The sequence below is a fragment of the Bradyrhizobium sp. WSM3983 genome, from assembly GCF_000473045.1.
Lineage (GTDB): Bacteria > Pseudomonadota > Alphaproteobacteria > Rhizobiales > Xanthobacteraceae > Bradyrhizobium.
Genome location: NZ_AXAY01000003.1, coordinates 111,714 through 225,653, shown reverse-complemented (window position 1 = coordinate 225,653; position 113,940 = coordinate 111,714). Strand labels below are relative to the sequence as shown.

Here is a 113,940-nt window from a genome sequence, read left to right as displayed (position 1 = left end):
GCGCCGTGCAGCACGCCTGAGAGCAGGTACAGGGTTGCCACCAGCACAGCCACGAGCCCGCGCCAATTGCGCAGGTTGCGAATGCGGTAGAAGCGGCGGATCGCGGTCACGAGGTCACTCAGTTCCTGATCCGCTTCGGGTAGCATAGCGACAGGAACAGTGTCGACCCGCAACATTGTTACGTGTGGGGAACTCGATCGCAGCCCGCGTGTGCGGCCATTGGCGTAATTTGCAGGATGTGGCCCGAAGCAAGCCGGGCCACATCGCATCATCGAGTGGAGGCGCTACGCCTTCTCTTCCCAGATCATCGCGAGATGCACGATGGTCTGGACCGCCTTCTCCATGTCCTGCCGGCTCACCCATTCCAGCCGGGAATGAAACGCGTGCTCGCCGGCAAAGATGTTGGGGCAGGGCAGGCCCATGAAGGACAGCCGCGAGCCGTCGGTGCCGCCGCGGATCGCGGTGCGCATCGGGCGCAGGCCGGCACGGCGGATCGCCTCGATGGCGTATTCGAGGATGTGCGGGTGACGGTCGATCACCTGCTTCATGTTGCGGTACTGCTCGCGCACCTCGAACTTGTAGGTCGAGCGCGGAAAATCCTTCATCACGTCCTTGACGATGGTCTCGAGCAGGACCTCCTTGTCCTTCAGCCCTTCCTCGGTGAAGTCGCGCACGATGAAGGAGAGGGTCGCCTGTTCCAGCGCGCCTTCGATGCCGACCGGATGCAGGAAGCCTTGCTTGCCTGAGGTCGTCTCGGGCGAGCAGCCTTCCTTGGGCAGACGCTCGACGATGGCCGCCGCGATCTTGATCGCGTGCTCCATCTTGCCCTTGGCGTAGCCGGGATGGGCGCTGACGCCGGTGATGGTGATGGTGGCGCCGTCAGCCGAAAACGTCTCGTCCTCGACGGAGCCCGCGCTCTCGCCGTCCATGGTGTAGCCGAACTCGGCTCCGAGCTTCTTGATGTCGACATTGTCGACGCCGCGGCCGATCTCCTCGTCCGGCGTGAACAGGATCTTGATGGTGCCGTGCTTCACATCGGGATTGTTGACGAGGAAATACGCGGCATCCATGATCTCGGCGACGCCGGCCTTGTTGTCGGCACCGAGCAGCGTGGTGCCGTCGGTGGTGATGATGTCGTTGCCGATCTGATTCTTCAGCGCGGGATGTTCGGCGAAGCGGATCACCTGGGTGGTATCGCCGGCCAAGGTGATGTCGCCGCCGCGATAGTTCTTCACGACTTGTGGCTTGACGTCCCTGCCGGTGACGTCGGGCGAGGTGTCCATGTGCGAGCAGAAGCAGATCACCGGCACCTTCTTGTCGGTGTTGGCCGGGATCGTTGCGTAGACATAGCCGTAATCGTCGAGATGGGCGTCCGTGACGCCTATGGCCTTCAGCTCGGTGACGAGAACGCGGCCGAGATCCTTCTGCTTCTCGGTCGATGGCGAGGTCGGGGAATTCGGATCGGACTGGGTGTCGATGGTGACGTAGCGCAGGAAGCGCTCGGTCACGGTATGCGCGAAGGTCAGAGACATGTCTGGTCAAACCACCGGGTCAGGGGAACTGCCAGTATACCAGAAAAGCAGGCCGCGTTGCGACGGGACCAGTGCGGATCAGGCTTAACAAACGTGGCCGGCTAGATCGCCTCTTTCAGTTCCTTGACCGGGCGGAATGCGACCTTCTTGCTGGCCTTGATGTGGATGGGCTCCCCCGTGGCCGGATTGCGGCCGGTGCGGGCGGCGCGCTTGCGGACCTGCAGGATGCCGAGCCCGACGATGCGGACGCGGTCGCCCTTCTTGAGGTGCTTGGCGATCAGGTCGACCATGTCGGTCAGGACGGCCTCGGCGTGCTTCTTCGAGAGGTCCTGGCTCTCCGCGATGTCGGCCGCGAGGTGCTTGAGCGTGATCGTGGCTGGAGCAGCTGCCTTCTTCGCCATGTCTGGCCTCCTCGGGTGTCGCGCGGAAGCTGGCCGGCTCCCAAACTGCCAAGTTCCCGCAAGGCCTAGACGATTCGGGATGGGACTGACTACGCCGGCCATCCGGGAGGCCGGTTTTCGTTTGATTTGCCAGGCAAATCGGCGTTCTTCCGCTGGTCCGAACGAGGGCCAGCCAACGTAGCCCCACAAAGGTCAATTTATTGACTGGGACCGGCTGAGGGTTTGTCTATGTTGTGAAAAAGGAGTCTCTCCACAGCCGGTGCCGTGTGCCGTTCTGGAATGGCTTGTCTCGGCGCGGCGAGCCGCGCCGAGTTTCTGATTTCGCCAACCTCTCAAGAACGTATGACCGCTGGCAGCTGATTCCGGGCAAGCTGAGCAAGCAGCCGCTGTTCCTCGGCAATTCGCCGTTCATAAGCTGCGCGCTCCTCGTCGTTCGCGGTACGTTGGGGCAACCAGCGATAATGGCTGATCACCCTTTCGCTTCCGCGAGCCAGCAGATCGACGGTCGGGTTCATGCCGACATCTCCACTGGATGCGGTGCCTCCCGCCTCGGGTCGCTGAAGGTAATGGGAAAGGTCGAAGCCGCAAGGGTGTCGATGGCTGCACTCTCCTCGGACAGCCGCCGTTCGATATACTGGCGTTCGAGCGGCGACAGCTTGGTACCAAGCAGCCGGCGATAGCGGTTGACGTTCTGGCGGTGGGCGCGCAGCTGAGCCAATTTTGCATCGATCATTGCTGAGACCTCCTCGCCTGCATCACGCTGCCATGGCGCGATCGGTCGACCGCAGGCGGTAGGGCTTTCCGCCGGGAGGCGTTCCGGGCCCGCCGTCAAGGGCCCGCAAGGCGTCAAGGATCTCGTCGATCGATGCCGGCTTTCGAAGCTCCGCGGGCGCGCGCATGCCGGGACAAGATGCCATGGTGGACGCATCTGATGCCCATGATGCGAGAATGGCCCGCTTCTCCGCGGTGGTCAGGCTCGGATGATCCACAACATCTGCCGGAGATTCAAACATCATGCCGGGGTGAAGAAGCGTGTTGAAATTAAGAACATTGTCATTGGCGGTCGTCGGCCGCATGGTTCTCTCCCTTTCTTTGACGAATGTATCGGAGCCGCGCCCGAGCACGGCTCCGCCGAAGCTCAAGCCGCCCTTGCTTCCAGTTTCCGCACGTTGTCCGCCGGGACATCGCTGATCGCGATGCGGCGCGGCTTCATGGCTTCCGGAATTTCGCGAACGAGCTCGATCTTCAGCAGGCCGTTGTCGAATGCGGCGCTTTGGACCTGGACATATTCCGCAAGGGTGAACTGTCGTTTGAAGCTCCGGGTGGAAATCCCCCGGTACAGGAACTCACGCTCCGCTTTGTCCGGTTTGCTGCCCTCGATGGTGACCACGTTCTGCTCGGCGGTGATCGAAATGTCGTCGGGCGCGAACCCCGCGACCGCCAGCGAAATCTGGTAGCGATCGTCGGTCAGTCGCTCGATGTTATAGGGAGGGTAGTTGTCCTCGCTGGCCCGCTGGGCAATTTCGGCGAGGTCAAGAAGGCGGTCGAACCCGATGGTCGAACGCCAGAGGGGGGCGAAATCGTAAGTGCGCATAGCCAAATCCTCCTAAGAGCAAGATGGATACGAGCGGCACCGGACACGACCGGTGCCCGTCTCCCTGGCCAGGGCCCATCAGGCGCCCTGACGCCACCGTTCGGCGGCGATCTGAGAATTAGCAAAGTCGTTTTTGGTTTCAAGAGGGGGCCGATTTTTTTGACAAGCCTCTCGCGACCGCGGCAGACGAGGCGCGCAAAATCGGCCGAAGGCTGCTGGGTTCGGAACAGAACGAGCTCAGAAAGTTGAAACTCGGTAGCGGGAAAGGTTGAAACTCTCGCGGGGACTTGCTGCTAAGCCATTGAATGAATGGCGCGAGAGACGGGGCTCGAACCCGCGACCTCCGGCGTGACAGGCCGGCGCTCTAACCAACTGAGCTACTCCCGCGTGACGCGTGCGTGTCCGCGCGGAACGAGGGGGGACTTAAAGGGGGGCCATGGTGAAGTCAAGGACGTTGCGTTCACGGGGAGCAAACGCCTGTTGGTGCCGGGCGGGACCGTATCGCTACGGTCCGGACGGCTGCCTCCGGGCGCCGAATCAATCAATGGTGTTACAAGCTCCACAGGCAATTTCCGGGGACAATTGGTCGACGACTGGGTCGCGGAGGACGATGAAACCTACATCGCGATTGCAAAGCGGCTTGCGGGGCGACCCGGCTGCACTGGCCGCCTTGAGGCGGAAGCTGTCGGCCCGGATGGCGCGACCTATACGCGCCACGTGGAGGCGGCCTACCGCCGGTTCTGGCGGGAGTACTGCGCGGCGCAGGCCCCATTGATTCAACAGCTTGGCCTGATCCCCTCAGACATTGGCCAAAAGCAAAAGGCCGCCCCAGGGCGGCCATTTCGTCTCAAACCGGACCTTTTTTCCGCAATCAGCGGATCTGAGAGGTGCCCGAGTTCGTGATTGCCACCGGCTTGCCGGCCTTGATCACGTGGGTGGACTGGGCGGTCTGGCTGTAATCAGCATTGGTACGGGCTGCGATCCCGAAGGCGGCCACTGCGATACCAGCCACCAGCGCCACCACCACGATCTTCAGGTGGGTACCCCGATCTGCAGAGTGAATTGAGTGGTTCATCCGAGCCTCCCGACGGGCTTTGGCGCCGTCTGTGGCCTGATGTCTTAAGGACCATCTGTTTCCGGATCGTTTCGCGGGTTCCGCAAAATGGTTTCATCTGGCCCATCCGGCTGGCTTCGCCGAGGAGCGGCTGAAGGGCCGGTGCTGACGGCCAGATCGGCGTCTTCAACGGTCTTACCTGCCGCGTAATCGCGGAGGCCAAATCCGTTCTTCATGATCGTTCTCATCCGCCGCGAACGATCCGGCAAGGGAGAAGCACCATGAACCGTCGAACCGTCCTCGAAGCCACATTGCTTGGCACCGCCCTTGCGGCGGCATCGGGTGGGAGTGCGCCAGTGGCCGCAGCCCAGCAGACTGTGCGATCGCCCTATGTGACCGCGAGGGACGGCACAAAGCTGTTCGTGCAGGATTGGGGCAGCGGGTCACCGGTGCTGCTGCTGACGGCCTGGACCTTCAACGCCAGCACCTGGGGCAGCCAGATTGCAGCCCTCGACGCAAAAGGCTTCCGCTGCGTGGCGCCTGACAGGCGCGGGCATGGCCGGTCCGAGATGCCGTCTTCGGGCTATGATTTGGAGACGCTGACCGATGACGTTGCCGCCGTCATTGAGGCGCGCGACCTGCGTGACGTCACGCTGGTGGGATTCTCGATGGGAACGGCTGAGGCGGTGAATTATCTGAGGCGTTACGGATCGGACCGGATCGCAAGGCTGGTGCTGGTCGCGCCAACGACGCCGTTCCTGGTCAAGACCGAGGACAATCCGGATGCAGTTCCGAAGGCGATGATCGAGGCTGACAACGCGGCTATGGCGCGCGACTTCGCAAAGTGGATTGCGGCGAACGAAGCGCCGTTCTTCACTCCTGACACGCCCGAGATCACGCGGACCTGGATCCGCGAGATGATGCTGAGCGTGCCGCTGCCGGTGGCGCTGGCGTGCCGCGAAGCGACTGCGTTCGCCGATCTGCGCGCGGCTGCCGCCAGGATCGATCGGCCGACGCTGATCCTCCATGGCGACAAGGATGCCAGCGCGCCGCTGCCACTGACGGGCGCCAAGACCGCAAAGCTGATCAAGGGCAGCAAGCTGATCGTCTACGAAGGCGCGCCGCATCCGCTGCCGCTGACGCACAGCGAGCGGTTGATTGCCGACATGCTCGCCTTCATGAACGCCTGAGCGGGCTCAGCTCGCCCGCTGGATGTCGGTGCGGATGGTGCGCGCCGCCCAGATGAACAGCAGGGCGCCGAGCGTGGTCGTGACCGCTGCCGAGAGCAGGGAATAGCGCACGGCGTCGGCGCCGTAGCTGCCCTTCAGGGCGTCGTTGACCACGCCGACGGCGAGCGGGCCGACGCCCTGGCCGAAGCAGGTTGCGGTGAGCGCGATCAGCGCGGAGGCGAGCGCGCGCATGCTCGGCTTCGCCACCGTCTGCGCGATCGCAAAGATCGGCCCGAGATGGAAGCCGACCAGGAACGAGGTCAGCGCCAGCATCGCGACCATCATCGCAAAGTCCTGCGTCAGCATGCACAGCGCAAAGACGGGGCCGGCGAGGCCGGAGGTGATCGCCGGCGCCCACAGCTTCCAGCGGTCGTCGCGGAGGCTGATTTTCGCCACGACGAAGCCGCCGAGCAGGGTGCCCGCCATGCCGGCGAGCCCCTTGAGGGTGCCGGCATAGGTGCCGATCTCGGCGCTCGACAGATGGTGCACGCGCGCCAGGAACGGCGGAATCCAGGCCGCAGTCGCGTAGTTCGTGTAGGTGGTGAGGCAGAAGCCGATCAGCACGATGACGAAGCTTCGCTGCGAGGCGAGGAAACTCAGCGTCGGCCCGAGCGGTTCGGGCACGAAATTCTCCTGCATCGCGCCACGCTTCGGCTCCGAGATCGTCAGCCACAGGATCAGCGCAAGCAGCATGCCCGGCACGCCCGCGACATAGAAGGCCATGCGCCAGCCATAGTGCTGGTTGACATAGCCGCCGACGAAATAGCCGAGGAAGACGCCGAGATAGGTGCCGATGGCGTAGATGCCGAGCGCGTGTGGGCGCTCGTTCTTTGCAAAGAGATCTGCGACGATCGACTGCGAGGCCGGCGAGCCCGCGGATTCGCCGATGCCGACGCCGATTCTGGCGAAGGCCAGCGCAGTGACGCTCGAGGCCATGCCGCACAGCGCAGTCATCGCGCTCCAGAACGCGAAGGCGAGCGCCACGATGTTGCGGCGGTTGAGCCGGTCGGCGACGCGCGCGATGGGAATGCCGAGCAGGGAATAGAACAGCGCGAAGCCGAAGCCCGCGAGCAGGCCCATCATGGTATCGCTGAGCTGGAACTCCTTCTTGATCGGCTCGATCAGGACGTTGAAGATCGTGCGGTCGAGGAAGTTCAGCGCGTAGATGATGGTGAGCAAGCCCAGCACGTAATATCGCCGCGCCGTGGGCTTTGCCGCGGCTGCCGTTTGCACCGACATTTGTGACGTCAGATCGACCATCGCGCCCCCCAATTTGTCTTTGTTGTTGTCGTTGGTCCAGCCTTGGTAGGGCTGCTCAGCCCTCGCGGATGTAGTTCCCCGCTTCGAACTCGACCGGAGCCGCGCTCGTGTCGAACGAGACGCCGACGGGGTTGCGGCCTGCTTCCATCGCCTCGAGCTGGTCGCCCAGCATGCGCCGGATCATCAGGATGCCGCGGTCGCTCTGGCCGAAATGCTCCTCGGAGTGGACGGTCTGGGGACCTTGGCCGACCTGGGCCTCGTAGTCGCCGGGGAATTGCTGGTGCTCTTCTTCCGTCATGTCCCACCAGAACTTGCCGTTGAATTTCGAGCGCATGCGGCCGATGTCGCCGGAATTCTTGACGCGGCCGGCGACGTAGATGCGGAAAGAAACGTCGTCGATCGGCAGCGTCCAGCCGATCGACTCGACCCGGGCGAACTGCGCTACGCGCGGGTTCGGCACGACGCGCAAGGTGGGGGGGCAGCCTCGGTGACGCGGTAAAACACACGGCCGTCGTCCTGCTTGCGGATCGAGCGGACGGCGATGCCGCGCGGCGTCTTGTCGAACTTCACTTCCGGCATCGAGGCCATCATGTTGGTGAATTGCGGCCCTGAGAACGAGCCGTGCAGCACCGGCACGTGGTAGGGATCGACCACATTCTCGAAATGCTGCAGCCAGTTGCAGGGGATGACCGCCGGCCCGCCGCCGCCGATCGAGGAATCGTCGGCCTCGACGAACTCGCCGTCGTCCATGATTTCGAGGCACTCGTAGCGCGGCAGCACCGGGCGTTTTTCCGCCGGGCCCATATAGGCGAAGATCAGCCCGTAGCGCTCCTCGACCGGATACCAGGGCTGGCGCACCTTGTCCTTGAACTGGCCGCCGTCGGGCTCGCAGGGCTGCTCCAGGCAATGGCCCTCGGTGTCGAACTTCCAGCCGTGATAGCAGCAGCGGATGCCGTCCTCCTCGACCTTGCCATAATAGAGCGTGGTGCCGCGGTGGCAGCAGCGGGCATGGAGCAGGCCGACGCGACCGTGCTTGTCGCGGAACAGGATGAGGTCCTCGCCAAGCGCACGTACCTTTTTCGGCGTGTCGGTGGCGTCGCTGATCAGCCCGACCGGATGCCAGTAGCGGCGGAGCAATTCGCCCAGCGGCGTGCCGCGCACGACCGAGGTGAACTCGGTCCGCGTATGCGCGGGCTTCATCGCATAGGCCGTGCCGAGATCGCGATCCTGTTGAGTCATCGTCATTCTTGTTCCTCCCGCCGCTGGCCTTGGTTGGCCGGTTCGTTTTGGTGCGATTGACCCAAGTGAAAAATAATTCGATGACAATGTCAACGATCTTGTGAAGTGCCTCTTACTCGCATTCGGAACAGGTTGGGGAGGTTGCGCTACCAAGACTTGGCACATCTTGGCTTTCTTGGCAGAGGTGGACCATGAGCCAGACATCGCGCGGGGACGGGCACGAATCGTCCGATATGGACGACAATCACTCACCGGCGCCGATCACCGTGATGCTGTCATCACGGGTGATGGTGCTTGCCAATTTGCTCAAGCGCGGAGCCATCCTGCGCTACAAGCGTCTCACGGGATTGTCCTCGGTCGAGTTCGGTCTGGTCGCCTCGCTCGGCCGCCGGCCGCCTATGAGCGTGGCGCGGCTCGCCGAGGCGGTCGGCCAGGACAAGGGACAGATCAGCCGCGCCCTGGCAAATTTGTTGTCGCGCAAGCTGATCGCGAAATCGGCGAATCCGAAGGATAGCCGCGAGGTGCTGATCTCGCTGACCGCGGCGGGTCTGGCCGCGCATGATGCGATTGTCGAAGGCGCCCAGGAGCGCAACCGGATGCTGCTCGAGCAATTGAGCAAGGACGAGTTGGAGACGTTGCTCGCGCAGATCGATCGTCTCACCGCGACGGCGGAAGCGATGCTCGAAGCCGAGAAGGTTTCGCGCTGATCGCCCGGAAATCTCCGGACATATTGGAGCGCTTCTAAGAGGCTCTCTAAGAGTCCTTCTAAGAGCCTTTCAATTAGGGATATCGCGCGCGCTCCCCTAAGCGTCACCCAATCGCATGCTGTCCCGGGACCGGAGGCATGACGCATCGGATGCACATTGGGGTCGCGCGTTGAACAGTCTTGGAATGCTGCGGTCGGCCGTGTTGGCGACCGCGTCCGCTTGGGTTTTGATGCCGCAGGCATCGCTCGCACAATCGTCAGCACAAAATGGCGCGCAGAGCCTGCCGCCGGTGACGGTCGCAGCGCCGGAGCAACGCCGCCGCGCAGCCGCACCTGCACCGCGTCGTACGCAGAGCCAGGTCCAGGCGGCCAACAGCCGGAAGCCGCAGCCGCAACGTAATGTCGGCGTGGTCGAGAACGCGCGTGGCCCGGTGCAGGGCTACGTCGCCAGGCGCAGTTCGTCCGGCACCAAGACCAACACGCCGATCATGGAGACGCCGCAGGCGGTGTCGGTGATCGGTGCCGAGCAGATCCGCGACCAGAAGCCGAACAAGCTCGACGAGGTCCTGCGCTACACCGCAGGCGTGCGCGCCGGCACCTTTGGCGCCGATACCCGCAACGACTGGTGGCTGATCCGCGGCTTCAAGTCCGACGATGTCGGCCTGTTCCTCGACGGCATGCAGCTGTTCTACACCTCCTATGCGAGCTGGAAGCTGCAGCCCTCCAACATGGAGCGGGTCGAGGTGCTGCGCGGTCCGTCGGCCGTGCTCTATGGCGGATCGAGCCCGAGCGGCATCGTCAACGTCATCAGCAGGATGCCGCCGACCGAGCCGGTCCGCTACATCGAGACTGGCGTCAACAATTTCGGCAACGCCTATGTCGGCTTCGATGTCGGCGGTCCCGTCGCGATGCAGCCCCAGGATGGCAAACAGGACGGCAAGCTGTTCTATCGCGTCGTCGGCCAGGTCCAGAACGGCAACACGCAGGTCAACTTCACGCCCGACAACAATTACTTCATCGCGCCGTCCTTCACCTGGAAGCCGGATGCCGACACGACCTTCACCGTGCTGGCTTCGGCCTCGAAGCAGGACACCCGCGGCATCAACTTCCTGCCCTATCAGGGCACGGTGACCAACGCGCCGTTCGGCAAGATCCCGACCAGCTTCTTCGTCGGCGATCCCAACGTCGACAAGTTCACGCGCGAGCAGGAAATGCTCGGCTACCAGTTCGAGCGCAATCTCACCGACGACCTCACGTTCCGCCAGAACGCGCGGTTCGCGCATATCGACCTGACCTATCGCGGCTTCATCGGCAGCGGCTGGGACAATATCAATACGGCGACGATGGGCCGTTACAATTGGTATGCGAAGAACACCGCCAACCAGGCTGATCTCGACAACCAGCTGGAGTACCGCTTCAAGACGGGTCCGGTGAAGCACACGATGCTGTTCGGGGTCGATCTGAAGGGGTATCAGATCGACGACTACCAGGCGTTCAACTTCGGCACGGTGCCGTCGATCAACGTCTTCAATCCTTCCTATGGTCTGGACATTCCGCTCACGGGCGCGCCGTTCCGCAACTTCCTGCTCACGCAGAAGCAGGCCGGCACCTACGTTCAGGACCAGATGAAGCTCGGCAACTTCACGCTGGTGCTGAGCGGCCGCAACGACTGGGTCGAGACGACACAGGCCGCGCGTGACACCGGCGCAAATATCGCCCAACGCGACGACAGCAGGTTCAGCGGGCGCGCCGGGCTGATCTACAATTTCGACAACGGCATCGCGCCCTATGTCTCCTATTCGACGAGCTACAATCCGATCATCGGCCTCAACGCGCAGAACCAGCTGTTCCTGCCGGAGACTGCCAAGCAGGCCGAAATCGGAGTGAAGGTCGCGCCGATCGGATTTGACGGCTATTTCACGGCTTCGGTGTTCGACCTGAAGCGGCAGAATGTGGCGACCACCGATCCGTCGAACGTCCTGTTGCAGAACCAGACCGGTGAGGTGACCTCGCGCGGCATCGAGCTCGAAGCGGTGGCCAATGCCACCAAGGAGCTGAAGCTGATCGGCGCCTTCACGTCCTATCATCTCTTCACCAGCAAGGACCTCGATCAGTCCCTGATCGGCAAGACACCGACCAACACGCCCGAGATGCTGATCTCGGGCTGGGCGGACTACACCTTCAAGGACGGCCCGCTCGAGGGATTTGGTTTCGGCGGCGGCGTGCGTTATGTCGGCGCGTCCTGGGCCGACACCGCCAACACGCTCGAGGTTCCCGCGGTGGTGCTCGGCGATCTCGCGGTCCACTACGAATGGCAGAACTGGCGCACGGCCATCAACGTGATCAATCTGACCGACAAGATCTACGTCGCAAGCTGCGCCTCGGCCTCGTCCTGCTTCTACGGCGACCGCCGTCGCGTCACCGCCAGCGTCTCGTACAAATGGTGAGGAGAGGTAAGGGGAGGATATTGTGAGGGCGCGCACGGTCAGGCTCTGGTCGGTGGTCCACACCTGGACCAGCCTGATCTCGACGCTGTTCCTGCTTTTACTGTGCCTGACCGGCCTGCCGCTGATCTTCCATCACGAGATCGATGAGTGCCTCGGCTACGCCCCCCAGCCCGAAGCTCATGCGAGCGCGGCGCGTGCGACGCCCCAAGTCGTCGCCGACGCCGCGCTCGCCGCCGATCCCGGCCGGGTCCTGCAATATGTGTCCTGGGACAAGGACGAGCCCGGGATCGTGATGGCCTTCACCAACAGCGCCCCTGACGGCGCGCCCGACAACGCGACCGTGCGCGCCTTCGATGCCGTTTCGGCCAAGCTGCTCGGGCCGGTCGGCGTCGGGCCGATGCTGATCGTGCTCAAGCTGCACACCGACATGTTCGCGGGCCAGGCCGGAAAGCTGTTCCTGGGCGCCATGGGGCTCTTATTCGCGGTCGCCATCGTCTCCGGCGTGGTGCTGTACTGGCCGTTCACCCGTCGCCTGCGCTTCGCAACCATCCGTGACAGCGCGGCGCGCCGCGTCCGCTGGCTCGACTGGCACAATCTGATCGGGGTTGTGACCGTGGCCTGGGCGCTGGTGGTCGGGTTGACCGGCGTCGTCAACACCTGGGCCGAGCTGATGCTCAACCAGTGGAAGGCGACCGAGCTCGCCAGCATGGTCGCGCCCTATGCCGGCAAACCGCCGCCGGCGCATCTCGCCTCGCTCGACGATGTCGTCGCGCGCGCCAGGCAGACGGCGCCCGGCATGGAGGTCGCCTTCATCGCGTTCCCGGGCACCCCGTTCACGTCCTCGCACCATTTCGCCGCTTTTATGCGCGGCGACACGGCGCTGACGGCGCGGCTGTTGCAGCCGGTCCTGCTCGACGGCGAAACCGGGGAGGTTGCTGACAGCCGGGCGCTGCCGCTCTATCTCCAGGCGCTCCTGATCTCGCAGCCGCTGCATTTCGGCGATTATGGCGGCATGCCACTGAAGGTGATCTGGGCCGCGCTCGACGGGCTCACCATCGTTGTGATCGGCAGTGGCCTCTATCTCTGGCTGGCGCGGAGGCGGAAGCGGGCGCCTGGCAAAGCCGACGCATTCGCCAGACGAGCCCCGGTCCCGTCGTGATGCATGGCTCCTCTGACCGCGTCCGCCTGTGGATACGTGTCTTTGCTGCACCGGTCCTGCTCGCGGCCGCGACCATCATCGGCCTGCTGGCGGCGTTGCTGTGGGGCGGGGTCGGCCAATATGTCGCCTGGGTGACGGTCGGGGCGCCTCTCCTCGTTGTAATCTGGACTTTCTTGCGCCGCCGCCTAAATAGAGTGAGCTTCCCCAAAAGCGGACCTCACGGTCGAGCGCGCGTGGACTGATCGGTGCCGCCCTTGCTGGAGCGGCTGATCTGTCCCATACCAGCGCGGGGTGATTCCGGGATTTCCACCGGTCTGGGAGCAGCAAAGGGCCTAAAAAGAGCGTGTCTTGCGCCCATTGGTGCACTGCGCTAAGGCTCAGAATAATTCCAAATCGGACGAATCCGTGGCTGTCCCGAGGCTGCGGGAAAAAGGGCTCGTCAATGAGCGGCATTCTACAGAACTATCTTCCACTCGTCGTCTTCATAGGGGTAGCGGCCCTCATCGGCCTGGTGTTGCTAATCGCGCCCTTCATCGTCGCGTTCCAGCAGCCGGACCCGGAAAAGCTGTCGGCGTATGAGTGCGGTTTCAACGCCTTCGACGACGCCCGCATGAAGTTCGACGTCCGCTTCTATCTGGTCGCCATCCTCTTCATCATCTTCGATCTCGAGGTGGCGTTCCTGTTTCCCTGGGCTGTCGCGTTCGGCAAGCTTGGCGCGACCGGCTTCTGGTCCATGCTGGTGTTCCTCGCCGTGCTGACGGTGGGCTTCGCCTATGAATGGAAGAAAGGCGCACTCGAATGGGATTGAACCCTGCACCAACAGCTGGTCCGGTCGTAGCGCCGGCCCCCAAGGGCATCCTGGACCCGTCAACCGGCCGGCCGGTCGGGGCCAACGATCCGTTCTTCCTCGAGGTCAACTCCGAGCTGTCCGACAAGGGCTTCTTCGTGGCCGCGACGGACGACCTCATCACCTGGGCCCGTACCGGCTCCCTGATGTGGATGACCTTCGGTCTCGCCTGCTGCGCGGTCGAGATGATGCAGGTGTCGATGCCGCGCTACGACGTCGAGCGCTTCGGCTTCGCGCCGCGTGCCTCGCCGCGCCAGTCCGACGTGATGATCGTCGCGGGCACGCTGACGAACAAGATGGCGCCGGCGCTGCGCAAGGTCTACGACCAGATGCCCGAGCCGCGCTACGTCATCTCGATGGGCTCCTGTGCCAATGGCGGCGGCTATTACCACTATTCCTACTCGGTCGTGCGCGGCTGCGACCGCATCGTGCCGATCGACATCTACGTGCCGGGCTGCCCGCCCACGGCGGAAGCGCTGCTCTACGGCGTGCTGCTGCTGCAGAAGAAGATCCGCCGCACCGGCACCATCGAACGCTAAGGTTTTACGTCATGGACGACGCCAAGCTCGACGCCCTGGGGCAGACGATCGTGAGCGCGCTGCCGGGCGCGGCTATCGGTCATTCGGTGGCCTTCAACCAACTCACGGTTGATGTCGAGGCCAGCAAGATCGTTGAGGTGGTCAAGTACCTCCGCGACGATCCGAACTGCCGCTTCGTCAACTTCACCGACATTACGGCCGCGGACTATCCGTCGCGCGAAAAGCGCTTTGACGTGATCTATCACTTCCTGTCACCGACCCTGAACGCGCGGATCCGGCTCAAGGCCCAGGCCGACGAGACCACGCAGGTGCCGTCGCTGATCGAAGTCTTTCCCGGCGCCGACTGGTTCGAGCGCGAGGCCTACGACCTCTACGGCGTGTTCTTCGTCGGCCACCCCGACATGCGCCGGCTCCTCACCGATTACGGTTTTGAGGGCCATCCGCTGCGCAAGGATTTTCCGCTCACCGGCTTCCTCGAGGTCCGCTACGACGACCAGGAGAAGCGGGTGGTGTACGAGCCGGTCCGCCTCAACCAGGAATTCCGCAAGTTCGACTTTTTGTCGCCGTGGGAAGGGGCGGACTATCCGGTGCTTCCGGGCGATGAAAAAGCGGGACCGAAGGCCTGATCATGAACGAGCAACCCGAAAACCTTCGCAATTTCACCATCAACTTCGGGCCGCAGCATCCGGCCGCGCACGGTGTGCTGCGTCTGGTGCTGGAGCTTGACGGCGAAGTCGTCGCCCGCGTCGACCCGCATATCGGCCTGCTTCACCGCGGCACCGAGAAGCTGATCGAGCAGAAGACCTATCTGCAGGCGATCCCTTATTTCGACCGGCTCGACTACGTCGCGCCGATGAACCAGGAGCACGCCTTCTGCCTCGCCGCAGAGAAGTTGCTCGGCATCGAAGTGCCGCGGCGCGGCCAGCTGATCCGCATTCTCTATTGCGAGATCGGTCGCATTCTCTCTCATCTTCTCAATGTCACCACGCAGGCGATGGACGTCGGCGCGCTGACCCCGCCGCTGTGGGGGTTCGAAGAGCGCGAGAAGCTGATGGTGTTCTACGAGCGCGCCTCGGGCAGCCGTATGCACGCGGCCTTCTTCCGCGTCGGCGGTGTGCATCAGGACCTGCCGCAGAAACTGGTCGACGATATCGACGCCTGGTGCGATCCGTTCCTCAAAGTGGTCGACGACCTCGACCGGCTGCTCACCGCCAACCGCATCTTCAAGCAGCGCAACGTCGACATCGGCGTGGTGCCGCTGAAGGAAGCCTGGGAATGGGGTTTCTCGGGCGTGATGGTGCGCGGCTCGGGCGCGGCCTGGGATCTGCGCAAGGCGCAGCCCTATGAGTGCTACGCCGAGATGGATTTCGACATTCCGATCGGCAAGAACGGCGACTGCTACGACCGCTATCTGATCCGCATGGAAGAGATGCGCCAGTCCATACGCATCATGAAGCAGTGCATTCAGAAGCTGAATGCAGCCGACGGGAAGGGCCCCGTCGTCGTCGAGGACAACAAGGTCGCGCCGCCGCGCCGTGGCGAGATGAAGCGCTCGATGGAAGCGCTGATCCACCACTTCAAGCTCTACACCGAGGGCGTCCGCGTACCGGCCGGCGAAGTCTACGCCGCGGTCGAGGCGCCCAAGGGCGAGTTCGGCGTCTACCTGATCTCCGACGGCACCAACAAGCCCTACAAGTGCAAGATCCGCGCGCCGGGCTTTGCCCATCTGCAGGCGATGGACCACATCTGCCGCGGCCATCTGCTCGCCGACGTCTCGGCCATTCTCGGTTCGCTCGACATCGTGTTCGGAGAGGTCGATCGGTGATGGCGCAGGCGCCAATCCAGTTTGACCGTGCCTCGGGGGCCCTTGAAGGGGCCAACCTGTGGGAGCGGACGGCTGCCTTGGCGCTGGTGACGGGATCGAAGATCTCGTCGCACTTCTCGCATATGGGCTACATCGCCTGCGCGAATTTGCTGCGGAGAACGCTGCCGGAGCGCAACATCGCGATCAAGCTCAACCCGGATGCCGTGTTCGAATTCCCTTATGGCGACGGCTACTGGAGCAAGCTGCTCAACCGTTCCTATTGCTACGAAGACGAGCTGGAGCTGTTGTTCGCCGATAGCATCGACGTCGATTACACGCTGCTCGATTGCGGCGCCAATTACGGCTACTGGTCGGTGCTGGTGTCGAGCAAGCCGTTCGGCTCGCACAAGGCGATCGCGATCGAGCCGTCGGGCCAGAACTATCCGAAGCTCGCCAACAATGCGCGCATCAACGGCAACCGCTTCGAGACCATGAAATGCGCGATCGGCGCCGCGCGTGGCACCGCGCGGCTGTCAGGCACCAAGCACGAGGCCTTCAGCATCGCCGGCGACGCATCCGCGGGCGGTGAGGACGTGCCTGTTCTCGCGCTCGATAATCTGATCGACGACGGCAAGATCGCAGGTAGCGGCAAATACCTGATCAAGCTCGACGTCGAAGGCGTCGAGATCGAGGCGATCAAGGGCGGCGCCCGGCTGCTCCAGGCCGACAGCGTCATCATGTGCGAGGAGCACGGTAGCGACCGCAGCCACGCTGTGTCGCGCTACATCCTCGAACAGACCCCGCTGAAGCTGCTCGTGCTCGATCCGAGCACCAACCGGCTGGAGACCGTGACCGAGCTGTCGATCCTCGACCGCATCAAGGTCTCGACCCACGTCGGCTACAACGTTTTCGGTACCGCAAGCGCATTCTGGCAGGACAGGATCAATGCCCTGAATGCGAAAACCGCGCGCCGCATGCAGTGAGAGATAAGACATGTCCGTCCGCCGATTAGCACCGAAGGAAGTCCAGCCCGCGAGCTTTGCGTTCACGGACGAGAACCTTGCCTTCGCCAAGCAGCAGATCGCGAAATATCCGGCCGGACGCCAGGCTTCCGCCGTCATCGCCATCCTCTGGCGTGTCCAGGAACAGCACGAGGGCTGGGTCTCGGAAGCCGCGATCCGCGCCGTCGCCGACCTGCTCGACATGCCCTATATCCGCGTGCTCGAAGTCGCGACTTTCTACACGATGTTCCAGCTCGCTCCGGTCGGCAAGAAGGCCCACGTCCAGGTTTGCGGCACCACGCCGTGCCGCCTTCGCGGCGCCGAAGACCTCATCCATGTCTGCGAAAGCCGGATCCATCACGATCCCTTCCATCTCTCCAAGGACGGCAATTTCAGCTGGGAAGAGGTGGAGTGCCTCGGCGCCTGCGTGAACGCGCCGATGGTGCTGATCGGCAAGGACACTTATGAGGACCTGACCAAGGAAACCTTCGGCAAGGTGCTCGACGGCTTCGCCTCGGGCAATCCGCCGAAGCCCGGTCCGCAGAACGGCCGCCAGTTCTCCGCGCCGGCGGGCGGGCCGACTACACTGAAGGAGACCTCCTGATGGGTCTTCCGTCTCAGGCGAACCGGGGGAGCGAAGCCGTGAAGAGATGGGGCTTCGTCGCCATGCATGCCGCGCTCGCGGCCGCCTTCATGTTCCTGCTGCAGCGCTTCGTGATGAACGCGACGCAGGAAACCAGTCTGCTCTGGGCGCTGACCTTCGCCGTCTGCGCCGCCGGGCTTGCCTACAAGCAAGCCAACCGTTGATCGGAAAGCACTGATATGCTCGAGGACAAGGATCGCATCTTCAAGAACCTCTACGGCCTCCACGATTGGGGGCTCGAGGGCGCGCGGCGTCGCGGCGCCTGGGATGGTACGAAGACTATCATCGACAAGGGCCGCGACTGGATCATCAACGAGATGAAGGCGTCCGGCCTGCGCGGCCGTGGCGGAGCCGGCTTCCCGACCGGTCTGAAATGGTCCTTCATGCCGAAGGAATCGACCGACGGCCGGCCGAGCTATCTCGTCGTCAACGCCGACGAATCCGAGCCCGGCACCTGCAAGGATCGCGAGATCATGCGGCACGATCCGCATCTGCTGATCGAGGGCTGCCTGATCGCGAGCTGCGCGATGAACGCGCATGCCTGCTACATCTACGTCCGTGGCGAGTTCATCCGCGAGCGCGAGCATCTCCAGGCCGCGATCGACCAGGCCTATGAGGCCAAGCTGGTCGGCAAGGACAACGTCAACGGCTGGCCGTTCGACATCTACGTCGCGCACGGCGCCGGCGCTTACATCTGCGGCGAGGAAACCGCGCTGCTCGAAAGCCTCGAGGGCAAGAAGGGCCAGCCGCGCTTGAAGCCGCCGTTTCCGGCCAATGTCGGCCTGTTCGGCTGCCCGACCACCGTGAACAACGTCGAGTCGATCGCGGTTGCGCCGGACATCCTGCGCCGTGGTGCGGCCTGGTTCGCCGGCATCGGCCGTCCGAACAATGTCGGCACCAAGCTCTTTTGCATCTCCGGCCATGTCGAGCGGCCCTGCAACGTCGAAGAGGCCATGGGCATTCCGTTCCGTGAGCTGATCGAGAAGCATTGCGGCGGCATCCGCGGCGGCTGGGACAACCTCAAGGCCGTGATCCCCGGCGGCTCGTCGGTGCGCATGGTGCCGGCCGAGCAGATCATCGACACGCCGATGGATTTCGACAGTCTGAGCAAGCTGCGCTCGGGCCTCGGCACCGCGGCCGTGATCGTGATGGACAAGTCGACCGATTTGATCCGCGCCATCGCCCGCATCTCCTATTTCTACAAGCATGAGAGCTGCGGCCAGTGCACGCCGTGCCGCGAGGGCACGGGGTGGATGTGGCGCGTGCTCACCCGCATGGCCGACGGCCGCGCCCACAAGCGCGAGATCGACATGCTGCTCGAGGTGACAAAACAGGTCGAAGGCCACACCATCTGCGCGCTCGGCGATGCAGCCGCCTGGCCGATCCAGGGCCTGATCGCGCATTTCCGTCATGAGATCGAAGCGCGCATCGACCAGTATTCGCACAAGGCCGACATCGACGATGCCGGTGTCCGCGATCCCGTGAACATGGTCGCGGCGGAGTAGGAGAGGACGATGACAGATCAACCGGATAACATCGTGCTCGTGTATCTTCGTCGTCTCGACGAGAAATTCGATCGCATGGCTGCGGACGTCAGCGACATCAAGACTCGCGTCACGAACGTCGAGGAGAGAATTGGACACGTTGATCTGCGGCTTGCCCAGGTTGACATCGCGGTTGCCGGAATCAATCGGCGAATTGACCGTGTTGAAGCGCGCCTGGATCGCATCGAGCGCCGCCTCGATCTCGTCGAACTGCCGCACTGAGAGAGACTGACGTATGACCAAGCTCATCATCGACGGCAAAGAGATCGATGTCCCCGCCGAGTACACGCTGCTGCAGGCGTGCGAGGCGGCCGGCGCCGAGATTCCGCGCTTCTGCTATCACGAGCGGCTGTCGATCGCCGGCAATTGCCGGATGTGCCTCGTTGAGGTGAAGGGCGGCCCGAAGCCGGTCGCAAGCTGTGCCTGGGGCGTGCGCGACTGCCGTCCGGGCCCGAAGGGCGAGCCGCCGGAAATCTCAACGCGTTCGCCGATGGTGAAGAAGGCACGCGAAGGCGTGATGGAATTCCTTCTGATCAACCATCCGCTGGATTGCCCGATCTGCGACCAGGGCGGCGAGTGCGACCTGCAGGACCAGGCGATGGGCTATGGTGTCGACACCAGCCGCTTCGCCGAGAACAAGCGCGCGGTCGAGGACAAATACCTCGGCGCGCTGGTCAAGACCTCGATGAACCGCTGCATCCAGTGCACGCGCTGCGTCCGCTTCTCGGCGGAAGTCGCAGGCGCTCCCGAGATGGGCGCGACGGGGCGCGGCGAGGACATGGAGATCACGACCTATCTCGAGCACGCGCTGACGTCGGAACTGCAAGGCAATCTCGTCGACATCTGCCCGGTCGGCGCGCTGACCTCGAAGCCCTATGCCTTCGCGGCGCGTCCGTGGGAGCTCGGCAAGACCCAGTCGATCGACGTGATGGACGGCCTGGGATCTGCGATCCGCGTCGACACCCGCGGCCGTGAGGTGATGCGCGTGCTGCCGCGCATCAACGAGGCCGTGAACGAGGAGTGGATCTCCGACAAGACCCGCCACGTCGTCGACGGCCTGCGCACCCAGCGTCTCGACCGACCCTATATCCGTGAAGCCGGCAAGCTGCGCGCAGCGAGCTGGCAGGAAGCCTTCGCCGCGATCGCCGCGAAAGCGGCGCGCACCGACGGCAAGCGCATCGGCGCGATCGCGGGCGACCTCGCCGGCGTCGAGGATATGTTCGCGATCAAGGATCTGCTCGCCAAGTTCGGCTCGGCCAATCTGGCGGTGCAGGGCGGCGACGCCTTCGATCCCGCGCTCGGCCGCGGCTCCTACATCTTCAACCCGACGCTCGCGGGCGTGGAGCAGGCAGATGCGCTGCTCATCGTCGGCGCCAATCCGCGCAAGGAAGCGGCGGTGTTCAACGCTCGCATCCGCAAGCGCTGGCGCGCCGGCGGCTTCAAGGTCGGCGTGATCGGCGCCAAGGCCGATCTGACCTACGATTACGACCATCTCGGCGCAGGCACCGAGACGCTGGGCGAGCTCGCGGCCGGCAGGCACTCCTTCATGGACGTGCTGAAGAACGCCAAGAACCCGATCATCCTGGTCGGCGCGGGCGCAACCTCGCGTCACGACGGCGCTGCCATTCTCGCCGCCGCCGCCAAGCTCGCGCTCGACGTCGGTGCGGTGAAGGACGGCTGGAACGGCTTTGGCGTGCTGCACGAGACCGCTTCGCGCGTCGGTGCGCTCGACATCGGCTTCGTCGCCGGTCAGGGCGGGCTGAACGCCGCGCAGATGACGACCTTCGGCACGCTCGACCTCTTGTTCCTGCTCGGCGCCGACGAGATCAAGGCACCGGACGGCACCTTCGTGGTCTATATCGGCACCCATGGCGACCGCGGCGCGCATCGCGCCGACGTGATCCTGCCGGCGGCTGCGTATACCGAGAAGTCGGCGATCTACGTCAACACCGAAGGCCGCGTGCAGATGACCGGTCGCGCCGCGTTCCCGCCCGGCGAAGCCCGCGAGGACTGGGCGATCATCCGCGCGCTCTCGGAAGCGCTCGGCAAGAAGCTCAGCTACGATTCGTTGTCGGCGCTGCGCCAGGCGCTCTTCAAGGCCGTGCCGAACCTGATCCGTCTCGACCAGATCGAGGCCGGTAGCGCCGACCAGATCAAGAAGCTGGCGGGGAAGGGCGGCTCGCCTGAGAAGGCGCCGTTCAAGGCGCTCGTCGAGGACTTCTATTTGACCAACCCAATCGCGCGTGCGTCCGCCGTGATGGCGGAATGCTCGCGGCTTGCCTCCGGGCAGATGCTGACCGCAGCGGAGTGAGCCGATGGAATTTTTCGCAAGCGCATTCTGGACGGGTTTCCTCTGGCCGCTGATCATCATGATCGCGGAGAGCGTGCTGGTGCTCGTCGTCCTGCTGGTCGCGATCGCTTACATCCTGCTTGCCGACCGCAAGATCTGGGCGGCGGTGCAGATCCGCCGCGGCCCGAACGTGGTCGGGCCCTGGGGCCTGTTCCAGTCCTTCGCCGACCTGCTGAAGTTCGTGCTGAAGGAGCCGATCATTCCGGCCGGCGCCAACAAGGGCGTGTTTCTCCTTGCTCCCCTCGTCTCGTGCGTGCTCGCGCTCGCGGCCTGGGCGGTGATCCCGACCAATCTCGGCTGGGTGATTTCCGACATCAATGTCGGCGTCCTCTTCATCTTCGCGATCTCGTCGCTGTCGATCTACGGCATCATCATGGCCGGCTGGTCGTCGAACTCGAAATATCCGTTCCTGGCCGCGCTCCGCTCGGCAGCGCAGATGGTGTCCTACGAGGTCTCGATCGGCTTCGTCATCATCACGGTGCTGCTCTGTGCCGGCACGCTGAACCTTTCGGCCGTGGTCGAGGCCCAGCACGTCCGTGGCCTCGCCAGCCTGATCGGGCTGCCGCAGCTCACCATCCTGAACTGGTACGTGTGGCCGCTGTTCCCGATGTTCGTGGTGTTCTACGTTTCGGCGCTAGCGGAAACCAACCGTCCGCCCTTCGACCTCGTCGAAGCGGAATCCGAGCTGGTCGCCGGCTTCATGGTCGAATACGGCTCAACGCCGTATCTGCTGTTCATGCTCGGCGAATACGTTGCGATCGTTACGATGTGCGCGATGGCGGCCATCCTGTTCCTTGGAGGCTGGCTGCCGCCGGTCGATCTGCCGCCCTTCAACTGGGTGCCGGGGATCATCTGGTTCTCGCTCAAAGTGTTCTTCATGTTCTTCCTGTTCGCGATGGCAAAGGCGATCGTGCCGCGCTACCGCTACGACCAACTGATGCGCCTCGGCTGGAAGGTGTTCCTGCCGCTGTCGCTGGCGATGGTGGTCGTGGTGGCCGGCGTGCTGCAGTTCGCCGGCATCGCGCCGAAGTGAGGGCCGTCATGGGTATCAACATCAACGCCACTGCACGCTCGCTTCTGCTGTCGGAATTCGTCTCGGCGTTCTTCCTCGCCATGCGCTATTTCTTCCAACCGAAGCCGACGCTGAACTATCCGTTCGAGAAGGGCCCGATCTCGCCGCGCTTCCGCGGTGAGCATGCGCTGCGCCGCTATCCGAACGGCGAAGAGCGCTGCATCGCCTGCAAGCTGTGCGAAGCCATCTGCCCGGCGCAGGCGATCACCATCGAGGCCGGCCCGCGCCGTAACGACGGCACCCGCCGTACCGTGCGCTACGACATCGACATGGTGAAGTGCATCTATTGCGGCCTCTGCCAGGAGGCCTGTCCGGTCGACGCCATCGTCGAAGGTCCGAACTTCGAGTTCGCGACCGAGACCCGCGAGGAACTGTTCTATGACAAGGCCAAGCTGCTCGCCAATGGCGACCGCTGGGAACGCGAGATCGCGAAGGCGATCGAGCTCGACGCGCCGTACCGGTGAGATGAGAGCATGATCCTTCCTGCGCTGTTCTTCTATCTCTTCGCCGGCGTCTGCGTCGCCTCGGCGGTGATGGTGATTGTCTCGCGCAATCCCGTGCACTCCGTGCTGTTCCTGATCCTGGCCTTCGTCAACGCCTCCGGCCTGTTCGTGCTGATGGGCGCCGAGTTCCTGGCGATGATCCTGATCGTCGTCTATGTCGGCGCCGTCGCGGTGCTGTTCCTGTTCGTGATCATGATGCTCGACGTCGACTTCCTCGAGCTGCGCGAGGGCTTCATCGAGTATCTGCCGGTCGGCCTGGTGATCGGCGGCATCTTCCTGTTCGAGCTGCTGCTTACCGTCGGCTTCTGGGTCATCAATCCCGGTGTCGCCAAGACCATCACAGCGGCGATCCCGACCAACGTCTCGAACACCGAGGCGCTCGGGCTCGTGCTCTATACGAAGTACATCCACTACTTCCAGCTCTCGGGCATGGTGCTGCTGGTCGCGATGATCGGCGCCATCGTGCTGACGCTGCGCCACAAGGCGAACATCAAGCGTCAGGACATCAACGTGCAGAACGCGCGCACGCCCGAGATGGCGATGGCGATGCGCAAGGTGGCGCCGGGGCAGGGGCTGCAGGACAGCGACGCGGCGGAGTGGGTGAAATGACGATCGGGCTCGGACACTATCTGGCGGTCGGCGCGATCCTGTTCACGCTCGGGATCCTCGGCATCTTCCTGAACCGCAAGAACATCATCGTCATCCTGATGTCGATCGAGCTGATCCTGCTCTCGGTCAACGTCAATTTGGTGGCGTTCTCGACCTTCCTCGGCGACATCGTCGGCCAGGTCTTCGCCCTGCTGGTCTTGACCGTTGCGGCCGCCGAAGCCGCGATCGGTCTCGCCATCCTGGTGGTCTATTTCCGCAACCGCGGCTCGATCGCGGTTGAGGACGTCAATCTGATGAAGGGTTAACGCGCATGATCAGGAAAAGTGGATACCGGTTTTCCGGTCAGATCATGCGCAAAGAGAAATAAGTCATGGTTCAGGCAATTGTCTTTCTGCCTCTGCTGGGCGCGATTCTAGCGGGCCTGATCGCCATTTTCGGCGCGCACACCCGCAACCCCTCGGGCGACGCGGTTGAGCATCACGGCGATGATCACGGTCACGGTGCGCACGCCCATACGGCCGACTCGATCAACGAGGATGCATCCGTCATCCACGAGAGCCACCACGAGCCTGGCGACGGCCACGACGACCATCACGTCTCCGAGCCGCCGGCGCAGGGCTCGCGCGGGGCGGAGCTGATCACGACGGCGCTCTTGTTTGTGTCGGCGGCGCTGTCCTGGATGACGCTGGTGGATGTCGGCTTCATGCATCACGACATGCGGATTCCGCTGCTGCCGTGGATCCAGTCCGGCGACCTCCAGGTTTACTGGAGCCTGCGGGTCGACACGCTCACCGCGGTGATGCTGGTGGTGGTCACCACCGTGTCGTCGCTCGTGCACCTCTATTCCATTGGCTACATGGACGAGGACCCGTACCGGCCGCGCTTCTTCGGCTATCTCTCGCTGTTCACCTTCGCCATGCTGATGCTGGTGACGGCGGATAACCTCGTGCAGCTGTTCTTCGGCTGGGAAGGCGTGGGTCTGGCCAGTTATCTCCTGATCGGCTTCTGGTACCAGAAGCCGTCAGCGAACGCGGCGGCGATCAAGGCCTTCGTGGTCAACCGCGTCGGCGATTTCGGCTTCGCGCTTGGCATCTTCGCGATCTTCGCGCTCGCCGGCTCGACCGACTTCGAGACCATCTTCCACGCCGCCCCCGGTCTGACCGGCAAGACCATCGACTTCCTCGGCTGGCACGCCGACGCGCTGACGCTGACCTGCCTCTTGCTGTTCATGGGCGCGATGGGCAAGTCGGCGCAGTTCCTGCTGCACACCTGGTTACCGGACGCGATGGAAGGCCCGACGCCTGTGTCGGCGCTGATCCACGCCGCGACCATGGTGACCGCGGGCGTGTTCATGGTGGCGCGCCTGTCGCCGCTGTTCGAGCTCGCCCCGAACGCGCAGGCCGTCGTGATGTTCTTTGGCGCCACCACCGCGTTCTTCGCGGCGACCATCGGCCTCGTCCAGAACGACATCAAGCGCATCGTCGCCTACTCGACCTGTTCGCAGCTCGGCTACATGTTCGTGGCGATGGGGGCAGGGGCCTATTCGGTCGGCATGTTCCATCTGTTCACGCATGCCTTCTTCAAGGCGCTGCTGTTCTTGGGCTCCGGCTCGGTGATCTACGCGATGCATCACGAGCAGGACATCCGCAACATGGGTGGCCTCTGGAAGAAGATCCCATACACGTTCGCGGTGATGACCGTCGGCACGCTGGCGCTGACCGGCTTCCCGCTGTTCGCCGGCTACTTCTCCAAGGACGCGATCATCGAGGCCGCCTATGCCTCGCATAATCCGTTCTCGACCTACGCCTATCTGCTGACGATCGTGGCCGCCGGCCTGACCTCGTTCTATTCCTGGCGTCTGGTGTTCAAGACCTTCTTCGGCGAGCCGCACGACCAGGAGCACTACGAGGCCGCGCACGAGAGCCCGATCTGGATGCTGATCCCGATCGGCGTGCTGGCCGTTGGCTCTGTCCTGGCCGGTTTCCCGTTCAAGGAGCTGTTCACCGGACCTCACGGCGTGGAAGAGTTCTTCCGCGAATCCGTGAAGATGAACCCGCATATCCTCGAGGATATGGAGCACATGCCGCATCTGCTGGGCTGGCTGCCCTTCGTGATGATGGTCGGTGGCTTCCTGGTGTCCTACACCTTCTACATCCGCAAGCCGTACCTGCCGGTCGAGCTCGCGAACACCCAGCCGGGGCTGTACCAGTTCCTGCTCAACAAATGGTATTTCGACGAGCTCTACGACGTCATCTTTGTCCGTCCGGCGAAGTGGATCGGCTACCAGCTCTGGAAGAAGGGCGACGGCTTCATCATCGACGGCTTCGGCCCCGACGGCATCTCCGCCCGCGTTCTGGACATCACCCGCAACGTCGTGAAGATCCAGACCGGCTATCTCTATCACTACGCATTCGCCATGCTCATCGGTGCCGCCGGCCTGATCACCTGGTTCATGTTCGGCTTTGGAGGCCAGTAAATGACAACCTGGCCCATCCTTTCGGTCACGACGTTCCTGCCGCTGGTGGGCGCGCTGATCGTCTATCTCAGCCGCGGCGATGACGAGGCGGCCAAGCGCAATTCGCGCTGGATCGCGCTCTGGACCACGCTGATCACCTTCGCGGTGTCGGTGCTCCTGGTGATGCGCTTCGACCCGTCGAATGCCGACTTCCAGTTCGTCGAGAAGGCGAACTGGCTTGCCACCGGCATCACCTACCACATGGGTGTGGACGGCATCTCGCTGCCGCTGGTGATCCTGACCACCGCGATCATGCCATTCTGCATCATCGCGAGCTGGAAGGCGATCACCAACCGCGTGCGCGAATACATGATGGCGTTCCTGATCCTGGAAACACTGATGATCGGCACCTTCTCGGCGCTCGATCTTGTGCTGTTCTACCTGTTCTTCGAGGGCGGCCTGATCCCGATGTTCCTGATCATCGGCGTCTGGGGCGGTCCGCGCCGGGTCTACGCGTCGTTCAAGTTCTTCCTCTACACGCTGCTCGGCTCGGTCTTGATGCTGCTCGCCATCATGGCGCTGTACTGGAATGGCGGCACCACCGACATCCCGACCCTGATGCACACCGCCGTGCCGCGGTCGTTGCAGACCTGGGCGTGGCTGGCCTTCTTCGCCTCGTTTGCGGTGAAGATGCCGATGTGGCCGGTGCACACCTGGCTCCCCGACGCGCACGTCGAGGCGCCGACCGCGGGCTCCGTGGTTCTCGCCGCGATCCTCTTGAAGATGGGTGGCTACGGCTTCCTGCGCTTCTCGCTGCCGATGTTCCCGCTGGCCTCGCATGATTTTGCGCCGCTGATCTTCACCATGTCCGCGATTGCCATCATCTACACCTCGCTGGTGGCGCTGATGCAGGAGGACATGAAGAAGCTGATTGCGTACTCGTCAGTGGCGCATATGGGCTTCGTCACCATGGGCATCTTCGCCGGCACCATGCAGGGCGTCGCCGGCGGCGTGTTCCAGATGATCTCGCACGGCATCGTCTCCGGCGCGCTGTTCCTCTGCGTCGGCATTGTCTACGACCGCCTGCATACCCGCGAGATCGCGGCCTATGGCGGCCTCGTCAACCGGATGCCGCTCTACGCACTGACCTTCATGGTCTTCACCATGGCCAATGTCGGTCTGCCCGGCACCTCCGGCTTCGTCGGCGAGTTCATGACGCTGCTCGGCACCTTCAAGGTCTCGATCCCGACCGCGTTCTTCGCCACATCAGGCGTGATCCTGTCGGCATGCTATGCGCTGTGGCTCTACCGCAAGGTCGTGTTCGGGGCGCTGGTCAAGCCGTCGCTGGCGAGCATGAAGGATCTCACTTTGCGCGAGTGCGTGACGCTGTTCCCGCTGATCGCGCTGACGATCCTGTTCGGCGTCTATCCGAAGCCGGTGCTCGACATGTCGGCCGCCTCGGTCCAGCAACTCGTCAACAATTACAACACCGCTGTGACGGCCGTGAAGGCCGCCGCACTGCTCCATTGATCGGGCAGGTCAGGATATCGCCATGAGCTTTACGACTGCAGGTTATCAACTGGCGCCGGTGCTGCCCGAGCTCGTGCTCGCGATCGGCGCCATGGCGCTTCTGATGCTCGGCGCCTATCGCGGGCAGGGGACCACCAGCACGGTCACCACGCTGGCCGTGCTTCTGCTGATCGTGGTCGGCGTGCTCGAATACATGCTGCCCGCAGGCAAGCAGGTGACGTTCGGCGGCAGCTTCATCGTCGATGATTTTGCCCGCTTCATGAAGATCCTGGCGTTGATCGGCTCGGCGGTGACGCTGGTGCTGTCGACCGAGTTCCTGGCCGACCCGTCGCGCCGCATCTTCGAATACGCGATCCTGGTGCTGCTCTCGACGCTCGGCATGATGGTGCTGATCTCGGCCGGCGACCTGATCTCGCTCTATCTCGGCCTCGAGCTGATGTCGCTCGCGCTCTACGTCGTGGCGGCCTCGAACCGCGACAACGCCAAGTCGACCGAGGCCGGCCTGAAGTACTTTGTGCTCGGCGCACTGTCCTCGGGCATGCTGCTGTACGGCGCCTCGCTGATCTACGGCTTCACCGGCACGGTCAGTTTCGCCGGTATCGCGGCTACGGCGACGGTCTCGAATATCGGGCTGGTGTTCGGCCTCGTCTTCCTGCTCGCCGGCCTCTGCTTCAAGGTCTCGGCCGTGCCGTTCCACATGTGGACGCCGGACGTGTATGAGGGCGCGCCGACGCCGGTCACCGCCTTCTTCGCTTCCGCGCCGAAGGTCGCAGCGCTCGCCGTCTTCACCCGTGTCACGCTGACCGCGTTCCCCGGCATCGTCTCCCAGTGGCAGCAGATCCTGGTGTTCGTGGCGATCGCCTCGATGGTGCTGGGCTCGTTCGCCGCGATCGGCCAGAGCAACATCAAGCGCCTGATGGCCTATTCCTCGATCGGCCATATGGGCTTCGCGCTGGTCGGCCTCGCCTCCGGCACGGTCGAAGGCGCGCAGGGCGTGCTGATGTACATCGTGATCTATGTCGCGATGACGCTCGGCTCGTTCTCGATCATCCTCGCCATGAAGCGGAACGGCCAGGCGGTCGAGCAGATCAGCGACTTCGCCGGTCTCTCGCGCACCAATCCGCTGCTCGCCTTCATGTTCGCGATGCTGCTGTTCTCGCTCGCCGGCATTCCGCCGCTCGCCGGCTTCTTCGCCAAATGGTACGTCTTCGTCGCCGCCATCAAGGCGAATTTGTTCACGCTCGCCGTGATCGGCGTGCTCTCCAGCGTCGTGGGCGCCTACTACTATCTCACCATCGTCAAGACGATGTATTTCGACGAGCCGGCCGGCCAGGTCGACCCTGTCCGCGTCGAGGTCAAGACGGTGCTGGCGGTCGCGGGCCTGTTCAACATCCTGTTCGCGCTGTTCGCGGGTCCGGTGGTGAGCGTCGCCTCCGCCGCCGCCAAGTCGCTGTTCTAGGATGGGGTTCGCGCTCGGTCCTCGTGCAATCGCGGCGGGCTACAAGCTCGCAGCCCTGGAGCGGACCGGCTCGACCAACGCTGATGCGATCGAAAGCGCACGCGCCGGCGAGCGCGGTCCGATCTGGTTCGTGACCTCCGAGCAGACCGCCGGCCGCGGCCGCCGTCAGCGCCCCTGGATCGCACCCAAGGGCAATCTCGCAGCCAGCGTCCTCGAAATCCTGGACGTCGCACCTTCAGTGGCCGCCACGATCGGCTTTGCCGCAGGGCTGGCGGAGGAGGCCGCGCTGGAGAAAGTCAGCCTCGAGGCCGCGCTGCGGCTCGGCCCCGACAGGCCGCGATACACTTTGAAATGGCCGAACGACGTGCTCGCCAACGGCAAGAAGCTGGTCGGCATTGGCCTCGAGGCCGAAGCAGTCGGCGACCGCCTGGCTATCGTCGTCGGCATCGGCACCAACATCGTGGCAGCCCCGGAGGGCACGCCGACGCCGGCGGTGTCGCTTGCGGCCCTCGGGGTCCAGATCAGCGCGGAAGAGCTGTTCTCGGCCTTGTCGGATGCCTGGGTCGAATTCCGCGGCGTCTGGGACGATGGCCGCGGCTTCGCCGAGATCCGTAAACTCTGGCTGGAGAGCGCCGCCCGCCTTGGCGAGCCGGTCGCGATCAACACGGGAACGATGGTGCTGGAAGGCATTTTTGACACGATCGACGACACCGGCTGCCTGATCGTCCGCACCGCGGAGGGCAGGCGGGTGCCGGTCGCCGCGGGCGAGGTGTTCTTTGGGCCGGTCCGTTCGGTGGGAGCTGCGTGATGGCGAGGCCGGACGAACTGGTATTTGCGCCGCTCGGCGGTGTCGGCGAGATCGGCATGAACCTGTCGATCTACGGCCTCGGCAACCGCCAGCAGCGTTCCTGGCTGGCGGTCGATCTCGGCGTCTCCTTCGGCGACGAGGAGCATCTGCCCGGCATCGACCTGATCATGCCGGACATCAGCTTCCTGGAGAAGGAGCGCAAGAACCTGATGGGCCTGGTGCTGACCCACGCCCACGAGGACCACTTTGGCGCGATCATCGACCTCTGGCCCAGGCTGAAATGCCCGATCTACGCCACGCAGTTCAGCGCGGCGCTGTTCGAGGCCAAATGCGCCGCCGAGCGCAATGCGCCGAAGATCCCCGTCACCGTGGTCCGCTCTGGCGGCCGTATCGATGTCGGCCCCTTCAACGTCGAGTTCATCCCGGTTGCTCATTCGATTCCGGAAGCGCATGCGCTCGCGATCCACACCGAGGCCGGCACGGTGCTGCACACCGGCGACTGGAAGATCGACCCGACCCCGACCTTGGGTCGCCCGACCGACGAGAGGCGCCTGCGCGAGCTCGGCGAGGAGGGCGTGCTCGCCCTGATCGGCGATTCCACCAATGCGGTGCGCGACGGCCGCTCGCCTTCGGAGGCCGAGGTCGCCCGGACCATCATCGATCTGGTGAAGGCCGCCAAGGGCCGCGTCGCGGTCACGACCTTTGCTTCCAACGTCGCGCGCATCAAGGCCGTCGCCGACGCTGCCAAAGCCGCGGACCGCGAGGTCGTCGTGGTCGGCCGCGCCATGGAGCGCGTGGTGCAGGTCGCGCGTGAGACCGGCTATCTCGACGGCGTGCAGAATTTCCGCTCGCCCGAGGTCTACGGCCATCTGCCGCAGGACAAGGTGCTGGCGCTCTGCACCGGCAGCCAGGGCGAGCCCCGCGCCGCGCTGGCCCGCATCGCCAATGACGACCACCCCGAGATCACGCTCAACCGCGGCGACAGCGTGATCTTCTCCTCGCGCACCATCCCGGGCAACGAGAAGGCCGTCGGCTCGATCATCAATAATCTGGTGCTGCAGGGCGTCGAGGTCCTCACGGACCGCGACCATCTGGTCCATGTCTCCGGTCATCCGCGCCGCGATGAGCTGCGCGACATGATCTCCTGGGTGAAGCCGCAGCTCCTGATCCCCGTCCATGGCGAGGCCCTGCACCTGAACGAGCACGCCAAGCTCGCGCGCGCCTCCGGCGTGCCGCGTGTGCTGGTCATCCGCAATGGCGATCTGGTCAAGCTCGGGCCCGGCGATCCCGGCATCGTCGGCGAGGTGCCGTCGGGCCGGCTCTACAAGGACGGCACCATCCTGGAGGATTCAAAATCCCGTGCGGTGGTCGAGCGCCGCCGCATGGCGTTCTCCGGCTGCGCCTTCGTCGCCGTCGCCATGACCGCGCAGGGCGAGCTTGTCGACGAGCCCGAGGTCGATCTCGTCGGCATCCCCGAGAAGAACCGGGCCGGCGAGCCCTTCGACGATATCGTCTTCGATGCCGTGATGTCCACGATCGAGGGGCTGCCGAAGGCGCGGCGCAGGGATGCGGATGCGCTGGCTGAATCGGTGCGACGCGCTGTTCGGGCCGTCATCAACGAACATTGGGGCAAAAAGCCCCCCTGTCTGGTACACGTCCTGACAGTCTAAGGGAGAAGACCATGCTGGGCCGGCTCAACCATGTGGCGATCGCCACAAAGGACGCGATCAAGGCTGCAAAGATCTACGGCGCAGCGTTCGGGGCGCAGATTTCGGAAGCCGTCGCGCTGCCCGAGCATGGCGTCACCACTGTGTTCGCGACGCTGCCCAACACCAAGATCGAGTTCATCGAGCCGCTCGGCGAGACCTCGCCGATCGCAAAGTTCCTTGAGCGCAATGCCGACGGCGGCATCCACCATATCTGCTACGAGGTCGTCGACATCATCGCCTCGCGCGACACCTTGGTGAAGGAGGGCGCCCGCGTCCTCGGCGACGGCGTGCCGAAGATCGGCGCCCACGGCAAGCCGGTCCTGTTCCTGCATCCAAAGGATTTTTCGGGCGCGCTGGTCGAAATCGAGCAGGCGTAGGGCCGGGATCATGGCCGCTCAGATATCGACCGGGCTCGCAATCTACTTCGTGATCTGGTGGATCGCGTTGTTCCTGACGCTGCCGTTCGGCGTGCGCAGCCAGCACGAGGACGGCGTCGGCGCGCCCGGCACCGACCCCGGCGCACCGATCCTGACCGGCATGAAGCGCAAGTTGGTCTGGACTACGATCATCTCGGCCATCATCTATGGCCTCGGCATGCTCGCCTACCAGGCCGGCTATCTCTCGATCGAGCGGCTGTCGAAACTGATGGGAATGCCGTTCTAGGTTTTTGCCAGATTTTCCGGCTGGCGTCGTTTTTTGGGGGAGCAAATGACTTTTCAGAGGATCGTCGTCGCGCTTCTGGTGCTGATCGTCGCCGGCCTTGGGGCCATCGGCTATGTCGAGTGGAAGATGGCGGTGCAGGTGCGAACGCTGAAGGCGTTCGTCGAAGGCTACGTCTTCAACGAGGCCGTGATGGCCTGCGAGCAGGCCAAGACCTCGACACCGTTCAAATGGAACGGCGGTAAAAGCACCTCTGTGATCGGGCTGAACTCGGTCAAGCTGGATAAATACACGGTCAGCGCCAGCTACACGCTGGTGGCGGACAGCATCTATTGCGATTACGATCCCATCAAAAGAAAGGCCGAGATCGGCTCGAGCTTCCTGGAGCGGGAGTAACGATCCGGCCATGCCAAGCATGGGATGGGATCGTCATGGCGCAGGGGCAGGAGGATTACCGGATTTTGCAGGAAGCGGCCTTGCGGGATTATCTCGCAGGCCTGCCTGACATCGCGACCCTGCTCGGCGGCGCGCCGGCGGCCTGGGCGATCACCGAGGTCGGCGACGGCAATCTCAATCTCGTCTTCATCGTGAAGGGCGCGCACGGCGGCATCGCCGTGAAGCAGGCGCTGCCTTACGTCCGCCTCGTCGGCGAGAGCTGGCCGCTGCCGCTGTCACGGGCCCATTACGAATATCTCGCGCTGTCCCGGCAGGCCCAGCTCGCGCCCGGCCTCGTGCCGGCCTTGCTGCACCACAACGAAACGCTGGCGCTCACCGTGATGGAGCTGCTCGAGCCCCATATCATCATGCGCAAGGGCCTGGTCGCAGGCACGCAATATCCGCGCTTTGTCGACGACATCACCAGTTTCATGGCGCGGACGCTGTTCTTCACTTCCGATCTCGCGCTCAGGGCTGCGGAGAAGAAGGAGGCCATCGCCGCCTTCGCCGGCAACCACGCGCTGTGCAAGATCACCGAGGACCTGATCTTCACCGATCCCTACCGCATCGCCGAGCAGAACCGCTGGACCGCGCCCTGTCTCGACGGCCTGGCTGCGTCCATGCGCGACGACATGGAGCTGCATGTCGCGATCTCCCGGCTGAAGCTGAAATTCATGGCGAGCCCGGAAGGACTGCTCCACGGCGATCTCCATACCGGCTCGATCATGGTGACGGAGAGCGAGACGCGGGTGATCGATCCCGAATTCGCATTCTATGGCCCGATGGGTTTTGACGTCGGCGCGGTGCTGGCCAATCTCCTGATGGCCTATTTCGCCTCCGCCGGCCACGAGCGCGCGCCCGGCGAGCGGCGCGAATTCGAGGGCTGGGTGCTGGAGACGGTCGAGCAGGTCTGGAGCGGGTTCGTCGGCAAATTCCTCGATCTCTGGCGGTCCGAAGCCAGCGGCGATGCCTATCCAGCCTCGCTCTTCGCCGGCGAGAAGGGCGCTGCGCGCCTGGAGACCGAACGGCAGGCCTACATGCAGCGGCTGTTCACCGACACCGTCGGCTTCGCCGCCGCCAAGACCATCCGCCGGGTCTTCGGCCTCGCCCACAACATCGACTTCGAGCTGATCGAGGACCCGCAGAAGCGCGCCATCAGCGAAGCCCGCGCCGTGCGGCTCGCGCGCGCAATGATGGTGGAGGCGGTGGCGTTTCGGACGATCGCCGAAGTCACCGGCGCCGCGCGAAAATTGCGGGACTGGCAGCCCGAGCTATCCGGCTGAGCGTGGTCGCGCGATGACGCACCGCGTCAATCGGCGGCTTACAGCGCTGGGCGGGCGCAACCTGGCACCCGAGGCCCGGAACTGGCATCGTCCGCCATCAAAACGAAGCTTGCGTTCGACGGGTGACGAATGATCAAATCCCTGATCGAAATACCTGCGTTTGGGGGACACATGATGTTCAGGATGATTGCGATTGTCGCGGGGGTGGGACTGGCGCTCGCCGGATCAGTGGAGGCCCAGACACCGCGCAAGGGCGGAACCATCCGCATGACCGCGCCTTACGGTTCGAGTTTCACCAGCCTGGACATTCACACCACCCAGCGGGCCCAGGACGAGATCTACGCCAAGGCCCTGCATCGCTCGCTCTACATCTGGGACTCCGCGGAAGGAAAGCCGGTTCCGGAACTTGCGAAGGAGGTCATCGTCTCGGGCGGCGGTCTCGTTCAAACCTTCAAGCTTCGCGACGACGCCTATTTCCACAACGGCCGCAAGATGACGGCCGACGATGTCATCTGGTCCTACAACCGCATCATGGACGGCACCAAGGCCTATCCGGGTGCGCGCTATGTCCGCATCATCGAGGGCGCGGCGGCGGTTGAGAAGGGCCAGGCCAAGGAGATCTCCGGCCTGAAGAAGATCGACGACTTCACGATCGAGATGAAGCTGACCGAGAAGGTCGATCCGGGCTTCTACTTCTTCACCGCGCTGACCTCGATCTATCCCGCCGACGAGGCCGCCAAGGAGAGCTTCATCCAGCATCCGATCGGTCTCGGACCATTCAAATTCGTCGAGCACGTGCCGGGATCGCGCATCGTGCTGGAGCGGTGGGACCGGTTCTACAAGCCCGGCAAGCCGTACGCCGACAGGGTCATCGTGTCGGTCATGGCCGAGGCTGCGGCCCGCGATGTCGCGTTCCGCAACAAGGAGATCGACACCTCCGTGCTCGGGCCGGCGCAATATGTCGCCTATCAGGCCGATCCTAACCTCAAGGGTACCATCGCCGAGGTCGCCGAGGTCTTCACGCGTTACATGGGGATGAATCCCGCATTCAAGCCGTTCGCCGACAAGCGCGTCCGGCAGGCGATCAACTATGCGATCGACACCGACCTGATCATCAACAAGCTGGTCAAGGGCAAGGCCTATCGCGCCACCAGCTGGCTGCCGCTGACCTCGCCGGCCTACGACAAGGCGATGAAGCCGTACCCCTACGATCCCGCCAAGGCCAAGCAGCTGCTTGCTGACGCTGGCTACGCCTCCGGCTTCGAATTCGAATGGACCACGAGCCAGAACGAGAGCTGGGGCTTGCCGATCGTCTCGGCCGTGATTCCGATGCTGGACAAGGTCGGCATCAAGGCGAAGGTCAAGCAGGTCGAGGCCGCGGTGCTGTCCGAGGTGGTTCGCTCCGGTGACTACCAGGCCTTCATCTATTCCCAGCAGACCGGTCCGGACCCCCTGGCCGCGCTGAAATGCTTCCATTCGTCGACGCCACAATCGGCCTGCAACTACATGAACTACAAAAACGCCGAGTTCGACAAGATCATCGATGACGCCGGGCAGGCCGACGACACCGCCAAGCGCACCCAGCTGCTGCAAAAGGCCAATGCGCTGCTCTACGACGAGGCGCCGGTCTGGTTCTTCAATTACAACAAGGCGGTCATGGCCGTGCAGCCCTGGCTCCACGGAGTTCAGCTGAACGCGACGGAACTGACCCATCAGAACGTCGAGGACGTCTGGGTCGACGAGACCTCGCCCGCGAAGTGACACGCGTTCTCGTGCGCCCTCCATCGCGATGAACGATGGAGGGAGCGAAGAAAGTGCCGATGCTCTCCTTCCTCGTCCGTCGCCTCCTGCAAACCATTCCGACCGTGCTCGCTGTCGTGCTGCTAGTCTTCGTGCTGTTCAGCGTCGTTCCCGGCAGCATCGTCTCGTCCATGAGCGACGACGCCGATCCTCAGGTCGAGTTGCGCATGAAGAAGCAGCTTGGCCTCGACGATCCCGTCTATGTGCGTTTCGGCGCCTATATCGCCAAACTCGCCACCGGTGATTTCGGCACGTCGTTCCGGACCCGCGAGCCGGTGACGAGCATGATCGCCAAGCGCGCGTGGCCGACGCTGCAGCTGATCTTCACGGCCATGGCATTTTCGGTTCTGCTCGGAGTGCCGCTCGGCTTCATCGCGGCATTGCGGCCGGGCGGTCTGGTCGACAGCGCGGCAATGGTCGTCGCGGTGTCGGGCCTCTCCATTGCCAAATTCTGGCTTGGACTGGTGCTGATGTATCTGTTCGCACTGAAGCTGGGCTGGCTGCCGAGTTTCGGCTATGGCGATGGCGGCCTGAAATATCTGCTGCTGCCGGCCGTGACGCTCGGCGTCTCGCCGATGGCGCTGTTTGCCCGGACGACGCGAGCTGCGGTGCTCGAGATCATGACGGCCGATTTCGTCCGCACCGCGCGCTCCAAGGGCATGAGCGAGACACGGGTGGTGAAGTGGCACGTGATGCGCAACGCGCTCGTCATCATCCTCACCACCGTCGGCCTGCAGTTCGGTGGGCTGATGGGGCAGGCGGTCGTCGTCGAAAAGCTGTTTTCCTGGCCGGGCATCGGCTCGCTGCTCGTGGACAGCGTCCTGCAGCGCGACATTCCGGCCGTCCAGGGCTCCATTCTGGTGGTGGTGCTGGCCTTTCTCGCGATCAACTTGCTGATCGACGTGCTCTACGGCGTGATCGATCCGAGGATCAGATACGCATGAAGCTTCGCACCAATCTCGTTATCGGCGGCGCGTTGTTCGCGCTCGCGATCCTGGTCGGGCTGCTCGCGCCCTGGCTTGCGCACACCGATCCCGTCCTGGACGCCAATTTGCTGAACGCGGAGGAACCTCCGAGCTGGACCTGGTGGTTCGGCACCGACGACCAGGGCCGCGACATCTATTCCCGCGTCGTTTACGGCGCGCGTGTCTCGCTGACGGTCGGCATCGTCTCGCAGCTCGTCAACAGCGTCATCGGCGTGGCGCTGGGCCTGAGCGCCGGCTATTGGGGCGGCTGGTGGGACGATGTCGTCAACGCCCTGACCAATGTCATGCTCGCGATCCCCTCGCTGATCTTCGCGCTGGCCATCATGGCGGTGCTTGGACCGGGCCTGACCAGCCTGCTGATCGCGCTCGGGCTGACCAACTGGTCCTTCACCTGCCGGATCGCGCGCGCCTCGGCGCTGTCGCTGAGGAGCCAGGGCTACGTGCAGGCCGCCACCGTGCTCGGCTACGGCGATTTGCGCATCATGATCACGCAGCTCTTGCCGAACATGCTGGGGCCGATCGTCGTCATCGGCACCTTGGGCATGGGCAGTGCGGTCCTGTCTGAGGCCGCATTGTCGTTCCTTGGCCTCGGCGTCCGCCCGCCGTTTCCGAGCTGGGGCAGCATGCTGTCGGACGCCCGCGACCAGATCACGACGGCGCCCTGGCTCTCGGTCTTTCCGGGCCTCGCCATCTTTCTCACGGTGCTCGGCCTCAATCTGCTCGGCGATGGTCTGCGTGACATTCTCGACCCCCAGTCGCGGAGCCGGCGGACATGACGGGCGCGCCGCTGATCGAAGTCGAGGATTTGCGTATCGATCTCGACGACGGATCGCGGCGCGTGGCGGCGGCTGAGGGTATTTCATTCCGCATCGATCGCGGCGAGACGTTCGGCCTGGTCGGCGAATCCGGCTGTGGCAAGAGCATCACGGCGCTCGCTCTGATCGGCCTGCTGCGGCAGCCACTGTCGATCGGCGGCGGCGTCATCCGGTTCGAGGGGCAGGAGATCCAGCACCTTTCAGCCGCCAGGCAGCGGGAGCTGCGCGGCAATCGCATCGCCATGATCTTCCAGGAGCCGATGACAGCGCTGAACCCGGTCTCGCCGGTCGGACGGCAGATCGCCGAGATGTTCGTGCTGCACAAGGGCAAGAGCTGGCGGGAGGCCGATCAACTTGCGGTCGAGGCGCTGGCGAGTGTCCGCGTCCCGGCACCCGAGCGGCGCGTGAACGACTACCCGCACCAGCTCTCCGGCGGCATGCGCCAACGCGTGATGATCGCCATTGCGCTCGCATGCGGTCCGGATCTCCTGATCGCCGACGAGCCGACCACCGCGCTCGACGTGACCGTGCAGGCCGAAATCATCGAGCTGATGCGCAATCTATGCGCCGAACGCGGCACGGCGATCCTGATGATCAGCCACGATCTCGGCCTGGTCGCCAATGTCTGCCGCCGCGTCGCCGTCATGTATGCCGGCCGCATCGTCGAGGAGCGTGGCTCGGCTGATATTTTCCGCGCGCCCTCGCATCCCTATACCCAAGGCCTGGTTGGCTCGCTGCCGCGGCTGGGCAGTCGCGCTGCACTTGGCCGGAGCAGGCTCCAGGAGATCGCGGGCGTCGTCCCGGCCATCACGAATTTCCCGGATGGCTGCCGGTTCAATCCGCGCTGCGCGAAGGCGACCGACATTTGCAGGACTGTCGTTCCGACGGCGGATTTTCTGGAGGCCGGCGGCCTGGTGAGGTGTCACCACCATGCATGAACCCAAAAACAGATCGGGCGAGGGAAGGGCGGACGACGATCTCATTCTCAACGTCGAGGATCTCGCGGTTCATTTTCCGCTCGGCGGTGGCCTGCTGGGCCGTAACCGGCGGCTGCTCCGCGCCGTCGATGGTGTCGATCTCAGGCTGAAGCGCGGCGAATGCCTCGGCCTCGTCGGCGAGTCCGGCTCGGGCAAGTCGACGGTCGCCTTGTCGATCCTTGGTCTGCTGACGCCGACGCGTGGCCGCATCGTGCTGGACGGGCAGGTCGTGACGGGCAGGCCAGCCGGCGACCGGAAGTCACTGGCCCGCATTGTCCAGATCGTCTTCCAGGATCCCTACGCCTCGCTCAATCCGCGCCAGACCGTTCGCCGCACGCTGGAAGATCCCCTGCGTGTGCACGGCGTGACCGCAAAAAGCGAGATCGAGGACCGCGTTGCGACCATGCTGCGGCATGTGGGCCTGCGGCCCGAGCAGGCCGACCGCTACCCGCATGAATTCTCCGGCGGCCAGCGCCAGCGCATCGGCATTGCGCGCGCGCTGATCCTCAATCCCAAAATCGTCATCTGCGACGAACCCGTCTCGGCGCTCGACGTCTCGATCCGCGCCCAAATCATCAATCTGCTGCTGGAATTGAAGGACACGCTCGGTCTCTCCTACATCATGATCAGCCACGACCTCGGCGTCGTCGAACACATGAGCGACCGGGTCGCCGTCATGTATCTCGGCCGCATCGTCGAGAATGGCGACTGGCGCGAAATCTTCGAGCGGCCGGCGCACCCCTATACGCAAGCCCTGATTGCCGCCATCCCCGATCCGCTGCGCCATGCGCCGTTAGCTACGACCGGCGGCGATCTTCCCAACCCGCTCAATCCCCCAAACGGCTGCGCCTTCAGCCCAAGATGTCGCTACGCGGAGGATGTGTGCCGACGCGAGCCGGGGCCGTCGCTGGAGACGCGACCCGATGGGCACGCGGTGAGGTGCTGGCGGAGTGAGGAGATTGTTTCAGCAAGCGTCGCTCTATCCCCGTCACCTTGAGGTGGCCGCTTCTTCAGCGGCCCTCGAAGGGCGACGGCCCGGCTGCAGCAGCGGGGGCGTGCATCCTTCGAGGCACCGCATAAGATGCATGCGTCCCACGCCTCGCACCTCAGAATGACGGGTCTGGTTGTGGTGAACGTTTTGAGGAGAGCTGCCGCCTCAGCGGCGGCGGATATCCCCAACATCTCTATTGATGGGTGTCCCGTGGCGCTTGACAGCGGAGGGTTGTGGCGCCGCGGCCGCCGAACAGGCTGGCGCCGCCGACCACGACGGTGGCGATGGAGTTGAGCAGGTAGGTGTCGAACTCGTTCTGCTGCGCGCTGCCGAAATGGGCGACACCGAGCATGCCGCCGATGCCGGAGCAGACTGCCGAGATCACCATGACGGCGCCGAGGATGAGCTTGACGTTGAGGCCGGCATATTCGGCCGCCTGCGAAAATAGCGTTTCCACCTCAGCGGCTATCCGGTTGCCGGCGGATATCTTCCAAAATACCGCGCATCACGCCGATCTCTTTGCCGAAGGCTGTCCAATCGCCGAATTTCAACCGCTCCATGGCGTGATTGTAATGATCGAGCGCCTCCTGCGCGCGCCTTGCCGCGGACCCTTCGCCGGGCGATTCCGCGGTCGCACCCGGCGCCGGCGCGGGTCCGTCGTCCACGAAGAGTGCGGACAGGGCCTCGGCAAGTGTTTCCTTCATGACGACGTGCTCGCCATAGGCGGCAATCACCCGCTTGAGCTCCGGCAAATGTCCTTGCTCGGCCCGCAAATACAGCGGCGACACGTAGAGAATCGAATTCTCGATCGGGATCACGAGCAGATTTCCCCGGATCACCCGCGACCCCATCTGGTTCCACAGCGATATCTGTTGGGAGATCTCTGTGTTCTGATGAATTCGCGCCTCGATCTGGAACGGTCCGTAGACCAGCTTCTCCTTGGGAAATTCGTACACGACCAGCTTGCCATAACCGGGCTCGTCGCAGCGCGCTGCCAGCCATGCGATCATGTTGTCGCGACGGCTCGGCACCATCGGGATCATGATGAAGAACTGGGCTTGCGCCTCTCCGGGCAGCCGCATGATGATGTAGTAAGGGACCATCGTGGTAATGCCGTCCATCGAAGAGACGCCGTCACCGGCCGGCTGACGCGGAAATTGCCAGAGGTCCTCGCGGTTATAGAAAACATCGGCTGCTTCCATGTGGTAGGTCTGGAAAAGCTGCGCCTGGATGAGGAAGAGGTCTTCTGGATAGCGAATGTGCTTTTGCAGATCGGGCGGCATGACCGCGAACGGCTTGAACAGGGCGGGGAAGATACGCTGATAGGTCGCGGCGATCGGGTCGGCCGGGTCCAACAGGTAAAAGTCGACGGTGCCGTTGTAGGCGTCGATCACGACCTTCACCGAATTTCTGATGTAGTTGAGGTTGTGGCCGGGCGCAGGCTGCGCGTAGGGAAAATATTCGCTCGTCGTGTAGGCGTCCTGCATCCAGAACATCCGGCCCTCGCTGACGATCAAATAGGGATCGCGATCGAGGGTGAGGAACGGGGCGATGGTGCCGACCCGATGCTTGATGTTGCGCCGGATCATGATCCGGCTATCGTCGCCGATGTAGTCTGAAAGCAGCAGGTTTACGTCGTTGAAATGGTGGGAGAAGATCAGTCTCCGCACCATCCCCGACAGCGGGATACCACCGGAGCCATCGTAGGCTGCGTAGGCGTTGTCCTTCCCCTTTGGATAGTCGAACTCCGGAACGGTTCCCTTGACGATGACGTAGTCGTTGGTCTCCTGTCCGTAATAGATGCGCGGCTCGCGAATAGCGGGACCTCCGTGTGCAATCGGAGGAATATCGTGCAGATAGAGAAGCGGAAGCCCTTCACCGCTCTTCTGGGTGACCGGGCTCATCACCGCACCATTGCCGTGGGTGAACAGGATGTGGCGGTTGACCCAGGTCTGCGCATTGGGCGGCAGCAGCGCGGAATTCAGCTCGCGCGCCGAGATCATCACGCTCTGGTAGGTGTCACCAAACCAGTAGCGATCGACATCGAGGTCGCGCACTTTGTAGTAAGTACGAATCTCCTGCAATTGCGCGTAGGTGTCGGCCAATGGTTGCCAATCCCACAGTCTTATATTGTCAATCGTGGCCTTGTTGGCCTCGAGTGCCCTGAAGCTCAGGTCCTGTTCCGCAGGGAAAGGCTTCGGTGCGATCCGATTGAGATTGTAGGCCTCGCGGGTCAGGGCAATGTTGCGTTCGATGTAGGGCCGCTCCCACTCCAGCTCGTTCGGCCCGACGTAGAAGCGCTGAAATGCCGCGGGGATGATGCCCGACAGCAGCAAGGCGCCGCCGAACAGCAGCACGATCGCCGCGGTGGGAAGGCGGTAGCTACGCACCCACAGGTTCGCGCATGCCGCCAAAGCGGCGACGATCGAGAGTGCGATCAGCAGCCACAGGACCGGCAGTTCCACATTGACGTCGGTGAAGCCTGCACCGACCACCACGCCGTTGTCGCCGTACAGCAGGAGATAGCGGTCGAGACTGTAGGACCACGCCTTCACGCCAAAGAAAAGGCCGAGAAGCGCCGAACCGTGCGAGATCGCAGCTGGCGATATTCGCTGGGCTCGGTCTTCGATGTCGCCGTGCACCCAGTAGATAGATCCGGCGAACAGTGCGCCCATGACGAGCATCAGCAATGCCCAATTCTTGACGGCCACAAAGGCGGGCAGGGAAAAGAAGTAGAAGCCGATATCCTTGTCGTACAAGGGATCGTTGGTGCCGTAGGGCACCTGATAGATGAAGCGGAGAAGAGTGCTCCAGTTGCCGACTTCGCCCCAGGCGACGAACAGAGCGAAGAGGCCGCTACTCGCGGCGATCACAATGCGCCACGGCAGCCGCTCGCGCAGGAATTCCAACGGATCGGGCGGCGCCGCAGCGGCCGCAAGCCTCGGGTCGATGGCCGCAGGCAACCGGCTTCGGCGCCCGGCCAGGCCAAGTGCCAGGCGCGCGTTTGTCCACAGGACGGCGGCGGTCGCCGCGAAAACAACGAGGAAGACTGCGGCTTTCGCGCCGATCGTGGTCCAGAAGATCTGCTTGTAGCCGATCGAGGTCAACCACATCCAGTCGACCAGGATGTCGCCGACGAGAGCGAGCAGGATCAGGCCGATTGCGAGGACGATGGCCGCGATGATGAATCCCACCACAGCGCTTCGCCCTGGTGCCTTCCGTTCGGGTCCGGAAATCCCGATCGTCATAGTGACATTATAGCAGAACGGCAGACGTGGTGCGACGACAGTGTGGTGCGCCTGTCGCGGGGGGCCGTACCTGCTTTTTAGCCCGCCCTCCTACAATAGGCGGATGCCGGCATCAGGCCGTGCGTCGAACCCGGGAGGACGCGCGAGGCGAGCGGCTCGAACGACGGAGCCGGGCGTCGCCGGCTTTGAGCTCAGCGCTGCCCAGGACACGCGATTGGTGCCATGATGACATCCTGCTCCTGTTTTGCCCGACGTGTCAAACTAAATTTCGGAAATATCGCATGTCACGCCCCGCCAAATTCCCCAATGATTTGTACTGTGCATGGGGTTGTTTTCGCGGTTTTTGTTGAGGCTATTGAAAAAGATCGTCATGGCCGGACAAGCCCGGCCATGACGGCGGCTGTCTACTCCGCTGCTTTTTCCCTCAGCCGCTGCGCATAGACGTTGATGACCAGCGCCACCAGCAGGATCAGGCCGCGGATCAGGATCTTCAAGAAGCTGTCGATGTTGACGTGGTCGAGGCCGTTGTTCAAGACACCGAGCACGAACAGGCCGACGATGGTGTTGCCGATGCCGCCGCGGCCGCCGAACAGGCTGGTGCCGCCGACCACGACGGCGGCGATGGAGTCGAGCAGGTAGGTGTCGAACTCGTTCTGCTGCGCGCTGCCGAAATGGGCGACACCGAGCATGCCGCCGATGCCCGAGCACACCGCCGAGATCACCATGACCGCGCCGAGGATGAGCTTGACGTTGAGGCCGGCATATTCGGCCGCCTCGCGATTGCCGCCGACCATGTAGACGTAGCGGCCGAAGCGCGTGTAGGTCAGCACCAGATGGCCGCCGAGCAGCATGATGGCCGCGACGATGACGATCCAGGGGATGCCGCCGATCGAGCCGGAGCCGAGCGTGGTGATCAGGCTCGGCACCTTGTAGGCGATCTGGCCGCGCACGAGCATCGCGGAGATGCCGGCCGCGATCTGCATCATCGCCAGCGTCATGATGAAGGAGGGGATGCCGATCACGGTGAGCCCCAGCGCGTTGACAAGGCCGAGCAGGGCGCAGAGCGCGATCGCGAGCAGGATCGCGGCGGCGCCGGGCAGCGGAAGATTGGCGATGTTGACGTAGGATTCCTGGACCGTGAAGAAGGCGACGGCGATGCCCGTGACGTTGGCGATGCTGGCGATCGAGAGGTCGATCTCGGCGCAGAGGATCACGAAGGTGAGGCCGACAGCGATGATGCCGGTCACCGACACTTGCGTCAGGATGTTGCCGAGATTGTCGATCGTCGCGAAGGAGGGGCTGGCGAAGGCGAAGAACGCGGACAGGAAGATCAGCGTCAGGAACGGCGCGATGTTACGCATCTGCGAGCGCAGGAAGGGCGCAAGGCCCCGCGCGCGCTGTCCCGCCGCTGGTGCCGTCTCACTGCTCACCATGGTGCTTCTCCGTCACGCCGCCTCGAGCAGGCGGTCTTTGCTGACCGGCTCGTTCTTGAATTCCCGCACCACAGCGCCGCGCTTGAGCACGAGGATGCGGTCGGCCAGCGACAGCACCGTTTCCGGTTCTGTCGACAGCACGATGATCGCGAGCCCCTTGGCGCGGAGGTCGCGGACGATGTTGATGACGTCGTTCTTGGCGCCGACATCCATGCCGCGGGTCGGCTCGCACAGCACGAGGAGCTTGGGCGGATAGGTCAGCCACTTTGCGAGTGCGACCTTCTGCTGGTTGCCGCCGGAGAGCATGCCGAGGTCGAGGCCGACCACCGGCGGCCTGATCTGCAACTGCTCGACCTGGCGCTGGGCGACGTCGCGCTCTAGCGCCGGCTTGAGCAGCAAAGACGAGATGCGGTCCAGAATGCTGATCGAGATGTTCTTGTAGACCGGCTCCTGGTGAAACAGCATGGCGCGCCGGCTCTCGGGCACCAGCGCCACGCCCGCACGCCGCGCCGCCGCCGTGCTGGCGAAGCTTTTTGGCTTGCCCTCGACGATCAGCGTGCCGGCGTCCGGCTTCAGCTTGCCGAACAGGATGCGCGACAGCTCCTGCTGGCCGCAGCCCATAAAGCCGTAGATGCCGAGCACCTCGCCGGCGCGGGCCTCGAAGGAGACGTCCTGGAGGCTGCGGGCCAGCGACAGCTGATCGACCTTGAGGATGACCGAGCTGTCGCTCGGCCGCGGCAGCATGAGATCGTCGGTGTAGCTGTGCTCGAGCGCTTCGCCGCCGCGGCCGATCATGGCCTCGATCAGCGCGCCCTTGGTGGTCGCGGCGCTCGCGGTCTCGGCGACCTTGCGCCCGTTGCGGAACACGGTGACGGTGTCGGACACGCGAAGAATGTCCTCGATGAAATGCGAGATGAAGACGATGGCGGTGCCTTGTTCGCGCAGCCGCCGCAGCGTCGTAAACAGCCGTTCGACCTCGGGCGGGGAGAGGGCGGAGGTCGGCTCGTCCAGGATGACGATGCGCGCGCCCGAGAACAGCACGCGGGCGATCTCGATCAGCTGCTGCAGCCCGATCGGCAAGTCGCCGAGCCGCGACATCGGATCGACGTCGATGCCGAATCGAGAAAGCTGCTCGCCGGCCTCGCGCGCCATGCGCCGCCATTGCACGAGGCCGAGGGCGTTGGTCGGCTGGTTGCCGAGGAAGACGTTCTCCGCGACCGTCAGGTCGGGCGCAACCGAGAGCTCCTGATGCACCATGGCGATGCCGGCCGCATGCGCATCGCGGGCCGAGCGGAAATGCGTCTCCGCCCCGTCGATCAGGAAGCGGCCGGAGAATTCGGTGTGCACGCCGGCGATGATCTTCATCAGCGTGCTTTTGCCAGCGCCGTTCTCGCCGACGAGACCGTGGATCTCGCCGGGGAGAAGCGCGAAGTCGACACCACGAAGCGCTTCGACGCCGCCGAAGCTCTTCGTGATGCCCTGGAGTTCCAGGATGGGCTGTTGACCCTCAGGCATGAAAGTTCAAGTCTTGGAGGATTTCAGATCAGGAAGTGATCTTCCATCCACTGCATGCCGGCGGCGTTGGCCTTGGTCACGACCGGGCCGTCGGTGACAACGTTCTTGGGGATGCCCTGTCCACTCTTCTCGCCACCGACCACAGCCGCGACACCGGCGATGATCGCGCCGCCATGGATGCGGCAGGACGGGTTGCGGACAGTTGCGAACATCCGGCCCTCGCTCACCGCCTGGATCGCCGGCGGCATCGCGTCCACACCACCGATCAGGATGTTGCTGCGGTTGTGCGCCTTCATGATGTTGGCGGCCGCAAGCGCCATGTCGTCATTGTGGAAGAACGCCGCGTCGATCTGCGGGTACTTGGTCAGATAGGTCTCCCAGAGCCGCGCGGTCTTGGAGACGTCCCAGTCGGCCGGCTGGGTGTCGAGCACCTCGATGCCGGGGAATTGCTTGACGACATTGTTGAACCCCTTGGCGCGGCCCTGCGCGCCGGTGTGGCCGAGCGCGCCTTGGGTCATGATGATCTTGCCCTTGCCGCCCATCGCGTTGCACAGCGCCTGCGTCACCGAGGCGCCCATGAACTCGTTGTCGGGAGCGAGGAAGGAGTGGACGTTGATCTGGTCGAGCGGCGCAATCAGCGTGTCCATGTCGATGACAGGCGTGCCGGCGTCGATCATCTTCTGCACGGGCTGGGTAAGGGTGCCGATGCCGAACGCCTGGATCGCAACAAAGTCCCATTTCTGCGACGCCATGTTGTCGATCGCTGCACGCTGCTTCACGGCATCGAGCTGGCCATCGAACCAGGTCACTTCGACATTGAACAGCTTGCCCCAGAATTCCGCGGCCTGCTTGCCCTGTGCGCACCAGGTCGCCTGAAGGCCTGCGTTGGAGAATGCCGCCTTCAGCGGCTTCTCGGATCGTCCGACTTCGGCTGCAAGTGCTGGGTTTATGCCCATGCTGCCGAGGATGGCAGTCGCGGCGCCGGCGGTCGCTGCCGCCTGAAGAAGATCGCGCCTCGTCGTCGAGAAATCTTTCGTCCCGGACATCGCTCGCTCCCATATAATTTATCGTCGGCGCGTCATTGATTGCGCGACCGATGTGGAAAGTCTGTCACAAGAGTTGATGCCACTCAACCAGCGGCGTCAGATCCGCACCGCGCGAGGCCGCGCGTTCAAAGCTCCGCTCGATCGGATTGGGAGAAGCACTCACCGGCACATCAGCCGCGCAGGCAAAAAAAGAGCGGGGCCCTAGCCCCGCTCAAAAATTGTGTCGACCCTATTATCCCCGATTCTAAGATTTGATCTTGATTGGCGGGGCGACGCTGCGTTTTGCGCGCCAGGGGCTCCTCCCGAGACTTGGACCACCAGACTTTGACCTCGCGGCTAGCCTGAGCAAGAGGATGCTAGATCAACTTTTCTCACTTGTCATCATTTTCGGCAACGATTGTTCAAAATTAGAGCAGCTGACGAAATGATCGGGCTGTTAACCCCATAAGTATATGACAAACATAAGAATTCTGTGGATGGGCAGGACGGCGCGACTGCCTCAAATGCCGGACACGGCTTCGGGATGGAGTCCCTCCGAACACATTTTTCGAGAAATTTGCGCCATCCCAACAAGGCTGGCGATGTGTCCTCGACTCGGGACCGGCACGGTGTTTAGTTAGCAGACGAACGAATGGTTCGGCGGATGCGCGCACGGCTGCAAAAATTCCTACCGGTTGTCCTGCTCGCCTTGGTGATGCAGGTGCTGGCGCCGATTGCCGCCTGCTGGGCGGCCGGCCAGGCCGTTGCCGATCCGCTTGCCACCGGTGTCATCTGCCATAGCGCCAGCGAGCAGGGGCCTCCGAACGACCAGAACGGCGCGCCAACCGCGCATGCCGGTGCCTGCGCGCTGTGTTGCCTGGCGCAGGCCAACGCGTCGTTCGATTCGCCGTCGCACGCAACGTTCTCCGTTCCCTTCCGCCACGCCGAGCGCGCGGTGTGGCACGCGGCGGATGCAGGCGTAGTCACTTTACTTGGCGGTTCCAACGCCCAAGCGCGCGCGCCTCCGTATTTGATGTGAGTTTCGCGGCCGGACCGGCCGCTTGAACCTGCATGTCGCTGTGCTTTCTTGCGGAGACTTCCCATGTCTATCAGTGGCGCGCGCGCGGGCCTGTCGGGCCTCGCTATTGCGCTTTGTTCTCTCTCCCCAAGTCTTGTTTCCAGAAGCCTTGCCCACGAGATCGTCGGCAACCGCTTCTTTCCGGCAACGCTCGGAATCGACGATCCCGGCGTTAACGATGAACTCTCGCTTCCCACCTTCGACAGCTTCAAGACCGGTGACGTTCCGCCCGTTCGGCAGCGCGACGTGTCCGGCGAGTTCTCCAAGCGGATCACCGAGGATTTCGCGATCTCATTTGGCTCGACCTACACTTTCCTCGGTCCGATCGACGCAACGGTCCCCGGGGCCAACGGATTCCAGAATCTGGAAACCACGTTCAAGTATCGGGTATTCAAGGACCCCGTGCATGAATTTGTGATGTCGGTAGGTTTGAGCGTGGAATGGGGCGGCACGGGCGCGCAAAGCGTGGGAGCGGATCCGTTCAACACCTACACGCCTACGATCTATTTCGGCAAAGGCTTTGGCGATCTTCCCGACACGATCTCCTGGCTTCGGCCGGTAGCGATCACGGGCCAGGTCGGCTACGCCATCCCGGGCCGGAATTTCACCACCACCTTCGGGATTGATCCGGACACGGGGCTGAGCGCCGCTGACACCGAATTCCATCCACGGGTGCTGAACTGGGGCGGCACCATCCAGTACAGCATGCCCTATCTGAAATCGGCGGTCGTCGATCTCGGTCTGCCGGATTTCATAAATCACCTGGTCCCGCTCGTCGAAGCCACCTTGCAGACGCCGGTGGCGAACACGCTCACCTCGGGCACGATGATAACGGGTACGATCAATCCCGGAGTCATCTGGGTTGGCAACAAGTTTCAGATCGCCGCGGAGGCGCTGATCCCGATCAATCGGCAAAGCGGAACCAATGTCGGCTTCATCGCTCAATTGCATTTGTACCTGGACGACATCGACCCGCACGGCATCGGCAAGCCGATCTTCGGTGGGGCGGTTCAGCCTGCCAGCCCATTTGCAAGGAATTGAACCATGCGCGTCTCATCACTAGGACTCCTGCTGCTGGCTTCTTTGACGACCGGCCAAGCATGCGCCCACGCTTTTCTCGATCATGCCGAGCCACGTGTCGGCAACAAGGTCGGAAGCCCTCCGAGAGAGGTAACACTCTGGTTCACGCAGAAACTGGAGCCGGCGTTCAGTTCCGTAACGGTTACCGGTCCCTCTGGACAACGCATCGAAGCCGGCAAGACGCGCGTCAGCGGCAATCAGATGTCCGTCTCGCTGAAAGGTGGTGGTGCGGGCACCTACCACGTCAACTGGCGCGTGTTGTCGGTGGATACCCATACGACCGACGGGAACTTCACCTTCGAGGTTGGTCCTTAAGGGCGTCGCCGCAATGGATTGGTCCGCCGCTGGGGCGCCTTTGGTTGCGACGCGTGCTGTGCATTTCGCGGCTACGGCGATCATGGCCGGAAACATGCTTTTTCGTACCGTGGTCACCGAGCCTGTTTTGTACCCGGAAGCGACGGTGGCTGCCGTGTTCCGTACCCAGACACAACGGGTCTCGTGCATCAGTCTGGCCGTTGCCGTGATCTCCGGCGGGATCTGGTTGTTGCTTCAGTCCGCCGCAATGAGTGGGTTGCAGCTCGAGGATGCGTTGACTGCGGATGTGCTATCGACGGTCGTCTACGAAACCCAGTTCGGCCAGGTGATGATCGTCCGAGTGGGCCTTGCAATCTTGGTAGCCGCTTGCTTGGCCTCTGACCACGTGACGATCGCACAACGGCTTGGACTGGCAGCCTCGTTCGCGTTCACGGCAAGCCTTGCCTGGACGGGCCATTCCGCCGCCACGATCGGCGCAATGGGGTATCTCCATCTTGTGGCGGATGCGCTCCATCTGATTGCCGCCGCGGCATGGGTAGGCGGCCTGGTGCCGCTGATCCTGCTACTGGCCGCCGCCAACGGCGACAACGCGAAACCGTTCGCCCGCGATGCGGTCGAACGGTTTTCGACGGTGGGCATCATTAGCGTAACTGCGCTCATGCTCTCGGGCTCGATTAATGCCGTCATCCTGGTTGGATCTGTTACCGCGCTGCTCGCCACCAGCTACGGACAATTGCTGCTGCTAAAGCTCGCTCTGTTCGCGGTGATGTTGGCCCTCGCAACGATCAACCGGCTGTTGTTGACGCCGCGGCTTGCCCAGCCGGGCGCGGGTGGGCTGCGCGGGCTAACACGGAATAGTAGTATCGAACTGGCCCTTGGTCTTGCCATCTTCGCCATTGTTGGGCTGCTCGGCACGCTGCATCCCGCCGTTCACCTCGTGACGTGAATCAATGAGAGGAAGAGCCTATCGGTGCAGCATGCGCGAACCGCGCCAGGCCGGGTCACGGGCGGCTTGGCTGGCGAGGGCGAGGGATAGTCTTTCCCGAGGAGATTGTCCTGAGGCAATCAGGGCCAAGATGCGATCTCGACACTGCTCTCACTTGGTGTTTAGTTAGTAGGCGAACGAATGGTTCGGCGGATGCGCGCGCGGCTGCAAAAATTCCTATCGGTTGTCCTGCTCGCCTTGGTGATGCAGGTGCTGGCGCCGATTGCCGCCTGCTGGGCGGCCGGCCAGGCCGTTGCCGATCCGCTTGCCACCGGTGTCATCTGCCACAGCGTCAGCGAGCAGGGGGCTCCGAGCGACCAGAACGGCGCGCCGACCGCACATGCCGGTGCCTGCGCGCTGTGTTGCCTGGCGCAGACCAACGCGTCGTTCGATTCGCCGTCGCACGCAACGCTCTCCGTTCCCTTCCGCCACGCCGAACGTGTGGTGTGGCACGCGGCGGGTGCGTCCGCTGCCGCGACCCATAAGGGCTCAAGCGCCCAGGCGCGGGGACCTCCGCACTTTTCCTGACCTAACGACGGATCGAACCGTTGGTGCGGCGATGCTGTGCCAACGGCGTGCTTAATGAACCGGCCGACAAGCCGGACGTCAGGAATCCAAGTGATGTTTCGTATTCGTACGCTCAACAGCGCAAGCCTCCCCGTGCTTTGCTGGATGCTGTCCTCCGTCAGCTCCGACGCGCAAGCCCAGGTCGTCCAGCAGCCGCTCCCTCCCGTAACCGTTGACGCGCCTCAGGCGGCTCGTCCCAAGCCTCTGGTGCGTCAATCGAGGTCACGCTCCGTCTCGGCGGCGCGCTCGACCCGGCGGGTTGCAGCGAACCCGACCGTTGGCGCTCCGACCCAGAACAGGACAGTGACTGCGAGTGCCGCGCGGGACGGCCTCAATCAGGCGCCTGCCGGGCAGACTGCGACGACGATCGATCGCAGCCAGTTCGACAATCGGCCCTCGTTTTCCGTGAGCGACGTCCTGCGTGACAGTCCAGGTATTTCGATCAAACAAGGAAACGGGCCGCGCGATTTCGGCATCTCCATTCGCGGATCCAACGCTCGAAACAGCTTCGGCATCCGCAATCTCGTCATCTTTGATGACGGCTTCCTGGTGACACAGCCGGACGGCCTGTCGCGAAGCGACCTGATCGATCCCCACGCCTATGGTGCGATCGACGTCGTCCGCGGACCCTCGTCCGCGCTCTATGGCAACTACGCGACCGGCGGCGCGCTCAATTTCCGGACGCGGCCAGGTGGCACGATCGATGGCGTCGAATACGGAGTCGATGGGGGTAGCTATGGCTACCTCAACAATTACCTGGCCGCTGGCAAGAAGGTCGGGAATTTCGAGGGGTCGCTGTTCGCCAGCGACACCAGGGGCGACGGCTATATCGGCAATAGCTGGTTCAATACGCAGACAGTCAACTTTTTCGGGACGCTCAAGGCGACGCCGGACGATCGCTTCACGGTCAAGATCATCAACAACGACCTGAGCGCGCGGCTGCCGCTTCGGCAGTCGCTGAACCAGTTCTACACCAATCCATTCCAACAGGGCTGTACGACCGGCGCAGGCGTGGCCGGATGTCCAATCGTGTCTCTCTTCAACAACGGCTTCAACGCAAGAACGGGCATCGCAAGCGACAAGGACACCGAGACGGCAACGCAAACGGGTCTTGGGCGAAACGATCGGCGAACCATTGTCGGTGGACGATGGGAGCACGACTTCGACAACACCACGACTTGGCGAAACCAGTTCGTCTTCGACGACAGGAACATCAGCCAGCCGACTGGCCCGACCAGCGCGATCGGAGATTTCCCCTCGTACAACTACATGAGCGACATTACGAAGCGCGGCGAAATCCTCGGCCTGGATTCCACTACGCTTGTCGGCGCGTGGTACAATACGCTCGTGGCGTCGAGCGACACGCGCAACGTCATGCCTGGCGGAAACGCCACGTTGGGGCTGCTCCAGGCGAATACCTTCAGCGATACCTCCAACTACGGGGTACGGGCGAGGGAGGAACTGAAGCTTACTCCTGATTTGACCGCGATAGCTGGAATTGGTTGGGAAACCACGATTCTAAAGGGTGTAAATACCCTCTATAAGTACAACACGTTCAACGTTCCGATCGCTACGATTCCTACGCCCACCACGGCCGATCGGAAGATTGAGAACACGGCCCCCGAATTGGCGCTGTTATACAGGCTCAATCCGCAATGGCAGTTTCGAGGACGCGTGGCGACTGGCTACGGAACACCGCAAGTGTCGAATCTGTTCGTTCTTCCGAATGGTGATTTTGGCAACAACACCCAGCTCCAGACGCAGACCAATGTCGGTTATGATCTTGGCTTCGACTGGATGCCAAGCAATGCAGTTAAACTGAGCGCGACGGCATTTTACGAGTTTTTCCGAAATGAATTGGTGAGTCAGGCCGCGAGCAATCCGAGTGCGAGCAACGCAACCTACATGTTCAACGCGCCGCGCTCTGAGCATCGCGGAATTGAGCTTGCCACCGACTGGAAGTTCTCTCCGGGCTGGCGATTGATGACGGCGTACACCTACCTCGACGAGGTCTACACGGAGTATGTCGAGAACATCACCAACGGAGCGGTATTCAGCTTCAACCGGGCAGGCAACAAGATTCCCGGTATTTCGCCCAACGAGCTGACTGCCAGGATCGGCTACGATGAGTTTGCCGGAGCGTTAGCGGGTCTCGGAGGCTTCGTGGAGGTCCAGTGGAAGGACTCCTTCTACATGGACAACGCGAATCTCTTGAAGGCGCCAGGCTATGAGCTGGTTAACGTGAACGTCCACTACAAGACCGACCTGGTGTCCGATTCCTTCAGGTCCCTGAATTTGTTTCTCGAGGTCAGAAACGTCTTCGACCGCACGTATGTCGCGTCGGCAAACAACATCACCAATTCGGTTACTGCGGCCGGTCTTCAAAACCCTGCGAGCACGCTCGCAAATACGACGGGATCGATCTATGCGGGCTCGCCGCGCACATTCGTTGCGGGTATGAAGGTGGCGTTCAAATGATCCGCGCTTTCGAGAGGAATCAGGCCATGCTCCGAACTGGCTTGCTCGGGATAGCCGCTCTCGCGCTCTTGCAGAGCCCCGCGCTCGGACAGATGCACGGTCAGCACACGTCCGAAGCGGCTTGTGAAGAGCCGACGCTGCGCTGCGCCACCAAGGTGACGCCCGCATTCGGTCCCGACGGAACGCTGTGGCTTGCCTGGATGGCAGGAGGGCAGGTGTCGGTCGCGAGTTCGCAGGATGCGGGCCGGAGCTTCTCGACCCCCACTCAGGTCACGACGAAGCGGCTGAACCTTGATTGGGGACCGGATGCCCGGCCGAAGATTGCGATTGGTCGCAACGGCGGAATCGCCCTTGCGTTCTCGATCTTCAGGGATGAGGCCTTCAACGGGCAGGTGCTCTACACGCGATCGTCCGACGGCGGAAAGAGCTTTGCGGAGCTGAAGCCCATCACCGCAAACAACGAAAGCCAGCGTTTTGAGGCCCTGGCCCTCGATCAGGATGGGACGATCTTCGCGGCTTGGCTCGATAAACGCAATCGCGTCCCTGCGAAGGAGGCCGGCCGGAAGTACGATGGGGCAGGGCTGTTCTTTGCTTCGTCACGCGACGGAGGTGCGACCTACGCAGAGGCCAGTCTCGCGCACGACAACACCTGCGAATGCTGCCGATTGGGGCTGACGTTTGCAGCGCCTGGGCGGCCTGTCGTGATTTTCAGAAATATCTTCGAGGGCGGCGTACGCGACCACGCAGTCGTGACGTTCGCCGATCTTTCGACACCGGGCGAAGTCCATCGGGTCAGCAACGACGATTGGCAGATCAACGCCTGCCCGCATCATGGGCCGAGTCTCACGGTCGCGCCGAACGGAACCTATCACGTCGCCTGGTACACGAACGGGAAGGTGCGGAAGGGGCTATTCTACGCTTACTCACGCGATGAAGGCCGCAGCTTCTCTGCGCCTATGGCGCTGGGACGGCTGGATCGCAACCCGACGCGACCCTTCGTGCTCGCAGGTCCGGGGGGAACGGTAATGGTCTGGAAGGAGTTCGACGGCGAAAAGACCTCGGTCCGGATGACGATTTCGCATGACGATGGCGAGACGTGGTCGCCGTCGAAGACGATATCGAGCACAACCGATACGTCCGACCATCCCTTGCTGGTCTCCAATGGTCGTCAAATGTACTTGTCATGGATGACGAAGGCGGAGGGCTATCGCCTTGCAGCGATCGAGGCGCAGCCATGAGACGTGGATTTGCAGGCATTCTAGGTCTGGGTATCCTGATCGTATCGGCGTCTGCTCTCGGAGCGCCGCCGGCTCTCAAGCCGTTCGAACGTGGTACTTGGCAAGGCGTGCTCAAGAGCCATGCGGGTCGTCCGACGCTTGTGCACTTCTGGGGCGTGACGTGCGGTCCTTGCAAGGTCGAGCTGCCGTTGCTCGGGCAATTTGCAAAGGACCACCCTGAGATCGACGTGGTCACGATCAGTGCCGACCTGGTGCCGAACCTGCCGGCCGCCACGCAATCAATGCTCGACAAGGCGGGGCTATCCTCGACTGAGAACTTCATCTTTAGCGACGGCTTTGTCGAGCGCTTGCGGTTCGAGATCGATCCCAGCTGGCAGGGCGATATTCCCAGGACAATGCTTCTCACTCGGGACGGGACCGTTACAACGATCGAAGGTTCCGCCGAAATTGCCGATTTCGAGAAATGGTCGGCTCAGCAACTCTCCACGCACTGAAATTCAAGCTGCCAACAGGAAGACCGATATGAAGACGATGTTGAAAGATGTGATGCTCGCCGCGTTCGCTCTCGCGCTCTGCGCCGCTCCCGTCCGCGCTGACGACGTCAAGGCGGGCGACCTCGTCATCTCCCAGGCCTGGAGCCGGGCGACGCCGGGCGGCGCCAAAGTCGCCGGCGGCTATCTCACGATCGAGAACAAGGGGACGGCGGCGGATAGGCTGGTTGGCGGTTCGGCCGACATCGCCGGCAAGGTCGAGATCCACGAGATGGCCATGGACAACGGCGTGATGAAGATGCGTCCACTCGACAAGGGCGTGACCATCGATCCCGGCAAGACCGTCAAGTTCGCGCCGGGCGGCTACCACTTCATGCTCGAGCAGCTTAAGGCGCCGCTCAAGCAGGGCGACAAGGTGCCGGTCACCTTGGAGTTCGAGAAGGCCGGCAAGGTCGCGGTGTCGCTCGACGTCCAGGGCGTCGGGGCGCAGGCGCCGGGCGATGCCGGCCACTCCGGCCACATGGAGATGATGAAAACGCCGGGTCATTCGGGAATGAAGATGTGATGGACCTGATCGGACTTGGCATGAACTTGTATCGCTTCGTCAAGGTCGCGACGTGCGGGACGCTCGTTGCGACAGCGCTGGCATTTGTTGCGACGTCACCTCTCGCCGCTGCAACGGACGACGATAGCTTCTTCACGCACCTGCACACTGAGAAGGCGATGGCCAATGTGACGGTCTCGCCGGGCCGCGCCGGTCCGGTCGAGATCACCATCCAGCTGGAAACCACGGACGAGGTGCCGCTTGCGGCTAAAGCCGTTTCGGTGACTCTGGCCGACGTGCAGACCGGTAAGAGGCTGGCGCCGGTCGAAGCCTCGCGAGAGGGCGTCGATGGCTGGCGGGTGAAGGTGGCGCAGTTGACGCCGGGACGCTGGATGCTGGGCTTGGGAATTTCGATCTCAGAGACCGATCACGTCAGTGTGGAATCGCCCATCTTGATCAAATAGTCGCTCCGAGGAGACCGAACATGTCGAAGACACCTTGGCTGATCCTGATGGCTGCGCTCGCCGCATCGCCTGCGGCGGCGCACGTCTATCTCGAAGGCAAGCAGGCCACGGTCGGAGCGTCCTACAAGGCCGTCTTCGCCGTGCCGCACGGCTGCTCCGGCTCGCCGACGGTCAAGATCCGCGTTCAGGTCCCCGAAGGCGTCATCGCGGTGAAGCCGATGTCGAAGGCCGGCTGGAATGTTGATATCGTCGAGGGCCAATATGCCAACGCGTACGACTATCACGGCAACAAGTTGACCGCGGGCGTGAAGGAAGTGGTCTGGTCCGGCGGCAAGCTGCCGGACTACAATTACGACGAGTTCGTCGTCAGCAGCTTCCTCACCGACAGCCTGAAGCCCAACGCCACGCTGTATTTCCCGGTGGTGCAGGAATGCGAGAAGGGTGTCAGCCGCTGGATCGAAATTCCGGCGGAGGGGGCCGCGCATTCGCACGAGGACAAGTCGCCGGCGCCCGGCGTGAAGCTGTTGCCCAAGCCGTAATGCGTCGTCTCGCTGCGCTCGCGATGCTGCTCGCTGTCGCCGGCACTTCGACCGGCGCGTCGGCGCATGCGGGGCTGATCTCGGTCGAGCCGGCGAGCGGCAGCATCCTTGCAAGCGCGCCGAAGGCGGTAGAATTGCGCTTCAACGAGGCGGTGACCCCGGGCGCGATCCAATTGATCGACGGCGCGGGCAGGGCGCGCGACGATGCGCGCGTCACGACGTCGGGCGAGAGCATTTCGGTTGCGATGCCGCCGGACCTGCCGAAGGGCACCGCGGTCGTGAGCTATCGGGTGATCTCGCAGGACGGTCATCCCGTCGCGGGTTCGGTGATCTTTTCGGTTGGCGCGCCGACGGCCACGCAGCCTCCGGCCAATGCGAACGACCGGTTGAGCGCGCTGATCTGGGTGTCGCGGATCGGGCTCTATCTCGGACTGTTTGTCGGCGTCGGCGGCGTGTTCTTTGGCCGCTGGATCGCGTGGTCGATGACGGGCATGCGCGTGCCGCGCGCAGCACTGCTTGTCGGTCTCCCAAGCGCCGTTGTCTCGCTGGGTGTTTTGGGTCTCGATCTCCTCGGTTTGCCGCCCACAGCGCTTGTGATGGCGGCTCCCTGGACGATCGCGTTTGCGACCAGCGCCGGCCCCGCCTTGCTCGTCGCCATTGCGGCGATGATGCTCGCGCTGATGGCGCTGGGCCGCGCGTGGTATGCGCGCGCTCTTGCGGTGTTCGCGCTCGCCGGCGTCGGGTTGTCGCTCGCGATGACTGGGCACGCCGCAACGGCTTCGCCCGAGGTGCTGACGCGGCCGGCGGTTTTCCTCCATGGCCTCGCCGTCGCCTTCTGGATCGGTGCGCTGGCGCCGCTTGCTGCGCTGCTGTCGAAGCCGACATCGGCGGTGCTGCCGCTCCTGAACCGCTTCTCGCGCATCGCGATGCCGGTGGTTGCCGCGCTGGCGCTGACTAGGCTCACGCTTGCGGTCATTCAGCTCGAAAAGCCACAGGCTTTGGTCGAGACCAGCTACGGCCTCATTCTCTCGGTCAAGCTGGCGCTGGTCCTGTCCCTGCTGGGACTCGCCGCGCTCAATCGCTATCGGCTGACGCCAGCACTGGCGAAAGATCTGGGGGCCGCATCCGCGCTCAAGCGTTCGATCCTGCTGGAATGTGGGGCCGCGCTCGGCATCTTCGCCGTCGTCGCCGGCTGGCGCTTCACGCCGCCGCCGCGGACCATCGTGCCGGAGACGCCGCTGGCGATCCACATCCACACCGATAAGGCGATGTTCCAGGTGCTGGTGTCGCCCGGCAAGGCCGGGGTGGACGATTTCGTGCTTCAGCTCATGACCGGCGAGGCGACGCCGCTGAAGGTCAAGGAGACGACGCTGGCGCTGAGCCTGCCCGAGCGCGGCATCGAGCCGATGGAGCGCGACGCCGAGCTCGGGTCCGACGGCTATTGGCACGTGCGCAAGGTCGAGCTGCCCTTCGCCGGACGCTGGCACATGCGGATCGACGCGCTGGTGACCGATTTCGAGAAGATCACCCTCGAGGACCAGCTCGAGGTCGCGCCGCCCTGAGGTCCGGACGGTTCAAGTCAAACCTGAAGACAACGGAAAAATGACAGGAATTCCGCCGTGTTAGCGGCTTTTCCTCATTCCCGGCCTTGTGTTTTCGCTCCCAATCCGGTTTCACTGCGGGCCATCACTGATTCCCAGAGTATTGCCATGCGGTTGTCGCGGTTCTTTCTGCCCATTCTGAAGGAAAATCCGAAAGAGGCGGAGATCGTCTCGCATCGGCTGATGCTGCGCGCCGGCATGATCAGGCAGGAAGCGGCCGGCATCTATGCCTGGCTGCCGCTCGGCTTCCGTGTGCTGAAGAAGATCGAGCAGATCGTCCGCGAGGAGCAGGACCGCTCCGGCGCGCTGGAACTGCTGATGCCGACACTCCAGCTCGCCGACCTCTGGCGCGAGAGCGGCCGCTACGATGCCTATGGCCCGGAGATGCTGCGCATCGCCGACCGCCACAAGCGCGAGCTGCTATACGGGCCGACCAACGAGGAAATGGTCACCGAGATCTTCCGCGCCTATGTGAAGTCCTACAAGAACCTGCCGCTGAATCTCTATCATATCCAATGGAAATTCCGCGACGAGCAGCGTCCGCGCTTCGGCGTGATGCGCGGCCGCGAGTTCCTGATGAAGGATGCCTATTCCTTCGACCTCAACGAGGCGGCTGCGCGTATCTCCTACAACAAGATGTTTGTCGCCTATTTGCGCACCTTTGCGCGAATGGGGCTGAAGGCGATCCCGATGCGCGCCGAGACCGGCCCGATCGGGGGCGATCTCAGCCACGAGTTCATCGTGCTCGCTGAGACCGGGGAATCCGGCGTGTTCATCAATCGCGACGTGCTGGACCTGCCGGTGCCGGGCGAGGACGTTGACTATGAGAGCGATCTGACTCCGATCATCAAGCAGTGGACCTCGGTCTACGCCGCGACGGAAGACGTCCATGACGCTGCCCGGTTTGAGCAGGAAGTGCCGGCAGAGAAGCGCGTGAACACCCGCGGCATCGAGGTCGGCCAGATCTTCTATTTCGGCACCAAATATTCCGACGCGATGAAGGCGCTGGTGGCCGGCCCCGACGGCGTCGATGTGCCGATCCATGGCGGCTCCTACGGCGTCGGCGTCTCGCGCCTGCTCGGTGCCATCATTGAGGCCTGCCATGACGATGCCGGCATCAAATGGCCGGAGGCGGTGGCCCCGTTCCGCGTCGCGATTCTCAACCTCAAGCAGGGCGATGCGGCGGTCGACGCGGCCTGCGAGCAGCTCTATGCCGAGCTCACCGCCAAAGGCGTCGACGTGCTCTATGACGACACCGATCAGCGCGCCGGCGCCAAATTCGCCGCCGCCGATCTGATCGGCATCCCCTGGCAGATCATGATCGGGCCGAAGGGGCTGGCCGACGGCAAAGTCGAGATCAAGAAGCGCAGCGACGGCTCCCGCGAGACGATGTCGCCTGCGGACGCGGTCGCCCGGCTGGTCGGCTGAATAGTGTTCATCGCGCGATAGTGGGCCGGTAATCCAGCCACAATTGCCCCCGAATCATGGGATTATCGAGCGATGGATGAAACCATGACCGAAACCGTACAAACCGCGCCTTTCGCGCCCTTCGAGTGGATGCTGTCGGCGCGCTATCTGCGGGCGCGCCGCAAGGAGGGATTCATCTCGGTCATTGCCGGGTTCTCCTTCCTCGGCATCATGCTCGGCGTCGCCACGCTGATCATCGTGATGGCCGTGATGAACGGCTTCCGCAAGGAGCTGCTCGACAAGATCCTGGGGCTGAACGGCCACATCCTGGTCCAACCACTGGAATCGCCGCTGACCGACTGGAAGGACGTCGCCGAGCGCATCAGCCAGGTCGAGGGCATCCGGCTGGCTGCCCCCGTGGTCGACGGCCAGGCGCTGGCGTCCTCGCCCTGGAACGCCTCGGGCGTGCTGGTGCGCGGCATCCGCTCCGACGACCTCAACAACCTCACCTCGATTGCCAAGAACATCAAGCAGGGCTCGCTCGAGGGCTTTGACGACGGGCAGGGCGTCGCGATCGGTCGCCGGCTCGCCGACCAGCTGTCGCTGCATGCCGGCGACAGCGTGACCTTGGTGGCGCCGAAGGGCGCCGTGACGCCGATGGGCACCACGCCGCGCATCAAGCCCTATAAGATCGTCGCGGTGTTCGAGATCGGCATGTCCGAATACGATCTTGGCTTCGTCTTCATGCCACTTGCCGAAGCCCAAGCCTATTTCAACCGCAGCAGCGACGTCACCTCGATCGAGGTGTTCACCACCAATCCCGACCATATCGACGCCTTCCGCAAATCGGTGACGGAGGCGGCTGGTCGGCCGGTATTCCTGGTCGACTGGCGGCAGCGCAATTCGACCTTCTTCAATGCGCTCCAGGTCGAGCGCAACGTGATGTTCCTGATCCTGACCATGATCGTGCTGGTGGCCGCGCTTAACATCGTCTCCGGCCTGATCATGCTGGTGAAGGACAAGGGCAGCGACATCGCGATCCTGCGCACGATGGGCGCCTCGCAGGGCTCGATCATGCGGATCTTCCTGATCACGGGCGCCTCCATCGGCGTGGTTGGCACGCTGGTCGGCTTCTTCGTTGGGCTGGTGATCTGCCTCAACATCGAATCCATCCGGCAATTCCTGTCCTGGCTGACCAGCACCGAATTGTTCTCGCCGGAACTCTACTTCCTGTCGAAACTGCCCGCCGAGATCGACGTCGGCGAGACCACGGCCGTCGTCATCATGGCGCTGACGCTGTCGTTCCTGGCGACGCTCTACCCGTCGTGGCGCGCCGCGCGCCTCGATCCCGTCGAAGCGCTGCGGTACGAGTGAGGGGCTGATGGAGCAGGCGCAGGGGGCGGAAGATGTACCGGTCATCTATCTCCACGAGATAAAACGGCAGTACCTGCAGGGCGAGGCGGCGCTGACGATTCTCGACAACGCCAAGCTCGCGCTGTGGGCGGGGCAATCCGTGGCGCTGGTCGCGCCGTCGGGCTCGGGCAAGTCGACGCTGCTGCACATTGCGGGCCTGCTCGAAGCGCCCGATTCCGGCGAGGTCTACGTCAATGGCGCGCCAACCTCGCAACTGCCCGACATCGAGCGCACCCAGCTTCGCCGCACCGATATCGGCTTCGTCTACCAGTCGCACCGGCTGCTGCCGGAGTTCTCGGCGCTTGAGAATGTGATGATGCCGCAGATGATCCGCGGCCTGAAGAAGTCCGAGAGCGTCAAGCGCGCCAAGGAGATTCTTGGCTATCTCGGCCTCGGCGACCGCATCACCCATCGGCCCGCGGAGCTGTCCGGTGGCGAGCAGCAGCGTGTCGCGATCGCGCGTGCGGTGGCCAATGCGCCGCGCGTGCTGTTTGCGGACGAGCCGACCGGCAACCTCGATCCGCACACGGCAGACCACGTGTTCCAGGCCCTGATGCAGCTGGTCAAGGCGACCAAGGTCTCGATGCTGATCGCGACCCACAACATGGAACTCGCAGCCCGCATGGACCGACGCGTGTCGCTGTCGAACGGCCAGGTCATCGAGCTCGAATAAAACGCGAAAACAACCCCATGCACAGTAGACGGCCGCGGCCGTCCACGATCGCGGCGACCTCTCCCAGCCATCTGATCAATCAGGCAAATCCGCTGCGACGACGCATCGCCGCAGCGGGCAGGCCGGTTATGGCCTGATCACCGTCAATTTGAACGGTCCGCCATTGGCGGCGGCGTGGGCCACGGCTTCATTGACGTGGTCGAGGTCGAAGCTGGTCGTCTTGTATTCGTCGAGCCGCAACAATCCTGCGCGCACCAGCGCGATCAGGCGGCTTGCCGCATCCGGCGGATACATCCAGACGCCGTGGATGGAGATGCAATTGCGCATGATCCAGGGGTAGGGCAGCTCGAGGCCCGGACCGCCCGCCATGCCGACGCCGCCCATCAGCACGACGCGGCCGTAAGCGCGGACGGTCATGACCGCCGCGCGTACCACGCTCGCGCTGACCGAAGGTGGCATGATGTCGAACACGCAGTCGATCGGGCCACCTGCGGCACGCTTCATCGCCTCGCGGTCGTTGTCCTCGTTGCCGGTGAGCCTGACCGGCTTCACCCGTGCACCGAAGCGGCGGACAAGGTCGGCCAGGATCTTTTCGTTGCGGCCCGGCGTCACCACGCAGGCCGCGCCCATCGCCAGCGCAACGGCGACGGCGGCGCTGCCGAAATTGCCGGTGGCCCCGCTCACCAGCACGGTCTCGCCCGGCTGAAGCTTTGCGGCGAGAAAGCCGCCATAGGGCACCAGCGCCGTCCCCAGTGCGCACCATCGCGAGGCTTCCTCGGACGTGATCTGGCCAAGCTTCTTCACATTCTCGGTCGGCACCCGCATCTGCTCGGCATACGAGCCGTCGCGAAAATGCTGCTGCAGGCGCATGCCGCCGGGGCCGGCGGCGGTGAGCCCTTGCAGCGCGATATCGGGTGCCACGATGTCGTCGCGCGAGCGCACCGTCGGGTCGCAGAACACCCAGTCGCCAACGCTGAGCCTGGTTGCATCCGGCCCGGTCGCGCGCACCCGGCCGATGCCACCGGGGCCCGGGATGATCGGTAGGTCGAGCGCATAATTGCGTTCGCCGCTAAAAACCTCATTCATGTAAGACAAGACGCGCGTGGCGACGACGTCGACGATGACCTCGCCGGTGCCGAGCACCGGATCCGGGGCCGTCTCGACCACCAGCGGTGATCCCAGGGATTTAAGTACGGCAGCTTTCATGATGTTCTCCTCAAAGTCGGGTGACACCCATATGCGGCGCCCTTGAACGTCCAGGAAGGCCTGGTATTATCCTAGTATTCTCAAAACCCTCCAACCACGAGAACGCGCCATGGCCGACCCGCGCCGCGTCGAATTCGGCGATTTCCTCCGCTCCCGCCGCGAAAAGCTGACGCCCAAGACCGTCGGCCTCCCTTCGGGCCAGCGGCGCCGCACCGCGGGGCTCCGCCGCGAGGAGGTCGCCCAGCTCGCCGGCATCGGCGTCGACTGGTACATCCGCCTCGAGCAGGGCCGCACCGTCAGCCCGTCGGTCACCACCGTCGATGCGCTGGCGCGTGCGCTGCGCCTTAGCAAGACCGAGCATGCGCATCTCAAGGACCTCGCGCGCGACGGCGCGAGGGGCGCGTTCACCCGCGAGGTGGTGCCGCCGGCCATCCTGCGCCTGGTCGAAAGCCTGCCGCATCCGGCCTACATCACCGGGCGACGCTGGGACGTGCTGGCCTGGAACCAAGCCGCCGAGGAGATCTTTGCGTTCGGCCGGTTGCCGGAAGAAGATCGCAACACGCTGTTGCTGATGATGACCAACAAGCGCACCCGGAAATCCTACGGCGCGGGCTGGGCTGATGTGGCCAAGCGCATGGTCGCGATGTTTCGCGCCACCCACGACGTCTGGGCCGGCGATCCCGCGTTTGCGGAATTGCTGACGCGACTGCGCGAGGGCAGTCCCGAATTCGTCAAATGGTGGGGCGCGCACGAGGTCCATGGCACCTTGTCGGGCCGCAAGACCATGACACATCCCGCCAAGGGCGTACTGCATTTCGAGCACACGAGCTTTCAGGCCAATGACGATCCCGCGCTGAAGCTCGTGATCTACACGCCGGTGTAGGCTGTAAAGGGATCGAAGCCGGCGTGTCTGCATTCGATAGGCAAGCGGCGAGGGGCGGCCAGGTCGCGCTGGCGCGCCGTCCGAAGAGAACATTTCGAGCGTGCCAAGAGACGGATCAAGGATTTGACCGTAACCACTCCGAGAAAGCCCGGATGGTCCGCGCGCGGGGGTGGCCTGACTTGCTGACCACATGGAAGCCGTAGCCGGGCAAACTCAACTTGAAGGCCTTCACGAGCGTACCGGCCGCGAGGTCGTGCGCCGCGAGCACATCACTGAAAACCCCAATTCCCTGTCCGGCGATCACCGCTTCGATGGCATGCAGTTCCTCCCGGAAACTCAAGTGCTGCATGTCCTTGAATTGGGGCACTTCGCGCCACCTGCGCTGAGCCGCGGCGAGCCACCGCTGCCATGTCGGCGGTTCACGATCGGCCGGCGACCAATAGGAGTGAATCAGAACGTGGTTTGCGAGGTCGACCGGTCTCTTCAGCTGCCCCGTTACTAGCAGGCGCGGGCTGCAGACCGGCCAGAATGTATCGCTGAAGAGATCTTCGACGATGCCGTCCGTCGGCCGTGCTCGGCTCGTCGCATAGCGAATGGCGATGTCGCCGTCTCCGGCCTGGAGATCGAGCACGGAGTCTGTGCCGATGACTTCCAACGGCACGTCGGGATGCAGCTTCCGCCACAGGGGCAGGCGCGGCACGAGCCAGCGGCTGGCAAAAGCGTTGGTGGTCGTCACCCGAAGGGGCTGCTGGTTGCCTTCCTGCTTGACGCCCGCAATTGCAGCAGCAAACACCTCGAGCCCGCCACGAATGGCCGGGAAAAGCCGCGCTCCGGTATCGGTCAGCGAAAGAGGCCGTGGCCTGCGGCGAAACAGGGCGCGACCGCAATACTGTTCGAGCAACCCGATCTGGTGGCTGATCGCCGTTGGTGTCACGCCAAGTTCTGCCGCCGCCTTCTTGAAGCTCAGATGGCGGGCAGCAGCTTCAAACGCGCGAAGCTCGATCAGAGGCGGCAGCTTGTGCATGCGGCCAGTCTAGGTGAAATTAATTCATCGTCACCTGAATTCTTCGGATTTGCTCCGGAACGGCCCCGCGATCGAGGATGGGCGGGTCAAGCTGAGGAGACCACGTCATGTCGATCGCATCTGTCGCCAGCGCTGCCACTGATCTTGCCGCCTCCTTTGGAGGACAGCTCCTCAAGCCAGCAGACGTGGGCTACGAGGAGGCACGAAAGGTCCATAACGGGCTGGTCGACAAACGACCAGCATTGATTGCCAGATGCCGCGGTGTGGCCGATGTCGTGGATGCCGTGGCTCTTGCGACCAGGCTTGGCCTTGAGGTCGCGGTTCGCGGCGGCGGCCATAATGTGGCGGGGCGCGCAACCATCGACGGCGGGATCATGATCGACCTCTCACCCATGAAGGGTGTCCGGGTCGATGCTGTCGGCAAGACCGTATGGGTGCAGGGTGGGGCTACCTGGGGCGAGGTTAACCGCGAAACGCAACTTCACGGGCTTGCGGTCACCGGTGGCGTGGTCTCGACCACCGGCGTCGCCGGACTGACCCTCGGCGGAGGACTGGGCTGGCTCATGGGCAAGTACGGCCTTGCGCTGGACAATTTGCATGCTGTCGAACTCGTCACCGCCGACGGCAAGGTTTTGCGGGCGAGCAAGCAAGAAGAGCCCGAACTATTCTGGGCCATCCGCGGCGGCGGCGGAAACTTCGGGATCGCCACCAGTCTCGAATATGATCTTCATGCGATCGGGCCAACCGTGACCGGTGGCCCGATCGTCCACCCGATTGAGCGCTCCCGCGATGTGCTGGAATTCTTCCGGGCCAGTACGCGATCGCTCGCGGACGAGTACATGCTGTTCGCATCGTTGACGCATGCGCCAGACGGCTCCGGCACGGAAGTTGCCGCCCTGGTCACCTGCCACTGCGGTCCGGCGGCGGACGCCGAACGAGCGATGCGGCCGCTGAAGCAGTTCGGGGCTCCGATCCTGGATGCAGTCGGGCCGATGCCCTACTGCGACCTCAACAGCATGCTCGACGCCAACTATCCGAGAGGCGCCTTCAACTACTGGAAATCGAACTTCCTCATGGAGCTAAGCGATGCGGCGATTGCGACCATGATCGAATGTTTCGCGCGCTGCCCGACTCCCATGGGCCAACTGCTTCTTGAGCACATCCACGGTGCGGCTGCCCGCGTCGGCTCCGGGGATACGGCATTTCCGCATCGGCAGGAGGGCTACAATTTCCTGATCCTCACGCAGTGGACCGAGGCCGGCGATACGAGTCGCTGCATCTCCTGGACACGGGAAACCTATGAAAGGATGCGGCCGTTCTTTGCCTCCGGACGCTATGTCAATTATCTTGATGATGACGAGACAGGCGATCCTGTCGCTGCTGCGTATGGACCGAACTACCGGCGCCTGCAGCGGATCAAAGCGAAATACGACCCGAAAAACTTCTTCCGCATGAACCAGAACATCCGGCCGCTGGCCTGATCGCCAGCTGAGTTCCTTCGAGCTTCGTCCCAGTCCAGGATATCAGCGGGATATCGCTACGGCCTGACCCGGGTTCTGCGGCCGGCAGGACGTACCGATTCCCGGGAGAACTTGCGAATGGCCATCGTATGTCGACCCGCTCGCATGGACGAGCTCCAGCGCGCCGACGACATCGTCGTCGCCAGCATCAATGAGTTCACCGAAAAGCGCGGATTCGGAAAGATGGCATCCTCTCGTCCGCCAAATTTTCAAGCTTTCTCCCTGACGGACGATCCCGACGGACTTTGGGTCGCTGATGACGGGGGAGAAATTGTCGGCTTCGCGTGGAGTTGGATCTGTGACGAGCTCTGGTTTTTGGCACAGCTGTTCGTGGCGCCAGATCGTCAGAGCGGCGGCATCGGCAATCAACTCATCAGCAAGACGTTCGCTCACGCGGAAATGCGCGGAGCATCCATCAAAGCATTGATCACCTTCGCGTTCAACAACGTGTCGCAAGGCCTCTACATCCGCCATGGACTATTCCCGCGCTTTCCAATCTACATGGTCAGCGCAACTCGTGACCATCTGGCCTCGACGTTGGCTGAGCCGCAGCTCCGTCTTGAATCGCTCACTGCCAAGACGGCCGGCTTCGATCAGCTGGCGCTCATTGATCGCAGTGCTCTCGGTGTTTCCAGGGAGAAGCATCATCGATATCTCCTGGGCGACAGCACGACGAGCGGGTTCACCATTCACGCCGCCAGTGAGTGCGTGGGCTATGTCTATATTTCGGACGGGCACATTGGCCCGCTGGCAGTGCGCCGGCCGGATCTCGTGGGCGCGGCACTTGCTGCGGCGTTATCCTTCGCGGTGCAGAGCGACTTTCCGACCATTTCGGCCTTCGTGCCGGGGGCGAGCGAGCCGGCGCTCAGGGTGGCGACCGACCACGGGATGCATCTGACGTTCCCGATGCTACTGATGTCGAATCGACAATTCGGAAACTGGGCCAGTTATCTCCCGCGCAATCCGGGTTTCATGTAGGACCAGGAGCCTGCGTCCTACGACGGCAGGCGAGTAAATCCATCCGCGCTCCAGCCTTCGCTGCCGACGCCGTGATGCACAAAAAACAATCCGTCTGGATCGTAGTGACGCTTGACGTCGAGCAGCCGTTGATAGTTCGGACCCCACAATGCGTTCTGCCAGTCCGACTGGAAATAGTCGCACTCGTTGACGTACGCACCGGTGTTCGGCGCCGCGACACGCAACGCCTCCATCGCTGCGTTCACGCGGTCTCGATGGGCGTTGGCGAGAACGGGATCGGGCGTCGCAAGACCACCGAAGGTGGTCGGACCGGAGGCTGCGATGATCGCAAGAGCGAAGGCATCGAATGCGTCCGGATGCGTCGCCGTGTTCCTTGTTTTTGCGATCACTTCCGGCGGTGCGCCGAACAAACCCTTGTTGAGATGCAGGCCGACCGCCCAGTGGCGGCTTGCATTGAATAACGCATCGACAAAGAGAGTCCGGTTCTCCGGGCTAAGGAGCGAACTCGGCAACCAGGCCGACGTGTACGCATGCCAGAAGGCGCCGACCTGCTCGCCATCGCCCTTCCACCAATAATCGGTCCATGGCGCTTCAGAACGTCCATCGAAATTGACCGCGGACCGGGCGAACAGGCGATAAAGCCAACCGTTCCAGAAGTAGCGGGCAGGCACGCCCACAACTTCGAGCGATTCCTTACCAGCGTAATCGTCCGGATTGGCGGCAAGAAAATCGATCAGGGGCTTGAAAACTGCGCGCGCTTCGTCCGTTGTCAGGCCTTGGAAGACCATGCGAATTTCGAGGCGGTTGTCGGGATACGCCCGAACCTGTTCACCCCAGTGCGGATTGCAGAGGCTCGTCGCGCAAAATTCGACGAAGCGGGCGAGCAGCTTGCGGTAGGCATCGTCCGAGCGGGCGCGCAATGTGGCGTTTGCCGCACCGACGGATGTGGGCAGCGGATGGGTTGCGAGCGTCAGCCGCGTGGTGACGCCGAAAGTGCCGCCGCCTCCGCCCTTGAGCGCCCAAAACAGCTCCGGCTCGCGCATTTCATTCACGACGCGAATTTCGCCGTCGGCAGTCACGATCTCGGCCTCGAGCAGACTCGCCGCCGCCGTTCCAAACGCCTTGGAAAAGTTGCCGAACCCGCCGCCCTGCACCAGACCCGCGACACCAACCGTGGTGCAGCCGCCACCCTGAACGTATCGCCCGGCGCTGGCCGCAGCTTGGTAGGCGTGGAGCCACATGCAGCCCGCGCCCGCCGTGATAGCCGGAACCGGCTCAGAGTTGGAGCCAGCGGGAATGAAACGGTCATGAACGGTGATGGCGTCCATCTTACGGGTCCACAACAAAAGCGAATCCGGTGCACAGGAGGCGCCAAAATAGCTGTGGCCGCGGCCTTTCACGACGAGGCGCAAATTGTGCGCCTTGGCAAAGCGCACGGCCGCCGCGACATTTGCCGAACTCTCCGCTGCGACCATGTAGGTGCTGGGCTCTGAGCGCCAGGCGTCGAGCCAACCCGAACTTTCCGTCAGGCCTGGTTGATCGCCGACATAGAACGGATTCGCCAGAAGCTGTTTCGCGTCAGCCGTGTCGAGGTTCGGGGACGGAACGTGGGTGAGGCGTCCCGACGTTGCTTGATTCAGCGCCGACCAGTCCGCATCGGAAGGCCAGCCAGCCTGGCCCGGCCGCGGGCGACTGGTAGGGGCGATGCCCGCTTGCGGCTTCCCGAGTGCCGGGCCTGCGGCCAGTGAGAGAGCAGTAGCTAGAAATTGGCGACGGTCCATTCCGGTTCTCCAGGCGCTGCCTGACGGATTTCTCGGCAATCCTGTGCCGAAAGGCGAGCCAGAAGGGATGAGCGGGCTGTGTACGGTGATGAGGATGAATGGGCCGTGACGAATGGCGCAGTGGCAGGGACGAAATGAAGCGATAGGGAGCGCCGTGAGCCTATTGTACCTCGGACGGAAATCGGTCGGTCATATCGCCGTCATGACGTCGGGGTCGCTGCCCTTCAGTTGAGAGGCGAGGGAATGGTCTGCCCGCCTTCATAGACAGGCTCCAAATGAGTGAACTCGCGTATCTCAGCGCGCCGAGAAAGAACGCGGCGAATAGCCCGGCATCTGCGGGCGTGGACGATTTGGGCAGGCATTGCGTTCGGGCGACTCAAATGTGGCGATCGCGAGTGAGAATGTGGCGACAATGGGGAGAGAAAACGGTGCGCGTAGTTTCGATTCTCCAATCACACAATCGTGCGCGCGACGTCGTTACGAGTGTTCGCAATGCATCTCGCGCAGAAGACATTGGAACTGCTGAATACTCTTGTTTCAAAGGGTTTCAGTGCTCGCTTCGCTAAACTTTCATTAATGAAGCGTTGGCCTTTGGAGCGAACTGTTGCGTCGAGGTTACAGCAATTCCGTCGACGGCTGGTATGACGTCGCCATGGCCCGGGGGCCTAACGACGAAACTGGAACGGGATTCATTCAAATGAACAAGAATATGTTGCTTGCTGCTGTGAGCCTCGTCGCGATCAGCGCGACCGCACCGGCGCTGGCTGCTGATCTCGCTGCGCGGCCTTACACCAAGGCGCCCGCGATGATCGCGACCGTCTATGACTGGAGCGGCTTCTACATCGGTATCAACGGCGGTGGCGCTTCCGCTCACACGACTTGGGATCAGACCGCTCCGCTGGTTGGCGGTGAAGGTTCCCACAACGCCACGGGCGGCACGGTCGGTGGCCAGGTCGGCTATCGCTGGCAGTCGGCGCAGTGGGTGTTCGGCCTGGAAGGCCAGGGCAACTGGGCTGACTTCTCGGGTGACAATCTCAGCGGGCTGACCGGCTTCACCAATCGCTCGAAGATCGATTCGTTCGGTCTGCTCACCGGCCAGGTCGGCTACGCCTGGAACAACGTCCTGCTCTACGTGAAGGGCGGTGCGGCTGTGGTTGGCACCAAGAATGAGCTGCGTGCTGCCGGCGCGACGTTTGCTTCCGTCAGCGACACCCGTTGGGGCGGCACCGTCGGTGCGGGTCTCGAGGTCGGCTTCGCTCCGAACTGGTCGGTTGGCGTCGAGTACAACCACATCTTCCTGTCGGACAAGGACATCACCTTCACCGGCTTTCAGACCGATCGCGTGCGTCAGGACGTCGACATGGGTCTCGTTCGCCTGAACTACAAGTTCGGCGGCCCGATCCTCGCCAAGTACTGAGTAAAGCACTGAGACTAGCCGCTTCGCAGGAAGCGATCGTCGAAAGCCCCGGCCGTGCGCCGGGGCTTTTTTATTATGTGAATTCAGCGAGTTAACCATTTCATTTTGAAACGGCTGGGTTTGCTTGACTCTTGAGAACGAAATGAGAACAATGTTCCTCATACGTTCTAGTGATGGAGCAAGCCATGTTCAGGATTTTCGTGGAAGAAGCCGCTGCACTGACGTCGATCGCGCTGTTCGTCGGGATGATCGCGATCTGGGCCCAAGTCATACCACAGCTGTAGAGCAGCGGTATTGTAAACCGATGGTCGGGAACCTGACTGCGGGCTCGGCAAGGCGGCGGCTTGGGGAAAAGCGGGATGAGGCGGTCGATCGGCCGCTGCGGCGTGGACTCTGGCGCGGCGGCGCCCCACCATTGTGAGGCGAGTCGGCCGGGCGAGTGCAGGATGCCTCCGCTGCCGGCAACCGCTCCAATCCATCTGCAAGAGGCCGTCACGCGACCATGCCGAGCGCCGGATTTGTCCACCTTCACGTTCACTCGGCCTATTCGCTGCTCAAGGGCTCGATCAAGATCGCCAAGCTCGCCGAGCTTGCGAAGAAGGACCACCAGCCCGCGTTGGCGCTCACCGATACCGACAATCTGTTCGGTGCGCTCGAATTCTCCGACAAGATGGCGGGTTCCGGCATCCAGCCGATCGTCGGTTGCGAGCTCGCGATCGATTTCGGCGACCAGGATCCCAATGCGCGCAACGCGCTTCCGCCCTCGCGCGTGGTGCTGCTGGCAGCGCAAGAGCGCGGCTATCGCAGCCTGATGCGGCTGAATTCGCGCGCGTTCCTCGAATCGCCCGACAGCCACGCGCCGTTCATCAAATTCGACTGGTTCGACGGCGAGGCCGAAGGTCTGATCGCTCTGACCGGCGGCCCGGACGGGCCGATCTCACTCGCGCTGGCGGCGGGGCAGGCCGAAATTGCAGCCGCGCGCTGCGAGCGTCTCGCCGGCCTGTTCGGCGACCGTCTCTATGTCGAATTGCAGCGCCACAACATCGACAAGGAACGGCGCGTCGAGAGCGGGCTGATCGATATCGCCTATGCCAAAGGCCTGCCGCTGGTCGCGACCAACGAGCCGTATTTCGCCACGACCGACGATTACGAGGCGCATGACGCGCTGCTCTGCATCGCCGGCGGCCGGCTGATCGCGGAGACCGAGCGCGAGCAGCTCACGCCCGATCACCGCTTCAAGACCCGCGCCGAGATGGCGGTGCTGTTCGCCGACATTCCGGAGGCGCTGGCCTCCACGGTCGAGATCGCCGAGCGCTGCTCGTTCCGCCCGATGACGCGCAAGCCGATTTTGCCGTTCTTCACCGTCGGCGCCGCCGGCAGCTCCGATGCGGCCGCGGTCGAGGCGGCCGAGCTGAAGCGGCAGGCGGAGGAGGGGCTCGCCAACCGCCTGCGCGTCCACGGCCTGTCGCAGGGCACGACGGACGAGGATTACAGCGCGCGGCTGGCGTTCGAGCTCGACGTCATCATGCGCATGAAGTACGCGGGCTACTTCCTGATCGTGTCCGACTTCATCAAATGGGCGAAGGGCCAGGGCATTCCGGTCGGGCCGGGCCGCGGCTCCGGCGCAGGCTCGCTGGTGGCGTGGGCGCTGACCATCACCGACCTCGATCCGATCAAGTTCGGCCTGCTGTTCGAGCGCTTCCTCAATCCCGAGCGCGTCTCGATGCCGGACTTCGACATCGACTTCTGCCAGGACCGCCGCGGCGAGGTGATCAAGTACGTCCAGGAGCGCTATGGTCGCGATCAGGTCGCGCAGATCATCACCTTCGGTACGCTGCAGGCGCGCGGCGTGCTGCGCGACGTCGGCCGCGTCCTGCAAATGCCCTATGGCCAGGTCGACAAGCTGACCAAGCTGGTGCCGCAGAATCCGGCCGCGCCCGTGACGCTTGCGGCTGCGATCGAGAGCGAACCAAAACTTCAGGCGTTCCGCGATGAAGATCCGGTGGTGGCACGCGCCTTCGACATCGCCCAGCGCCTCGAAGGCCTGACGCGGCACGCCTCGACGCATGCGGCCGGCATCGTGATCGGCGATCGCCCCTTAAGCGAACTCGTGCCGATGTATCGCGATCCCAAATCCGACATGCCGGTGACCCAGTTCAACATGAAATGGGTCGAGCCTGCCGGCCTCGTGAAGTTCGACTTCCTCGGCCTGAAGACGCTGACCGTGCTGGACGTCGCGTGCAAACTGCTCAAGCCGCGCGACATCCATGTCGATCTCGCGACGCTGCCGATCGACGATGCCGAAAGCTACCAGATGCTGGCGCGCGGCGAGGTGGTCGGCGTGTTCCAGGTTGAAAGCCAGGGCATGCGGCGCGCGCTGGTCGACATGCGGCCGGACCGTTTCGAGGACATCATCGCGCTGGTCGCGCTGTATCGCCCGGGCCCGATGGCGAACATCCCGACCTATTGCTCGCGCAAGCACGGTGACGAGGAACCGGAATATCTCCATCCCGTGCTCGAGCCGATCCTCAAAGAGACCTTCGGCGTCATCATCTACCAGGAACAGGTGATGCAGATTGCGCAGGTGATGTCGGGCTATTCGCTCGGCGACGCCGACCTGCTGCGCCGCGCCATGGGCAAGAAGATCCGCGCCGAGATGGACAAGCAGCGCGACATCTTCGTTGCGGGTGCGGTGAAGAACGGCGTGCCGAAAGGGCAGGCCGAGACCATCTTCGAGCTGCTCGCCAAGTTCGCCGACTACGGCTTCAACAAGAGCCACGCGGCGGCCTATGCGCTGGTGTCCTACCACACCGCCTACATGAAGGCGCATTATCCGGTGGAGTTCATCGCGGCGTCGATGACGCTCGATCTCAACAACACGGACAAGCTCTCCGAATTCCGCTCCGAGGCGCAGCGCCTCGGCATCAAGGTCGAGCCGCCGAATATCAACCGCTCAGGTGCGACCTTCGAGGTAGGTGACAAGGTCATCTATTACGCGCTCGCCGCGCTGAAGGGCGTCGGCATCCAGGCCATCGACCAGATCATCGAAGAGCGGACCAAGCGAGGGCTGTTCACCTCGCTCGCCGACTTCGCCGCGCGCGTCAATCCGCGTGCGATCAACAAGCGCATCATCGAAAGTCTCGCCGCCGCCGGCGCGTTCGACACGCTGGAGCCGAACAGGGCGCGGGTCTTCGCCGGCGCGGACTCGATCCTGGCCGCCTGCCAGCGCGCGCATCAGGCCGAGACCATCGGCCAGAACGACATGTTCGGCATGTCGGCGGACGCGCCGACCATCATGCTGCCGCAGATCGAGCCGTGGCTGCCCGCCGAGCGGCTGCGCCGCGAATACGACGCGATCGGCTTCTTCCTGTCGGGCCATCCGCTCGACGATTACGCCACCGTGCTGAAGCGGCTGCGCGTGCAGTCATGGGCCGAGTTCTCGCGCGCGGTGAAGACCGGCGCCACCGCCGGCAAGGTCGCGGCCACCGTGGTCTCGCGCATGGAGCGGCGCACCAAGACCGGCAACAAGATGGGCATCATGGGACTTTCCGATCCCACGGGGCACTTCGAGGCCGTGCTGTTTTCCGAAGGCCTCGCGCAATATCGCGACGTGCTTGAACCGGGGGCCGCGGTGTTGCTTCAGCTCGGCGCCGAGCTCCAGGGCGAGGACGTCCGTGCCCGCGTGCTGCATGCCGAGCCGCTGGATGATGCCGCTGCCAAGACGCAGAAGGGCCTGCGCATCTTCGTGCGCGATACCAAGCCGCTGGATTCGATCGCCAAACGTCTGGCCGGCCCCGAGGCCGCGGGCACGAATGGTGCAGCGCCAAAGATCGGCAGTCCCGGCATCGCACCGCGCTCCAACGGCGACGGCGAGGTCTCACTGGTGATGATGCTCGACCTCGAAACCGAGGTCGAAATGAAGCTGCCCGGCCGCTTCAAGGTCTCCCCGCAGATCGCAGGTGCCATCAAGGCGGTCGCCGGCGTCGTGGACGTGCAGCAGATCTAGCCTGCTGCCGCAAAGGCGCGTCGCGGATGTAGTGGCTTCGTCATGCAATCGCGGCTATGATTGGCCACGATTAGCTCGTCTATGGGGGCGCGTCCGTCGCGCCTGGGGAGGGAGCCGGACATGTGCGACAAGTGCTCTGACACCATGCCTGACAGACTAACGCCATCGCGGCGGTCCGCGATGCTGCTGACTGCTGCCGCACTTGGCACCGCCTTCAGCGGCCGAGCCTTCGCCAAGGAGACCAAGGCGCCGCCCAAACCGCAGAACGTGCTGTCGCCGGACGCAGCGTTGAAGCGGCTGATGGAGGGCAATGCGCGCTACGTCGACGGCGTCGCGCGGCGCCACGATTTCAAGCACGAGCGCGAGGCGCTGGCCGGCGGGCAGAATCCGTTCGCGGCGGTGCTGAGCTGCGCCGACTCGCGCATCGCGCCGGAATACGCCTTCGACACTGGTCGCGGCGATCTTTTCGTCTGCCGGGTCGCCGGCAATTTTGCCGGCACCGAAACCATCGCGAGCCTGGAATATGGGGTCGCAGTGCTCAACACGCCGCTGATCCTCGTGCTCGGCCATGATGCGTGCGGCGCGGTCGAGGCGACGTTGAAGGCGATCAAGGACAACACATCGCCGCCGGGACACATTCCCTCCCTGGTCGATGCGATCACGCCGGCCGCCAAGGCTGCGATGCAGCAGGGCGGGGAGGTGCTCGACAAGGCGACCCGGCAGAACGTGATCGACAATGTCGCGAAGCTGAGGTCGACCGCGCCGATCCTCAGTGCAGCTGTGGAACAGGGCAAGCTGAAGATCGCCGGTGGCATCTACCAGCTCACGACGGGAACGGTGGAGCTGATCGCGCAGGGCTGAAGCTTACGCAAAGGCTGAAGCTGACAGGAGGCGTCGAGGTCGGCTCGCGCCATGCCACCGCCTCAATCCGAGCCTTTCGTTCAACTGCCGTTCAGCCGGCCGCGCGTCTCATGCGTGGCGGCACCTCAACAACAATAGCGGGCAAGCAAGCCATGCGCGGGACACACAAGGCCTTCATCTGCTTTCTTCTGCCGATCCTCGTCGTTGCAGGTGCGCTCACGCCAGTGCGTGCGCAGCAGCAGGAAAAGCGCATCGCGCTCGTGGTCGGCAACGGCGCCTATTCGAAGTCGCCGCTGGCAACTACCGCGAACGATGCCGGCCTGATCGCGCAGACGCTGCAGGCGGCGGGCTTCGACGTGGTCGGCGCGCGCGATCTCGACGGTGACACGCTGCGCAAGAGTCTTCGCGATTTCATCCAGAAGGCGCAGGCCTCGGGACCCGGCACCGTCGCGATGATCTATCTGGCCGGCTATGGCGTGCAGTTGGCCGGTGAGAACTATTTCATCCCGGTCGATTCCAACATCGCGCGCGACACCGACATTCCGACCGAGGCCCTGCGCATCAGCGACTATGCCCGCCAGCTCGCCTCGATCCCGCTCAAGGCCAACATCATCGTACTCGACGCAGCGCGCGCGCAACCCTTCATCGAGGGCGGCCAGCAGCCGATCGCGAGCGGCTTGGCGCTGGTCGAGCCCGATCCGAACATGCTGATCGCCTTCAACGCGGCGCCGGGCACAGTGGCGCCGGAAGAGCCGGGGCCGTACGGCATCTATGCACAATCGCTCGCGGAGATGATCCGCACCGGCGGGTTGTCGTTGCCGGAGGTGTTCGACCGCGTTCGCTTGCGCGTCAACGAGGCCTCGAAGGGCGCGCAAGTGCCCTGGGACGACCAGAAGATCAGCGCGCAATTCACCTTCTTCGAGCGTGCCCCCGATGCGCCGCCGCCGCAGGCCGCGCCGGATCAGGTCGCGGCGATCCGTAACAAGCCGATCCGCGATCTCGGTGTGCAGGATGCCTATGCGGCCGCGCTCGAGCGCGACACGCTGCCGGCCTATGAGGATTTTCTCGCCGCCTATCCCGGCGATCCCCTTGCGAAGCGGGTGATGGCGATCGTGGCGGCGCGCCGCGAGGCGATCACCTGGCGGCGGAGCTATCGCGCCGATACGCCCGACGCCTATTGGTCGTATCTGCGTCGTTATCCGGGCGGGCCGCATGCGGGCGATGCGCGGCGCCGGCTCGCGATCCTGACCGCCCCGCTCGAGCCGCCGCCGACATTCGCGATGATGGACTATGACGTGCCGCCACCGCCGCCGGAGGAGGTGGTCTATGTCGACCGTCCGGTGCTGCTGTTCGGCGATCCCGAGTTCGGCTTCGCCCCGCCACCGCCGCCGCCGGTATATTTCTGCCCGCCGCCGCCGCCGGACTTCGTGGTGCTGCCGCCGCCGCTGCCCGTGGTCGGCCTGTTCGTGCTGCCGCAGCCCATGTTCGTGCCGATCCCGGTGTTCGTCAGGCCGCCGATCTATGTGGCGCCGCCGCCGAACAACATCATCTATGCGAACATCCACAACACCACGGTCATCAACACCGTGATCAACCAGTCCGCGGCTCCGCCGCCGCCCGGCAACGTGGCTGCCGCCGCTGCTGCTGCGGCAGGCACCACGACGGCGGGTGCATCCACCCACGTACCCAATATTGTTCGGGAGCGGGCACTCGCTGTTCAGAAGAATCCGACTCAGCCGCTCAACCCGAGCCAGGCTGCTTTCGTCAGCAACCCGACGGCAAAGCCGGGAACGATCGTCCCGACAAAGGCCAATCTCGCGCCGAACAATGCTGCTCCAGTGAGTTCAACGCCGCTCCAGGGCCATGCGCTGCCGCTTCCGGACCCGAAGACAGGGCCCGGATCGTCAGGGACGGGGCCGCAGCCCGGACTCCAGGCGCCGAAAGCCGGCCTAGGTTCGACCACGACGGCGCCTGTCGGCGGCACCCCCCAAACGCATCCCAATGCAGCGACGGCGCCGGCCAACACGACCGCGCCCGCCAATGCTACGACCACGCCGGCCGGCAAGCCACCCGTGGCGCAAACGCCGGCAGTCGGCGGGCCGGAGCCGCACGCGAAGTCACTGGCACATGAGCCGGCGGTGACCGCGCCGACCGCGACCCCGACCGGCAAGCCGGCCGTGACCGGTGCAAAGCCGCCGCCCCCTCCGTCGCCGCCGGTGGCTGCGCGGGAGCCGATCCGGCCGCAGAATCAGCGGGCCGCGCCACCGCCTGTGCAGGCCACAAGGCCGGCCCCGGTCGCGCCGCATCCGCAGGCGATCGCAAGGCCGACGCCCCCGCCACCGCCGCGGGTAGCAGCACCACCGCCGCGGGTGGCGGCCCCGCCACCGCCACCACGTCCGCCTGTCGCCGCCGCACGGCCCGCACCGCCGCCGGTTGCAGCCGCCCGGCCGGCCCCACCGCCAATGGCAAGACCGGCCCCGCCGCCTCCTCCGCCGCGGGTCGCGGTCGCGCCGCCGCCACGGCCGGCCGCCCCGCCGCCGCGCCCTGCCGCGCCGGCCCCGAAAAAATGCCCGCCCAACCAGCCAAAGTGCTAGCGGGCAGGGCGGGATTGCCGGATTGGGCCTTTCGCGGGCGGTAGAAGTCCCGAAAGGTCCTTATTTCCTTGCTTCTGGCCGAAATGGCGCTATATAGCGCGCCATCTCACACGGAAGCATGGCTCACAAGGCCGTCCGGTGGCAGCCGGGGCGACAACGCTCCGTCTTGCTCACACGCTTCCGGAGGAACCAACCGGAGAATTAGAACGATGGCACTACCCGATTTCACTATGCGTCAGTTGCTCGAAGCTGGCGTGCACTTTGGTCACCAGTCTCACCGCTGGAATCCGAAAATGGCCCCGTTCATTTTCGGCGCTCGCAACAACATCCACATCGTCGACCTCGCCCAGACCGTGCCGATGCTGCACACGGCCCTCCAGGCCGTCAGCGACACCGTGGCCAAGGGCGGCCGCATCCTGTTCGTCGGCACCAAGCGCCAGGCGCAGGATGGCGTCGCGGACGCGGCCAAGCGTTGCGCGCAGTATTTCGTCAATTCGCGCTGGCTCGGCGGCACGCTCACGAACTGGAAGACGATCTCCGGCTCGATCAAGCGCCTGCGCCATCTCGACGACGTGCTGGCCGGTGGCGATGCCAGCTCCTACACCAAGAAGGAGCGCCTGACGCTTCAGCGCGAGCGCGACAAGCTCGATCGCTCGCTCGGTGGCATCAAGGACATGGGCGGTCTGCCCGACATGATCTTTGTGATCGACACCAACAAGGAAGACATCGCGATCCAGGAGGCCCAGCGCCTCAACATCCCGGTGGCCGCGATCGTCGACACCAATTCGGACCCGAAGGGCATCACCTACGTGGTGCCGGGCAATGACGACGCCGGCCGCGCGATCGCGCTGTATTGCGATCTGATCGCACGCGCGGCGATCGATGGTATCTCTCGCGCCCAGGGCGATTCCGGCATCGATATCGGTGCATCGACCCGGCCGGTCGCCGAAGAGCTTCCGACCGCGACCAGCGGCTTCCAGGGCCTTGCCGGTCCGCGCGGCACCGCCGACGACCTCAAGAAGCTCCCCGGCGTGTCGGGCGCGATCGAGAAGAAGTTCAACGACCTCGGCATCTTCCACTTCTGGCAACTCGCCGAGCTCGATCACGACACCGCGCACAAGATCGGCGAAGAAGTCGGTCTGCCGAGCCGCGCGGACGCCTGGGTGGCTAAGGCCAAGGGGCTGACCGCGGAAGCGGAATAGTCAGAGCGATGGGTTGGCCGGATCAGCTCCGGCCACCATTTCATTCAGTTGACGCGAATTCCTGAGATGGACCGCGGCGGGGCAATTGGAGCCGCGCCGCGGCGAACCGGCAGGCAAGAAGGATTTTCAACGATGGCAACGATCACAGCTGCGATGGTCAAGGACCTGCGCGAGTCCACCGGCGCAGGCATGATGGACTGCAAGGCCGCGCTGACCGAAAACGACGGCAACATGGAAGCGGCGCAGGATTGGCTGCGCAAGAAGGGCCTGTCGAAGGCCGCCAAGAAGTCGGGCCGCGTCGCGGCCGAAGGCCTCATCGGCGCGCTCACACAGGGGAACAAGGGCGTCGTGGTCGAGGTCAACTCCGAGACCGACTTCGTCGCGCGCAACGGTCAGTTCCAGGGCCTGGTCAAGATGATCGCCCAGGTCGCTTTCCACGTTGGCGCCGACGTCGAGAAGATCAAGGCCGCCAAGGTCGGTGACGTCACGGTGGAAGCCGCGATCAACGACGCGATTGCCACCATCGGCGAGAACATGACGCTGCGCCGTGCCGCTTCGCTCGAAGTGAGCCAGGGCGTGGTGTCGAGCTACGTCCACGGCGCGGTCGTCGAAGGCGCGGGCAAGATGGGCGTGATCGTGGCGCTCGAATCGCCCGGCAAGGCCGATGAGCTCGCAGCGCTCGGCCGCCAGATCGCGATGCACGTCGCCGCCGCCAACCCGCTCGCGCTCGAGCCGTCCGGTCTCGATCCGGCCGTGGTCAAGCGCGAGAAGGACGTGCTCGCCGACAAATATCGCCAGCAGGGCAAGCCGGAGAACGTGATCGAGAAGATCGTCGAGTCCGGCCTGAAGACCTACTACAAGGAAGTCTGCCTGCTCGAGCAGGCCTTCATCCACGACAGCGGCAAGTCGGTGGCGCAGGCGGTGAAGGAAGCCGAAGGCAAGGTCGGCGGCGCCGTGAAGATCGCGGGCTTCGTGCGCTATGCTCTCGGCGAGGGAATCGAGAAGCAGGAATCGGACTTCGCGGCTGAGGTCGCGGCGGCCAGCGGTAAGAAGTAAGCGCCGGAACGTTCGTTCCGGCGTGCCGCCGGAAGCGGCGCCCGGACGAGGAAAGTGCTCATGACTGATCCGGTCTATCGTCGCGTCGTGATCAAGCTGTCCGGCGAATATCTCGCGGGACAGCAAGGCTTTGGCATCGATCAGCCGACCATGGACCGGGTCGCGGACGATCTGATCGCCGCCCATCAGCTCGGCACCGAAATTGCGGTCGTGATCGGCGGTGGCAATATCTTTCGTGGCGTCGACGTGTCCTCCCGCGGCGTGTCGCGCCCGACCGGCGACACCATGGGCATGCTTGCCACCATGATGAACTGCCTCGCGCTCGAAGCTACGATCGAACGCAAGGGCATGCCGGCGAGGGCGCTCTCGGCGTTCGTCATGCCCGAGGTTTCCGAGCTGTTCACCCGTGCGGCGGCGCACAAATATCTCGCCGAGGGCCGGATCCTGTTGCTTGGCGGCGGAACCGGCAATCCGTTCTTCACCACGGACACGACGGCGGTGCTGCGCGCCGCCGAGATCGGCGCCCAGGCGGTGCTGAAGGCGACCAATGTCGACGGCGTCTACTCGGCCGATCCGAAGAAGGACCCGTCCGCCACGCGATTCGACCGGCTGACGCATTCGCAGGCCATCGAGGGCGGCTACAAGGTGATGGATGCGACCGCCTTCGCACTTGCCCGCGAGACGTCGCTGCCTATCATCGTATTTTCGATCGCTGAGCCCGGTTCGATTGACGCGATTCTACGCGGCACCGGCCACGGGACGATCGTCGCCGGCTGACGGTTCGTCCGGCGCGCGTGCCCCAGGCAAGGGGCGCGGTGAGGGCGCCGGGATATTGAAGGAGAAACGTGATGGCCACGGGTAATTTCGACCTCGACGAAGTGAAGCGCCGCATGCAGGGCGCGATCGCGTCGCTCAAGCACGAGCTTGGCGGCCTGCGGACGGGACGCGCCTCCGCGTCGATGCTGGATCCGGTTCAGGTCGAGGCCTATGGCAGCCATATGCCGCTGAACCAGCTCGCCACCGTCAGCGTGCCGGAGCCGCGCATGATCTCGGTGCAGGTCTGGGACAAGTCGATGGTCAAGCCGGTCGAGAAGGCGATCGTCGATTCCAATCTCGGCCTGTCGCCGGCGACCGAAGGCCAGGTGCTGCGCCTGCGCATTCCCGAGCTGAACGAGGAGCGCCGCAAGGAGCTCGTCAAGGTCGCGCACAAATACGCCGAAGCCGCCAAGGTCGCCGCGCGTCACGTCCGTCGCGACGGTCTCGATGTTCTGAAGAAGCTCGAGAAGAATCACGAGATGTCGGAGGACGATCAGAAGCGTCACGCCGACGAGGTGCAGAAGGTGACCGACGGCACCATCACCGAGATCGACCAGCTGCTGGCCACCAAGGAAAAAGAAATCCTCACCGTCTAAAGCGCGAAGAGGATCATCATCGCGCTTTAGACTATTGTTCGCGCATGATCTTGTCGGAAAACCGCTTCGCACTTTGCGCTAACGCGGCCCTTCGGGTCCGGATCATGTTTTAAGGCTGCCGTCATGTCCAACGCCGCCGCGCCTGCAACGGAAGGACCCGACCGGTCCGACGCGCCTGCGCATGTCGCCATCATCATGGATGGCAACGGGCGTTGGGCGGCCGCGCGCGGTCTGCCTCGGGCGGAGGGGCATCGCCGCGGCGTCGAGGCCTTGCGCCGCGTGGTGCGTGCCTCGCACGAGCTCGGCATCCGCTATCTCACCATCTTCTCTTTCAGCTCGGAGAACTGGTCGCGCCCGGCGAGCGAGATCGGCGATCTCTTCGGCCTGTTGCGCCGCTTCATCCGCAACGATCTCGCGAGCCTGCATCGCGACGGCGTCAAGGTCCGCATCATCGGCGAACGCGATGGGCTCGAGGGCGATATCTGCGCGCTGCTGAACGAGGCCGAGGAATTGACGCGCGACAACACGCGCCTGACGCTCGTCGTCGCCTTCAATTACGGCTCGCGGCAGGAGATCGCGAAGGCGGCGCAAAAGCTCGCGCGCGAAGTCGCAGACGGCAAGCGCGATCCTTCTTCGATCGACGCCGATGCGCTCGGCGCCCATCTCGACGCGCCCGACATTCCCGATCCCGATCTCATCATCCGCACCAGCGGCGAGCAGCGCCTGTCCAATTTCCTGATGTGGCAGGCCGCCTATAGCGAGCTCGTGTTCGTGCCGATCCACTGGCCCGATTTCGACAAGGCGGCACTCGAGAGTGCGATTGCCGAATTCGCCAGACGCGAGCGCCGTTTCGGCGGCCTGGTCGCGAAAACCGCCTCGTGAGCGAATCCGACGCCGAAGCAGCGGGCTCGAAGCCTGCTCCCAGCAATTTCCTGATGCGAGTCCTCGCGGCGCTGGTGCTGGCGCCGCTCGCCATTGCGGTCGCTTACGCCGGCGGCTGGCTGTGGGCGCTTCTCGTCACCCTGGTGTCGATCGGACTGTTCGCGGAATGGCTGATGGTGGTGGGGGCGGGATCCGCTGCGCTGACCGGGGCAGGGACGATCGTCATTGCCATGATGGGGGCCTGCGTCGCCTTCGGCGCACTGAAGACTGCCGTCATCACCGGCTGCGTCGGCGGTGCGATCGTGACGCTGATTGCGCGGGGCAAGTTCGTCTGGGCCGCGACCGGATTCGCCTATGCCTCCGCGGCACTGCTGGCCTCGATCCTGGTGCGGCAGGATCTCGTGCACGGCTTCGCTGCGCTGATGTTCGTGCTGCTCGTGGTGTGGGCGACCGACATCGGCGGCTATTTCGCCGGCCGTAGCATCGGCGGACCAAAGCTGTGGCCGCGTGTCAGCCCGAAGAAGACCTGGGCTGGGGCGCTCGGCAGCGTCGTGGTAAGCCTCGCGGTCGCGGGCGGTTTTGCCGCCTCCGGCTTCGGCAAGGCGGTTCCACTCTTGGTCCTCAGTGCGGTCCTCACGGTGGTCTCGCAGGCGGGCGACCTGTTCGAATCCGCGGTGAAAAGGCGCTTCGGCGTCAAGGATTCCAGTCACTTAATTCCCGGCCATGGCGGACTTCTGGACCGCCTGGACGGCTTTGTCGCCGCCATCCTGGTGGCATGGATTATCGGTTTCCTCCGCCATGGTGTGCATAGCGCCGGAAGCGGTCTTATGGTTTGGTGAGGATATGAGCGCAGTCCCTTTGCGTAACAACAAGCCGGCTGCGGCCGACATCCGCAGCGTCACGGTTCTCGGCGCCACCGGCTCGATCGGCGACAGCACGATGGATCTGTTGCGCGCCTCGCCCGAGCGCTACCGCGTCGAGGCCTTGACGGCGAATGGCAATGTCGAAGCGCTGGTGAAGCTCGCGAAGGAATTCTCCGCGCGCTTCGTCGCGATCGCAGACACCTCCAAGCTCGCCGAGCTCAAGTCCGCACTTGCGGGCACGAGCACCGAATGTGGCGCCGGCGAAAGCGCGGTGATCGAGGCGGGCGCGCGTCCGGCCGATTGGGTGATGGCGGCGGTGAGCGGCGCGGCCGGACTGAAGCCGGCCTTGGCTGCGGTCGATCGCGGCGCGCATGTCGCGCTCGCCAACAAGGAATGCCTGGTTTGCGCCGGCGATTTCTTCATGCAGCGCGCAGCGAAAGCGGGCGCCTGCATCCTGCCGGCCGATTCTGAGCACAACGCGCTGTTTCAGGCGTTGGCATCGGGCAACCGCGACGAGCTGGTTCGCGTCATCATCACCGCCTCGGGCGGCCCGTTCCGCACCTGGAAGCCGGCCGACATCGAGCAGGCGACCCTCGAACAGGCCCTGAAGCATCCGAACTGGAGCATGGGCCAGAAGATCACGATCGATTCCGCCTCGATGATGAACAAGGGGCTCGAGGTGATCGAGGCGTCCTATCTGTTCGCGCTCGCGCCGGATGAGATCGACGTCCTGGTGCATCCGCAGTCGATCATTCACGGCATGGTCGAGTTCTCCGACCGCTCGGTGATGGCCCAGCTCGGCTCACCCGACATGCGCACGCCGATTGCCCATTGCCTCGGCTGGCCCGACCGGATCAAGGGACCGGCAGCCAAGCTCGATCTGGCCAAGATCGGCCAGCTGACCTTCGAGGCACCGGATTTCGAGCGGTTCCCCGGGCTTCGTCTGGCATTCGATTCGCTCCGGCACGGGAAGGGGGCGACCACCGTCTACAACGCCGCCAACGAAGTCGCGGTCGCGGCCTTCATCGCCGGCAAGATCCGGTTCGGCGCCATTGCCCGGCTGGTCGAGGCGACGCTGGAGGACTGGATCCGGGGCGGGAACCAAGGCCCCATGATGTCAGCAGATGATGCAATATCCGTTGACCATGTTTCGCGAAATAAAGCTGCCGCCCTATTGCCTCAAATTGCCTTAAAGGCATCCTAGGTAGTTCGGGGCCAGGGCCTTGCGGCGCTGGATGAGGGAATTCGATGATCGACTTTTTTACCCATAGTTTCAATGCGTTGAGCCATGGGCTCCTCGGCTACGTCGTTCCCTTCCTGTTCGTCCTGACCATCGTCGTGTTCTTCCACGAGCTCGGCCATTTTCTGGTCGCGCGTTGGGCCGGCGTTCGGGTGTTAACCTTCTCGCTCGGTTTCGGACCTGAGCTGGTTGGTTTCAACGACCGTCACGGCACCCGCTGGAAGATCTCCGCGATTCCGCTTGGCGGCTACGTCAAGTTCTTCGGCGACGAGAGCGAGGCTTCGACCCCGTCGGCTGAAACGCTCGCGGCCATGACCGCCGAGGAGCGCGCCGGCAGCTTCCACCACAAGAAGGTCGGCCCGCGCGCCGCCATCGTCGCGGCCGGTCCGATCGCCAATTTCATCCTTGGCGCCCTGATTTTCGCAGTCATGGCGCTGTATTACGGCAAACCGAGCACGATCGCGCGCGTGGACGGCGTCGTCGCCGACGGTGCTGCGGCCGCCGCCGGCTTCAAGATCGGCGACGTCGTCGTACAGATCGACGGCAAGCCGATCGAGAGCTTTGCCGACATGCAGCGGATCGTCGCGACGAGCGCCGGTTCGGCACTGGCTTTCCAGGTGAAGCGGGATGGCGCGGTGGTGTCGCTGACCGCGACGCCGGCGCTGCTCGAGCGCAAGGATCCATTCGGCAACAGCCACCGGGTCGGTGTGCTCGGTGTCGAGCACAAGTCCCAGGCAGGTGAGGCCTCGACCTCGCCGGTCGGCGTGGGCGAGGCGCTCAAGATCGGGGTCGAGCAGGTCTGGTTCATCATCACCAGCACCTTCAAGTTCCTGGGCTCCTTGTTCATCGGCCAGGGCAATCCGAATGAGGTCAGCGGCGTTCTCGGCATCGCCAAGATGTCGGGGCAGGCGGCCAGCGCCGGGTTCCAGTTTGTGATCAATCTGTGCGCCGTGCTGTCCGTCTCGATCGGGCTATTGAATCTGTTCCCGATCCCGCTGCTCGATGGTGGCCACCTTCTGTTCTACGCAGCCGAGGTGGTCCGCGGTCGTCCGCTGTCCGAGCGTACCCAGGAAATGGGGTTCCGAATCGGGCTCGGTCTGGTGCTGATGCTGATGGTGTTCGCGACCTACAACGACATCCTTCGGATGGCGGCTTCCTGATGGGGGCTTTTTTGTGGCGTTGCTGTTGAGCAACGTCTTGGAATGAAATTGAAATTGCGGCGCGCTCGGCCGTTTGCGACGTCGGGGAAATTGGCTACAAGCGGCTTGAACTTGGGGAATCTCCCAGACCGGCTTTGGGGTTGGGTCTGGTAAGTTGATAAGGGCGCGTTGCGCAATGAAGTTTGGACTGCGACTCCGGGGGGGCTTGCTCGCAACCCTGATCATGTTCGGCGCGCCGGTGGTTGCCCCGATTGGGGCTGTTTTCGTGTCTTCGTCTGCGCTTGCGCAGGCCGTGCAGTCGATTTCCGTCGAAGGGAATCGCCGCGTCGAGGTGGAGACGATCCGCTCCTATTTCAAGCCCGGCCCCGGTGGCCGCCTGGATCAGGCCGCCATCGATGACGGCCTCAAGGCACTGATCGAGACCGGCCTGTTTCAGGACGTGAAGATCAACCGCGGTGCCGGCGGCCAGATCGTCGTTTCCGTGGTGGAAAACCCGGTGATCGGCCGCATCGCGTTCGAGGGCAACAAGAAGATCAAGGACGAGCAGCTCACCGCCGAAATCCAGTCCAAGGCTCGCGGCACGTTCTCCCGCGCCATGGTGCAGTCGGACACGCTGCGCATCGCCGAAATCTATCGCCGCTCCGGCCGTTATGACGTGTCGGTCACGCCCGAGATCATCGAGCAGCCGAACAACCGCGTCGATCTCATCTTCACGGTCAATGAAGGCGCCAAGACCTCGGTCAAGTCGATCGAGTTCATCGGCAACAATGCGTTCTCGTCCTACCGCCTCAGGGACGTCATCAAGACGCACGAATCGAATCTGCTGAGCTTCCTCGGCAGCGGTGACATCTACGATCCGGACCGCGTCGAGGCCGACCGCGACCTGATTCGCCGCTTTTACCTAAAGAACGGCTTCGCCGACGTTCAGGTGGTGGCCGCGCTCACCGAATACGATCCCGAGAAGAAGGGCTTCAATGTCACCTTCAAGATCGAGGAAGGCCAGCAGTACCGCGTCGGTACCGTCGATTTCCGCTCCAGCATCCCGAACTTCGATCCGAGCTCGCTGCGCAGCTTTTCGCGCGTCGGTGTCGGGTCGCTCTACAACGTCGAGTCGGTCGAGAAGTCGGTCGAGGACATGCAGATCGAGGCCTCGCGCCGCGGCTATGCCTTCGCGGTGGTGCGTCCGGGCGGCGATCGCAATTTCGATGCGCACACCGTCTCCGTCGTGTTCAACGTCGACGAGGGTCCGCGCACCTATATCGAGCGCATCAACATCCGCGGCAACACCCGTACCCGTGACTACGTGATCCGTCGCGAGTTCGACCTCTCGGAGGGCGACGCCTACAATCGTGCGCTGGTCGATCGCGCCGAGCGCCGCCTGAAGAACCTCGATTACTTCAAGAGCGTGAAGATCACGACGGAGCCGGGCTCTTCCAGCGACCGCGTGGTCCTGATCGTCGATCTCGAAGAAAAGTCGACCGGCGACTTCTCGGTCTCCGGTGGTTACTCCACCACCGACGGCGCGCTGGCCGAAGTCTCGGTCTCCGAGCGTAACCTGCTCGGCCGCGGTCTGTTCGCCAAGGCCTCAGTCACCTACGGCCAGTACGCCCGCGGCTATTCGCTGTCATTCGTCGAGCCGTATCTGCTCGACTACCGCGTCGCGCTGGGCCTCGACCTCTATCAGCGCACCCAGCTGTCCAACAACTACATCTCCTACGGCACCAAGACGCTCGGCTTCTCGCCGCGCCTCGGCTTCTCCCTGCGTGAAGATCTGTCGCTCCAGCTGCGCTACTCGATCTACCGGCAGGAAATCACGCTGCCGTCCTACTTGGCGAACTGTAACAACGTCCTCGGTTCGTCGGCGTTCAACCCGAGCCCGGCTTTTGCCGCCGCTAACGGCATCGACCTGACCTCGACCAACGGCCTCGGCTGCTACAGCGACGGCGAAGCCTCCCTGCCGGTCCGCAAGGAGCTTGCGAACGGCAAGACGCTGACCTCGGCGCTCGGCTACACGCTGACCTACAACACGCTCGACAACAACAAGAACCCGACCGACGGCCTGCTCATCGACTTCAGGCAGGACTTCGCCGGCGTCGGCGGCGACGTCTCCTACCTGAAGACCGTGGCCGATGCGAAGTACTACCAGTCGCTGGTGTCTGACCTCGTCGGCCTCGTCCACCTCCAGGGCGGTATCCTGAACAAGATCGGCAACAACGATCTGCGCATGCTGGATCACTTCCAGATGGGTCCGAACCTCGTCCGCGGCTTCGCGCCGAACGGTATCGGCCCGCGCGATATGAATCCGTTTGGTACGCAGGATGCGCTTGGCGGCACCAAATATTGGGGCGCGTCGCTGGAATTGCAGATGCCGTTCTGGTTCCTTCCGAAGGAAGTGGGTCTGAAGGGTGCTGTTTACGCCGACGCCGGCGGTCTCTTCGACTATCAGGGCCCGACGACGTGGTCGGTGACCAACGAAATGACCACGACCAGGAACTCGAGCTGTACGCCATCGACCATCAACCCGGCCACGGCTGGAACTTGTACCGGCCTGGTGTATGACAATGGCAATGTGGTCCGCTCGTCGGTCGGTGTCGGCCTGATCTGGGCCTCGCCGTTCGGACCGTTGCGCTTCGACTACGCAGTGCCGCTCACCAAGGGCAAGAATGACCGCACGCAGGAATTCCGGTTCGGCGGCGGCACCTCGTTCTAATTCGATCAGCAGGGCATGACCCGGCCGCCTGGGAATTCCCTTGGGGAATTCCGTTGGGGAGTTCCCTTGGGGAATTCCCTCGGGCCGGCTGCCAAAAAGATCGTGATCAATCCATGAGATAAGGCATGATGCGGCCTTGCCGCTTCATGCCGAAGCCGGACCGCGATGGGGTGGAATGGCGCAGCCGACCTTCTTCAAAAAACCGCCGGCATCAACGCTGGCCGACATCGCCGCGCTGACCAAGGCGCAACTGGTCGACCCTTCCCGGGGCGGTCATGTCATCGCGGGTCTTGCTTCGCTGGACGAAGCCGGCCCGATGCATCTGGCATTCTTTGACAACCTCAAATACGCCGACGAGCTCAAGGCGACCAGGGCTGGCGCCTGCCTGGTGAGCCCGCGCTTCGAGGCTCAGGTGCCCGCCCATGTGGCCGTGCTGCGGGTGGCGCAGCCGTTCCGCGCCTTTGTCGGGATCGCCCGGGAATGGCATGGCGATGCGCTGCGCCCACAGTCCTGGTTCGGCAATGACGGTATTGCGCCATCGGCCATCATCGACCCGTCGGCGCGGCTGGAGGACGACGTCATCGTCGAGCCGCTGACCGTCATCGGTCCGGATGTCGAGATCGGCAGCGGCACCGTGATCGGCGCCGGTGTGGTCCTTGGCCCGGGCGTCAAGATCGGCCGGGACTGCAATGTCGGCGCCCGCACGGCCATCCAGTGCGCACTGATCGGCAACAACGTGCTGATCCACCCCGGCTGCTCGATTGGCCAGGACGGCTACGGCTTCATCTTCTTCGGCCCCGAGGGCCATCTGAAAGTGCCCCAGACCGGCCGTGTGCTGATCCAGAACAATGTGGAAGTCGGCGCCGGCACCACCATCGATCGCGGCTCCTTGCGCGACACCGTGATCGGCGAGGGCACCAAAATCGACAATCAGGTCCAGATCGGCCACAATGTAACCATTGGCCGGAATTGCCTGCTGGCGGCCCAGATCGGGCTCGCGGGCAGCCTGACGATCGGCGACAACGTGGCGCTGGGGGCAAAGGTTGGCATCAACAATCACCTCAAGATCGGTGACGGGGCCCAGGTCACCGCGATGAGCGGCGTCAAGGACGACATCCCGCCGAACGGACGTTGGGGTGGCTTCTTTGCCAAGCCGACCAAACAATGGTTCAAGGAAATTATCGCGGTGGAACGCCTGGTACGCGACAGCAAGGCCGATCCGAAGAACGAGGGACGGGAATGACGGCGGAATCACCTGTTAAGTTCGAGCTGGTGGACATCAACGCGATCCTCCAGACGCTGCCGCACCGTTTTCCGATGCTGCTGATCGACCGGGTGATCAACATCCGGGCCGATTACAGCGGCATCGGCATCAAGAACGTCACCTTCAACGAGCCGGCCTTCCAGGGCCATTTCCCCGAACGTCCGGTCTATCCGGGCGTCATGATGATCGAGGCGATGGCCCAGACCGCGGGCGTGATCGGCATCAAATCGGTCGAAGGCACCGAGAAGCCGCGGGCGGTCTATTTCCTCACCATCGACAAGTGCAAGTTCCGCAAGCCGGTGCTGCCCGGCGATACCATCGAGTATCACATGCGCTCGGTCGGCCGCCGCAAGACCATGTGGTGGTTTCACGGTGACGCCAAGGTCAACGGCCAGGTCGTCGCCGAAGCCGATGTCGGGGCGATGCTGACGGACTGAGGTCATTCGCCTTCTTCTGAAACACGCCGAGATCATACGTCACTGGACAGATCGGGCGCGGTCGCGCTAACCACCGGAAAGCCGAGCAAGTTCAACACATAGTCAGACCTTCTTGATGAGTAAGATCGACCCCACCGCACGGGTGGAAGACGGCGCCGTGATCGGCGAGGGCACCGAGATCGGGCCCTTTTGCATCATCGGTCGTAACGCCCGGATTGGGGCCAATTGCAAGCTGATCGGACAGGTCTCCGTCATCGGCCATACCTCGGTCGGGGACAATTGCCTGATCTCGCCGTTTGCGGTGCTCGGCGGCGCGCCGCAGGACCTCAGCTACAAGGGCGAGCCGACCACGCTCGAGATCGGCTCCGGCTGCACGATCCGCGAAGGCGCGACGATGAACGTTGGCACCGTCAAGGGCGGCGGGCACACGCGCGTCGGCAACGACGGCTATTTCATGAACAACAGCCATGTCGGCCATGACTGCATGGTCGGCAACAACGCGATCTTCGCGACCTCGGCGACGCTCGGCGGTCATTGCGAGATCGGCGACGCCGTCTATATCGGCGGGCTGTCCGCGGTGCATCAGTTCACGCGCATCGGCTCCTATGTGATGGTCGGCGGCCTTTCGGGCGTGCGCGACGACATCATTCCGTATGGGCTCGCCAACGGCCAATATGCGGTGCTGGAGAGCCTCAATCTCATTGGCATGAAGCGGCGCGAGTTCACCAGGCAGCGGCTTGCGACCGTGCGTGGCTTCTACCAAAAACTCTTCCATGGCCCCGGCACATTCGCCGAGCGGCTGGAGGCGGTGCGGCCCCTTGAGAGCGAAGATCCTGCGATCGCCGAAATCCTGGGCTTCATCGGCAAGGGCAAGCGTCCGCTCTGTCTTCCCACCATCGAGAAGTGACGTCGGGATGGCCGCGGACATGACATCGGCGGCTCCAGGAATTTCATCACCGGTCGGCGTGGTCGCGGGCGGTGGCGCGATGCCGTTCGCGGTTGCCGACTCGCTCGCCGCGCGCGGCATCACGCCGGTGCTGTTTCCGCTGCGAGGCGCCTGCGATCCGGTGCAGGTGGAGAAATTCCGCCACCGCTGGATCTCGGTCGGTCAGCTCGGCCGCGCCATGCGGCTGTTCCGCGACGAGGGCTGCCGCGACCTGATCTTCATCGGCACGCTGGTGCGGCCTTCACTCACGGAGATCCGCTTCGATGTCACGACGCTGCGGCTGCTCGGTAACGTCGTCCGAGCCTTTCGCGGCGGCGACGATCATCTGTTGTCCGGCGTCGGCCGCATCCTCGAGCAAGGCGGTTTTCGCATGGTCGGCATCAAGGACGTCGCGCCCGACCTACTGATGCCGGAGGGCTGCATCACCCGCGCCTGGCCGGCCGACAACGCCAAGAGCGACATCGAACGCGGGCGCGCGGTGCTCACCGCGCTCGGGCCGTTCGACATCGGTCAGGCCGCCGTGGTGATCGACGGCCATGTGGTCGCGGTCGAGGACATCGAGGGCACCGATGCGCTGCTGGCGCGCGTGGCGCGGCTGCGCGAGGAGGGCCGTATTCGTGCCGCCACGGGCCGTGGCGTGCTGGTCAAGGCGCCGAAGAGTGGCCAGGATTTGCGCTTCGACCTGCCGACGATCGGCGCGCGCACGATCGAGGGCGTCGCGAAGGCCGGCCTTGCCGGTGTCGCGGTGATTGCCGGCAACACCATCGCCGCCGAGCCGCAGGCGATGATCGGGCTGGCCGACGCCAAATATCTCTTTGTCGTCGGTCTGCCCGCGTGATGCAGACCCGCGATCCCAAGCGGAAGATCTTTCTGATCGCGACGGAGGAATCCGGCGACCGGCTCGGCTCGGCGCTGATGAAGGTGCTGCGCCAGCGCCTCGGTGACGGCGTGCAGTTCGAGGGCGTCGGCGGCCGCACCATGGCGCGCGAGGGCCTCGAGACGCTGTTCCCGATCGAGGAGCTGTCGATCGTTGGCTTCGCTGCCGTGGTGCAGCAACTGCCGAAGATCCTGCGGCTGATCCGCGAAACCGCGGATGCCGTGACCGAGTCCGCGCCCGACGCGCTCGTCATCATCGACAGTCCCGATTTCACCCATCGCGTTGCGCGCCGCGTGCGCGCGAAGAATCCGGCAATCCCCGTCGTCGACTACGTCTCGCCCTCGGTCTGGGCCTGGCGGCCCGGCCGCGCGCGCGCGATGCTCGGCTATGTCGATCATGTGCTGGGTCTGCTGCCGTTCGAGCCGGAGGAGTACCGCAAGCTGAAAGGGCCGCCATGCAGCTATGTCGGCCATCCCCTGATCGAGCAATTGCCGTCGCTGCGCCCGAACCCTGACGAGCAAACGCGCCGCGACAGCGAGCCGCCGGTGCTGCTGGTGCTGCCGGGCAGCCGCCGCAGCGAGATCCGGCATCATCTCGGTCTGTTCGGTGCTGCGCTCGGGCGATTGCAGGCCGAGGGCCGCGCGTTCGATTTGATGCTGCCGACCATGCCGCATCTCGAAGCCACCGTCCGCGAGGGCGTGGCGAGTTGGCCCGTCAAGCCGCAGATCGTGGTCGGCGAAACCGAGAGGCGCGCTGCGTTCCGGATCGCGCGCGCGGCATTGGCGAAATCCGGCACGGTGACGCTTGAGCTGGCGCTATCGGGCATTCCCATGGTGACGGCCTATCGCGTCGGCGCGATTGAGGCCTTCATCCTGCGCCGCGCGATCCAGGTGTCTTCCGTGATCCTCGCCAATCTCGTGATCGGCAACGACGTGATCCCCGAGTTCCTGCAGGAAGACTGCACGCCGGAGAAGCTCGCAGCCGCACTGTCCGAGGTGCTGACGGAGACGCCGATGCGCAAGCAACAAGTCGAGGCTTTTGCCCAGCTCGACACCATCATGTCCACCGGCAACAAATCGCCGAGCGTGCTCGCCGCCGACATCGTGCTCGCGACGATGCGGAGGGGGCGGCGGTAGTCAAGCGCTGGTCGGAACTTGTGGGCTACTTCTTTGCACGTCCGCCAGCAGTGGTGCGGGGCCGCGGCGGCTTTGCATCCGCCGTGCTCGGTCTTGCGGACAGGCCTTCCAGCGATGGGCTTTCCTCGGGGATATGGAGCGTCGACAGAAAATCGGCGCCGGCCCGCATCACGTGCTCGGCTGCAAGCGTGGCGGCTGCGCGTTCGTCGCCTGCGATGATCGCGCGCAGGATGCCAGCATGCTCATCCCAGGTGCGCGCCTGACGCTCCGGGTCGGTCGGCGCGAACAGCATCGCGGTTCGCTCGCGAAGCTTCTTGAGCAGCTCGGACAGGACGCGATTGCGACCGGCCGAGGCAAGCTCGTGGTGAAATTGCTGATTCAGGCCGGGCAGGAGATCGAAGCGTTTGGCGGCGACGGCATCGGTGCCCTTGGTCAGCACGGCCCCGATCCGCGCAAGGATATCCTGATCGCGACGGCGGGCGGCCAGCCGCGCATTCTGGCCCTCGAGCAGCGCGCGAACCTCGATCGTCTCGCGCGCTTCCTCGTCGTTCATGGCCAGAACCGATGCGCCGCGCCGCGCGGTCACTTCGACGAGGCCTTCGGTCGTGAGCACGCGAATCGCTTCTCGCACCGGATTGCGAGAGACGCCGAGTTCCTCCGCAAGACGGCCTTCCACCAGTCGTTCGCCGGGTTTGAGCCGGCGGCTCAAAATGGCTTGGCGCAGCTCCTCGATGACTCTGTCGTGGAGGGAGAGGTAGTCGTCACCCAGACGTCGTTTGGAGTTTCCCAGCCTGCCCGCCATAAGGTGACTCGATCAGCCATTTCGATTGGAGTTGTGACCAGCGCGGCGAAATCCGATCCGCAACCGAACGGAATTCTCGGCACTGTCAGCACAAGCGTACTTAGACCGGCCGAGGTACGGCCGCAAGCCGTTGGTCTCCCCCAGGTGTGTCGCGTCCACCTGTCAATCTGACGCTTCCGGTGTGGGGCTCGGGCGAGCGCCCGCGGCGGTCTGCGTTGGCGTCCAGGACACGCTGACGTCGCCTGTGAGAAATGTCTGACATGCCATTCGGTAGCCGGCGGCGAATTGCTCGTCGGTGACGTGCTTTCGCTCCTTCGGCTTGATCGCGTCGGTGTTTTCAAGGCCCTTCTCGATCAGGCATTTGCACGTTCCGCAAATCCCGCCGCCGCATTTGAAGGGAATGCCGCCCTGCTCGCGCAGGGAAACGCGCAGCAAATTGCTGTCGACCGGGGCCGTAACGGTCTTCCCGTTGTTGGTCACAAAGGTGACCTCGATCATGCCGGTCTTCGCGACAGGCGCGTCGGTGCTATCGGACATCACGATTTGCGCAGCTTCGTGTCCATGTGACCGAACGTAGTGAGATGCTCGAGCTCCCGATAGGCGAGTTCGGGCGTCGCGAATCTCTCGAGGAATTTGGAGGGCACCTCGTTCACGATCGGGGGCGACCAGGCTTCGTCGATCACCTTGATCTTGGTCTCCTTGAGCAACTCGGCAATCACGAACGTCGCCTTCTTCGTTCCGTAGAACAAGTAGTCGTAGGCGGCGAGGGGGCGCAACCCGTCGACGATTTCGGTTCGGAACAGTCCATCCTTGCTGGTCAGGATCACATACATGGCTCATGTCTCCAGTGTTCGTCGCCGATTGACTCCAGGCTCGTGCGCCCTGCGCAGCGTGCGATCAGGCGGTCTTGCCGGGCGCAACCACGTCGGCGAGCGGCGTTGCCTCCTGCGACAGCTCGACGTCATGGGTGAGCCAGAGTTGACAGGCGAGGCGGTAGCCAAGTTCGATTCTCGCGCCAAGTCGTTTCTTCTCCTTCCAGTTCGGCTCAGGAAGATGTTCGGCTCCCTTGATGATCAGGGCTGCGCACTTCCCGCATTTGCCCATGCCGCAGCCATAGAGGAAGTTCGGATACGGAAACTGGCGAATGCCCGCCCTCACGACAAGATTGGTGTTTTCCTTGATCTCGCCGTGAAAGGTCTGGCCGTTCCGATGAAAAACGACGTTGGGCATAACGCTCGGCTCAGGCTTGCAGCAGGGTCCGCTCGTCGGCGGGAACCTTGTTCTCGCTGAATTCGAGCTCGGACAGTGGAATGTCATTGGCGACGTAGTCGTGATAGAGGGCGGTCGTGTAGAGCAGCCGCATTTGTGCGCCGATTTCGCAGATCTTCAGGCAGCGCTGCTGAAGCTCGACGGTGTTGGCGTGCTCGAGCACGATCTGGTAGCCGCGTTCGCCGTGAATTTCGTCCGAGACGATGTGGAGGTCGAAGAACTCGACTTCCTCGTCCGTGAATTTGTACTTCTCGCGCAAGGTTGGCGTCTGCTTGCGGTAGATCGACGGCACCTGCGACTCCAGGCCGACGACGAGGCCCGCCACCGCCACGATCGGATCCTCGCGCATTGCGACCGCATAGCACCAGCTTTGCAGCCCCCGCGTCGTGGCGGTCATGTTGTCGGGGTCCTTCACCCGCCCTGCAGTCGTGCCGCAGGCCTCGGCGAAGCGGATCAGAAGATCGGTGTGGCGATCACCGCCGATCTCTTCCTCATACATGTTGGCAAGCAGGAAGTCCTTGGCTTCCTGATACTGCTCGGGCATCCGCGCATAGATGTAGCCGAGATAATCGGCGAACGGACCGACATAGTGAAAATGGTTCTCCGCCCAGCGCGCGAGATGCGCGCGGCTCAGCTTGCCGCTCGCCCAGGCGACGCTGAAGGGTGCCTTGTTGGCGCTCTTGCCCTTGATGGCGTTTTCGAGGGCCGCGCGGAATTCCACGTGGTTCATCAGTCTTTGCATTGTTGCGCTCCTGTCGCCGGTGGGTTGGTATACAGTATGTAATTTTGGTTCGCTGGTCAATGTCGGGGAATGGCGACGGTTGCGAGCGAGGCTGCCGATGGGAAAAGCGAAGTCCTACGCATAAATGGGGCAAATGAGCGAAATATTGGCAGTTGCCTATCGACGGTCTTGTGCAAGGTGGTGAAATAAAATTCTTGCCAAAACAGAATACAGTATACAAGATTGCGTGAATTTGGGGGAGGCTGCACATGACACTGCAATCGCAAGTTCCGATCGTCGCCGCACACTGGGTTTACCTGCTCGGCGTGGCCGTCATCGTCCTGACGATGATCTGGCGCGCCAATGTGGTCGTTCCGTCCGTGGTCGCGACTTTCCTGGTCGCGCTGGCCTGGACGCATAGTCCGATCGCCGCGCTTGGGAGCATCTTCAATGCGAGCTTCACTGCGGCGAAGGAGCTCTTCAACATATTCCTGGTGATCGCACTCATGACGGCGCTGTTGAATGCGCTCAAGGTGTTGCGCTCCGACATCCGCATGGTCGAGCCTTTTCGCGCGGTGATGAAGGACGGCCATACGGCCTATTTTGTGCTGGCCGCCATCACTTACGTCATTTCACTGTTCTTCTGGCCGACGCCGGCTGTCCCCCTGGTGTCGGCGGTGCTGCTGCCCGCGGCGATCGCAGCCGGACTGCCGCCGCTCGGCGGCGCCCTTGCAATCGCGATTGCCGGGCAGGGCATGGCGCTGTCATCCGACTACGTGATCGGCGTTGCGCCTGGCATCAGCGCGAAGGCAGCCGGTGTCGCGGTCAGTGCCGCAACGGTCGCCGACCGGGCGCTGGTGCTGTCGCTGATCACCGGCGTGATCGCGCTGGTGCTGGGCTATGTCGCGATCCGAAAGCTCATCACCAAGCCGGACGAGATGCTGCTCGAACGCTGGCAAGCGCAGTCGGCAAACGGTGAGCTCGCCCGGATAGAGGAGGAGGGCTCGTTCGACAAGGCCGAGATCGCGCGTGGGACCGCTGGCGGCCAGAAGGAATTTGCAACACAGGCGCAGATCGACTTGGTGCTCGCAGCAATTCCCGGCCGGCGCGAGACCTGGTCCAAATTCTTTGCAGTCGCCACACCGATCGCCTTTTTGGGCGTCATCGTCGTGATGGTGCTTTCGAAGCTCGGCATCGGGCACGACCTCAAGGGCGGCGACGCTGCGGCCCTCGTTGGCGGCGTTGCGATGGCGCTGATGATCTGCGCGTCATTCGTGACCGATCGACTGCGGCAGAGCCTGGACGACAGCGCGGAGCATGTCACCGCGGGCTTCGTTTTCGCGTTCAAGGCCATGGGCTCGGTGTTGCCGATCGCCGGCTTCTTCTTCCTTGGCGCCGAGCAGGGACTTTCCGCGCCGATCCTCGGCGTACCGGCGGCGCAGGCGCCTAATCTCCTGTTCGAGCTCGTCCAGGCTGCGCAGCACTGGATCCCTGGCAATCAGGCCTTCGTTGCGTTCGGCGTGCTGATCGCCGGTATGATCACCGGCATCGACGGTTCGGGTTTTGCCGGCTTGCCACTCACCGGCGCGCTGTCTGGAGCGCTGGCGCCTACCGTGGGGCTCGATCCCGCCACGCTTGCCGCGATCGGCCAGATGGGCGCGGTCTGGACCGGAGGCGGCACCCTGGTCGCGTGGTCGTCCCTGATCGCGGTGGCCGGTTTCGCCCGTGTTGCGGTCTTCCAGATCGTTCAGACCGTCGTGGTCCCGGTGCTGGTGGGGCTGGCTGCGTCCACGGTCAGCGCGATCCTGATCTGGCACTGACAGGGGTTTGGCAAACATGAGCAACGTTGCGATGAAGAGTGCACACGGTTCCGATGTCGGCCACACAGGCGTCGAGGAGTTCCAGAACTACATCGGTGGCGAATGGTGCTCGAGCAAGGCGGAGCGGTTCGACAACATCAATCCAGCGGAGACGTCCGATATCGTCGGCCGCTTCCAAGCGTCTTCGGCGGAGGATGCAGAGCGCGCAGTCGCGGCGGCCTCGGCTGCGTTCCGAAGCTGGAAGAAAATGCCGATCTCGAAGCGCGCCGTCATCCTGAACAAGGCAGCTGACCACCTCGAGGCACATGCGGACCGGACGGCACGCGAGATGACCCGGGAAATGGGCAAGTCCCTCGGTCTTGCCAAGGACGAAATACTGCGTTCGGCCCAGACCTTGCGGTTCTACGCGATCGAGGGCCAGACCCTGTCGGGCGAGGTATTTCCGAACGACGATCCTGACATGACCGTTTACACGCTGCGCGAGCCGCTCGGCGTCGTGTCGGTCATCACGCCTTGGAATTTTCCGATATCGATACCCAGCCGCAAGATCGCACCGGCGCTCATTACCGGAAACACTGCCGTCTTCAAGCCGTCCTCCGATGCGCCGCTCAGCGGATACCGGCTGGCCGAGGCGTTCGTTGCGGCCGGCTTGCCGAAGGGGGTGCTGAACTTCGTCACAGGCAGTGCCGCCGAGATCGGCCCCGCCATTACCGTGCCGCCTGCCATCCGGGCGATCTCCTTCACGGGATCGACGGCCGCCGGCGAGCGGATCTGCCGTTCCGTCGGGTTCACCACCCGCACCCAGATGGAGCTGGGCGGCAAAAATCCGCTGATTGTCATGGACGATGCCGATCTCGACCATGCGGTCGACTTGACCGTGAAGGGAGGGTTCTCGCTCGCGGGGCAGGCCTGTACCGGCACCAGCCGGGTGCTCGTCATGAAACAGGTTCTTGCGGAGTTTACCGAGAGGCTGGTCGCCAGAGTGAAAACCCTCAAGATCGGCGGCGGGCTCGTTGCCGGAATGGACATGGGGCCGCTGGCAACCGCCAGACAGCTCGAAACGGTGCTGAATTATATCGAGATCGGAAAGCGGGAGGCGACGCTGCTTCATGGCGGCGAGCGGCTCACCGGCGCCGGATACGACGGCGGCTATTATGTTGCGCCAGCGATTTTCACCGGCGTCACCCAGGAAATGACGATCGCGCGCGAGGAGATCTTCGGACCGGTGATTGCAATCATCGAGGTCGACTCGTATGCGGATGCTATCGCCAAGGCCAATGACAGCGAATACGGATTGTCGGCTGCGATCGTGACACGCAATCCGCGCGTCATGCATGATTTTGCGGACGACATTCAATCGGGCACGGTCAAGATCAATCGCACCACGACCGGAAATCTGGTCAACGCGCCGTTTGGCGGTCTCAAACAGTCGAGCACATCGACGTTCCGGGAATCCGGTCGCACCGGGCTCGAATTCTATACGCAGACCAAGACCGTCTATCGCGGATGCTGATGCGGGAGGGCACGACATGAAATTATCGATCAAGCTTGAATTGTCCGAGGCCAGGCACATGGTTGCTGCAGCCCTGACCAAGGCCGCCGAGCTCGGTGTACCGGAAACGGTTTGCGTGGTGGACGATGGCGGTTATCCGCTCGTTCTCGAACGGATGGACGGCGCACGCGTCACGGGTCCGCAGATCGCCTGGAACAAGGCCTTCACGGCCGCGGGACACAAGCGCTCGACCCATCTGTTCAACCAGATGCCCAATGGCCCGGCACTGCCCGGCAACGAAGCCTTCGGAATCCAGTGGAGCTTTGAAGGCCGGTTTGCCGTGTTTGTCGGCGGCTTTCCGATCGTGGTCGACGACGAGGTCGTGGGTGGCGTGGGACTGAGCGGGGGCAACGGCGAGCAGGATACTCAATGCGGCGTGGCTGCCTTGAAGGCGCTCCAGGAGCTGCTAAACGACCATCGCGTGCTGGTCGCCGCCGACATCAAGAAGTGACGCCCGCTACCGAATAACGCAGCGTCACGGAACCAGCAACCTAACCGCCCTGGGCGAGCGTAGCTAGGCGAGCCCGCCGTCGACCCGGAAACACTGGCACGTGATGCGCTGGCTCGCGTCGGAGGCGAGGTAGAGCGCCATGCCAGCGATATCGTCGGGCGTCACCGCATCGGGAATGGCCTGGCGCGTGCGCAGCTCGGTGATGGCCTGCTCGTTGTGAAACCACAGCCGACGCTGCCGCTCGGTGATGACCATGCCCGGCGCGATCGCGTTGACGCGGATGCGGTCGGCGCCGAACCGGCGGCCCAGCGAATTGGTGAAGCCGACGATCGCCGCCTTGGCCGCGGCGTAGACCGGCAGCGCCGGCGCGCCGCGCATCCAGGCCACTGATGACATGTTGATGATCGAGCCGCCGCCGCGCGCCTGCATCTGCGGCACCACGGCTTGAGCGGCAAAGAAGACGTGCTTGAGATTGACGCCGATCATCCAGTCGAATTCGGCCGGCGTCACGTCTGCCAGCACCTGGCGCTGGTCATTGGCGGCGTTGTTGACGAGGACGGCGGCATCGCCGAGCGATCCGTGCACCTTCGCCAGCGCCACGCGCAGGGCGTCGATGTCAAGGAGGTCGCAAGGCACGAAGAGCGGCGCGGTGCCGGAGGTCTTCGCGAGCTCCTGCGCCAGCGCTTCGCCCGCCTGCGCATCGATGTCGAGGAAGGCAACGCGGGAACCCTGGGCGGCGAAAGCGCGCACGAAGGCGGCGCCGATGCCGCTGGCACCCCCGGTGATCAGCACCACGCGGTCCGCGAGGTCGGCATAGCTCGTCCTGGTCATGCGATCAGTCGCTCCGTCTCGGGGTCGAACAGGCAAATGCGGCGGGTATCGAGGGCGAAGGAGGCAGTTGCGCCCGGCGTCGGGCGGATGTCCGGTGAGATGCGTGCCTGCGCGGGCTCGCCGCCAAGCCGCAGCAGGACGATGGTCTCCGCGCCAGTGGGCTCGACCAGCTCGACCGGCGCGGTGATGATGACCGGCGCGCCCGCGGCACCGGAGAACACGCGATCGCCCTCGGCGATGCATTCCGGCCGGATTCCAATCACCACCTCGCGGCCGACATAGGACGCAGCTGCGTCGTAGTCTTGGAGGCGGAGACGGACCTCGTCCGGCCGGCCTGCGCCGATCACCACCACAGGCCCGCCGGCGTCGGCCTCGAGCCGTGCCGGCATCGTGTTCATCGGCGGCGAGCCCATGAAGCGGGCGACGAACAGATTGGCCGGATAGCGGTACACCGTGTCGGGGTCTGCGAATTGCTGCACCACGCCGCGGTGCATCACGGCGATTCGGGTTGCCATCGTCATCGCCTCGATCTGGTCGTGGGTGACATAGATGATAGTGGCGCCGATGCGCTGATGCAGCCGCTTGATCTCCATCCGCATCTCGACGCGCAGCTTGGCGTCGAGATTGGAGAGTGGCTCGTCGAACAGGAAGAGCAGGGGATCGCGCACCAGTGCGCGCCCCATCGCCACGCGCTGGCGCTGGCCACCGGACAGTTGCGACGGCTTGCGGCCGAGCAGAGGCTCGATCTGCAGCAGCTTGGCTACGTTCGCCAGCGCCTTCTCCTGCTCCGCCTTGGCGACGCGTCGGCATTCCATGCCGAAGGTGATGTTCTGGCGCACCGTCATCGACGGATAGAGCGCGTAGGACTGGAACACCATGGCGATGTCGCGGTCCTTGGGCGGGACGTTGTTGACGACGCGTCCGCCGATCTCGATCGTGCCGTCGCTTGCCCGATCGAGCCCGGCGACGATGTTGAGCAGGGTGGACTTGCCGCAGCCGGACGGCCCGACCAGCACGGTGAATTCACCGCTCTCGATGTCGAGATCGATGCCTTTCAGCACCTCCAGATTGGCGTAGCGCTTCGACAGGGCTCGAATGCTTAGTGCTGCCATGACACATCCATCATTTCACGGCCCCGGCAGTGAGGCCGCGTACGAAATACCTGCCGCCGAAGAGATAGATCAGCAAAGTGGGGAGCGCGGCGATGATCACCGCAGCGCTCTGCACGCCATGCTGAGGGATATCTGCGACCGCGGCAGACAGCGCGATGAGCGCGGCCGTCACGGGCTGCTGCTGGCCGGTCGTGAATGTCACGCCATAGAGGAACTCGTTCCAGATGTGGGTGAACTGCCAGATCACCGTGACGATCAGGATCGGAGAGGAGAGCGGCAGGATGATGCGCCAGAAGATGCGAAAGAACCCGGCGCCATCGATGCGCGCGGCCCTGATCAATTCATGTGGAATGGCGACATAGTAGTTTCGACAGAACAGCACGGTGAAGGAGAGCCCCTGGATCGTGTGAATCAGCACCAGACCCGACAGCGTGTTGATGAGCCCGATGTCCCGCAGCACGATGGTCCAGGGCAGCAGGCGCATCTGCTGGGGCAGGAAGAGGCCGAGGGTGACGATGCCGTAGATCCAGTTGTCGCCGCGAAAACGCCAGAGCGACACGGCGTAACCCGCGACTGCACCGAGCAGGGTGGAGATAACAGTCGCGGGGATCGTGATGAGCGCGGAGTTCAGCATGTACGGCCGGATGCCGGCGCAGGTCTCGGCGACGCAGAAACCGCTCCAGGCCAGGGCGTAGTTGCCCCAGGCCAAATGTTGCGGCCAGCCGATCATCGAGCTCTGCGCGATCTCCTCATTGGTCCGGAGCGAGTTCAGCACCACGACAACCAGCGGCGCGAGATAGGCGGCCGCGAACAATGTCACGACGAGATAGATGAAAATCCTGCTCGGCGCGAAGCTTCGGTCACGCATGGGTGGCCTGCCGTCGCTGGACATAGCGCCACGCTGCATAGGGCAGCAGCACCGCGAGAAGGATGAGCAACATGAGCACCGCCGCCGCCGCGCCGCGGCCGAGCTGGCTGCGCTGGAACATCAAATCGTAGACGACAAGGGCCGGCAGCTGGGTCGCGATGCCAGGCCCACCGTTGGTGAGCGCGCGAACGAGGTCGAACGCGGAAATCGCAAACTGCAACTGGACCACAACGACGGTGATGGTGATCGGCCAGAGCGTCGGCAGAATGACGCGCCGATAGGTTCGGAACGGTCCAGCGCCGTCGATCTGCGCGGCCCTGATAATGTCGGCGTCGACGGAGCGAAGGCCGGCGAGGAAGAGCGCCATGGCGAAGCCCGAGGATTGCCAGATCGCAGCGATGACGATGGTCCAGATCGCCATGTCGCGGTTGACCAGCCAGTCGAAATGGAAGGAGCTCCAGCCGAGGTCATGGACGAGCTTCTCGATCCCGATACCGGGATTGAGCAGCCAGCTCCAGACCGTGCCGGTGACGACGAACGACACGGCCAGGGGGTACAGGAAGATGGTACGCAGCACGTTCTCGCCGCGAATGCGCTGATCGAGCAGGATCGCGAGCACGAGACCGGTGATCAAGCTCAGCAGCACGAAAGCGATGCCGAACAGCAGCAGATTGTCGAAGGCGATCTGCCAGTTCCGCGACGCCAAGACCGAATTGTAGTTGCGCAAGCCCACCCAGCCCGTGACCGGAACAAGGGTGGATGGCGTGAACGAAATCCAGATGGTCCAGATCGAAAACGAAATGAGGTGCGCTGCGGACAACAACAGCGGCACCCAGATCATCAGATATTCGGGCAGCCGGCGCACCATGTCAGAGGTCGCCGGCCGGCCCGGTCGCGTTGCTGTCAAGACGGCGTTGGTCAACGCGAGCCCTCGACGGCTTCGGCGAGGCGGGTGACCGCCTGATCCGGCGTAATCGTCTTGTTCTTCGCGTATTCGGTGAACACGTCGATCATCGCAGCAGTCAGGCCGTTTTCCTGCGCCATGTTGTGGGCGAGGCTCAGGACGGCCTGATTGTTGGTGACAGCGTCCTTGAGTGCGGCTGCGGTTCGCCGTTGACCGTCCGACCAGCCTTCACCGGACAGATCGACGTCGGTGCGCACAGGGATTGATCCCGTGATTTGCGAATACATGGTCTGGATCGCTGGATCCATGACGAGCTGGGCCATCAACGCCTGACCCGCCTGCAGATCGGGTTCTTTGCGCTGCCAGAAGATGAAGGCATCGGCATTCAACAGGAACACCGGCTTGCCATTGTCGCTGGGCCCTGGCGCGATGACGTAGTCGTCGAACTTGAAACCGGAGTTTTTCAACACGCCCTGCGCCCAGCCGCCCATGATCATCATGCCCATGTCGCCGTCGACAAAGCGCTTCAAATTGGTGGCATAGGGTTGGGCGCCGACATTGGGGTCCATCCAGTTGGTAATCTTGCGCATCTGTGCGAAGGCAGCCTTGATCTCGGGACCTTCCAGGGCCTTCTTGTCGAGATTCATGATGGCTGCGCGGTATGCAGCGGGACTGATGCCGGCGAGCGAGGCTTCGAATTTTTGACCATCGTCGGCGCGGGTGCCACCATTGGCGACGGGAAAAATGACTCCGCCGGCTTTCATCTTCTCGGCAAGATCGTTGAAGTCAGCCCAGGTGACGGGGGGCTTGTCGGCCTTGGCCTTGTCCATCGCCCGTTTGGAGAGAAACAGCATATTGGTGCTGTAAATCTGCAACGGCAGGGCAATCCACTTGCCCCACGGCTTGTGCAATTTTGCAAGGTCCGGCGCGACGACCTTCTCGTAGCCGGCGGCAGCGACAACGGCATCGAGATCGACGGTCGGCGCAATCTTCGACCAGGCGGCAATCTCGGGGCCCTTGAGTTGCGAACAGGCCGGCGGATCGCCGGCGATGATCTGGGCGCGCAGCTTGTTCATCATCTCGGTGGTGAAGCCTGGGACGGGCGAGTGCTGCCAGATGCCGCCTTTTTCCTCAAATTTCTTGCCGAGCGCCGTGATGGCAGCTCCATCGCTGCCTGCGGACCATTGCGAGATTGCGGTGAGGCGCGGCTTGACCGCGCCTTGCGCGCGGGCAAGGGCCGGCAGCGCGAGCGCGGCAGCAGATCCAGCGAGCAGACGACGCCTTGTTGTTGTGATCGGCATGGCAAGTTCCTCCCGGTGTGAAGTTCTTTGCGCGAGAGCCGCGCAGGCTATTTCAGGCTGCCTCCGTCGATGCGGCCGGCATGCCGCCGCTTCTGGTCAGGCAGAGCGCGGCGAAGGCGAGTGCGGCCTGCGGATCGTTGCCGTTCGAGGGCGGCACGAAGGCGAGCGACACCTGCGCCAGTTTCCGGCCGCCCAGCAGGCAGGAGTCGATCCCGTCGATAACGGCCTGGCGATCGTCCTCGGCGAGCAGCGATGGCCAGCCGCTGACGACAACGCCGCGGCATGGCTTGACGTTCAATGTGTTGCCGATGGCGAGGCCAAGTCTGAAGAGCCGCTGGCGCAATTCCTGGCGTACCCGCGCCGTGAGGGGGATCGTGGTCACCCATTCACTGCCGAGCTGGAGCAATTCTGCTTCGGTGACGCGCAGAAGCTCGGCCAGCGCCGGCAGCGACGTATAGGCCTCGACGCAGCCGTGATGTCCGCAGCGGCAACGCGGGCCGTCTGTTCCGAACACCATGTGACCGAGCTCGACCGGGTCGAGCGCGTCGTCCTCGATCGGATCATCCATCCAGGCGCCAGCGACGCCCTGGCCGACGAAGACGAACAGATGCGCATCGCTGAACGGATAGTTTTCCGTGCGGCAACGGTGAAAGGTGGCGTGCGCCACCACAGAATTGGTGAAAGTGACCGGCACGCCTGTGAACAATTCGCCGAACATGTCGCCGATACGTCCGACATCGCAGGGAATGATCGGGTTGCCCGATACGCTCAGGCGGCCGAGGCCCGGAACGGTAACGCCGATTTGTGCAAGCCTGATGCGACGCCGACGCGTCCAGTCGCGCAGCAATTCCAGCGCTTCGCGAAACACCCGGCCGACGGATTCCACCGTTGGCTTCTTCGGCAGCGGCACACGCTCGGTGTAATGCAGTTCGCCCGACAGGCCGCCAACGCCGACGCTGAGCCATTGGCCGGTCAGCTCGAGGGCCGCAAGCGCCACCGTGCGATCGAGCGACACGAGGCCCGTCGGGCCGCCGACATAAGGGGCAGGGCGCCGCACTTCCTCGATCAGGCCTTCAGCCTTCAGGTCGAACAGGATCCGCGACAGGCTCGCTTCGGACAGGCGAACGGCTCGCGCCAGCGGCGGGCGGAACGAGCCGCCGGACTGGAGCAAATGAGTCAAAATGGCAGCACGCGTCTGCCGCCGACTTCTCGGCTGCTCCGGCATTTCCATCCCTGTCGTCATTCTTACTTAGTGTAAGAATTTGCGCGCGGAGTGCTTCAACTGTCAAGCGCTCGCAGGCGCGATGCATGAACTTGTTGTTGTGCGCGGCAGCAGATTGGGCGCGGTCCGACCGGTTTCGTGGGGTGTGCACCAACAAAAACGGCGCCATCCTTGTGATGGCGCCGTTCCGTGGGACCATAAAGTCCGAACTTACTTGCGATCCTTGATCGCCACGTAATCGCGCTTGGTGACGCCTGTGTAGAGCTGGCGCGGGCGGCCGATCTTCTGGTGCGGGTCCTCGATCATCTCGCTCCACTGGCTGATCCAGCCGACGGTGCGGGCAACCGCGAACAGCACGGTGAACATCGAGACCGGGAAGCCCATCGCCTTCAGCGTGATGCCCGAATAGAAGTCGACGTTCGGGTAGAGCTTGCGGTCGATGAAGTACTGGTCGCTGAGCGCGATCTTCTCGAGCTCGAGCGCCACCTTCAGCATCGGATCGTCGCCATGGCCGGTCTCCTTGAGCACGGCGTGACACATCTTCTGCATGATCTTGGCGCGCGGATCGTAGTTCTTGTAGACGCGGTGACCGAAGCCCATCAGGCGGACTTCGGAGTTCTTGTCCTTCACCTTGGCAATGAACTCGGGGATCTTGTCCACGGTGCCGATCTCGGCGAGCATCGCGAGCGCGGCTTCATTGGCGCCGCCATGCGCCGGGCCCCAGAGGCAGGCGATGCCGGCGGCGATGCAGGCGAATGGGTTGGCGCCGGAAGAGCCGGCGATACGCACCGTCGAGGTCGAGGCGTTCTGCTCGTGGTCGGCGTGCAGGATGAAGATCTTGTCCAGCGCGTCAGCGAGCACCGGGTTGATCTTGTAGTCCTCGCACGGCACGGCGAAGCACATGTTGAGGAAGTTCTCGGCGAACGACAGCGAGTTCTTCGGATACACGAAGGGCTGGCCGACGGTGTACTTGTAGGCCATCGCGGCCAGCGTCGGGATCTTCGCGATCATGCGCATGGAAGCGATCATGCGCTGCTTCGGATCGTTGATGTCGGTGCTGTCGTGATAGAACGCGGCGAGCGCGCCGACGGAAGCCACCATCACCGCCATCGGATGGGCGTCGCGGCGGAAGCCCTGGAAGAAGCGGGCCATCTGCTCGTGCACCATCGTGTGATGGATCACGCGGTGGTCGAAATCCTTCTTTTGCGCGGCGGTCGGCAGATCCCCGAACAGCAGCAGATAGCAGGTCTCGAGGAAGTCGCCGTTCTCGGCGAGCTGCTCGATCGGGTAGCCGCGGTATTCGAGCACGCCCGCGTCACCGTCGATATAGGTGATCTTGGACTGGCAGCTCGCGGTCGAGGTGAATCCGGGATCGTAGGTGAACAGGCCGGACTGGCCGTAGAGCTTGCCGATATCGACGACATCAGGCCCGACGCTGCCGCTGAGGATCGGGAGATCGTAGTTCTTGTTTCCGACCGTCAGCGTGGCGGTCTTGTTGCTCGATTTTGCGTCCATCAGAGGTCCCCGATGTGTGGTGAAACGGGCCGGAGCCGGAGTCCCCGAAGCGAGAAGATGGGGCAGGCCGGATGTTCCAGAATGTACGGGGAGATGGGTATATTATTGCTGTGTGCGCTGCAAGATCATGACAGGCATGGCCTACTTACGTCGTAGACTGATCTTTGAGCCGGCCGAGGCTCTCCTGGCGTCCCAGCACGTCCAAAACCTCAAATATACCAGGCGAGGTGGTGCGGCCGGTCAGCGCCGCCCGCAGCGGTTGGGCGACAGCGCCGAGCTTGAGACTATTTTCCTCGGCAAAAGCGCGCAGTGCGGCTTCCGTGGTGGCGCCGCTCCAGGTCTCGACATTCTCCAGCGCGGAATGGAGTTGGCCGATCAGCTTGCGGTTCTCAGGTGTCAGCAGGGCTGCGGCCTTGGGGTCAAGCTGCAACGGCCGGTCGGCGAAGATGAAATAGGCGCCATCGATCAGCTCGATCAGCGTCTTGGCGCGCTCCTTCAGGGACGGCATGGCCTTGAGCAACTGGGCGCGCGTGGTGTCGCTTAACTTGGCCTTAATCTCGTCGCGGGCGGGCACGACGTGGTCGAGCACGTCCTCGAAGGCCTTCACGAGTGATTGATCGTCGGCGTGGCGGATGTAATGGCCGTTGAGGTTCTCCAGCTTGGCGAAATCGAAGCGCGCCGCGCCGCGGCCGACATTGGAGAGGTCGAACGCCGCGATCATCTCCTCGGTCGAGAAGATCTCCTGGTCGCCATGGCTCCAGCCGAGCCGGACGAGATAATTGCGGAGCGCGGTCGGGAGGTACCCCATGGCGCGGTAGGCGTCGACGCCGAGCGCGCCGTGACGCTTGGACAGTTTTGAGCCGTCCGGACCGTGGATCAGGGGGATGTGGGACATGCTCGGCAGCGCCCAGCCCATCGCATCGTAGATCTGCTTCTGGCGCGCGGCGTTGATCAGATGGTCGTCGCCGCGGATGACATGGGTGACGCCCATGTCGTGGTCGTCCACGACCACCGCGAGCATGTAGGTCGGGTTGCCATCGCCGCGCAGCAGCACGAGGTCGTCGAGGTTCTCGTTCTGCCAGACCACGCGGCCCTGGACCTGGTCCTCGATCACGGTCTCGCCGGTCTGCGGCGCGCGCAGGCGGATGGTGGGCTTGACGTCGGACGGGGCGGTCGCGGGATCGCGGTCGCGCCATAGGCCGTCATAGAGGCGGGTGCGGCCCTCCGCGCGCGCCTTCTCGCGCATGGCGGTGAGCTCCTCGGCGGTGGCATAGCAGCGGTAGGCCTTGCCGTCGGCGAGCAGCTGCTCGGCGACCTCGCGGTGGCGGGCGGCGCGGCTGAACTGGTAGATGACGTCGCCATCCCAGCCGAGCTCCAGCCATTTCAGCCCGTCCAGAATCGCGCCGATCGCGGCCTCGGTCGAGCGCTCGCGGTCGGTATCCTCGATCCGCAGCAGCATCTTGCCGCCGTGCTTCTTCGCATAGAGCCAGTTGAACAACGCGGTGCGGGCGCCTCCGATGTGGAGGAAGCCGGTTGGCGAGGGAGCAAAGCGGGTGACGACGGAATCGGTCATTCTTGGCAGGGCCTATGCATTGGAAGCGGTGGTATATAACAGGACCCGAGCATAACTAAAGCCCGGCAGCGGACCGCCAAGCCCTTGGCTCAGCCACGCGAATTTGGCAGAAGGGCCGCTGATTTCCCTACAGGATTTTCGTAATGACAGAACCGGTGGCGACTGAGGTTGGGCGCGATTTCATTCGTGACATCATCCAGGCCGACCTCGATCAGGCCAAATACAAGGAGATCGTGACCCGGTTCCCGCCGGAGCCGAACGGCTACCTCCATATCGGCCACGCCAAGTCGATCGCACTCAATTTTGGGATCGCCCAGGAGTTTCCGGGCCGCTGCCATTTGCGCTTCGATGACACCAATCCGGTCAAGGAAGAGCAGGAATACATCGATTCCATCCAGGCCGACGTGCACTGGCTCGGCTTCGACTGGGGCAAGAACCTGTTCTTCGCCTCGGACTATTTCGATCGCCTGTACGAATGGGCGGAGAAGCTGATCCGCGATGGCCTGGCCTATGTCGACGACCAGACCCAGGAGGAGATCCGTCTCTCCCGCGGCACGCTGACGGAGCCCGGCAAGAACTCGCCGTTCCGTGACCGCAGCGTGGACGAGAATCTCGACCTGTTCCGCCGCATGAAGGCCGGCGAATTCCCGAACGGTGCACGCGTGCTGCGGGCCAAGATCGACATGTCCTCGGGCAACATCAATCTGCGCGATCCCGTGCTGTATCGCATCCTGCATGCGCACCATCCGCGCACCGGCACCAAGTGGAGCATCTATCCGAGCTACGACTATGCCCACGGCCAGTCGGACGCCATTGAAGGCATCACGCACTCGATCTGCACGTTGGAGTTCGAGGATCACCGACCGCTCTATGACTGGTTCATCGAGAAGCTGCCGGTGCCGTCGAAGCCGCACCAGTATGAAATGGCACGGCTCAACCTGACCTACACGCTGCTGTCCAAGCGCGTGCTGACCCAGCTCGTTCGCGACGGCCATGTCGCCGGCTGGGACGATCCGCGCATGCCGACCATGGCGGGCATGCGTCGCCGCGGCGTGCCTCCGGCTGCGCTACGCGAATTCGTCAAGCGCATCGGCGTCGCCAAGGCCAACAGCGTGGTCGATGTCGGCATGCTCGAGTTCTGTATCCGCGAGGAGCTGAACCGCACATCGCAGCGGCGCATGGGCGTGCTGCGGCCGCTCAAGGTCGTGATCGAGAATTATCCGGAAGGCGAGACCGAGGAACTCGAGGCGATCAATCATCCCGACGATCCGTCCGCCGGCACGCGGAAAATCACGTTCGGCCGCGAGCTCTATATCGAGCAGGACGACTTCATGGAGAACCCGCCGAAGAAGTTCTTCCGCCTGTCGCCGGGCAACGAGGTGCGGCTGCGCTATGCCTATTTCATCAAGTGCACCGGCGTGATCAAGAATGATGCCGGCGAGGTGGTGGAGCTGCGCTGCACCTACGACCCCGCGACCAAGGGCGGCAATGCGCCCGACGGCCGCAAGGTCAAGGCGACCATGCACTGGCTGCCCGCGGCGAATTCGGTGCCTGCGGAGATCCGCATCTACAACCAGCTGTTCGCCAATCCGAACCCGGATGCCTCGAATTTTGCGGCCGATCTCAATCCGCAGTCGCTGGAGATCCTCTCCGACGCCCGGATCGAGGCCTCGGTTGCGGAAAGCAATTCGACCGAGCCGATGCAGTTCGAGCGCCAGGGATATTTCGTGCGTGACAAGGACTCGACGCCCGGCAAGCCGGTGTTTTCGCGAACGATCGGCCTGCGCGATACGTTCGCGAAGGAAGTCGCCAGAGGCTGAGGGACGCAAATGAGCAATGAAGCCGACGCCATCGCTTCCGCCATCATCGCGAAATGGTGTGCCGGCTTCGCGATGCTCGATGCGGCCGGGCTGTCATCACTCTATTCGAAGAACGCGTTCTTCTTCGGCTCCAACCCGAAGCTCTATCGGGGCAGGGATGGCGTCGCCGACTATTTCAATGGCCTGCCGCGCTGGCGCCAGCCGAGCGCGGTGTTTTCCGAGGTGAACGCGGCGCATGCGGGGCCGGACCTGATCAACATGGGCGCAACCATTACGTTCGATCTTGGTGAGCGGCCCGACCTCATCGTCAAGATGAGCTGGGTCATCATTCGCGAGGACGGCGACTGGAAGATCGTCAATCACCACGCCTCGGCGAAGGCGCCGCTGATCTGACGGGCGACGCGCACGATATCGTCATCCCGCGAAAGCAACGAACGCGCGCTTCGCGCGTTACGTGGGTCCCCAACCAGGATCCCCGCATGCAGAACATCGCAGAACATATGGAAGTCATCGGCGCCGATGGCGTGCACATCGGCACGGTCGACAAGGTCGAAGGCAATCGCATCAAGCTGACCAAGAAGGACAGCGGCGAGGGCAGCCACAAGGGCCACCACCATTTCATCGACAAGGGCCTGGTCGCCGGTGTCGAGGGCAACAAGGTCCGGCTCTCGGCCAAGGCGGACGTGGCCGTGACATTGGAAGAGGAAAAGTAGGGCTGCGGCCCGTTCGTTCCTGATCTGTACCGCTATTCGGCGGCCTGCACGTTCCGGTAGCCTCTGCGCCCGTCGCGTATCGCAGGGTTGCTAAGGAATGATGGAGCCGGGCCGGCCACAGCGTGCCTCGCAGGGTATCGCCGGCACTTGGCCGACGACGGGCCGCACAGCGTCTGCCGGCGGCTTTGTGCCGGCTGGCTTTGGTGTTTGGCCCGCGATCGTCGGGACGTTGCGCGAATGGGCAAAGGCCGAAGCCGGTGCCGGGCGACTGTTTCCCTGGGTGCCCATCGCCTTCGGCTGCGGCATCGCGCTCTACTTCGCCGCCGATCATGAGCCGGTGCTGTGGGTCGTTGCCACGACCGCGGTGGCGCTGGCGCTCGGGGCGGTGTTGTTGCGGCGGAGCCGCTGGTTTGCGCCGGCGATCATGATCGCTGCGGTCGCGGCCGGCTTTGCGATAGCAACCTGGAAGACGGCGCGCATCGCGCACAATGTGCTCGCCAAGCCGCTCTATTCCGTGTCGCTGTCGGGCTTTGTCGAGACCCGCGACATCCGCGAACGCACTGATCGTTTCGTGCTGCGCGTCACCGCGATGGAAGCACAGCGCAGCGACATGAAGCTCGAGCGCGTCCGCCTCTCCGTGCGCAAGGGCACCGCGCCCGACGTCGGCAGCTTCGTGCAGTTGAAGGCGCGGCTGATGCCACCGCTCGCGCCATTGCGGCCGGGCAGCTACGATTTTTCGCGCGACATGTTCTTCCAGGGCATCGGTGCCTCCGGTTTCGTGATGGGAGCGATCACCGCGTCCGCGCCGCCCGATGCCGGCGGGTTGCGGTTGCGCTATGCGGCGGTCATGCAGGGCCTGCGCGATGCGATCGACGCGCGGATCCGCGCCACGCTCGACGGTGACAACCGCGCAATCGCAACTGCGCTTTTGACCGGTCGCCGCGATGCGATCACCACGCCCGTCAACGACGCGATGTTCGTCTCCGGCCTCGGCCATGTGCTGTCGATCTCCGGCTATCACATGGCCGTCGTCGCCGGCGTCGTCTTCTTTGCGGTCCGCGCGCTGCTGGCGCTGATCCCCGGGCTGGCGGCCGGCTTCGCAATCAAGAAATGGTCTGCTGCCGCGGCGCTGGTCGCGTCCGCATTCTATTTGCTGCTCTCGGGCGCGGAGGTCGCAACGCAAAGATCGTTCTTCATGACCGCAGTGGTGCTGATCGCTGTCATGGTCGATCGCCGCGCGATCACGTTCCGCACGCTGGCGGTGGCGGCTCTGATCGTGCTCGCGGTCGCGCCGGAAGCGCTGGTTCATCCGAGCTTCCAGATGTCCTTTGCGGCAACGCTCGGGCTGGTCGCGCTGGTGCAGATCGGCATGCCGAACCTGTTTGCCTCGCCCGATCATTCGACGACCGCGCGCATCGCGCTGTGGGGCGGCCGCGAGATCGCGATGCTGTTCATGGCCTCGATGATCGCGGGGCTTGCGACCACGCCCTATGCCGCCTTCCATTTCCACCGCGTCACGCCCTACGGCGTGCTCGCCAATCTCGGCGCGATGCCGGTGGTCTCGGCGCTGGTGATGCCGGCCGGGCTGTTGGGATTGCTCGCGGCGCCGTTCGGGCTCGACGGTGTGTTCTGGTGGCTGATGGGAATCGGGATCGACTGGATGGTGGCGGTGTCGCGTTGGGTGGCTGCGCTGCCCGGCGCGATTGGCCACATCGCTGCCTTCGGCACTGCGCCGCTGATCGGTGCGAGCCTCGGCCTGATCCTGATGGGCCTGTTGCGGACGCCGCTGCGCTGGTCGGGCGCGTTCGTGCTCGTGGTGACAACGATCTGGGGTCTGTCGGTCCGGCAACCCGACATCCTCATCGCCGGTGACGGCCAGAGCGTCGCAGTGCGGGGCAGGGACGGGCGGCTGCATCTGATCAGGACCAACAAGGACAATTTCCTGCTCAAGGAGTGGCTGGCGGCGGACGCCGACCCGCGCGATGCCGGCAGCGCTTCGCTCGCTGACGGCGTGTCGTGCGATGAGTCGGGCTGCGTGAGCCCACTCGCCGACGGCCGTATGATTGCGTTGGCGCTGCGCATCGACGCGCTGGCGGACGACTGCAGCCGAGCGACACTGGTGGTGACTGTAAAGCCCGCGCCGCCGGATTGCGCGGCCATGGTAGTCGATCGGCCGCGTCTCGCGCGCCAGGGTGCGCTGGCGCTGACGCGGCGTGGCGACGGTTTCGCGATTGCGTCGGTGAAGGCGAGGGGCGCAAACTGCCCCTGGTCGCCGGCGGCGGCCGGCGATGGAGATTTCGAACTGACCCTCATGCCACGGTCAGCAGCTCCGCGTGTCCGCGACGCAACGCCGTCGGAAGCCGATCTTCAGGCCGAGGACTGAGACCGACCCTTCAGCCGATCGGCAGACGCGGGGACGTCGTACGGCTGTCGGCGACGACCTGCGGCTTGTGCTCGCGCTCGCCCAGCGGCTGGG

105 protein-coding genes, 1 tRNA gene and 2 pseudogenes (2 of these 108 running past the window's edge) are annotated in these 113,940 nt (G+C 63.8%); 75 read left to right on the top strand and 33 right to left on the bottom strand.

Annotation, left to right across the window (positions count from 1 at the left end; genetic code table 11):
- The 9 genes from YUA_RS0106210 to YUA_RS0106175 all read right to left on the bottom strand — a co-directional run.
- Positions 1–110 carry the 5' end (the start) of a hypothetical protein gene (locus YUA_RS0106210; protein ID WP_051383118.1) on the bottom strand. Its footprint begins 253 nt before the window's first position, so only the first 110 of its 363 coding nucleotides appear in the window; its start codon is at positions 108–110; its stop codon lies off the left edge, out of view.
- A 174-nt stretch (positions 111–284) separates the two neighbouring features.
- Entirely contained in the window at positions 285–1,532 is a 1,248-nt protein-coding gene (pepT, locus tag YUA_RS0106205; RefSeq protein ID WP_027529899.1) for a peptidase T, read from the bottom strand.
- A 101-nt stretch (positions 1,533–1,633) separates the two neighbouring features.
- A complete protein-coding gene (locus tag YUA_RS0106200) occupies positions 1,634–2,035 on the bottom strand; it encodes an HU family DNA-binding protein (RefSeq protein WP_256375359.1) in 402 nt (133 codons plus the stop codon).
- 230 nt (positions 2,036–2,265) lie between these two features.
- On the bottom strand, positions 2,266–2,448 hold the full coding sequence (locus tag YUA_RS49820) for a hypothetical protein (protein ID WP_156947062.1): 183 nt from the start codon (positions 2,446–2,448) through the stop codon (positions 2,266–2,268).
- Positions 2,445–2,666 carry a hypothetical protein gene (locus tag YUA_RS43570; protein WP_035970554.1) on the bottom strand — a complete coding sequence of 74 codons (222 nt, stop codon included), beginning with the start codon at positions 2,664–2,666 and terminating at the stop codon, positions 2,445–2,447. Before YUA_RS43570 ends, YUA_RS49820 begins: the two co-directional genes overlap by 4 nt.
- Before the next feature lie 22 nt (positions 2,667–2,688).
- Positions 2,689–3,009, bottom strand: a complete 321-nt coding sequence (locus YUA_RS0106190) for a hypothetical protein (protein WP_027529897.1) — start codon at positions 3,007–3,009, stop codon at positions 2,689–2,691.
- 62 nt (positions 3,010–3,071) lie between these two features.
- The gene (locus YUA_RS0106185; RefSeq protein WP_027529896.1) at positions 3,072–3,527 is read right to left on the bottom strand and encodes an Hsp20 family protein; all 456 of its coding nucleotides are present in this window, start codon (positions 3,525–3,527) and stop codon (positions 3,072–3,074) included.
- Positions 3,528–3,837: 310 nt separating this feature from the next.
- Positions 3,838–3,914: transfer RNA gene (locus YUA_RS0106180), tRNA-Asp, on the bottom strand.
- Positions 3,915–4,398: 484 nt separating this feature from the next.
- The gene (locus YUA_RS0106175) at positions 4,399–4,602 is read right to left on the bottom strand and encodes a hypothetical protein (RefSeq protein WP_027529895.1); all 204 of its coding nucleotides are present in this window, start codon (positions 4,600–4,602) and stop codon (positions 4,399–4,401) included.
- A gap of 260 nt (positions 4,603–4,862) precedes the next feature.
- Between YUA_RS0106175 and YUA_RS0106170 the strand changes: the two genes are divergently transcribed.
- Entirely contained in the window at positions 4,863–5,771 is a 909-nt protein-coding gene (locus YUA_RS0106170) for an alpha/beta fold hydrolase (RefSeq protein ID WP_245285113.1), read from the top strand.
- Between the two features lie 6 nt (positions 5,772–5,777).
- On the opposite strand, the gene YUA_RS0106165 is transcribed toward YUA_RS0106170, so the two are convergent.
- On the bottom strand, positions 5,778–7,070 hold the full coding sequence (locus YUA_RS0106165; RefSeq protein WP_027529893.1) for an MFS transporter: 1,293 nt from the start codon (positions 7,068–7,070) through the stop codon (positions 5,778–5,780).
- 55 nt (positions 7,071–7,125) lie between these two features.
- A pseudogene (locus YUA_RS43565) lies at positions 7,126–8,315 on the bottom strand (Rieske 2Fe-2S domain-containing protein).
- Positions 8,316–8,500: 185 nt separating this feature from the next.
- Here YUA_RS43565 and YUA_RS0106155 point away from each other — a divergent pair.
- The 31 genes from YUA_RS0106155 (at position 8,501) to YUA_RS0106000 (ending at position 39,447) form a co-directional block, all read left to right on the top strand.
- Positions 8,501–9,016: a MarR family winged helix-turn-helix transcriptional regulator gene (locus tag YUA_RS0106155; protein WP_027529892.1), complete on the top strand. Its 516-nt coding sequence runs from the start codon at positions 8,501–8,503 to the stop codon at positions 9,014–9,016.
- 184 nt (positions 9,017–9,200) lie between these two features.
- Positions 9,201–11,462 (top strand): TonB-dependent siderophore receptor, encoded by a 2,262-nt coding sequence (locus tag YUA_RS0106150; RefSeq protein WP_027529891.1) that lies wholly within the window; start codon positions 9,201–9,203, stop codon positions 11,460–11,462.
- 22 nt (positions 11,463–11,484) lie between these two features.
- Positions 11,485–12,621: a PepSY domain-containing protein gene (locus tag YUA_RS43560; RefSeq protein ID WP_051383105.1), complete on the top strand. Its 1,137-nt coding sequence runs from the start codon at positions 11,485–11,487 to the stop codon at positions 12,619–12,621.
- A 442-nt stretch (positions 12,622–13,063) separates the two neighbouring features.
- Entirely contained in the window at positions 13,064–13,429 is a 366-nt protein-coding gene (locus tag YUA_RS0106135) for an NADH-quinone oxidoreductase subunit A (protein WP_027529890.1), read from the top strand.
- Complete coding sequence (locus tag YUA_RS0106130) at positions 13,420–14,007, top strand: NADH-quinone oxidoreductase subunit B family protein (protein WP_027529889.1); 588 nt, start codon at positions 13,420–13,422, stop codon at positions 14,005–14,007. The genes YUA_RS0106135 and YUA_RS0106130 overlap by 10 nt, the downstream gene beginning before the upstream one ends.
- Positions 14,008–14,018: 11 nt before the next feature.
- Entirely contained in the window at positions 14,019–14,633 is a 615-nt protein-coding gene (locus YUA_RS0106125; RefSeq protein WP_027529888.1) for an NADH-quinone oxidoreductase subunit C, read from the top strand.
- Between the two features lie 2 nt (positions 14,634–14,635).
- A complete protein-coding gene (locus tag YUA_RS0106120; RefSeq protein WP_027529887.1) occupies positions 14,636–15,832 on the top strand; it encodes an NADH-quinone oxidoreductase subunit D in 1,197 nt (398 codons plus the stop codon).
- Positions 15,832–16,794, top strand: coding sequence for an FkbM family methyltransferase (locus tag YUA_RS0106115; protein WP_027529886.1), 963 nt, complete (start codon positions 15,832–15,834; stop codon positions 16,792–16,794). Before YUA_RS0106120 ends, YUA_RS0106115 begins: the two co-directional genes overlap by 1 nt.
- Positions 16,795–16,804: 10 nt before the next feature.
- The gene (nuoE, locus tag YUA_RS0106110) at positions 16,805–17,416 is read left to right on the top strand and encodes an NADH-quinone oxidoreductase subunit NuoE (RefSeq protein WP_027529885.1); all 612 of its coding nucleotides are present in this window, start codon (positions 16,805–16,807) and stop codon (positions 17,414–17,416) included.
- The gene (locus tag YUA_RS47885; RefSeq protein ID WP_027529884.1) at positions 17,416–17,619 is read left to right on the top strand and encodes a hypothetical protein; all 204 of its coding nucleotides are present in this window, start codon (positions 17,416–17,418) and stop codon (positions 17,617–17,619) included. Before nuoE ends, YUA_RS47885 begins: the two co-directional genes overlap by 1 nt.
- Positions 17,620–17,634: 15 nt before the next feature.
- Entirely contained in the window at positions 17,635–18,960 is a 1,326-nt protein-coding gene (nuoF, locus tag YUA_RS0106100) for an NADH-quinone oxidoreductase subunit NuoF (RefSeq protein ID WP_027529883.1), read from the top strand.
- A gap of 9 nt (positions 18,961–18,969) precedes the next feature.
- Positions 18,970–19,221 (top strand): hypothetical protein, encoded by a 252-nt coding sequence (locus tag YUA_RS0106095; protein ID WP_027529882.1) that lies wholly within the window; start codon positions 18,970–18,972, stop codon positions 19,219–19,221.
- Between the two features lie 13 nt (positions 19,222–19,234).
- A complete protein-coding gene (nuoG, locus tag YUA_RS0106090) occupies positions 19,235–21,310 on the top strand; it encodes an NADH-quinone oxidoreductase subunit NuoG (protein WP_027529881.1) in 2,076 nt (691 codons plus the stop codon).
- Positions 21,311–21,314: 4 nt separating this feature from the next.
- Positions 21,315–22,382 carry an NADH-quinone oxidoreductase subunit NuoH gene (gene nuoH, locus YUA_RS0106085; protein WP_027529880.1) on the top strand — a complete coding sequence of 356 codons (1,068 nt, stop codon included), beginning with the start codon at positions 21,315–21,317 and terminating at the stop codon, positions 22,380–22,382.
- Positions 22,383–22,396: 14 nt separating this feature from the next.
- Positions 22,397–22,885 carry an NADH-quinone oxidoreductase subunit NuoI gene (gene nuoI / locus YUA_RS0106080; protein ID WP_027529879.1) on the top strand — a complete coding sequence of 163 codons (489 nt, stop codon included), beginning with the start codon at positions 22,397–22,399 and terminating at the stop codon, positions 22,883–22,885.
- A 9-nt stretch (positions 22,886–22,894) separates the two neighbouring features.
- Complete coding sequence (locus YUA_RS0106075; protein ID WP_027529878.1) at positions 22,895–23,533, top strand: NADH-quinone oxidoreductase subunit J; 639 nt, start codon at positions 22,895–22,897, stop codon at positions 23,531–23,533.
- Entirely contained in the window at positions 23,530–23,838 is a 309-nt protein-coding gene (nuoK, locus tag YUA_RS0106070) for an NADH-quinone oxidoreductase subunit NuoK (protein ID WP_008136131.1), read from the top strand. The genes YUA_RS0106075 and nuoK overlap by 4 nt, the downstream gene beginning before the upstream one ends.
- Before the next feature lie 65 nt (positions 23,839–23,903).
- Positions 23,904–26,009, top strand: coding sequence for an NADH-quinone oxidoreductase subunit L (gene nuoL / locus YUA_RS0106065; RefSeq protein ID WP_027529877.1), 2,106 nt, complete (start codon positions 23,904–23,906; stop codon positions 26,007–26,009).
- Entirely contained in the window at positions 26,010–27,518 is a 1,509-nt protein-coding gene (locus tag YUA_RS0106060; RefSeq protein WP_027529876.1) for an NADH-quinone oxidoreductase subunit M, read from the top strand.
- A gap of 22 nt (positions 27,519–27,540) precedes the next feature.
- Positions 27,541–28,977, top strand: a complete 1,437-nt coding sequence (gene nuoN / locus YUA_RS0106055; RefSeq protein WP_027529875.1) for an NADH-quinone oxidoreductase subunit NuoN — start codon at positions 27,541–27,543, stop codon at positions 28,975–28,977.
- A gap of 1 nt (position 28,978) precedes the next feature.
- Entirely contained in the window at positions 28,979–29,785 is an 807-nt protein-coding gene (locus tag YUA_RS0106050) for a biotin--[acetyl-CoA-carboxylase] ligase (RefSeq protein ID WP_027529874.1), read from the top strand.
- Complete coding sequence (locus tag YUA_RS0106045) at positions 29,785–31,455, top strand: ribonuclease J (RefSeq protein WP_027529873.1); 1,671 nt, start codon at positions 29,785–29,787, stop codon at positions 31,453–31,455. The genes YUA_RS0106050 and YUA_RS0106045 overlap by 1 nt, the downstream gene beginning before the upstream one ends.
- Positions 31,456–31,466: 11 nt before the next feature.
- The gene (gene mce, locus YUA_RS0106040; RefSeq protein ID WP_027529872.1) at positions 31,467–31,871 is read left to right on the top strand and encodes a methylmalonyl-CoA epimerase; all 405 of its coding nucleotides are present in this window, start codon (positions 31,467–31,469) and stop codon (positions 31,869–31,871) included.
- Positions 31,872–31,881: 10 nt separating this feature from the next.
- Positions 31,882–32,157, top strand: a complete 276-nt coding sequence (locus YUA_RS0106035) for a DUF1467 family protein (RefSeq protein WP_027529871.1) — start codon at positions 31,882–31,884, stop codon at positions 32,155–32,157.
- 45 nt (positions 32,158–32,202) lie between these two features.
- Positions 32,203–32,550: a hypothetical protein gene (locus YUA_RS0106030; protein WP_027529870.1), complete on the top strand. Its 348-nt coding sequence runs from the start codon at positions 32,203–32,205 to the stop codon at positions 32,548–32,550.
- A 35-nt stretch (positions 32,551–32,585) separates the two neighbouring features.
- The gene (gene mtnK, locus YUA_RS0106025) at positions 32,586–33,872 is read left to right on the top strand and encodes an S-methyl-5-thioribose kinase (protein WP_027529869.1); all 1,287 of its coding nucleotides are present in this window, start codon (positions 32,586–32,588) and stop codon (positions 33,870–33,872) included.
- A 171-nt stretch (positions 33,873–34,043) separates the two neighbouring features.
- A complete protein-coding gene (locus YUA_RS0106020; RefSeq protein ID WP_027529868.1) occupies positions 34,044–35,633 on the top strand; it encodes an ABC transporter substrate-binding protein in 1,590 nt (529 codons plus the stop codon).
- A 59-nt stretch (positions 35,634–35,692) separates the two neighbouring features.
- Positions 35,693–36,616 carry an ABC transporter permease gene (locus YUA_RS0106015; protein ID WP_027529867.1) on the top strand — a complete coding sequence of 308 codons (924 nt, stop codon included), beginning with the start codon at positions 35,693–35,695 and terminating at the stop codon, positions 36,614–36,616.
- Positions 36,613–37,434: an ABC transporter permease gene (locus YUA_RS0106010; RefSeq protein ID WP_027529866.1), complete on the top strand. Its 822-nt coding sequence runs from the start codon at positions 36,613–36,615 to the stop codon at positions 37,432–37,434. The genes YUA_RS0106015 and YUA_RS0106010 overlap by 4 nt, the downstream gene beginning before the upstream one ends.
- Positions 37,431–38,411 (top strand): ABC transporter ATP-binding protein, encoded by a 981-nt coding sequence (locus YUA_RS0106005; RefSeq protein WP_027529865.1) that lies wholly within the window; start codon positions 37,431–37,433, stop codon positions 38,409–38,411. Before YUA_RS0106010 ends, YUA_RS0106005 begins: the two co-directional genes overlap by 4 nt.
- A complete protein-coding gene (locus YUA_RS0106000) occupies positions 38,404–39,447 on the top strand; it encodes an ABC transporter ATP-binding protein (protein WP_027529864.1) in 1,044 nt (347 codons plus the stop codon). The genes YUA_RS0106005 and YUA_RS0106000 overlap by 8 nt, the downstream gene beginning before the upstream one ends.
- A gap of 232 nt (positions 39,448–39,679) precedes the next feature.
- Here the strand turns inward: YUA_RS0106000 and YUA_RS0105995 are convergent.
- The 5 genes and pseudogenes from YUA_RS0105995 to YUA_RS0105975 all read right to left on the bottom strand — a co-directional run.
- Positions 39,680–39,880 (bottom strand): annotated as a pseudogene (locus YUA_RS0105995) (ABC transporter permease); the annotation flags it as partial.
- A gap of 19 nt (positions 39,881–39,899) precedes the next feature.
- Positions 39,900–42,689 carry a UPF0182 family protein gene (locus tag YUA_RS0105990; protein WP_084292165.1) on the bottom strand — a complete coding sequence of 930 codons (2,790 nt, stop codon included), beginning with the start codon at positions 42,687–42,689 and terminating at the stop codon, positions 39,900–39,902.
- Positions 42,690–43,093: 404 nt separating this feature from the next.
- Entirely contained in the window at positions 43,094–44,122 is a 1,029-nt protein-coding gene (locus YUA_RS0105985; protein WP_027529861.1) for an ABC transporter permease, read from the bottom strand.
- Positions 44,123–44,134: 12 nt separating this feature from the next.
- Complete coding sequence (locus YUA_RS0105980; RefSeq protein ID WP_027529860.1) at positions 44,135–45,637, bottom strand: sugar ABC transporter ATP-binding protein; 1,503 nt, start codon at positions 45,635–45,637, stop codon at positions 44,135–44,137.
- A 23-nt stretch (positions 45,638–45,660) separates the two neighbouring features.
- Positions 45,661–46,683: a sugar ABC transporter substrate-binding protein gene (locus YUA_RS0105975; RefSeq protein WP_027529859.1), complete on the bottom strand. Its 1,023-nt coding sequence runs from the start codon at positions 46,681–46,683 to the stop codon at positions 45,661–45,663.
- A gap of 643 nt (positions 46,684–47,326) precedes the next feature.
- Here YUA_RS0105975 and YUA_RS0105965 point away from each other — a divergent pair.
- The 15 genes from YUA_RS0105965 (at position 47,327) to YUA_RS0105895 (ending at position 61,535) form a co-directional block, all read left to right on the top strand.
- Positions 47,327–47,701, top strand: a complete 375-nt coding sequence (locus YUA_RS0105965; RefSeq protein WP_027529858.1) for a DUF2946 family protein — start codon at positions 47,327–47,329, stop codon at positions 47,699–47,701.
- Positions 47,702–47,764: 63 nt separating this feature from the next.
- Positions 47,765–48,781, top strand: a complete 1,017-nt coding sequence (locus YUA_RS0105960; protein WP_027529857.1) for a hypothetical protein — start codon at positions 47,765–47,767, stop codon at positions 48,779–48,781.
- Between the two features lie 3 nt (positions 48,782–48,784).
- Positions 48,785–49,135 carry a copper resistance CopC family protein gene (locus tag YUA_RS0105955; protein WP_027529856.1) on the top strand — a complete coding sequence of 117 codons (351 nt, stop codon included), beginning with the start codon at positions 48,785–48,787 and terminating at the stop codon, positions 49,133–49,135.
- Positions 49,136–49,148: 13 nt separating this feature from the next.
- Positions 49,149–50,081 carry a copper homeostasis membrane protein CopD gene (gene copD / locus YUA_RS0105950; RefSeq protein WP_027529855.1) on the top strand — a complete coding sequence of 311 codons (933 nt, stop codon included), beginning with the start codon at positions 49,149–49,151 and terminating at the stop codon, positions 50,079–50,081.
- A gap of 180 nt (positions 50,082–50,261) precedes the next feature.
- On the top strand, positions 50,262–50,648 hold the full coding sequence (locus YUA_RS0105945) for a DUF2946 family protein (RefSeq protein WP_035970546.1): 387 nt from the start codon (positions 50,262–50,264) through the stop codon (positions 50,646–50,648).
- Between the two features lie 93 nt (positions 50,649–50,741).
- Positions 50,742–53,165, top strand: coding sequence for a TonB-dependent receptor (locus YUA_RS0105940; RefSeq protein WP_027529853.1), 2,424 nt, complete (start codon positions 50,742–50,744; stop codon positions 53,163–53,165).
- A gap of 26 nt (positions 53,166–53,191) precedes the next feature.
- Positions 53,192–54,403 (top strand): sialidase family protein, encoded by a 1,212-nt coding sequence (locus tag YUA_RS0105935; protein WP_027529852.1) that lies wholly within the window; start codon positions 53,192–53,194, stop codon positions 54,401–54,403.
- Complete coding sequence (locus tag YUA_RS0105930; protein WP_027529851.1) at positions 54,400–54,897, top strand: TlpA disulfide reductase family protein; 498 nt, start codon at positions 54,400–54,402, stop codon at positions 54,895–54,897. The genes YUA_RS0105935 and YUA_RS0105930 overlap by 4 nt, the downstream gene beginning before the upstream one ends.
- 28 nt (positions 54,898–54,925) lie before the next feature.
- A complete protein-coding gene (locus tag YUA_RS0105925; protein WP_027529850.1) occupies positions 54,926–55,459 on the top strand; it encodes a copper chaperone PCu(A)C in 534 nt (177 codons plus the stop codon).
- The gene (locus tag YUA_RS43550; RefSeq protein WP_245285112.1) at positions 55,459–55,902 is read left to right on the top strand and encodes a hypothetical protein; all 444 of its coding nucleotides are present in this window, start codon (positions 55,459–55,461) and stop codon (positions 55,900–55,902) included. The genes YUA_RS0105925 and YUA_RS43550 overlap by 1 nt, the downstream gene beginning before the upstream one ends.
- Positions 55,903–55,922: 20 nt before the next feature.
- Complete coding sequence (locus YUA_RS0105915) at positions 55,923–56,441, top strand: YcnI family protein (RefSeq protein WP_027529849.1); 519 nt, start codon at positions 55,923–55,925, stop codon at positions 56,439–56,441.
- Positions 56,441–58,003 carry a copper resistance CopC/CopD family protein gene (locus YUA_RS0105910; RefSeq protein WP_027529848.1) on the top strand — a complete coding sequence of 521 codons (1,563 nt, stop codon included), beginning with the start codon at positions 56,441–56,443 and terminating at the stop codon, positions 58,001–58,003. The genes YUA_RS0105915 and YUA_RS0105910 overlap by 1 nt, the downstream gene beginning before the upstream one ends.
- A 147-nt stretch (positions 58,004–58,150) precedes the next feature.
- The gene (gene proS / locus YUA_RS0105905; RefSeq protein WP_027529847.1) at positions 58,151–59,470 is read left to right on the top strand and encodes a proline--tRNA ligase; all 1,320 of its coding nucleotides are present in this window, start codon (positions 58,151–58,153) and stop codon (positions 59,468–59,470) included.
- Between the two features lie 72 nt (positions 59,471–59,542).
- The gene (locus tag YUA_RS0105900) at positions 59,543–60,823 is read left to right on the top strand and encodes a lipoprotein-releasing ABC transporter permease subunit (protein ID WP_027529846.1); all 1,281 of its coding nucleotides are present in this window, start codon (positions 59,543–59,545) and stop codon (positions 60,821–60,823) included.
- Positions 60,824–60,830: 7 nt separating this feature from the next.
- Positions 60,831–61,535 carry an ABC transporter ATP-binding protein gene (locus YUA_RS0105895; RefSeq protein ID WP_027529845.1) on the top strand — a complete coding sequence of 235 codons (705 nt, stop codon included), beginning with the start codon at positions 60,831–60,833 and terminating at the stop codon, positions 61,533–61,535.
- A 126-nt stretch (positions 61,536–61,661) separates the two neighbouring features.
- Here YUA_RS0105895 and YUA_RS0105890 read toward each other — a convergent pair whose 3' ends face one another.
- A complete protein-coding gene (locus YUA_RS0105890; RefSeq protein ID WP_027529844.1) occupies positions 61,662–62,741 on the bottom strand; it encodes a zinc-binding alcohol dehydrogenase family protein in 1,080 nt (359 codons plus the stop codon).
- A 109-nt stretch (positions 62,742–62,850) separates the two neighbouring features.
- On the opposite strand from YUA_RS0105890, the gene YUA_RS0105885 reads away from it, so the two are divergent.
- Positions 62,851–63,624, top strand: coding sequence for a helix-turn-helix transcriptional regulator (locus tag YUA_RS0105885; RefSeq protein ID WP_027529843.1), 774 nt, complete (start codon positions 62,851–62,853; stop codon positions 63,622–63,624).
- A gap of 115 nt (positions 63,625–63,739) precedes the next feature.
- Here YUA_RS0105885 and YUA_RS0105880 read toward each other — a convergent pair whose 3' ends face one another.
- Complete coding sequence (locus YUA_RS0105880; RefSeq protein ID WP_027529842.1) at positions 63,740–64,648, bottom strand: LysR substrate-binding domain-containing protein; 909 nt, start codon at positions 64,646–64,648, stop codon at positions 63,740–63,742.
- Positions 64,649–64,755: 107 nt separating this feature from the next.
- On the opposite strand from YUA_RS0105880, the gene YUA_RS0105875 reads away from it, so the two are divergent.
- Together YUA_RS0105875 and YUA_RS0105870 are read left to right on the top strand one after the other, a co-directional pair.
- Positions 64,756–66,129 (top strand): FAD-binding oxidoreductase, encoded by a 1,374-nt coding sequence (locus YUA_RS0105875; RefSeq protein ID WP_027529841.1) that lies wholly within the window; start codon positions 64,756–64,758, stop codon positions 66,127–66,129.
- 144 nt (positions 66,130–66,273) lie between these two features.
- The gene (locus YUA_RS0105870) at positions 66,274–67,146 is read left to right on the top strand and encodes a GNAT family N-acetyltransferase (RefSeq protein WP_245285111.1); all 873 of its coding nucleotides are present in this window, start codon (positions 66,274–66,276) and stop codon (positions 67,144–67,146) included.
- 17 nt (positions 67,147–67,163) lie between these two features.
- Here the strand turns inward: YUA_RS0105870 and YUA_RS0105865 are convergent, their stop codons facing one another.
- Positions 67,164–68,927 (bottom strand): FAD-binding protein, encoded by a 1,764-nt coding sequence (locus YUA_RS0105865; RefSeq protein WP_027529839.1) that lies wholly within the window; start codon positions 68,925–68,927, stop codon positions 67,164–67,166.
- Positions 68,928–69,624: 697 nt separating this feature from the next.
- On the opposite strand from YUA_RS0105865, the gene YUA_RS0105860 reads away from it, so the two are divergent.
- The 18 genes from YUA_RS0105860 (at position 69,625) to lpxB (ending at position 92,990) form a co-directional block, all read left to right on the top strand.
- Positions 69,625–70,344 (top strand): outer membrane protein, encoded by a 720-nt coding sequence (locus YUA_RS0105860; protein WP_027529838.1) that lies wholly within the window; start codon positions 69,625–69,627, stop codon positions 70,342–70,344.
- A gap of 502 nt (positions 70,345–70,846) precedes the next feature.
- Positions 70,847–74,350: a DNA polymerase III subunit alpha gene (gene dnaE / locus YUA_RS0105850; protein ID WP_027529837.1), complete on the top strand. Its 3,504-nt coding sequence runs from the start codon at positions 70,847–70,849 to the stop codon at positions 74,348–74,350.
- Between the two features lie 120 nt (positions 74,351–74,470).
- The gene (locus tag YUA_RS0105845; protein ID WP_027529836.1) at positions 74,471–75,211 is read left to right on the top strand and encodes a carbonic anhydrase; all 741 of its coding nucleotides are present in this window, start codon (positions 74,471–74,473) and stop codon (positions 75,209–75,211) included.
- A gap of 152 nt (positions 75,212–75,363) precedes the next feature.
- Positions 75,364–77,805: a caspase domain-containing protein gene (locus YUA_RS0105840; RefSeq protein ID WP_027529835.1), complete on the top strand. Its 2,442-nt coding sequence runs from the start codon at positions 75,364–75,366 to the stop codon at positions 77,803–77,805.
- Between the two features lie 209 nt (positions 77,806–78,014).
- Entirely contained in the window at positions 78,015–79,007 is a 993-nt protein-coding gene (locus tag YUA_RS0105835) for a 30S ribosomal protein S2 (protein WP_027529834.1), read from the top strand.
- A gap of 132 nt (positions 79,008–79,139) precedes the next feature.
- Positions 79,140–80,063 (top strand): translation elongation factor Ts, encoded by a 924-nt coding sequence (gene tsf / locus YUA_RS0105830; protein ID WP_027529833.1) that lies wholly within the window; start codon positions 79,140–79,142, stop codon positions 80,061–80,063.
- Between the two features lie 60 nt (positions 80,064–80,123).
- Positions 80,124–80,840: a UMP kinase gene (gene pyrH, locus YUA_RS0105825; protein ID WP_027529832.1), complete on the top strand. Its 717-nt coding sequence runs from the start codon at positions 80,124–80,126 to the stop codon at positions 80,838–80,840.
- A 71-nt stretch (positions 80,841–80,911) separates the two neighbouring features.
- Entirely contained in the window at positions 80,912–81,475 is a 564-nt protein-coding gene (gene frr / locus YUA_RS0105820; protein ID WP_027529831.1) for a ribosome recycling factor, read from the top strand.
- A 123-nt stretch (positions 81,476–81,598) separates the two neighbouring features.
- Positions 81,599–82,357 (top strand): isoprenyl transferase, encoded by a 759-nt coding sequence (locus YUA_RS0105815; protein ID WP_027529830.1) that lies wholly within the window; start codon positions 81,599–81,601, stop codon positions 82,355–82,357.
- A 53-nt stretch (positions 82,358–82,410) separates the two neighbouring features.
- The gene (locus YUA_RS0105810) at positions 82,411–83,196 is read left to right on the top strand and encodes a phosphatidate cytidylyltransferase (RefSeq protein WP_035970604.1); all 786 of its coding nucleotides are present in this window, start codon (positions 82,411–82,413) and stop codon (positions 83,194–83,196) included.
- A gap of 4 nt (positions 83,197–83,200) precedes the next feature.
- Positions 83,201–84,424, top strand: a complete 1,224-nt coding sequence (dxr, locus tag YUA_RS0105805; protein WP_027529828.1) for a 1-deoxy-D-xylulose-5-phosphate reductoisomerase — start codon at positions 83,201–83,203, stop codon at positions 84,422–84,424.
- A 44-nt stretch (positions 84,425–84,468) separates the two neighbouring features.
- A complete protein-coding gene (gene rseP / locus YUA_RS0105800) occupies positions 84,469–85,620 on the top strand; it encodes an RIP metalloprotease RseP (protein ID WP_027529827.1) in 1,152 nt (383 codons plus the stop codon).
- Positions 85,621–85,795: 175 nt separating this feature from the next.
- Positions 85,796–88,330 (top strand): outer membrane protein assembly factor BamA, encoded by a 2,535-nt coding sequence (gene bamA / locus YUA_RS0105795; RefSeq protein WP_027529826.1) that lies wholly within the window; start codon positions 85,796–85,798, stop codon positions 88,328–88,330.
- 175 nt (positions 88,331–88,505) lie between these two features.
- Complete coding sequence (lpxD, locus tag YUA_RS0105790; protein WP_027529825.1) at positions 88,506–89,573, top strand: UDP-3-O-(3-hydroxymyristoyl)glucosamine N-acyltransferase; 1,068 nt, start codon at positions 88,506–88,508, stop codon at positions 89,571–89,573.
- Complete coding sequence (fabZ, locus tag YUA_RS0105785) at positions 89,570–90,031, top strand: 3-hydroxyacyl-ACP dehydratase FabZ (protein ID WP_027529824.1); 462 nt, start codon at positions 89,570–89,572, stop codon at positions 90,029–90,031. The genes lpxD and fabZ overlap by 4 nt, the downstream gene beginning before the upstream one ends.
- 115 nt (positions 90,032–90,146) lie before the next feature.
- Positions 90,147–90,938, top strand: coding sequence for an acyl-ACP--UDP-N-acetylglucosamine O-acyltransferase (gene lpxA / locus YUA_RS0105780; RefSeq protein WP_027529823.1), 792 nt, complete (start codon positions 90,147–90,149; stop codon positions 90,936–90,938).
- A gap of 19 nt (positions 90,939–90,957) precedes the next feature.
- A complete protein-coding gene (locus YUA_RS0105775; RefSeq protein ID WP_035970603.1) occupies positions 90,958–91,815 on the top strand; it encodes an LpxI family protein in 858 nt (285 codons plus the stop codon).
- Positions 91,812–92,990, top strand: a complete 1,179-nt coding sequence (lpxB, locus tag YUA_RS0105770) for a lipid-A-disaccharide synthase (RefSeq protein WP_084292159.1) — start codon at positions 91,812–91,814, stop codon at positions 92,988–92,990. Before YUA_RS0105775 ends, lpxB begins: the two co-directional genes overlap by 4 nt.
- A gap of 25 nt (positions 92,991–93,015) precedes the next feature.
- On the opposite strand, the gene YUA_RS43545 is transcribed toward lpxB, so the two are convergent.
- The 5 genes from YUA_RS43545 to YUA_RS0105745 all read right to left on the bottom strand — a co-directional run bounded on the left by YUA_RS43545 (position 93,016) and on the right by YUA_RS0105745 (position 95,803).
- Positions 93,016–93,792, bottom strand: coding sequence for a GntR family transcriptional regulator (locus tag YUA_RS43545; RefSeq protein ID WP_063627775.1), 777 nt, complete (start codon positions 93,790–93,792; stop codon positions 93,016–93,018).
- Positions 93,793–93,954: 162 nt separating this feature from the next.
- Positions 93,955–94,329 carry a 2Fe-2S iron-sulfur cluster-binding protein gene (locus tag YUA_RS43540; RefSeq protein WP_051383103.1) on the bottom strand — a complete coding sequence of 125 codons (375 nt, stop codon included), beginning with the start codon at positions 94,327–94,329 and terminating at the stop codon, positions 93,955–93,957.
- Positions 94,329–94,625 carry a hypothetical protein gene (locus YUA_RS0105755; protein ID WP_027529820.1) on the bottom strand — a complete coding sequence of 99 codons (297 nt, stop codon included), beginning with the start codon at positions 94,623–94,625 and terminating at the stop codon, positions 94,329–94,331. Before YUA_RS0105755 ends, YUA_RS43540 begins: the two co-directional genes overlap by 1 nt.
- Before the next feature lie 64 nt (positions 94,626–94,689).
- Positions 94,690–95,022 carry a 2Fe-2S iron-sulfur cluster-binding protein gene (locus tag YUA_RS0105750; protein WP_027529819.1) on the bottom strand — a complete coding sequence of 111 codons (333 nt, stop codon included), beginning with the start codon at positions 95,020–95,022 and terminating at the stop codon, positions 94,690–94,692.
- 10 nt (positions 95,023–95,032) lie between these two features.
- On the bottom strand, positions 95,033–95,803 hold the full coding sequence (locus tag YUA_RS0105745) for a TenA family transcriptional regulator (RefSeq protein WP_027529818.1): 771 nt from the start codon (positions 95,801–95,803) through the stop codon (positions 95,033–95,035).
- Between the two features lie 248 nt (positions 95,804–96,051).
- On the opposite strand from YUA_RS0105745, the gene YUA_RS0105740 reads away from it, so the two are divergent.
- The 3 genes from YUA_RS0105740 to YUA_RS0105730 are packed head-to-tail and all read left to right on the top strand — an operon-like array spanning position 96,052 to position 99,605.
- Positions 96,052–97,602 carry a hypothetical protein gene (locus YUA_RS0105740; protein WP_035970542.1) on the top strand — a complete coding sequence of 517 codons (1,551 nt, stop codon included), beginning with the start codon at positions 96,052–96,054 and terminating at the stop codon, positions 97,600–97,602.
- A gap of 16 nt (positions 97,603–97,618) precedes the next feature.
- On the top strand, positions 97,619–99,115 hold the full coding sequence (locus YUA_RS0105735) for an aldehyde dehydrogenase family protein (RefSeq protein ID WP_198029377.1): 1,497 nt from the start codon (positions 97,619–97,621) through the stop codon (positions 99,113–99,115).
- A gap of 16 nt (positions 99,116–99,131) precedes the next feature.
- Positions 99,132–99,605, top strand: a complete 474-nt coding sequence (locus YUA_RS0105730; protein WP_027529815.1) for a heme-binding protein — start codon at positions 99,132–99,134, stop codon at positions 99,603–99,605.
- Between the two features lie 63 nt (positions 99,606–99,668).
- Here YUA_RS0105730 and YUA_RS0105725 read toward each other — a convergent pair whose 3' ends face one another.
- From YUA_RS0105725 to gltX, 8 genes are all read right to left on the bottom strand, one after another.
- Complete coding sequence (locus YUA_RS0105725; RefSeq protein WP_027529814.1) at positions 99,669–100,436, bottom strand: SDR family NAD(P)-dependent oxidoreductase; 768 nt, start codon at positions 100,434–100,436, stop codon at positions 99,669–99,671.
- Positions 100,433–101,548, bottom strand: coding sequence for an ABC transporter ATP-binding protein (locus YUA_RS0105720; protein ID WP_027529813.1), 1,116 nt, complete (start codon positions 101,546–101,548; stop codon positions 100,433–100,435). The genes YUA_RS0105725 and YUA_RS0105720 overlap by 4 nt, the downstream gene beginning before the upstream one ends.
- 10 nt (positions 101,549–101,558) lie before the next feature.
- Complete coding sequence (locus YUA_RS0105715) at positions 101,559–102,416, bottom strand: carbohydrate ABC transporter permease (protein WP_027529812.1); 858 nt, start codon at positions 102,414–102,416, stop codon at positions 101,559–101,561.
- Positions 102,409–103,284 (bottom strand): carbohydrate ABC transporter permease, encoded by an 876-nt coding sequence (locus tag YUA_RS0105710; protein ID WP_051383102.1) that lies wholly within the window; start codon positions 103,282–103,284, stop codon positions 102,409–102,411. Before YUA_RS0105710 ends, YUA_RS0105715 begins: the two co-directional genes overlap by 8 nt.
- A 50-nt stretch (positions 103,285–103,334) precedes the next feature.
- A complete protein-coding gene (locus YUA_RS0105705) occupies positions 103,335–104,621 on the bottom strand; it encodes an ABC transporter substrate-binding protein (protein ID WP_027529810.1) in 1,287 nt (428 codons plus the stop codon).
- Positions 104,622–104,673: 52 nt separating this feature from the next.
- Positions 104,674–105,852: an ROK family transcriptional regulator gene (locus YUA_RS0105700; protein ID WP_027529809.1), complete on the bottom strand. Its 1,179-nt coding sequence runs from the start codon at positions 105,850–105,852 to the stop codon at positions 104,674–104,676.
- A gap of 201 nt (positions 105,853–106,053) precedes the next feature.
- Positions 106,054–107,358 (bottom strand): citrate synthase, encoded by a 1,305-nt coding sequence (gltA, locus tag YUA_RS0105695; RefSeq protein ID WP_027529808.1) that lies wholly within the window; start codon positions 107,356–107,358, stop codon positions 106,054–106,056.
- Between the two features lie 145 nt (positions 107,359–107,503).
- Positions 107,504–108,931, bottom strand: a complete 1,428-nt coding sequence (gltX, locus tag YUA_RS0105690) for a glutamate--tRNA ligase (RefSeq protein ID WP_027529807.1) — start codon at positions 108,929–108,931, stop codon at positions 107,504–107,506.
- Positions 108,932–109,074: 143 nt separating this feature from the next.
- Here gltX and YUA_RS0105685 point away from each other — a divergent pair, with 143 nt between their 5' ends.
- The 4 genes from YUA_RS0105685 (at position 109,075) to YUA_RS0105670 (ending at position 113,847) form a co-directional block, all read left to right on the top strand.
- Positions 109,075–110,751 (top strand): glutamine--tRNA ligase/YqeY domain fusion protein, encoded by a 1,677-nt coding sequence (locus YUA_RS0105685; protein ID WP_027529806.1) that lies wholly within the window; start codon positions 109,075–109,077, stop codon positions 110,749–110,751.
- A gap of 9 nt (positions 110,752–110,760) precedes the next feature.
- Positions 110,761–111,144 carry a nuclear transport factor 2 family protein gene (locus tag YUA_RS0105680; protein WP_027529805.1) on the top strand — a complete coding sequence of 128 codons (384 nt, stop codon included), beginning with the start codon at positions 110,761–110,763 and terminating at the stop codon, positions 111,142–111,144.
- A gap of 86 nt (positions 111,145–111,230) precedes the next feature.
- Complete coding sequence (locus YUA_RS0105675; RefSeq protein ID WP_027529804.1) at positions 111,231–111,464, top strand: DUF2171 domain-containing protein; 234 nt, start codon at positions 111,231–111,233, stop codon at positions 111,462–111,464.
- A 97-nt stretch (positions 111,465–111,561) separates the two neighbouring features.
- Positions 111,562–113,847 (top strand): ComEC/Rec2 family competence protein, encoded by a 2,286-nt coding sequence (locus YUA_RS0105670; protein ID WP_027529803.1) that lies wholly within the window; start codon positions 111,562–111,564, stop codon positions 113,845–113,847.
- A 10-nt stretch (positions 113,848–113,857) separates the two neighbouring features.
- Here YUA_RS0105670 and YUA_RS50895 read toward each other — a convergent pair whose 3' ends face one another.
- Positions 113,858–113,940 carry the final stretch of a hypothetical protein gene (locus YUA_RS50895; RefSeq protein WP_027529802.1) on the bottom strand. Its footprint extends 352 nt past the window's final position, so the window shows 83 of its 435 coding nt (coding positions 353–435); its start codon lies off the right edge, out of view; its stop codon occupies positions 113,858–113,860.

Bases quoted from the DNA above. Each gene is read 5' to 3' on its own strand.
- YUA_RS0106015 (WP_027529867.1), top strand. From the start codon at position 35,693: ATGCTCTCCTTCCTCGTCCGTCGCCTCCTGCAAACCATTCCGACCGTG.
- YUA_RS0105990 (WP_084292165.1), bottom strand. From the start codon at position 42,689: ATGACGATCGGGATTTCCGGACCCGAACGGAAGGCACCAGGGCGAAGC.
- YUA_RS0105980 (WP_027529860.1), bottom strand. From the start codon at position 45,637: ATGCCTGAGGGTCAACAGCCCATCCTGGAACTCCAGGGCATCACGAAG.
- YUA_RS0105895 (WP_027529845.1), top strand. From the start codon at position 60,831: ATGGAGCAGGCGCAGGGGGCGGAAGATGTACCGGTCATCTATCTCCAC.
- YUA_RS0106200 (WP_256375359.1), bottom strand. From the start codon at position 2,035: ATGGCCGGCGTAGTCAGTCCCATCCCGAATCGTCTAGGCCTTGCGGGA.
- YUA_RS0106125 (WP_027529888.1), top strand. From the start codon at position 14,019: ATGGACGACGCCAAGCTCGACGCCCTGGGGCAGACGATCGTGAGCGCG.
- YUA_RS0105705 (WP_027529810.1), bottom strand. From the start codon at position 104,621: ATGCCGATCACAACAACAAGGCGTCGTCTGCTCGCTGGATCTGCTGCC.
- YUA_RS0105940 (WP_027529853.1), top strand. From the start codon at position 50,742: ATGTTTCGTATTCGTACGCTCAACAGCGCAAGCCTCCCCGTGCTTTGC.
- YUA_RS47885 (WP_027529884.1), top strand. From the start codon at position 17,416: ATGGGTCTTCCGTCTCAGGCGAACCGGGGGAGCGAAGCCGTGAAGAGA.
- YUA_RS0106120 (WP_027529887.1), top strand. From the start codon at position 14,636: ATGAACGAGCAACCCGAAAACCTTCGCAATTTCACCATCAACTTCGGG.
- YUA_RS43570 (WP_035970554.1), bottom strand. From the start codon at position 2,666: ATGATCGATGCAAAATTGGCTCAGCTGCGCGCCCACCGCCAGAACGTC.
- YUA_RS0105810 (WP_035970604.1), top strand. From the start codon at position 82,411: ATGCGAGTCCTCGCGGCGCTGGTGCTGGCGCCGCTCGCCATTGCGGTC.
- YUA_RS0105715 (WP_027529812.1), bottom strand. From the start codon at position 102,416: ATGCGTGACCGAAGCTTCGCGCCGAGCAGGATTTTCATCTATCTCGTC.
- YUA_RS0106000 (WP_027529864.1), top strand. From the start codon at position 38,404: ATGCATGAACCCAAAAACAGATCGGGCGAGGGAAGGGCGGACGACGAT.
- YUA_RS0105875 (WP_027529841.1), top strand. From the start codon at position 64,756: ATGTCGATCGCATCTGTCGCCAGCGCTGCCACTGATCTTGCCGCCTCC.
- YUA_RS0106045 (WP_027529873.1), top strand. From the start codon at position 29,785: ATGGCGAGGCCGGACGAACTGGTATTTGCGCCGCTCGGCGGTGTCGGC.
- nuoL (WP_027529877.1), top strand. From the start codon at position 23,904: ATGGTTCAGGCAATTGTCTTTCTGCCTCTGCTGGGCGCGATTCTAGCG.
- YUA_RS0105870 (WP_245285111.1), top strand. From the start codon at position 66,274: ATGGACGAGCTCCAGCGCGCCGACGACATCGTCGTCGCCAGCATCAAT.
- YUA_RS0106175 (WP_027529895.1), bottom strand. From the start codon at position 4,602: ATGAACCACTCAATTCACTCTGCAGATCGGGGTACCCACCTGAAGATC.
- YUA_RS0105880 (WP_027529842.1), bottom strand. From the start codon at position 64,648: ATGCACAAGCTGCCGCCTCTGATCGAGCTTCGCGCGTTTGAAGCTGCT.
- YUA_RS0106030 (WP_027529870.1), top strand. From the start codon at position 32,203: ATGACTTTTCAGAGGATCGTCGTCGCGCTTCTGGTGCTGATCGTCGCC.
- nuoE (WP_027529885.1), top strand. From the start codon at position 16,805: ATGTCCGTCCGCCGATTAGCACCGAAGGAAGTCCAGCCCGCGAGCTTT.
- YUA_RS0105945 (WP_035970546.1), top strand. From the start codon at position 50,262: ATGGTTCGGCGGATGCGCGCGCGGCTGCAAAAATTCCTATCGGTTGTC.
- YUA_RS0105685 (WP_027529806.1), top strand. From the start codon at position 109,075: ATGACAGAACCGGTGGCGACTGAGGTTGGGCGCGATTTCATTCGTGAC.
- YUA_RS43545 (WP_063627775.1), bottom strand. From the start codon at position 93,792: ATGGCGGGCAGGCTGGGAAACTCCAAACGACGTCTGGGTGACGACTAC.
- nuoN (WP_027529875.1), top strand. From the start codon at position 27,541: ATGAGCTTTACGACTGCAGGTTATCAACTGGCGCCGGTGCTGCCCGAG.
- YUA_RS0105910 (WP_027529848.1), top strand. From the start codon at position 56,441: ATGCGTCGTCTCGCTGCGCTCGCGATGCTGCTCGCTGTCGCCGGCACT.
- mce (WP_027529872.1), top strand. From the start codon at position 31,467: ATGCTGGGCCGGCTCAACCATGTGGCGATCGCCACAAAGGACGCGATC.
- YUA_RS0106005 (WP_027529865.1), top strand. From the start codon at position 37,431: ATGACGGGCGCGCCGCTGATCGAAGTCGAGGATTTGCGTATCGATCTC.
- YUA_RS0105925 (WP_027529850.1), top strand. From the start codon at position 54,926: ATGAAGACGATGTTGAAAGATGTGATGCTCGCCGCGTTCGCTCTCGCG.
- YUA_RS0105730 (WP_027529815.1), top strand. From the start codon at position 99,132: ATGAAATTATCGATCAAGCTTGAATTGTCCGAGGCCAGGCACATGGTT.
- YUA_RS0105845 (WP_027529836.1), top strand. From the start codon at position 74,471: ATGTGCGACAAGTGCTCTGACACCATGCCTGACAGACTAACGCCATCG.
- YUA_RS0106185 (WP_027529896.1), bottom strand. From the start codon at position 3,527: ATGCGCACTTACGATTTCGCCCCCCTCTGGCGTTCGACCATCGGGTTC.
- YUA_RS0106075 (WP_027529878.1), top strand. From the start codon at position 22,895: ATGATCCTTCCTGCGCTGTTCTTCTATCTCTTCGCCGGCGTCTGCGTC.
- YUA_RS0105975 (WP_027529859.1), bottom strand. From the start codon at position 46,683: ATGTCCGGGACGAAAGATTTCTCGACGACGAGGCGCGATCTTCTTCAG.
- YUA_RS0105885 (WP_027529843.1), top strand. From the start codon at position 62,851: ATGGCCGACCCGCGCCGCGTCGAATTCGGCGATTTCCTCCGCTCCCGC.
- YUA_RS0105860 (WP_027529838.1), top strand. From the start codon at position 69,625: ATGAACAAGAATATGTTGCTTGCTGCTGTGAGCCTCGTCGCGATCAGC.
- YUA_RS0105890 (WP_027529844.1), bottom strand. From the start codon at position 62,741: ATGAAAGCTGCCGTACTTAAATCCCTGGGATCACCGCTGGTGGTCGAG.
- YUA_RS43540 (WP_051383103.1), bottom strand. From the start codon at position 94,329: ATGTCCGATAGCACCGACGCGCCTGTCGCGAAGACCGGCATGATCGAG.
- YUA_RS0105710 (WP_051383102.1), bottom strand. From the start codon at position 103,284: ATGGTGCGCCGGCTGCCCGAATATCTGATGATCTGGGTGCCGCTGTTG.
- YUA_RS0106165 (WP_027529893.1), bottom strand. From the start codon at position 7,070: ATGGTCGATCTGACGTCACAAATGTCGGTGCAAACGGCAGCCGCGGCA.
- YUA_RS0105745 (WP_027529818.1), bottom strand. From the start codon at position 95,803: ATGCAAAGACTGATGAACCACGTGGAATTCCGCGCGGCCCTCGAAAAC.
- pepT (WP_027529899.1), bottom strand. From the start codon at position 1,532: ATGTCTCTGACCTTCGCGCATACCGTGACCGAGCGCTTCCTGCGCTAC.
- nuoG (WP_027529881.1), top strand. From the start codon at position 19,235: ATGACCAAGCTCATCATCGACGGCAAAGAGATCGATGTCCCCGCCGAG.
- YUA_RS0105815 (WP_027529830.1), top strand. From the start codon at position 81,599: ATGTCCAACGCCGCCGCGCCTGCAACGGAAGGACCCGACCGGTCCGAC.
- YUA_RS0105985 (WP_027529861.1), bottom strand. From the start codon at position 44,122: ATGGTGAGCAGTGAGACGGCACCAGCGGCGGGACAGCGCGCGCGGGGC.
- YUA_RS0105675 (WP_027529804.1), top strand. From the start codon at position 111,231: ATGCAGAACATCGCAGAACATATGGAAGTCATCGGCGCCGATGGCGTG.
- YUA_RS0105960 (WP_027529857.1), top strand. From the start codon at position 47,765: ATGTCTATCAGTGGCGCGCGCGCGGGCCTGTCGGGCCTCGCTATTGCG.
- YUA_RS0106095 (WP_027529882.1), top strand. From the start codon at position 18,970: ATGACAGATCAACCGGATAACATCGTGCTCGTGTATCTTCGTCGTCTC.
- YUA_RS0105930 (WP_027529851.1), top strand. From the start codon at position 54,400: ATGAGACGTGGATTTGCAGGCATTCTAGGTCTGGGTATCCTGATCGTA.
- YUA_RS0105740 (WP_035970542.1), top strand. From the start codon at position 96,052: ATGACACTGCAATCGCAAGTTCCGATCGTCGCCGCACACTGGGTTTAC.
- dxr (WP_027529828.1), top strand. From the start codon at position 83,201: ATGAGCGCAGTCCCTTTGCGTAACAACAAGCCGGCTGCGGCCGACATC.
- YUA_RS0106035 (WP_027529871.1), top strand. From the start codon at position 31,882: ATGGCCGCTCAGATATCGACCGGGCTCGCAATCTACTTCGTGATCTGG.
- pyrH (WP_027529832.1), top strand. From the start codon at position 80,124: ATGACTGATCCGGTCTATCGTCGCGTCGTGATCAAGCTGTCCGGCGAA.
- YUA_RS0105965 (WP_027529858.1), top strand. From the start codon at position 47,327: ATGCGCGCACGGCTGCAAAAATTCCTACCGGTTGTCCTGCTCGCCTTG.
- YUA_RS49820 (WP_156947062.1), bottom strand. From the start codon at position 2,448: ATGAACCCGACCGTCGATCTGCTGGCTCGCGGAAGCGAAAGGGTGATC.
- YUA_RS0106135 (WP_027529890.1), top strand. From the start codon at position 13,064: ATGAGCGGCATTCTACAGAACTATCTTCCACTCGTCGTCTTCATAGGG.
- rseP (WP_027529827.1), top strand. From the start codon at position 84,469: ATGATCGACTTTTTTACCCATAGTTTCAATGCGTTGAGCCATGGGCTC.
- mtnK (WP_027529869.1), top strand. From the start codon at position 32,586: ATGGCGCAGGGGCAGGAGGATTACCGGATTTTGCAGGAAGCGGCCTTG.
- YUA_RS0106060 (WP_027529876.1), top strand. From the start codon at position 26,010: ATGACAACCTGGCCCATCCTTTCGGTCACGACGTTCCTGCCGCTGGTG.
- YUA_RS0105700 (WP_027529809.1), bottom strand. From the start codon at position 105,852: ATGGAAATGCCGGAGCAGCCGAGAAGTCGGCGGCAGACGCGTGCTGCC.
- dnaE (WP_027529837.1), top strand. From the start codon at position 70,847: ATGCCGAGCGCCGGATTTGTCCACCTTCACGTTCACTCGGCCTATTCG.
- YUA_RS0106020 (WP_027529868.1), top strand. From the start codon at position 34,044: ATGATGTTCAGGATGATTGCGATTGTCGCGGGGGTGGGACTGGCGCTC.
- copD (WP_027529855.1), top strand. From the start codon at position 49,149: ATGGATTGGTCCGCCGCTGGGGCGCCTTTGGTTGCGACGCGTGCTGTG.
- bamA (WP_027529826.1), top strand. From the start codon at position 85,796: ATGAAGTTTGGACTGCGACTCCGGGGGGGCTTGCTCGCAACCCTGATC.
- YUA_RS0105900 (WP_027529846.1), top strand. From the start codon at position 59,543: ATGGATGAAACCATGACCGAAACCGTACAAACCGCGCCTTTCGCGCCC.
- lpxD (WP_027529825.1), top strand. From the start codon at position 88,506: ATGGCGCAGCCGACCTTCTTCAAAAAACCGCCGGCATCAACGCTGGCC.
- YUA_RS0106115 (WP_027529886.1), top strand. From the start codon at position 15,832: ATGGCGCAGGCGCCAATCCAGTTTGACCGTGCCTCGGGGGCCCTTGAA.
- nuoK (WP_008136131.1), top strand. From the start codon at position 23,530: ATGACGATCGGGCTCGGACACTATCTGGCGGTCGGCGCGATCCTGTTC.
- YUA_RS0105840 (WP_027529835.1), top strand. From the start codon at position 75,364: ATGCGCGGGACACACAAGGCCTTCATCTGCTTTCTTCTGCCGATCCTC.
- gltA (WP_027529808.1), bottom strand. From the start codon at position 107,358: ATGGACGCAAAATCGAGCAACAAGACCGCCACGCTGACGGTCGGAAAC.
- YUA_RS0105735 (WP_198029377.1), top strand. From the start codon at position 97,619: ATGAGCAACGTTGCGATGAAGAGTGCACACGGTTCCGATGTCGGCCAC.
- YUA_RS0105720 (WP_027529813.1), bottom strand. From the start codon at position 101,548: ATGGCAGCACTAAGCATTCGAGCCCTGTCGAAGCGCTACGCCAATCTG.
- fabZ (WP_027529824.1), top strand. From the start codon at position 89,570: ATGACGGCGGAATCACCTGTTAAGTTCGAGCTGGTGGACATCAACGCG.
- YUA_RS0105755 (WP_027529820.1), bottom strand. From the start codon at position 94,625: ATGTATGTGATCCTGACCAGCAAGGATGGACTGTTCCGAACCGAAATC.
- YUA_RS0105835 (WP_027529834.1), top strand. From the start codon at position 78,015: ATGGCACTACCCGATTTCACTATGCGTCAGTTGCTCGAAGCTGGCGTG.
- YUA_RS0106050 (WP_027529874.1), top strand. From the start codon at position 28,979: ATGGGGTTCGCGCTCGGTCCTCGTGCAATCGCGGCGGGCTACAAGCTC.
- YUA_RS0105725 (WP_027529814.1), bottom strand. From the start codon at position 100,436: ATGACCAGGACGAGCTATGCCGACCTCGCGGACCGCGTGGTGCTGATC.
- YUA_RS0106190 (WP_027529897.1), bottom strand. From the start codon at position 3,009: ATGCGGCCGACGACCGCCAATGACAATGTTCTTAATTTCAACACGCTT.
- YUA_RS0105935 (WP_027529852.1), top strand. From the start codon at position 53,192: ATGCTCCGAACTGGCTTGCTCGGGATAGCCGCTCTCGCGCTCTTGCAG.
- lpxA (WP_027529823.1), top strand. From the start codon at position 90,147: ATGAGTAAGATCGACCCCACCGCACGGGTGGAAGACGGCGCCGTGATC.
- YUA_RS0106010 (WP_027529866.1), top strand. From the start codon at position 36,613: ATGAAGCTTCGCACCAATCTCGTTATCGGCGGCGCGTTGTTCGCGCTC.
- YUA_RS0105750 (WP_027529819.1), bottom strand. From the start codon at position 95,022: ATGCCCAACGTCGTTTTTCATCGGAACGGCCAGACCTTTCACGGCGAG.
- nuoH (WP_027529880.1), top strand. From the start codon at position 21,315: ATGGAATTTTTCGCAAGCGCATTCTGGACGGGTTTCCTCTGGCCGCTG.
- YUA_RS0105680 (WP_027529805.1), top strand. From the start codon at position 110,761: ATGAGCAATGAAGCCGACGCCATCGCTTCCGCCATCATCGCGAAATGG.
- YUA_RS43550 (WP_245285112.1), top strand. From the start codon at position 55,459: ATGGACCTGATCGGACTTGGCATGAACTTGTATCGCTTCGTCAAGGTC.
- YUA_RS0106170 (WP_245285113.1), top strand. From the start codon at position 4,863: ATGAACCGTCGAACCGTCCTCGAAGCCACATTGCTTGGCACCGCCCTT.
- frr (WP_027529831.1), top strand. From the start codon at position 80,912: ATGGCCACGGGTAATTTCGACCTCGACGAAGTGAAGCGCCGCATGCAG.
- YUA_RS0105670 (WP_027529803.1), top strand. From the start codon at position 111,562: ATGATGGAGCCGGGCCGGCCACAGCGTGCCTCGCAGGGTATCGCCGGC.
- proS (WP_027529847.1), top strand. From the start codon at position 58,151: ATGCGGTTGTCGCGGTTCTTTCTGCCCATTCTGAAGGAAAATCCGAAA.
- YUA_RS0106155 (WP_027529892.1), top strand. From the start codon at position 8,501: ATGAGCCAGACATCGCGCGGGGACGGGCACGAATCGTCCGATATGGAC.
- YUA_RS0106130 (WP_027529889.1), top strand. From the start codon at position 13,420: ATGGGATTGAACCCTGCACCAACAGCTGGTCCGGTCGTAGCGCCGGCC.
- YUA_RS0105865 (WP_027529839.1), bottom strand. From the start codon at position 68,927: ATGGACCGTCGCCAATTTCTAGCTACTGCTCTCTCACTGGCCGCAGGC.
- YUA_RS0105775 (WP_035970603.1), top strand. From the start codon at position 90,958: ATGACATCGGCGGCTCCAGGAATTTCATCACCGGTCGGCGTGGTCGCG.
- tsf (WP_027529833.1), top strand. From the start codon at position 79,140: ATGGCAACGATCACAGCTGCGATGGTCAAGGACCTGCGCGAGTCCACC.
- YUA_RS0106150 (WP_027529891.1), top strand. From the start codon at position 9,201: ATGCTGCGGTCGGCCGTGTTGGCGACCGCGTCCGCTTGGGTTTTGATG.
- gltX (WP_027529807.1), bottom strand. From the start codon at position 108,931: ATGACCGATTCCGTCGTCACCCGCTTTGCTCCCTCGCCAACCGGCTTC.
- YUA_RS0105955 (WP_027529856.1), top strand. From the start codon at position 48,785: ATGCGCGTCTCATCACTAGGACTCCTGCTGCTGGCTTCTTTGACGACC.
- YUA_RS0105915 (WP_027529849.1), top strand. From the start codon at position 55,923: ATGTCGAAGACACCTTGGCTGATCCTGATGGCTGCGCTCGCCGCATCG.
- nuoF (WP_027529883.1), top strand. From the start codon at position 17,635: ATGCTCGAGGACAAGGATCGCATCTTCAAGAACCTCTACGGCCTCCAC.